Raw genomic sequence first — 115343 nt, 5'->3', positions numbered from 1 at the left:
CAATGGCGAGCTTTCAGCCATTTTCCACAGCGGATAAAGGGCGGAGGACAGGAAGAACATCGGGAAGATGACAAAGTTCATCACCCCGGCAAAATTCTCCAGCTGCTTGATGAAACTGGACAGCACCAGCCCCAGCGCGCCCAGCATCAGACCACCCAGAACCAGCCCCGGCAAAACCGCGACATATCCGGGTAGGGGCAGGACAATGCCGAACACAGCGGCCAATGCGAGAAACGTATAGACTTGCAGGATGGATATCGCCGTTGATCCCAGCAGACGGCAGAACAAAAGCCACCAGCGCGGGAACGAGCTGGTCAGCAGAAGGCGCATCGAGCCCATCTCGCGGTCGTAGACAAGGCTGAGCGAGCTTTGCATCCCATTGAACAACAGAACCATCGCACACAGGCCGGGGACGATATAGGTCTCGTAAGTGATATAGGTCTGGTAGGGTGGAATGATCGACAGACCGAGGGCCGCGCGAAACCCTGCTGCGAAGATCAAAAGCCAAACCATTGGCCGGACCAGAGCTGCCAGAAATCGTTCGCGTTGATGGATGAAACGCAGAAACTCGCGTCCGATGATGGCGCGGGCGACTCCCAGGAATCCGTTCATGTCGGGACCTCGGTTCGGGACAGGAACCAATCGGACAGTGTTTGATCTCCCCGCAGGCGGCCCACCTGCCCACTGGCAAGAATCTGACCGCGATGAAGAACCAGCAGCTGGTCGTCGTCGCGCATTTCATCTGTCAGATGCGTGGCCCACAAGACGCACAGCCCCTGTTCCGCCAGGTCGTGCACATGGTCGGTTATCGCGTGCCGAGCCGCGGCATCAAGCCCAACGGTCGGTTCGTCCAACAGCAACACCGAAGGTTCGTGCAGCAGGGCACGAGCCAGTTCCATCCGGCGGCGATGGCCGCCATTGAGATCGCGCACTCGTTCCCCGGCGCGGTCGCGCATGTTCAGCCGATCCAGCGCCGCATCGATACGGCCAGGGACTTCGGATCGCGACAACCCATGCAGAGCTGCGAAATAGGCCATGTTCTGGCGCACCGTCAAACCCAGATCCAGTGTCGGTTGCTGAAAGACCACGCCAAGCTTTGCCAGCGCCTTGCGTGGGGATTGGCGCAGATCATGGCCCGCGACCGTGATTTCACCGTCCGGCGCCACAAGCAATCGCGTGAGCAGCGACACCAGTGTAGATTTTCCGGCCCCATTCGGACCGAGCAGACCGCAGAACATCCCCGCCGACACGTCAAAAGAGACAGCATCCAAAGCCGCCTTGGCGCCATAATGAAAGCTCAGGTCGCGTACGGCGAGACCAGGATCGGTTTCCGCCGAGGGGCGCGCGTCTGACATTCTTCCTCCGTCCCGAACCATGGTTCTTGACAGCAGCTTGCATCGTCGGGGCGCGTTTCTCAACCTTCCAGTCCGAGGCCGGACCACGACTTAAGTATGTGAAGCTTCACGGATTTGATGGTGTTGCCCGAAGGGGCCGTTGTCAAATTTGGCCAGCCGAGACTGTCAGGGGAAGGCGGGCCTGATCGGCGCGAACAACCCGTTTTGCGGGCACCGCTTTTCAGTTTGCGTTCAGCAAAAACGATCTGAACTCTTTGAATACGGGGGACCTGCTGAAAGAGGGTGTGAATTTGGCCACCATTACGCGAGGAAGCTTCAACGAGGCCGAAAACGGGCGAACCAGATCGCCATTGTCCAGCAAGTTCTGAACCAGAACTTCGTGCGCCATCAACACGCCACCGCCATGACGCGCCTCTTCCAGCGCGACGGAATACAACGAGTGCACGGTTCCCGTCTTCGGTACACGTGCGCCATCTGGTTGGCTGTTCAGCCAATTGTCCCAATCATTTGCCCATGCCCCGTCATGGAGAAGGGTTTCCTGCGAAAGATCTGAAACAGATTTCAATCGATCCGCGACCGAGGGGGCGCAAACCGGGAAAATCACATCTTCGGCTATTTTGATTTCGTTGATTCCGATCAGTTCACCGGAAAAGAACAAAGTCATGTCAAATGGTTCACGCGTAAGGTTTGGCGGCGTTTCAAGGGCCACAACAGACACGGACAAATCCGGGGCAATTTGTCTGAGCGTTCCAAGTCTGGGCGCCAGCCACAATTGCGCGATCGACGGCAGCGCGGCGACCTTGACCTTGCGCGGCAGGGCCTTGGTTCGAAGTTCCTGCACGGCCATTCCCAATTGATCAAACGCCTGGGTGAACCCGGGCAAAAGCTCTTCGGCAAGCGCCGTCATCTCGACCCCGCGGGCATTTCGGACAAAAAGTTGGGTGCCGGCCCAGGCTTCAAGGGCCTTGACGTGCTGAGTTATCGCGCCCGGAGTAACGGATAGCTCGTCTGCCGCTGCGGCAAAACTTCCAAGCCGAGCCGCCGCTTCGAATGCTCGTAAAGCATTGAGATGTGGGCCTTTCGGGCGACGAGGGGAAAGTGACATCCATTTAAGCCTTAGTTTTTCTGCGGCAAATAAATAGCAATACTGATTTGCTTCGGCCAGTGGAACTCTGGAATTTTGGAGAAAACGCAATCGCATCGGAGGAGCCCGGATGTCGCGGCACTTTGAAAACCCAGTTGGGATGACCGACCCCGTCGTCGCAGAAGCTCTTGCAAACGAGAAAAAGCGCCAGCAGGACCAAATTGAGCTGATCGCGTCCGAAAATATCGTCAGCCGCGCGGTGCTGGATGCTCTCGGGCATGAGATGACCAACAAGACGCTTGAAGGGTATCCGGGAAACCGGTTCCACGGGGGCGGTCAGTTTGTCGACGTCGTCGAGCAGGCGGCAATCGACCGCGCCAGGGAACTGTTCGGATGCGACTATGCCAATGTTCAGCCCCATTCCGGCAGCCAGGCGAACCTTGCTGTTTTCTTTCTGCTGCTTAAGCCTGGCGACAGGGTTTTGTCGCTGGATCTGGCTGCCGGCGGTCATCTGAGTCACGGCCTGAAGGCCAACCTGTCGGGTCGCTGGTTCGAACCGCATCATTATGGTGTCGATGCCGAATCCGAGGTCATTGACTGCGATGCGCTGGAAAAACTGGCCGAGGAAATCCGGCCAAAGCTGCTGATCGCGGGTGGGTCTGCCTATCCACGGGAAATCGACTTCGGGCGCATGGGGCAAATCGCCAGGAAGGTTGGTGCGCATTTTCATGTGGACATGGCCCATATTGCCGGGCTGGTCGCCGCGGGCGTGCATCCTTCGCCTTTTCCGCATGCGGACATTGTGACGTGCACCACGACAAAAACACTGCGTGGTCCTCGTGGCGGGCTGATCCTCACCAACAACGAGGACTGGTTCAAGAGGCTGCAATCTGCGGTTTTCCCCGGCGTTCAGGGTTCGATCCACAGCCAGGTTCTGGCGGCCAAAGCGGTTTGCCTTGCCGAAGCGCTTACGGATGAGTTCAAGGACTACGGAGCGCAGGTCAAAGCCAACGCCGCCAAACTTGCAGAAACCTTGCAGTCCCGGGGGTTGCGTATCGTGTCCGGTGGTACTGACACGCATCTGGTGCTCGTGGATCTCAGCCCCAAGGGTATCACAGGCAAACGCGCCGAGGCCGTTCTGGAAAAGGCCAATATCACGACCAACAAAAACGCGATCCCCAATGACAGCACGCGACCGTCAGAATGGGTTGGATTGCGCCTGGGCGTGAGCGCGGCAACGACCCGCGGCATGAAAGAGGCCGCGTTCGACCAGTTGGCAAACGTGATTGCGGATTTGATCGAAGCTGAGGCCACGGGTGATACCGACGCGACAATTCCGCGCTGCAAAGCCTCGGTCGCAACGTTGTGCAAATCGTTCCCCATCTATCCAGCGTAGTCACTGCGTGCCCGGTGGCAGGGTCCATTGACCGCTCTGGACCATTGGTGTGAGCGCGTCACCGCTGCGCCATGGCAACGCATGCCTGATTGGGTGTTTGGGCTGTACCATGTTTGCAAATTTTGGCATATTCGTGCAGTCCAAAACCAAAGGGCCGGCCAATGCTCGCACCTGAACGCCACGCCATCATACTGGAAGAAGTCTCGCGCCAGCCAGCGGTCTCGATCCGTTCGCTGACGGAACGGCTTGGTGTGTCACGGGAAACCGTGCGCAAGGATATTGAACAGTTGGCACTGGAGAACAAGCTTCATCAGGTGCGGGGCGGCGCGACCAGTGTTCGCAGGCGGGAACCTCCGATGGCCGACCGGGCTCAAACCAACCCGCAAGGCAAGGAACGGATTGGAGTCTATGTGGCAAGCGTGATTCCGGACGGGGCCAGCGTGATAATCGACAGCGGGTCAACGACAGTGGCGGCGGCGCAGGCTCTGGCTGCTGTGCGACAAAACCTTACAATATATACCAATGATTTGACGATTGCATCTGTGCTGGCGTCGGCAGCCGCCGAAGTCACGCTGCTGGGCGGACGGCTGGATTTTTCAGAGAATGTCACATTGGGTTTGGACACGCTCGACCACCTGTCGCGATACAATACGGAATATGCGTTGATCGGGGTCGGCGGTGTGAGCTCTCGGGCATTGTTTACGGATTTCTCACTGGAAGGCGCCAACCTGCGTCATATGATGATGCAACGTGCGCAGCGGCCGCTGATCCTGGCTGATAGCAGCAAGTTCGACGTGGTTGGTCCGATTGTGATGAAACCTCTGCCGGTGAAAGCGACTCTGGTTGTGGATGAGGAGTTGCCAAACAGCATAGCTGGCGCGCTGCAAAGCCAACCCGTGGATATTGTGAAAGCATAACGCAAATACAGGAAAGCAATTGCCAAATTTTGCAAAGTACAAATAGGGTGAAGGGAAATCCGAATCCCTGAGTACGGAGCGACCCGATGGCTGACACCAAACTTTCGCACAGCGCAGCATGTTATTGTCGGAGGCATCATCATTGGCTGCACGGTTGCGTATCATCTGACCGGAAAGTGGCAACGTGAAGTGGTGCTTATTGAGCAGGGGCAACCAAGCCGTGGCACCACATGGCATGTGGCTGGTCTGGTTGGTCCGTTGTGCAACCAACCCGCGATGACCAACCTGATCCGCCCCTCGCCGGGGTCGCATTGCCCAGCGGGATTGAGCCCCCTAAACCGTTGCTGCCGCGATACAGATCAAGATTTGGTCAAGTCACTGCATGCGCGCGCAAACAAGCGCGCTGAAAGTCGAAATCTGACGCAAGACAAATATTCAGCTCATATCGTCGGGCCACAATGACACTACAGGCAGTTCTCATCGTATTGACCGCAGCCGTGTTGCACGCGCTCTGGAATGCGGTTGTCAAAGGCGCGCCCGACAAAGCGGTTGTTTTGGGGTTGGTGGCGCTTGGCCACGCCGTGCCTGCGCTGATTGCGTTGCCTTTTATCGGCTTGCCGGTTTGGGCGGCGTTCCCCTTCATCATCGGTTCGACCCTGATCCACTGGGGGTACTATTGGTTTCTCAACACCGCGTACAAACATGGGGATCTGTCGGTGGTGTACCCGATCTCACGCGGGATGACGCCAATCCTGGTCACGGTGGGTGCCATTCTTTTCGCGGGTGAGTTTCTGCCGCCGATCGCGTGGGTCGGCATTGTCTGCATCTCGGCTGGGATTGGGTGCCTGTCCCTGGTCGGGCTGGGCCGAAACACAAGCTGGGTCGCCGTGGCGGCGTCGTTTGGCACGGGCCTGATGATAGCGTCCTATTCGATTGTGGACGGCATTGGTATCCGGCTGTCCGGGAATATACTGGGATACATTGCGGCATTGTTCGTTGCGGAAATTTTTGTCGCCGGATTTATCTTCGCAACCAGATGGCAGCGTTTCGTCGCACTGCCCAGGCGTTATGTGTGGGCGGGTCTGACAGGCGGCGTCATCTCTGGCGTGGCGTATGGGCTGGTGCTGTATGCGAAGACGGTCGCGCCCTTGGGCGTTGTATCCGCGCTTAGGGAAAGTTCGGTTATCTTTGCATCGCTTATTGGTGTGATGTGGTTCGGCGAAGGGCCGAAATCCAACAGGCTTCTTGCAGCGACTATTGTCGCGATCGGGATCGGACTCCTTGCGATGACACGTTGAGCGTTCTTGCGCCGCCGCGGGAAAGTTTTGAGAATTAAGCTCCTTTGACATGCCTTGATGATCTGTTGATCGTCATGGCCAGTTCCGCGCTGATCTTCCGGGGCGAGCGGATTTCATCTATAGGAGATGCTTATGACATCGAAGATATAATCGATTTTTATTGGCGTTTTTATCTGTCAAACTGCTGTCAAACAATCGGTGCACAATAATCGAGTTCTAACGCCGCGCAAGAATGGCGAAAACAACATAATTACCAACAGAGGATCACAATGAAACACAAAGCATCACTTCTCGCAGCTCTGACTATCGGTGCGCTGACGGCGACGGCGGCGGCATCGGAAACGGAACTTACAGTTTATACCGCAGTCGAGGCGGAAGACTTGGCCCGGTATGCCGAGACGTTCAATCAAAGCCACCCTGATATCAAGATCAATTGGGTTCGCGACTCGACCGGGATCATTACGGCGAAATTGCTGGCAGAACGTGATAATCCGCAGGCAGACGTTGTTTGGGGCCTGGCCGCCACGTCGCTGCTGCTGCTGAAATCAGAAGGTATGTTGGAGCCTTATGCGCCGGCCGGTGTGGAAAAGCTGGACAAAAAATTTGTTGATGGCGACAACCCCCCTGCCTGGGTCGGCATGGACGCCTGGGTTGCATCCGTCTGCTACAATACCGTCGAGGCCGAAAAGGCCGGGTTGACCCCGCCGACATCCTGGAAGGATCTCACCGATCCGATGTACAAAGATCAGGTGATCATGCCCAATCCGAACTCATCGGGCACCGGTTTCCTTGACGTGTCCAGCTGGTTGCAGATGTTCGGTGAAGAAGGTGGTTGGGAATACATGGATGCGCTGCACGAGAATATCGCGCGGTACACCCATTCAGGTTCAAAACCCTGCAAACTGGCCGCAGCAGGCGAAATCCCGATTGGCATTTCCTTTGCGTTCCGCGGGGCAAAGTCCAAAGCCGACGGCGCGCCGCTTGAGATCATCGTGCCTTCCGAGGGCGTCGGATGGGACATGGAAGCCACCGCAATTGTTGCTGGCACCGCCAATTTGGAGGCCGCGCAAAAGCTGGTGGATTTCACCGTCACCAAGGAAGCCAACGAGATGTACAACACCGGCTATGCAGTTGTCGCCTATCCGGGCGTTGCAAAACCGGTTGAGCACTTCCCAGAGGGTCTTCTGGATGCAATGATCGAAAATGATTTTGAGTTTGCCGCCAACAATCGCGCGGCAATCCTGAAGGAATGGCAGTCTCGCTATGACGGAAAGTCGGAAGCGAAGTAACCCCATTGGCAGGAGAGGTTTTCGTGCCTCTCCTGCACACCAGTCTCTTGTTCCCCGAAAAACAACTTACTCACCCGGTTTCAACCGGCCAGGACCGGCCGCGCCCGAGGTGCAGATGTGAGGACTTCTCCCGTGCTTCAGAAAACACCACCCGGTGAACTGTATCTCAGCATCCAGAATTTGTGGAAAGCGTTCGGAAGCTTTCTGGCGCTCAAGGACATCTCTTTGGAAATCAACGAGGGCGAGTTTGTCTGTTTCCTCGGCCCGTCCGGGTGCGGCAAGACCACTCTTTTGCGGGCAATCGCCGGATTGGATTTGCAGACCAAGGGTACGGTCATGCAGGATGGCAAGGACGTGTCCAATCTGCCCCCGTCCGAGCGTGATTTCGGGATCGTGTTTCAGTCCTACGCGTTGTTCCCAAATCTGACGATTGAAAAGAACATCGCTTTTGGCCTTGAAAACACCGGCCGCAGCAAATCGGATATCGCTATTCGCGTAAACGAACTCTTGACCCTGGTTGGTCTGCCGGATCAGGGCAAGAAATATCCGGCGCAATTGTCAGGTGGTCAGCAGCAACGAATTGCGCTGGCGCGTGCCATTGCGACCAACCCCGGACTTTTGCTGCTGGACGAACCCCTGTCGGCGCTGGACGCCAAAGTGCGTGTTCATCTGCGGCACGAGATCAAGGAGTTGCAGCGCAAGCTGGGTGTGACCACCGTGATGGTGACTCACGATCAGGAAGAAGCGCTGGCGATGGCAGACCGCATCGTGGTCATGAATCATGGTGTGATCGAACAGGTGGGGCCCCCTACCGAAATCTACCGGAATCCGGCCAATCTGTTCGTTGCCGACTTTATCGGTGAAATGAACCAGATCCGGTCGCAGGTCACCAAAGGCGGACGTTTGAGCGTCGGTGAAAAGACCTTTGCCTGCCTCAGCCACAAGTTCAACGATGGAACTCCGATCATCGCGGCCATTCGACCCGAAGACATCATCCCTCATGAAGCTGGTTATCTCGACACGGGCGGCAATCGGAACTGCATAGAGGTGACGCTGGATGAGATGGAGTTCCTGGGTTCGTTCTGGCGCTGCCGCTTGAACAACGAGAAGTTCGGATCATCGGAACTGATCGCGGATTTCTCGATCAATGCCGTGCGTCGTCTGGAACTGGAAGAGGGGCGCAGCGTGGTGATTGAGCTTCCCGAGAACCGCCTTATGGCGTTTGAAGCGCCGGAGGCCAAGGCATGAGCTCGGTTTCTACCAATCAGGACAGCCTGCCTGTCGGGCCGGACATCAAGCCCAAGCTCAGCCGTGATGATATCCTGATGCGCGGCAGTATGATGGTGATCGCGCTGTATCTGGTCGTGACATTGGCGTTGCCGCTTTACACGATGCTGTCCAAGTCGTTTTCGACCTATCGGGTCGAGCTGTCCCAGTACGAGTTTCAGGTAAGTGACGACGCAGGCGTCTTCGACGGAACGATCCTGTCGGCAGACGAGTTGAACAGGCAATTGGGGGTCTATTCCGACTCTGACCTGGTGACGGGTTCGGACGGGCGCTTGCCGGTAACCGGATTTTTTCCTGATTTTAGCTTTCGCAGCCCGGTGATGTACAAGATCCGCAACACGACGGATACCGGGCGCTTTCTGGTCGGATCGACATTGAATGAAGGCGCCGATTGGGTCGAGCTTGATTCCAACACGTTCCGCCGGGTGCAAATGCGGCCGGTCCAGTCGCGAGGGTTGGACAATTTCATCAACTACTTCTCGACACCGGCACTGTTCAATTCGATCAAGAACTCGCTTTGGATCTCGGTCGTCAGCACCATTGTGACGGTGACACTGGCGTTTTGGTTCGCCTATGCGCTGAACCGAAGCTGCATGCGGTTCAAGGGTGTTTTTCGCCTTATCGCGATGGCACCGATCCTGGTTCCGTCGCTCTTGCCGGGCATCGCGTTGGTCTATCTGTTCGGCAATCAGGGCATGATCAAGGAGTTGCTGTTCGGTGCCAGCATTTACGGCCCCATAGGCATCGTGATCGGATCGGTTTTCTTTACCTTTCCGCACGCGTTTCTGATCATATCGACCGCGCTCGCGATATCTGACGCGCGCCTGTATGAAGCTGCGGCCAGCTTGCGGTCGACGCCATGGCGGACCTTCTGGACCGTAACCATCCCCGGGGCCCGCTATGGCCTGATCTCGGCGGCCTTTGTCGTGTTCAACCTGGTGATCACTGATTTCGGATTGCCAAAGGTCATCGGTGGTCAATTCAACGTGCTTGCTGTGGATATCTACAAACAGGTGATCGGCCAGCAGAACTTTGAAATGGGCGCCGTGGTCTCTGTGGTTCTGGTCATTCCGGCCATTCTGGCTTTTGCCATTGACCGGATGGTTCAGTCCAAGCAGGTTGCGCTGCTTTCGGCGCGTTCCGTGCCATATCAGGCGACGCCAAACCCGCAAGCTGACCGCATATTCCTGATCTATTGCAGCCTGATCGGCCTGTTCATCGTTGGTCTTCTGGCTGTGTGTCAGTTTGCGGCGCTGATCAAGTTCTGGCCCTACGACCTGAGTCTGAGCTTCAAGAACTATCAGTTCAACAGAATGGACGGCGGCGGCTGGGGGTCGTATTTCAACTCGATCAAACTGGCGTTGCTGACGGCAGTCATCGGCACGACGGTTGTGTTCTTCGGGGCCTATCTGGTTGAAAAATCAAACGGGTTCAGAACCGGCCGGTCGATTTTCCAGATGTTCGCGATGCTACCCATGGCGATCCCGGGAATGGTATTGGGGCTGTCCTACATCTTCTTCTTCAACAACCCGTCCAATCCGCTGAACGGGATTTACGGCACGATGGCGATTTTGGTGATTTGCACTGTGACGCATTTCTACACCGTATCGCACCTGACGGCCGTCACCGCGCTCAAGCAAATGGACAGAGAATTTGAGTCAGTGTCTGCCTCGCTCAAACAGCCGACAATGAAGCTGTTTGCACGGGTAACGGTTCCGGTTTGTCTGCCAGCGGTGTTGGACATCTCAATCTATCTGTTCGTCAATGCGATGACGACCGTGTCGGCAGTGGTATTCCTCTATTCTCCCAAAACGACGCTTGCGTCCATCGCGGTGCTGAACATGGATGATGCCGGGGATATCGCGCCTGCGGCGGCGATGGGCATGATGATCTTTTACACCAACGCCGCTGCCCGGATCATTCACCTGATTGCTTCAAAAGGCATCCTGAAGCGCACTCAGGCTTGGCGAAGCCGGTAGCCAAAGGAACCGTGCCCCCGCCGGTCAGGTATCGGCGGGGGGGCTTTTTTCTTCCAGCGCGCGCTGGGCAAAGTCCATGAAGGCCCGGATGATCTTTACGTTGCGCCGTTGCGACAGCGAAATCATGCTTTCACCCATTTGCAACTTCACGTCCTTGAGCTTGATTTGTCGCAACCGATCATCATGCCCATACTCTGCCTGAGAGACAAACCCGATGCCTGCCCCCGAGGCCACAAGCTCGCGCACGGCCTCGCGTCCTTCCGCAACGATTGCAGGATTCAACGTGATACCGCGCCTTTCGGCTTCTTCTTCCAATTTCTGACGTGTTTTTGACCCGTGCTCTCTGAAAACCAGCGGCAGATCGGCCAGTTCTTCCAAAGAAAGCGAAGGTTTGGATGCCAAAAGAACGCCTTGGGCGGCAAAGGCCACGATTTCAGTGGACCCAAGGTTCAACACATCCATGTCCTTGCCGGGGGACAGGCTGCCGACAACACCAATCTCGGCATTGTACGACCGAAGTTCTTCCAAAATTTCTTCGGTGTTTCCGGACCGCACGGTGATGGTGATTTTGGGGTACTTCTTTTGAAACGACCCCAGGAAAGACGTCATGTGATGCGCTGAATCGGCGATGATCCGCAATTCCCCGTCGATTGCGGCCTTGGTTTCCGAAAGGTAGTCCTCGATCTGATCTTCGATCTCAAAATACTGCTTTGTGAACCGGTAAAGCTGTTCGCCTTCGGGGGTGAGGTTCACGCGTTTTCGTTCGCGCTGAAACAACAACAGATCGTGATCCTGTTCCAGCTTTCGAACCTGTTCGGAAATTGCCGGCTGCGTCAGAAAAAGCGCCTCGGCCGCGCGGGAAAACCCGCCATGTTTGGCCACGTAATGAAAGGCTTTGAGCTGGCTGTGCCGCATCACCGGTCCCCAATGATTTGTGCATAGGCTGCACTTATAATTAGATTGATATTTGCAATTTCACATATAGCAACCGTTGCTGCAATGGTGTTTGTGAAAACGCTGTTCTGGAGCCCGGTAATGACGCCATCCCATCCAAAAATCGAGCAACCGCGCCTCGGCGAACCATACCTTTTGACACCCGGTCCTTTGACAACGTCCTATGCTGTAAAAGAGGCCATGCTGAAGGACTGGGGCAGCTGGGACGACGACTTTCGCGCCATGACAAAAGAGCTGCGGTCAAGCCTGCTGGACCTGCTTGGTGAAGGTGCCGACGCCTTCGATTGTGTGCCAATGCAAGGCAGCGGCTCCTTCTCGGTCGAAGCAATGCTGGCGTCTTTTATTCCGCCGGAAGGAAAGGCGCTGGTACTGGCCAATGGCGCCTATGGGCAACGTTCTGCGCAGACGCTACAGTATCTGGGCCGGGACCATATCGTGCTGGACAAGGGCGATTACCTGCCGCCACGGGGCGACGAGGTTGCGCGCATTCTCGCGGATGACCCGGCCATCACGCATGTTGTTGCCATTCACTGCGAAACCAGTTCGGGTATCTTGAACCCCGTCGAGGAAATATCCGAGGCCACATATGCAGCCGGTCGCAAGCTGTTGATCGACTCGATGTCTGCCTTTGGCGCGATCGAGCTCAGGCCCTCGGATATTCGATATGAAGCCATGGTGTCTTCGGCCAACAAGTGCATCGAGGGCGTTCCTGGCTTTGGCTTCATTGTGGCGCGCAAGAACGAGCTGAAAGCCGCAAAGGGTAACAGTCATTCCCTGTCTCTGGATGTGCACGCCCAATGGGCGCACATGAACAAGACCGGTCAGTGGCGCTTTACCCCGCCGACGCACGTGGTCGCCGCCTTCATCGAAGCGCTTCGGGCGCATGCAGCTGAAGGCGGTGTTGCCGGCCGCGGCGCACGTTACACCCGCAACCGGGACGTCATGGTTGCGGGCATGCGTGAACTGGGTTTCGAAACGCTGCTGGACAATCGTTGGCTCAGCCCGATCATCGTCACGTTCTTCTGCCCCGCCGATGAGAAATTCGTATTCGATCAGTTCTACAACCTGATGAAGGACAAAGGGTTCATTATCTACCCGGGCAAGCTGACCGTCGTCGACAGTTTCCGCGTCGGATGCATCGGTCAGATGGACGAAGACGTCATGCGCAATGTCGTGCGCGCAGCAAAGGAATCCCTGGAAGAAATGGGCGTGACAAACGCCGCTCCTCCTCTTCGGGCACTGGAAGAACGCGCCAAGCTGGCCGCTTAAACATCAAGGAAAATACAGATGACCATTCAAACCCCTGTCGAAGCAAATGAGCGCGTCTATCCGACGCCGAAGGTGCCTGCCATTGCCATCTGCCTTGATGGATGCGAGCCCGAATATCTTGATGTCGCGATTGCGAAAGGGCTGATGCCCAATCTCAAGCGGATACGCGAAGAGGGCACGGACCGACTGGCCCATTCCGTTATCCCGTCCTTCACCAACCCCAACAATCTTTCGATTGCCACCGGGCGCCCTCCGATCGTGCATGGCATCTGCGGCAACTACCTCATCGACCCCGACAGCGGTGAGGAAGTGATGATGAATGATGTCCGCTTCCTGCGTGCGCCGACCATTTTTTCCCAATTCTACGACGCAGGTTTCCGCGTGGCGATGGTAACCGCCAAGGACAAGCTGCGCGCGCTGTTGGGGGCCGGGCTGAAATTTGACGAGGGCAGGGCGGTTGCGTTTTCTTCCGAACGGTCGGGTGAAACGACGCTGGCGGAACATGGCATCGACAACGCCAGCGAATGGCTGGGCATGGACGTCCCCGAGGTCTACTCGGCAGAGCTTTCCGAATTTGTCTTTGCCGCTGGCGTCAAGCTGCTGAAAGAGTTCAAGCCCGACGTGATGTATTTGTCGACGACCGACTATATCCAGCACAAGTTTGCACCCGATCAAAAAGGCGCACTCGATTTCTATGCCATGTTCGACCGGTATCTTGGCGAACTGGATGAATTGGGTGCGGCCATCGTGGTGACCGCGGATCACGGCATGAAGCCAAAGCATTTGGCGGATGGATCCCCCTCGGTGGTGTACGTGCAAGACCTGATGGACGAATGGCTGGGCAAGGATGCGGCGCGGGTCATTCTTCCGATTACCGATCCATACGTCGTGCATCATGGCGCGTTGGGATCTTTTGCAACCGCTTATTTGCCTGACGGAGCAGACCAGGACGACATCATCAGCAAGCTCAAGGCGACCAGCGGCATCACTCATGTGCTGACCAAGGCCGAGGCGATCGAGCAATTCGAATTGCCGGGCGACCGCATTGGCGACATCGTGATGGTTTCCGGTGAAAACATCTGCATCGGCACGTCCGAGCATCGCCACGATCTGGCAGCACTCAAAGAACCGTTGCGCAGCCATGGTGGTTTGACCGAGCAGGAAGTTCCCTTCATCGTGAACCGTGTCATCGACCTGCCAAACCAACCCGTGCTGCGCAATTTCGATGCCTTCTTCTACGCAACAACAGCGGCGGCACAGTAAGCTATGAAAGATCAGACCATGTCGAAAATCGAAGTACGCAACGAGGGAATGCGGATCGGCGGCGAAATAGTCTTTACCGATGACACCGTTCCCGTTCTCTACCCGTACACAAACGAGGTTGTGGGTCACGTACCAGCCGGTACAGCCGAACATGCGCGCCGGGCGTTTGAGATCGCGGCGAATTACAAACCCAAGCTGACCCGATACGAGCGCAGCCAGATCCTGCAACGGGCAGGCGAGCTGATCGGCGAAAAGCGCGACTATCTTGCGAAATGGCTGACGCTGGAGTTGGGGATCTGTCACCAGCATGCGATCTACGAAACCAAGCGCGCGCAGGACGTGTATCAATTCGCGGCGGCCGAGGCACTGAAGGATGATGGTGAGATCTTCTCCTGCGACCTGACCCACAATGGCAAGGCCCGCAAGATTTTCACCACCCGAGAACCGGTGAAAGCAATAAGCGCGATCACGCCGTTCAACCACCCGCTGAACATGGTCAGCCACAAGATCGCGCCGTCGATTGCCACCAACAATTGCATGGTTTGCAAACCGACCGAGCTGACGCCGCTGACCGCATTGACACTGGCGGACATTCTCTACGAGGCCGGCTTGCCGCCCGAGATGTTCCAGGTCGTGACAGGTTGGCCCGCCGACATTGGCGACGAAATGATCACCAATGAGCACATCGATATCATCACCTTCACCGGCGGTGTGCCCGTCGGCAAGATGATCGCCGAAAAGGGCGTCTACAAGCGTCAGGCGCTGGAACTTGGCGGCAACGACCCTCTGATCGTTCTGAATGACCTGAGTGAGGCCGATCTGGACAAGGCGGCAGCCATTGCGGTGGCGGGGGCTACCGGAAATTCCGGCCAGCGTTGCACGGCGGTCAAGCGCATTCTCGTGCAGGAAAGTGTGGCCGATACATTCGTGCCGCTGGTTCTTGAAAAGGCCAAGAAGATCAAATTCGGTGATCCGCAAGACCCGGAAACCGAACTGGGATGCGTGATCCATGACAAGGCCGCCGAGATTTTTGAAAACCGCGTTTTTCAGGCGGAAAAAGAGGGTGCTGAAATTCTGTACCACCCCGGTCGTCAGGGGGCGCTGCTGCCGCCAATCGTCGTCGACAAGGTTCCCCATGACAGCGAGCTGGTGATGGAGGAAACATTTGGTCCCATCGTGCCGATCGTTCGTGTGCCGGACAACGACGAAGAGGTGATGGCAATTTCAAACGGAACCGAGTTCGGCCTGTCTTCGGGTGTCTGCACCAATGATCTGAACCGGGCGATTGCCTTCATCAACGGGTTGAACGTCGGCACCTGCAACATCTGGGAACAGCCGGGTTACCGCATTGAAATGTCGCCCTTTGGCGGCATCAAGGACAGTGGAAACGGGGTGAAGGAAGGCGTCATCGAAGCGATGAAGTTTTTCACCAACGTCAAAACCTATTCGCTGCCGTGGCCTAACTGAGTCTGTTGCCCTTACTCCTTTTGCGGAAAGGGCAACACAGTTCCTCCCTGGTACTGGCGGGCCTTGCGGGGTCCGCATCTTTTGATGACGGCAAAGAGGAGCGGCGATGCCACAAATTGTCCACACTGAAGGGGAATCAAACACGTCCGAGGCGCGCAAGGCGTGGCTGCAAAAATCGACGGGGCCGAAATCATCGCCATTGCTCAAACGCGATGCGAACGTTTTCCTGCATCAATCTCTGTCCTCACCCTGCGTCAGCACCATTGCAAAGGCCGAAGGGCTCTGGATCGAAGATATCGAGGGCCGCCGGTACATGGATTTCCACGGCAACTCGGTACACCACATCGGGTATGGCCATCCCCGCTTGGTAGCCGCCATAAAGGCACAGCTTGACGATCTGCCCTTTGCGCCCCGCCGCTTTACCAATGATCCGGCGGTGGAGCTGGCTGAAAAACTGGCAGAGATCGTGCCTGGTGATCTGGGCAAAATGCTCTTTACCACTGGCGGATCCGACGCCAACGAGGTTGCCCTCAGGATCGCGCGTGCCGCCACCGGTCGTTTCAAAACAATCAGCTTCTGGGATGCCTTCCATGGCGCGGGTTTCGGCGCCGCAAGTGTCGGCGGAGAGGCGACCTTTCGCAGTCACATTGCGGGGCCCCTTTTGTCCGGTACCGAACATGTCGCCCCCTTTGCCTGCTATCGATGCCCGTACAATCATGCGGGCCCCGAAACCTGCGGGCTGGCTTGTGCGAAAATGGTGGAATATGTCCTCGAGCGCGAAGGAGATGTGGCGGCGGTCATTGCGGAACCGATGCGCGCCGTGCCCTATGTCCCGCCGCCGGGGTTCTGGAAGACGGTGCGCGAGGCATGCAACCGTCACGGGGCGCTGTTGATCATGGATGAAATCCCGACGGGTCTTGGCAAGACGGGCAGGATGTTCGCCTTTGAACATGACGAGATCATCCCGGACATCGTGACACTTGGGAAGGCGCTTGGCGGCGGCATCCTGCCTATTGCCGCCTGTGTCGCCCGTAAGCAACTAGATGTCTGCGGAGATTTTGCCATCGGGCATTACACGCACGAAAAAAACCCGGTCACCGCCCGTACCGCTTTGACGACAATTCAGATCATCGAAGACGAAGGCCTGGTTCGCCGGTCAGCCGAACTGGGTGAACATGCCATTGGTCGCTTGATGGATGAACTTCAGAACGTTCCGATTGTCGGAGACATCCGGGGAAGGGGCCTGATGTTCGGGATCGAAATCGTCGATGATCGCGCCGACAAAACACCGGGGAACGCGTGCGCCGAACGGATCTATTATGCCTGTCTCGAGGCCGGTCTGAGCTATAAGATCAGCCAGGGGTGCGTTCTGACACTGTCACCGCCGCTGACGATCTCGCGTTTGGAACTGGACCGCGCAATCGATATCGTAATTGCTGCAATCAAGGCCGAGAGTTGACGCCCCTTACCGATCTCGTGTCACAATAGGATCAGGGGCCGCGCCCTTCCGGGGGCCCTTGGCCAAGTTCATAAGTGACGGATGTTCCGTCAAAGCGCGGTCAAGTGCTTGCGGTGAAGCTCACAGGAGTTTACGCCTTGTAGGCCAAAATGGGATGTATCCCTTCCCGATCGCGGTCGGTAACATGAATAATTCAATGCGCCGCGACAAGCTGGGCCAAAAAGAATAACGGGGTAGAGTATGGCAATTGTCAGCTTCCTTATCAGTCTTGCCGGGGCGACGATGCTGCTGCTTTACGCGGTTCGTATGGTGCGAACCGGGATCGAGCGCAGCTATGGGGCGTCTTTCCAGCGGGTAATGACCCAACAACGCAGCTACCTTCAGGCCTCGGTGGTTGGGTTGACGATGGCGGTCGTGTTGCAAAGCTCGGCGGCTGTTGCTCTGTTGACCTCGGGGTTTGCGGCCAGTGGAATGCTCAGTTTTCCTGCCGGCCTTGCGATTGTGCTTGGCGGCGATCTGGGGTCGGCGCTGATCATCCAGATTCTTTCGTTCCGGCTGGACTGGCTTGTTCCGATGCTGTTGGCGGTTGGGGGGTATCTGTTCGTAAAGACCGACGCAAAAAAAACCCGGCAAATGGGGCGCATCCTGATGGGCGTGGCCTTTATCCTGATCTCGCTTCGGTTCCTTCGCGAGGCAATGGATCCCATTCGGGACAGCGCGTTTCTGCCCGCGGTGGCGGATTATCTGGCGCGCGACTATATCACCGCGTTTCTGGTCGGGGGCGCCTTGGCTTTCGTCATGCATTCCTCGGTGGCGGCCATCCTCATGTGTGTCACCCTTGTGCAGATCGGAGCGATCCCGTTCGCCGCCGGGATGTCTTTGGTGTTTGGCGCGAATTTCGGCTCTGCCTTCATTCCGGTCTGGCTCACCCGCGCCATGCCAGTCCAGGCCCGGCGCATTCCATATGCCAACCTGGCATTGCGTGGCAGTTGGGCTTTGGTGAGTTTGTTTGCCGCCAACATGGCTTTGCGGACCGGGTTGTTAGGAGACCCGCAAGGCGGGCAGATGCTGGTCAATGTGCATGTTTTGTTCAACCTGTCACTGCTGCTTCTGGCCTTGCCATTTTGCGGGAAATTGAAGGATCTGTTCGAAAGGTTTTTGCCGGATCAGAAGAAGGAACTGGTTCCACAACCGGCACGACCGGCCAGCGCATTGGACATTGGCAATGTGGCAAATCCCAGCCAGGCCCTGCCAAGCCTCAAACGTGAGCTGCTGCGGATGAGCGACCTAGTCGAAACCATGTTCCGGCCTTGCCTGGAATTGTATCGCAGTGGCGACAAACAACAGATTCGAGCGGTACAGGCCATCGACGAGGACGTGAACAATTGCCTGTCCGGGATCAGGGCATTCGTTTCGGCGATTCCACCGGATGTATATGAAAAAAAAGATGAAAAATCCGCGCGCGACCTGATGGAATTCGCTATCCGGCTGGAGACGGCCGGTGATGTCGTGGCCAAGCGTTTGACCGTGTTGGCGGGTGAAATGCGGGCCAAAGGCTCGAGTTTCTCGCAGGAAGGCTGGTCGGAACTCGTTCAGATGCACGAGGGCATTCTGGCCAACATGAAGCTGGCATCAAACGTGCTTATTTCAGACGATCTGGAAAGCGCGCGCCTGCTGAGCCTTGAGAAGACCGAAATCAAGCGGGTGGAACGTGAAAGCCGAAAACGACATCTGCGCCGATTGCAGCACGGGTCACGGGAAAGCTTCGAAACCAGTGATATTCATCTTGAGACGTTGCGGGCGTTCCGGGAGTTCAACAGCCATATCGCATCTATTGCTTACCCGGTGCTGTACCAGAATGGCCAGCTCCTCGAGACGCGGCTGATCGACGAAATTGCGAAATAGTCGTAAGGTTCTCTGATAAAAATCTGAAAAAGCAAAGGAACGATGCTACACTCGGGATGACGGCAGCGAACAGGAGCCGGACTCGATGCAAGCACAGGAAAAGAAAACAGGAAAATCGAAACGCGAAGCAAAAAAATGGCTTCAGTTTCGAAATTCGGTTTTGCGGCTGTTCGGCGTCGATGGAAGCTTCCGCCCAGAGGGCGGCGCAGAAGGCGGAATCCAAAAGGTTGCGGTCGAAAAGGCAACCACGTTTTACCTGCCTTGAAGCTGAATTGCGCGACGGTTTTTGGGGGCGCTCCCAGACCTGATGCGTGAAAAATTCTATGAACATCAATTCCGTGGAGTTTGGCGGGCCAAATCGTAGCTTGGGAACGGGTTCGAGTGGATCTTTAGCTTGGTGCGTTCAAAGCTTTGCAACAAAGCCGATACCAGCCGGAAAACCCCACCCGGGAACCGATCTCAACAGGAAGGAATGGGCAGGGCGTTGCTGCGTTTGATTTCGCGCAGAACGACATTTGTTTGCGCGCTTTCCACCGCCGGCAGGCGAAACAGGAATTCTTCAAGAAAAACGTTGTAAGCCCCGATATCCTTGCAGATCACCCGCATGTGGTAATCTGCCTGCCCGGTCGTTGCGTAGCATTCCATGACTTCCGGGCGCTTCTCGATCGCTGCAATGAACCGTTCAAGATGTTCCGGATTGTGCCGGGTCAGATGAACATGCACCAGGGCCTGAAACGAAAGCCCGGCATGTTCAGGCGACAATTCGGCACGGTACTGCGAAATCAGGCCGGCCTCTTCAAACACACGGACACGACGCCAGCAAGCAGAGGATGACATGCCCACCCGTTGTGCAAGGTCAGCATTTGAGATGCGACAGTCCTTTTGAAGCAGCGCGAGAAGTTGGCAGTCACGTGAGTCGAGAAGCATCCAAGAAAAATACCCCAAATCGCGACAAAAGAAGAGATGATTTTTCAAGAATGCTAGGAAACGTCGGGAAGACAGAACAGATTCTTCAAAAATTTCCGGTAAAATATCCAAAAAAGGCGAGGTGTTCATGACTGACCAGTCCCTGAAATTCGATACTTACGCCCTGTCGGACCGATACAAAGCCTCAAAGGGTCGTGTTTTCCTGACGGGAACGCAAGCTCTGGTGCGCATCATGTTAGACCAGGCCCGCAGGGACGCAGCAGCAGGAAACAACACGGCCGGGTTCATTTCCGGATATCGGGGGTCTCCTCTTGGTGGGTTGGATCTGGAGCTGTGGCGAGCGAAAGAGGAAACCGAGGCGGCCAGGATCACATTCATGCCGGCCGTAAACGAAGACCTCGGCGCAACAGCGGTTCTTGGTGCCCAGCAGGCCTCGCTTGATCCCGATTGTGAGGTCGAGGGCGTGTTTTCGATGTGGTACGGGAAGGGCCCCGGAGTTGACCGTTCAGGGGACGCGTTGCGCCATGGCAATGCCTATGGCTCGTCGCCGAAGGGCGGGGTACTGGTTGTCGCGGGTGACGATCATGGCTGCGTGTCTTCTTCAATGCCGCATCAGTCCGACGTCGCCTTCATGACCTGGTTCATGCCAACGCTGAATCCGGCCAACGTGGCTGAATACCTGGAATTCGGTGAATACGGGATCGCGCTGAGCCGGTATTCAGGCACCTGGGTCGGGTTCAAGGCGATTTCGGAAACCGTGGAAAGCGGGCAATCCGTGCAGTTGAGACCGGACCGTGCATTTACCATGCCGGAAATAGATCTGCCGTCGGGCGGCTTGCACGTGCGCAGCGCCGATTTGCCAAGCCCGGCCATCGAGACGCGGATCGAACACAAGTTGCGGGCGGTCGAGGCTTTTGTCGAAGCCAACCCGATCGACCGGCGCATCTATGATATCAAGGATGCCCCATTCGGGATTGTCACAACGGGCAAAAGCCATCTGGACCTGATGGAAGCGCTGCGCCTTCTGGGGCTGGACGAAAGCGGATGCCGCCGTTTGGGCATCGACATCTACAAGGTCGGGATGGTTTGGCCTTTGGCGCGGCGCGATGCGCTGTCTTTCGTCCGTGGTAAAAAAGAGGTGCTGGTCGTCGAGGAAAAACGCGGGATCATCGAAAGCCAGTTCAAGGAATATTTCTATGACTGGCCGGGGGACAAACCCGAAAAGATGGTCGGAAAACACCGCGCAGCGGGCGATCCGTTGATTCCCTGGACCGGAGAGTTGAGCCCGTTGAACCTGATCCCAGTCGTTGCAGAGCGACTCGATCGTTTTTTCCCGGAAGAGGGTTTCCTTGAAAAGGCGAAGACGCTGACGGACGAACCGCCATCCGTTCTGAATGTTCCGGGTGCGGTCAGGGCTCCGTATTTTTGCTCGGGTTGTCCCCACAACACATCCACCAAAGTCCCCGATGGAAGCATGGCTGCGTCAGGCATCGGCTGTCACGTGATGGCAAGTTGGATGAACCGCAACACGGTCGGTTATGCGCAGATGGGTGGCGAAGGTGTGCCGCATGTTGTTGCCTCGAAATTCAATGGCAACAAACATATCTTTCAAAACCTTGGCGAGGGCACTTGGTATCATTCCGGGTCGCTTGCCATTCGCCAGGCCGTGGCGGCGGGTACGAACATCACCTACAAGATCCTTTACAATGACGCAGTGGCAATGACGGGGGGGCAGCCTGTTGATGGCCCTATCAGCGTTTCCGGGATCGCCCAGACCTGTCGCGCAGAAGGTGTGGACCGGATCGCGTTGGTTTCAGACGATATTACGAAATTCGATTCCAGCGATTTTCCGGCACGAACGAGCTTTCACCCCCGGGAAGAGATGGATGCCGTGCAGCGTGAGTTGCGTGACATCCAAGGTGTGACGGTTTTAATCTACGAGCAGACCTGCGCCACCGAGAAACGTCGTCGCCGCAAGCGTGGCAAAACAGAAGACCCCAAGCGGTTTGCTTTCATCAACCCCGCGGTGTGCGAAGGCTGCGGCGATTGCTCGGTCGAAAGCAACTGTCTGAGTATCGAACCCCTGGAAACCCCATTGGGCCGCAAGCGAAAGGTCAACCTGAACTCGTGCAACAAGGACTTTTCCTGCCTGAACGGGTTTTGCCCCAGTTTCATTACCGTGGAAGGGGCAATGCGGCGAAAGGAACCCAAGCAGAAACTGGATATCCCGTCGCTTCTTGCCAAGGTTCCCGACCCGCAGCTTCCTGACCTGCACGCGCCGTACGATCTTTTGGTCGGTGGGGTCGGCGGCACCGGTGTCGTAACGGTGGGCGCCGTTCTAACGATGGCGGCGCATTTGGAAGGCAAAGGCGCCAGCGTGCTGGATTTCACCGGGTTCGCCCAGAAATTCGGCACGGTTGTCGGCTATGTTCGCATTGCCCGCACGCCCGAAGAAATCAATCAGGTCCGAATTGAGGCCAATAGCGCCGACGCCGTCATCGGGTGTGACGTGGTCGTGTCTTCGGCGCCCAAAGCCTCGGTTCACTATCGCAAGGGCACAAAGGTCGTACTGAACCGTGCGGAAATGCCAACAGGCGACCTTGTTTTGCACCGCGATGCCCAGCTCAAGGTCGACGAAAGAGAAGCATTGATACGCCGGACCGTCGGCGCAGAAAATGTCTTCGCGTTGGATGCAAACCAGTTGGCTGTGGATTTGCTGGGGGATTCGGTCTTTGCCAATACCTTGCTGTTTGGTGTCGCGTGGCAGCTGGGGAACATTCCAATCAGTGAGGTTGCAATCAAACAGGCGATCAAGCTCAATGGAACCGCGATCGAGGCCAACATAATGGCCTTTGATCTGGGGCGGGTGATCGCTGCAAACCCGCAGATGCTGAATGCGAGGGAAAAGAGCTTTTCGCAAGAAACATCGCAGCAGATAATCGATTACCGGTCCGATGAATTGGCGACCTATCACGATGACGGTTATGCGCAAAAGTACCGGGATCGCCTGGCCCGTCTGTCCGCAGCACTGCCTGACCAGATACGCGAGGAAGCGCTTTCGCTTGCGGCAAAATCCCTGTTTCGCCTCATGGCAATCAAGGACGAATACGAGGTTGCTCGGTTGCTGACATCGCAACAATTCGAGAAACAACTGCGGTCCGAGTTCGAAGGGGATTTTCGGATCAAATACCACCTCGCGCCACCGGTTCTGAGCGGTCGCAAGGATGAACGCGGGCGACCGCGCAAGCGAAGCTTTGGTGGTTGGATGACCCCCGTTCTGAGGCTCCTTTCGCGTGCACGCAGGCTTCGCGGCGGCTGGCTTGATCCATTCCGGTTTTCAAGGGACCGCAAGCTTGAAAACGAAACCCTGGCCTGGTTTCTGGCTGTCTTGGATCGCATTGAAAAAGTCAGCCCTGAGCTGGAGGCGGAAACCTGCCTGAAAATCCTGTCAGCCCCGCTGGATATCCGCGGTTTTGGCCCGGTGCGCGAAGCGGCAACACAAACCGTACGTGCAGATGTAGATGCCATGCTGAACGTGATCGGAGAACAGCGAAGGGATGCGCAGGGCGCCGCTTTTCACAAGGTTTGATTGTTCTTTCCGGAACCTGTCTGGAAACGCGGATTGTACACGGGGCTGAACGGATCTGAACCCCCTTACACTCCGGTGTAATGGACTTCTATCTGAAACGGTCCGGTTTGCGTTCGGGCGTCACCAGCAGCGGCGCGACGCGGCCACCGGACAGACGGATGTGGGTAACCCTTCGTCACGGGCATTGCGTTGGCAGAGGCCGTCTTGCTCTGGGTTGACGAGCAAGGGACTTGTAAGTGCTTATTGCCCGGCCGGCTTTCATTGTTTCCGACCCCTGCGATCAGACCCTTGCTTTTTCAAAGGCGGCCCAGGCGGTTTCGAATGCTTCGAAATCAAACGCGGGCTCGCGAGCTGCGTCCAGAACAATACGTTCTGTCGCTAAAAGTTTTTGGATGGCACCTTCCAATTGATCAACGACATCATTCGGTATGACCAATGCACCATGACGATCGGCGTGAACCAGATCACCGGGGTCAACTGTCAGACCAAAAATCGAAACCTGAGTGTCAATCTCGCGGACGTAGACGAAACCATGGCTCGGGCCGATGGAACCAGCGACAACCGGGAACCCTGAAGGCAAATCCCCGAGATCCCGCATGACACCGTTGGTCAGAGCGCCAGACATTCCGAAACCCTTGTGAACCGTCGTATTGATCTCACCCCAATATGCGCCGATGCAATCGGGATAATCCAGATCCTCGATCACGGCGATTGAAGGGCCGGGTGCCTCGGCCATGTACCTGTAATAGGCCATACGTCGGGCTTTGATGACTTCGGGCGGCTCGGTCGGGGGATTGACCGCAGCGATTTTGGCGGTGCGCGCATAGCCGACGATGGCAGGCCCTTCGGGGGCCGAGCTTAGCATGGTGCCACGTGTGAACCTGTCGAACCCGCGCCTGCCCTGTGCCACCTCGATGGCATTGCAGACAGTTGGCGTATCGACTTTGCGAAGCAAAGACAAAAGGGACGGTGTCATGTGTCCTCCAGCCAGCGGGACAGCGCCGCTGTTGTTTTTTCAGGTTGTTCCAATGTCGGGAGATGGCCCGCGTCGCCGATGATCTCAAGCGCGCTTCGTGGCAACAGGTCATGCATAAGACGGTGGCGTTCAACTGGGCAAAGCCGGTCTTCATGCCCGCACAAAACCAGAGCCCGTCCGGCATAGGCCGTCAGTGTCTCGCTTTGGTCCGGTCGGTTCATAAGTGCCTTGGACTGACGTATGAAAACGTCTGGGCCCAGGTCGGTGGCCATTGCCATGCACAGATCCAGGATCGCCCCCCGGTTCGGTCCGTCAGCCAGATACCCGGGCTTCATCTCGTCACGCATCACGGTCCTCAGCTGACCCTTGCGAACGGCGGACATCTGCGGCGTACGACGCGCTTTTACCTCTGGCTTTTCCGCCAGTGGATTGGTGTCAAGCAAGGCCAGACGCGAAACACGTTCGGGGGCTTGGCGCGTGACCTCCATCGCCACGATACCCCCCATGGACAGCCCGGCCAGCGCGAAAACCGGCGGCGCATTTCCAAGGATATCCTGGGCCATGGCCTCTATGCTGTCGTGATGAGACAACGGAAAGGTCATCACGGGCATTCTGCCCGACAGAGCATTGATCTGGGGGCCAAAAAGCCGGGCATCACACATCATGCCCGGCAACAAAATCAGAGGTTTCATGCCGAAGCCAGCTTTGCCCCTTCGGACAACGCCGCCAGCTTGGCATAGGCGATCTGGGGATCGACGGCGCCGAAACCCGCAAAAGTGCCAAAGCCGCAATCGCTGCCCGCGATCACCCGGTCCGGTCCCACGATTTCCGTGAACCGGTCAATCCGTTGGGCCACAAGTTCGGGATGTTCGACGAAATTGGTCGTGGTATCGACCACGCCGGGCACCAGAACCTTGTCATCGGGAATCTCGGCCTTGCGGTCCCGGAAGACAGTCCATTCATGGGCATGCCGCGGATTGGACGTTTCGAACAGGACATAGCGCGACTTGGTTGCCATCAGGGTGCTGAAGACCTTGTCCATGGCGATGTCGCAGCAATGAGGGCCTTCGTAGTTGCCCCAGCAAATATGTACCCGTACCCGATCCTGCGGGACGTTCTGAAGCGCGTGGTTCAGGGCCTCGACATGCATGTCGGCAATCTTGATGAACGCCTCATCCGACAGGTCGGTGAACAGCATGTGGCGTGACAGGGCAAGATCGGGGCAATCCAGTTGCAGGTCCAACCCGGCGGCGACGATGGTTTCGTATTCGTCCTTCATCGCGTCGGCCAACGCTGCCAGATAAGCCTCACGCGTAGGGTAGAAATCATTCTGCAAAAACAACGAGATCACTCCGGGAGACGCGGCATTCATGAAGCCGCGCTCGGCCCCGTGTCGAGCCATGGCCGCCTTGAGATTGGCGATGTCCTTTTGCAACTCGCCTTGCCCTTTTGATCGCACCTCACCCGTGCACATCGGCCTTGCGTATTGTGGCGTACCGCCGTCATCGGCCAGTCTTTGCAGAAAGCCGGGGAACATCTTCAAGTCTGCCGGCGCGTTACGAGGGCTGTCGCCCGAAAACCCGGTGTAGCGATCTTTGACATAGGTCGCATAGGAGATTTTCGAAGTTTCGCCGTCGCTGACGATATCAACACCGGCTTCGACCTGTTTGCGCACCGTTTCGGCCACGGCGTTGGCCATGCAGGTATCAAAGGCGCCTGTGTCATAAGGTTCGCCGTTTTCGCGGGCAAAAATAAAATCCACGACGTCCTGCGTTCGGGGCAGAGAGCCAACATGTGTTGTTTTTACGGTCATGGGGACCTCCTTAAATTTTTCGTGCCATCAGGATCGTGTGGCTTTGGGCTTCTGGGTCTTCGGCCAGGTATCCGGTCATTTGCAGCCCGTTTTTCTCAAGACACCCGGCGTAACCGGCCGGGGACAGCGACGCGTGGTAGACAAGCTCTGATCCCACTGTGCCGCTGACCTCTCCGGCACGAGGTCCGACGGTCAGCATGAGCATTCCGTTGGGTCGCAAATGGCGCGCCATCCGGGCGATACAGTCTTTCTGCTCGTCCGCCGTAAGGTGGAAAAAGCTGTTCCAGGCAATGATGCCGTCGAACTGCTGATCCAGTTCAAAATTCCGCATATCCGCGTTGCGCCAGTCGCCATCGGGCCAACGGTCGCGGGCTATGGCAAGCATGGCGTCGGAAAAATCGATACCCGTGACGTCAAACCCTTCGGCCATGAACCAACGGGCAATCGGGTCGCCCGAGCCACAGCCCAGGTCCAATACGCGGTCACCCGGCTTCAGGCTGGCCGTGAAGCGCGCCAACCAGCGCGCTTCGAACAGGGCCTTGGAACGGCGCCTGTCATACTCGGTCGCCTGCCGTTCATAAACGGCGTGGGTGTCATTCGGGTCCGCGTTCATCCTGTCCAGGTCGCTCCTGCCGGGTCATCGGTTGCGGTGATCCGGTACAGGCCCGCCTGTCCGGTCATCGAAGGCTGAACACCATAGGTTTCGCCAGGAAGAACCAAGGCCGTGTCGCCTACCGAGATCGTGGTCTCGTACCCGTCGATCGAAACACGCCAGTGACCGCTGGCCGGCATCAGAACCACTGGTTTCTCGGCAGCGATCGGTTGGGTCACTGCGGATCCGCGCCCCAGAAAATCGACCTCGAATCCGGGTTTGTCCTTGATCAACGCGTTTTCGCCAATCACCTTTGCGGGCTTATTGGCCGACAACGCCATCAGATCCCAATACCGCGCAACGTATCTGCCCACCACATCCTCGATTGGAACTTCGGGATAGCTTTTCAGCTGTTCTTCGGTCAGCACAGGCATCGGGCGGACATTGTGGGGCAGTTCCTGGCCCAGTTTGGAGTCGTACAGAACGCCATTGTCGCCCAGCATCAGACCGTGTGCCTGCGCATCTTCGATCACTTGAGGCGCCCAGGTGACGCCGCCACCCGCATCGTCTCCGCCCAGGATCGACATGATCATTCCGTAATCCTGGCCGACATTCTCAAAGCCCCGGAAAATACCCGTTGGAATGTTGAAGATGTCTCCTTCCTCGGCGATGAATTCCCCGGCCGTACCATAGCGGCCCCAGAAAAACCGCCAACGACCCTTGGCAACGAAAAAGACCTCGGCGGTGGTGTGGCTGTGCAGTGAGTTGCGGCATTTCGGCGGCTGCCCTGCCGCTCCGATGTTGAAGCCGATCTTGTCCGTGATGTGGACATGCTGGTCCGGGGATTCCGAGACGCCGCCGCCGATTATCGTGAAGTTCTCTTTCTGATCGCTGCCGGGAGTATGGGCATCGATAAAAGCGGTTTTACAGGGTTGAAGCTCGCCATAGCGGACGATGCGGGAAGGGATGGATGATTTTGTCATGACGTACGATCCGATTCAGCGTTTTTGGAAAGAAAGCTCGTGTGCCCAAGTAGGACAGGCCCTTACTTTCCGGGCGGGCGCAGGTTCAGTCGCCGCGCCCTCAGGCTTTGACGGTACATATGGAAAAGCCGAACGGTCCGGGGCTCGGACAGACCGCCCGACAGGATGCGATATGAGACCGGGCGGCCCACTCAGACCTCGCCGTTCTGCAACAGGATCTGCTTCCAGACCGAGGTTTCATCGAACAGGGTGTATTCACGGCGCAACTGCGGCTGCCCCGAAACAAGTGCGCCGAATTCAGCGTGGCTGATCCCGAGGACATAAACCTGCGCACCAGTCGGCGCGCCAAACACGCCCCAGCCGTCATGCTTGCCCCAAAGGCTCCAGCGAATTGCCGCACGCGGAGGCATATCAGGGTCATCTCGCCCGATCTGATGCTCGATCTTGAATTCCGCATTTGGAAAACTCGCCCGCAGTCCCATCCAGAAGCGGTCGATGGCCTGCCAGCCATGCCCGGTTACACCACCCACATATTCTGACTGAACAGCGCGGTCATATTCTGAACCGATCACGCCCATATCTGCGTTCATGATCCGCGTCAGAATGTCGGCGTAGCGCTGCCCCCATTCATTGTCATTCCCATGGCCTTTGTATGGTCCAGGCTGATCAATTTCGGGTGTCAGAGGTTTGACGCAGTTCTCTTTGCCGCCTTCCCGGGCAATCAGATCAGCGGCGTATTCCTTAGGGTCCCAGCCCATCTGGCGCACAATCGCGCCCTGATCGCGGATCAGCCATTCATCGTTGATCTGATTGTCGATGGCGTGACAATCCGCAAGAATCCGGTAACGCAGCTTGGTGCCGGTGGGCTTGCCATAGACACCCTCGGCCAAATGCGTGGCCGTTGAAATGATCCGATGAGAGCTCAACATGCCCTCTTCCGGTGTGCCGGACCAGATCACGTCTTCGCCTAGCAGCTGCCGGTCCGGAAACTCGGCCAGCGTTGCCATGGTAGCGCCGATCACATTCTGATTGCCCAACACCACCGAACCGGGTGAGCGTACCACAATGTCTTCGCTGTAATACTCATGCAGCGTGGCGATACCCCGATCTTCCCAGATCTCTTTGGTGATACCGATGATATAGTCGGGGAAATCCCGGAACTTGGGATCGAAACCTTTCATGAATTCATCCTTTGAGGTGTCCAGCCTTTGGGCAGACGTGCCGATGTGCGCACGACCAGCGGCCCATCAATGGCGACTTTGCGTGCCGAAGCAGCTGTCGGGTTTTCGATATGATCCAGCAGGGCATCAACGGTCTCAGCAACCATCAAATTTGCCCGCTGGCGAATGGTCGTAAGGTTGTAGGCAAGCCATCCGGCCTGAGGGACGTCATCGTAACCAACGACAGACACGTCTTCGGGCACGCGCAATCCCAACTCGAACCGAATGACGTCCATGACCGCAAGCGCCATGTGATCATTGGCGACAAACACGGCGTCAGGTCGTTTCTGCGGTTCGACATCAAACATCCGGCGGGCAGCTAAACGCGCTTTCTCGGTGTGAAAATCTCCGATGTCGTGCGCATACAATTCCTGGCCCGCATCGTTGAGCGCGGCGCGGAATCCGGCCTCGCGGTCCCGCTGGGTTGAGGCACCCGGCCAACCGGCAATGTAGGCGATACGACTGTGCCCGGCGGTGATCAGAAATTCCGCAACTTTGCGACCACCGGCATAGTTGTCAGAAGTAACAGATGTGATCCCGTCGAGGTCCTGGCTGCGGTTGAACAAAACCACCGGCACACCCGCCTGCTGGCACCGGGTGGCAATGTCTGAAGACATCGCAACGGATGCCAGAACGACGCCATCGACTTGATAATCAAGGATTTCCTCCATCACGTCGTCTATGTTTCCAGCGGTTCTGGAGGCCATGAAAATCAGAACGTGATAGCCCTGTTCCTGCAAGGCATTGGACAGTTTCTCGAGCGCCTCGGGGTAGAAGTAATTGTCCAGATAGGCGACCACCAAACCGATGATCCTGCTTTTGCCGGACACCATCGCGCGTGCCAGCACGTTGGGGCGATAACCGAGTTCAGACGCAGCCTTGCGCACTTTTTCTTCGGTCTTTTTGCTGACCGAGGCACCGGGCGTGAAGACGCGGCTAACGGCAGACTGGCTAACGCCGGCCAATTGGGCAACCTGGAGGGATGTTACTTTCTCAGCCATCAGTCTGCCGTCCAACCTCCGTCAATCAACATTGAGGTGCCGGTAACCAGTGCCGAGGCGTCCGAGGCGATGTAGCGTACCGCGCCCATGATGTCTTCGACTTCGCCCACGCGATCCAGTTTGATCTTCTCCATGATCCACGCGGCACGTTCAGGATTGTCGAATGTGGACTGGGTCAACGGCGTTCGGATGAAAGTCGGACAGACCGTATTGATCCGAATGCCCTGTTTGCCCCATTCGATGGCCATGGATTTGACCATGCCTTCCAACCCATGCTTGGTCGCGCAATAAAGCGCCCGATCAACCCCGCCAACATGCCCCATCTGGCTGGATATATGGATGATCGAACCCGGCTTTCCTGCCTTGATCAAAGCGCGGGCGGCGTAGGCCGACAAGAAGTAGGCCGAACGCAAATTGACGTTGGTGACAACATCAAAGTCATCGGGTGTTGTCTCGATAGCCGGGCTGTGGCGCGCCACGCCCGCCGAATTCACCACGATATCGAAGGCGCAGTGATCGAAAAGCTGTTTCAGGGCGTCCAAATCACCCTGATCCATCACAAGCGCTTCGGCTGACCATCCCTTCTCTTTCAGAGCGGAAACTGTCTCATTCAACCGATCCGCTCCTCTGGCCGCGCAAACTACATGTGCACCCGCCTCGGCCAGCGCTACCGCGCATCCTTGCCCGATACCAGAGGAGGCTCCGGTCACAAGGGCGGTTTTTCCACTCAGAGAAAATGAAGGGGTGCGCGGCAGTTTAGTCATCAGCTCATTCCATCCGGTATTTCAATACGACCCATATTTCGGGCTTTATTGAATTCACGCAGACGGGCAAAGACGTCAACGTCAAGCTGACGGTACGCATCCAGCAAATCAACGAGCACCCAGTTTTCCCGGATCCTGCCGTTTTCCAAACGCCAGAAATCGAGGCTGCGCATGGTGATCTTCTTGCCTGACGGAGCGATGCCCATCCAACCATCGTCTGTGACGGTCTGGATCATGTTGGGCCAGCCCGTCACAGCTGCATATTCCCCGTCACCGAAGAAGTGATAGGTGATGTCGTCCACGAACTGCCCGCGATCCGGCATACCGTTCAGGAACGGGATCTGATGCCAGTTGCGGAACCCCGCAAACCCGCGCCCGGTGCCGATGCCCGAAGGACCGTACCAGTTCATGCGCGGGTGCCAGAACCGTTCCATCTCCATCACTTCGGGGCCGCCTTGAGACGGGTGTTTCTTGAGATGATCAAGCATGTCGATGATATGCTGGCAGGTCTGTTTTCCCTTGGTTTCATCATAAGGGCCGGGGACAAACCCGTCCTGGGTGGCGGGGCCTGGGACGTGCCATTCACGGCCCAGACTTGGCGCCATCGGCCAGGCATTCGCCTGCATCATGACTTCGGGGATGTCCCACAGGGCCTGCATCTCGACGATCTTGCCGTTTTCGATGCGGAAGAATTCATGAAACCGCATCGTGACTTGATGACCCGTCGGCGGGATGTCCAGCCAGGGGCTGGTGAAAACACCGGTGTAATAGCCGCCACACCCGACCCAATCTGCGCCAAACTCGTCCGGGCCGGCCATGACGATATAGTCCCGCCGTTCAAGATCGGGCCAGGCCGCCAGCAAGTCTTTGTAGCCAGTGTCATAGAAATCATCACTGCCGACGCTGTCCCCAAAGGGATGACACAGACGGAACACGGCATCCGGTGACGTGACCTCCGCCAAAGCCCGGCGTACGCCGGCCTCATCGAAATCGTACATCGCAGCCCTGAGCGGTTCGATCAGGGCCTTGTGATGTGTGTGTTTGTCACTCATTCAGCAGCGTCCCGGTAAGGGGCGGGCGCACCGTAGGGCACATTGATTCCGCCATATCGGCGCACGCGAACGTTGCACTGTTCCGCGTGGCCAACGAACCCTTCGAGCATGCACAGGCGCGAGCCATACTCGCCGATCAGCGTCGCGGCCTCATCCGTCAGAACTTTTTGATAGCTGTGCGTCTTCAGGTATTTACCAACCCAAAGACCACCCGTGTAACGCCCGGCCTTCTTGGTGGGCAGCGTGTGGTTTGTGCCAATCACCTTGTCCCCGTTCGAAACATTGGTGCGCGGCCCAAGGAACAACGCCCCATAGCAGGTCATGTTCTCAAGGAACCAGTCGTCGCGGTCAGTCATCACCTGAACATGTTCCGAGGCAATGTCATCGGCAACCTGCAACATCTCGTCATAGGTGTCGCAAACGATCACCTCACCATATTCGTCCCACGACACCTTCGCGGTATCCGCGGTTGGAAGGATGCCCAGCAGCCGGTCGACCTCGGCCAAGGTGTCATTGGCCAGATTGCGTGAGTTGGTCAGCAGAACGCAGGGGCTGTTGTATCCATGCTCGGCCTGCCCCAGCAGATCGGTTGCGCACAGCTCCGCATCTGCGGCGGTCTCGTCGGCAATGACCATCGTTTCGGTCGGCCCTGCAAAAAGATCGATCCCGACACGACCGAACAACTGACGTTTGGCTTCCGCGACAAAGGCGTTTCCGGGGCCAACAAGCATGTGAACCGGATCGATTGTTTCGGTGCCCAATGCCATGGCCCCGATGGCCTGAATGCCGCCCATGACATATATCTCATGCGCGCCACCCAAGTGCATGGCGGCAATTACCGCTGCATTGGGTTTGCCCTGAAACGGGGGCGTGCAGGCGATGATGCGCGGAACACCGGCGACCGAAGCGGTCGCCACCGACATATGCGCCGAGGCGACCATCGGGAATTTGCCGCCCGGAACATAGCAACCCACGGATTGCACCGGGATGTTCTTATGCCCCAGGATGACACCGGGCAGGGTTTCGACCTCGATGTCCAGCATTGAATCCCGCTGCGCCTGCGCAAAGTTGCGCACCTGTTCCTGCGCGAATTTGATATCGGCCAGCTCACGATCGGACAATTGCCCGATCAGGTCATCAATTTCCTGCTGGCTCAGGCGGAACGAGGCAGGTGAGTAGTTGTCGAACTTCTCACTCAACTCTCGCACCGCGGCATCCCCACGGGTTTCGATGTCTTTCAGCGTCGCTTCAACCACGGCGCGGGTCTTGGCATCATCTTCCGCCCGATCCGCATCGGATTTGCCGCGTTTAAGATACTCGATTGCCATCTTTCCAATCCTCAGTTTTCCGGCCGTGGCGGAGTCTTCTCGCCGCGGTCAAATGCTTCCCAGCCTTCGCCGTTGAACAGGTCCACGCCCAGCTGAGCCGCAACGTGGGCAAAGTCGACATTCACCCAGTTGTCGACAATTTTGCCGTCGACCACTTTCCAGAAGTCCATGTACCTGATTTCGACACGCTTGCCTGTGGGGGCAATGCCCAGAAATTCGCCGGAATGCGTGGCTTCCTGGCGGCCGAAGGCGGCGGCCCATTCACCCATGTAAAGGCGCGCTTCGTCAACGCAGACCTTATCCGAAAACGCGGCTTGAAACGGGCGCTGCCAGTTATCCTGAAATTCCTGCAGGCCGGTCTTGGTGCCGCAGCCCTGATTGCCCATCCAGCGAAAACCTTCGGCGAAGAATTCACCGATGTCATCAATGCGGTGATCATTCAGACCATCAACCATCGTTTCGATCACGCGGCGCGTGTCTTCCGTCTTGCTCATGTCCGTTTCGCGGGTCAGAACCGCTTGTTCGGGACGGGAACCTTTCATTTTTCTATCCTTTGAGGTTGCCGAAGGGAGGGATTGGGACGTGCGGCCCCAATGCTCAGAAAGTCCCTCGGCATCCTGTTCAGCGCCGGGTGGCGCGACATGGCGTTATGTCGGGCGTTCTTGCTCATCAGCCTTTCACTGCCCCGGCTGTCAGACCGCTGACAATCTGGCGCTGGAAAATCAGCACAAGGAAGATCAGAGGCGCGGTGATCGACACGGCAGCGGCAACCGCAACGACCTGATCGGTTGTCGTCGTCTCGCGATTGAACATGCCGACGATGGCGGGAACCATGGTCTGGTTCTGCGCATCAAGCAGCAGCGCGGTGACCAGAAAATCGTTGTACGCCAGCAAGAAGCTGAACAGCCCCGTAGTGATCACACCTGGCCACATCACCGGCATGATGACACGGCGGAAGGCCTGAAAGTGGCTACACCCATCCACGCGGGCGGCCTCATCCAGCTCGGCCGGGATGTTCTGGAAGAACGAGCGCAACATCCAGATCGTGAAGGGTTGATTGATCGCAACCAGAACAGCGATCACCGCAAAAGGCTTGCCGTACAAGGTTGGTGCGTTTTCACCCAAGATCGGGCTGAGCCATTCGGCCGAGTTGATGAACACCGGCAGATAGCCTGCTACCAGAACCGAATGGGGCAATGCCCGGAACACCAGTGCGACGATCAGGATCCAGAAGGCCAAAGTTGATCCTGACCGCGCCAGACCGTAGCCCGCCAATGTGCCCACGGTCAGCGACACCGTCACCACGCCCGTCGTTACGATCAGCGAGTTCTTGAAGTTGTTTGAAAAGCCCCGGTCGATCCAGACGGTTTTGTAATGCTCGGTCGTCAGACCAAGCACATCCCGTCCCAGTGGGCCAAACAGCGGGTTCAACACGTTCAGGATTGCAGGCAGGACCACGAAGAACACCAGCAGGAAACCCACCAGCAAGACCAGAACACCGATCAGCCAGCCGAACCATTCCTGACCGGGCTTGGTGTAGGACTTTATCATCGAAGGCAGTGTTTTGGTGGCAGCGAAGATCGTGCCCCAGATAACCGCGATGCCCAGAATGATATCCAGCAGCGACAAGCCCTTTCCGACGCTCAGCGTGGCCGGCCCGAAGATCACGTTCAGCGCGTTGCTGTCGAACGCATCGACGGGTGACTTGAAGCTCATGACCACGATCCAGAAGATCGGAAAGGCCGCGATCAGGCACCAGAGCGCAAGGAAGATGTTCGAGGTCAACCGCAGGCTGAAGGGCTGGCGAAGCGCACGCGAGGACATGTCAGTGACCTCCTTTATGGTCGCGCCACGTACGGCGCAGCGGCAGGATAAGCAGGATGACGACACCGATCATGGTCAGCATCGAGTTGGCGGACGCCCGGCTGATCGACCGGTTGCCGGCCTGATCCGGCGTCAGATAATCGAAGGTCAGCCACTGTAGCGAGATGACGTAGCCCTGGCTCGAAAAACCGACGATCTCTTCGAACACGCGGTAGCTGTCCATCAGGTGGATCATCGACACGAAAATGATCAGCGGCATCAGGTGTGGAATGACGATGTATTTCAGGCGCTGCCAACGGGTCGCACCGTCAATCACGGCACTTTCAAGACTGTCCTGATTGACCGTTTGCAGCCCGGCGTAGAAGACGATTGCGGCAAAGGGTGCCACGTGCCAGACGCGGTAGAGCATCATCAGTATTTCGATGGTCCAGGCTTGGGCGAACAGGGCGATGTCCCGGTTCAGCCACCATTCCATCATTGCGGTCAGGATGCCGTCGCCCCGGAACAGCCAGTTGATCGACAGTACTCCGATCACCGGCGTGATGATGAAGGGCAGCAGGGACACAAAGATCACCGGGCCGCGGATGGACCGCGCCGCGTTGTTGATCAGTATTGCGATCCCAAGCCCGCACCCGACCACAAGCGGCAGAGTGATCAATGTGAAGGTCAGGGTGAACCGAAGCGCCTTCCAGAAGTTGATCGTAGACAGCACATGCCAACTGCCGTCGCTTATGGCGCGCCATGCGCGTTCAGGCTCCAATACGTTGCGATAGCTTTGCAAGCCGACATATTGGGTTTGGGTAATGACCTCGCCATGTTCGTCGAGCTTTGGCTGCGAAACCATCTCGGTCACGCAGGTCTGCGTCAGGAAACCGGGCGTGCAGGTTTCCTTTTCGACCGTCTCATAGATCGGCTGTGTCACGTAAAAACTCTGCTTGAACACGCTGACCAGAGGAAACGCGATAAAGAGAAGCATCATAAAGACAGAGGGGCCGACAAATGCGGCAAATGTCCGGAAATTCATGGCTCTGCCTTTCTCATGACTCTCGAAGGGAAGGGGCGGGAGGGCCGTAGCCCTCCCACGGGAGGATCAGTTGCTGATCAGACCGGCTTCTTTCGCGGCAGTGATGTAATCTGCCTCGATATCCGCAAGCGTCGTCTGAGCATCCTTGGCGCCGGTCAGGTAGTCGGCCAGACCGTTGCCCAGGGCGGTGTGCATGATGCCCATCGGACCAGATGCCGGGTACGCCTTTGCGCCCGCTTCAGCCGAAGCGGCTGCTCCTGCCGCCAAAGCACCCGCTGAATAGGCAGGACTCAGCCAAACAGCGACGTCGTTGTTTGCGCTGACCATTTCGCCGTCCATGCCCTCAAGCGCGACGCGGAATGCGGCGTCGGCCTCTTCGTCGCTCATGTTCGAAGCAAGAACGATGCCATCCCACCAGATGGTGGTTGCCGGGGCCGCCGAACCCATAGGAGCGGCTGCCATGGTGACTTTGCCGACGACCTGGCTTTCGGCCTCATCATTCATCGCGGCGGCACGGCTGGCCCAAAGGTTTGCCATGGCGATCTTGCCCTGCTGGAATTGTTGCTGAACGTATGTCGAGTCGGAAACCAGATATTCCGGATCCATGTAATCGGTCATGGCTTTCAGTGTTTCCAGCGCAGCGACGCCCTGCTCGTTGTTGATCGTTGGAACGTTGCCGTCGCCAAAGAAGGAGCCGCCTTCGCCAAGGTACATGTTGACGAATTCCTGGCCGAGGTTCCAACCGGTCTTGAACGTTCCCCCGATCGGATAATCCATGACACCGGCTTCTTTGATCTTGGCGGCCGCTGCCAGGACGTCATCATAGGTTTTCGGTTCTTCGATGCCCAGTTCAGCCAGAACATCATCGCGATACATCAGGTGCTGTGCATTAACCATCATCGCAATGGCCATGGTCTTGCCATCAACCTTGATCAACTGGTTGGGCAGTAGGTCCTGGCCGTATTTTTCGACCAGATCATCCAGCGGACGGATCGTGCCTGCGTTCAGCAACGGCACCAGGGTCGCGTTTGAAACACCGCCGATCTGATAAAGCGCGGGATCCGCAGCAAATGCTTCGGGCTGCTTTTCGCGGAATTCCTGATCCAGCGATGCGCTGAAATTGCCGCATTCTGCCATCGCATCGGTGACCGCCTTCCAGGCTTCAAAACCGGCGGACAGCGATTTTAGCGGCACTTCGTTTTCAAAGGCGCAATCTGCCCACGCGCCGGTGGCGGCGATGGACATGGCACCGGCCATGAGGATCGTCTTGAGTTTCATAGGTTTCTCCCTGTCAGGATCGGTCCGTCGTCGACGTCCGGACCGGTGTTATGCCCTTGCGGGCCGTTTGTGGGGTCAGCCCCCGATCCGCGCACCGCTTCCAGCTTCGAAGAGGTGACAGATTTCCGTCGGCACCGAGAACGAGACCATTTCGCCAATCTCGGCGCGGAATGCTTTGTCTGCTTTCACCGAAACCAGAGCTCCGCCGACCCGAACCGAGATCATGGTCGCGTCGCCCAGCAGTTCCAGCGTATAGATCGGAGCGGTGATCTGACCTTTGCCATCGGCAAGGCTGGCATCTTCGGCCCTGAAACCCAGTGTCATTGGGCCATCCGGTGCATCCACCGCAATTTCGACATGTTCGGCGCGGAATATTCCGCTCGCCACGTCGCCGTCCATCAAATTCATGGCAGGTGAACCGATGAAACTGGCGACAAAAGTATTCGCGGGACGGTCATAAATTTCGGTCGGGCTTCCGACCTGCTGAACCACGCCCTGTTTCATCACGACAACGCGGTCGGCAAGGGTCATGGCCTCGATCTGGTCGTGTGTGACGTAAATGGTGGTGACGGCCAGCTCATGGCTTAGGTTCTTGATCTGGGCCCGGGTGGAAACCCGCAGCTTGGCGTCAAGATTGGACAACGGCTCGTCCATCAGGAACACGTTGGGTTCGCGCACGATGGCACGTGCCAGTGCCACACGCTGTCTCTGACCACCCGACAACTCGGCTGGCTTGCGATGCAGGAAATCGTCCAGTTCCACCATGGCGCTGGCGCGGCGCACCTTTTCGTCGTGCGTCGCCGGGTCGATACCACGCACTTTCAGCGGAAAGCGGATGTTCTCGTAAACGTTCATGTTGGGATACAGAGCGTAGCTCTGGAACACCATCGCCACGTCGCGGTCCTTGGGTTCCAGATCATTGACCACTTTGCCGTCGACAAGGATTTCGCCTTCCGTCACGTCTTCGAGGCCGGCGATCATGCGCATGGTGGTTGTCTTGCCGCAGCCTGATGGGCCGAGCAGCACCAGAAACTCACGATCTGCAATCGTCAGGTCAAAATTGTGAACCCCAACGAATGAGCCCCATCGCTTGCCGACGTTCCGCAATTGAATTTCCGCCATGGTGCCCCCTGCAAGGAATCGTTTTGCATACGTTTGCAAAACTGTAATTCGCATGTATCAAATCAGGCAAGACTTTTTTGCATACGTATGCAAAAATTGCGGAGAAATCCGACTCAACCTGGCTTCGCGCCGCTCGCAAAACTTTGACTACAATGGTAAATACCGTGAACTTTCAGACAGAAAAAAAACTGGTCTCTGCGTTTCACACCGCATTGGACTCCGCCGCAGTGAAGGAAACTCCGAAGGTGATGAGCCAATTCTGCGCTTCGGATTCGAGGTGGCGCGGCTTTCATCCGTTCAACGAAATCAACGGCGCCGAACAGGTTGCCCGGCAATTCTGGCAGCCGCTGAAGGGCAGCCTTGCTCATTTGCAGAACCGAGTGGATATTCTGTTTGCGGGGCAAAACGCGTTGCAGAAAGAAACCGACGTTTGGGTTGTCGCCATGGGCCATCTGATGGGGCTGTTCGACCGACCGTGGTTGGGTATTCGCCCGACCGGCAAGATGGCGTTCCTGCGATATTGCGCGTTCTACAAGGTGGCCGGTGACAGAATTGTCGAAACGGCGATGTATTTCGACATCCCGCACCTGATGGTTCAGGCTGGCCAGAATCCGTTTCCCCCGCAGACTGCGGCGCATCTGGTGCAGCCCGGACCAAGGTCCCATGATGGTTTGCTGCATGATGAGCAGCCCGCACACGAAGGCGAAAAAACGCTGGCGGTCATCAATGCGATGATCGCGGATCTGGGCCGTTGGGACAGCGGGCTGTCGCTGGAAGAAGAATTGGCGCGCACGTGGCACCAGGACATGATCTGGTGGGGCCCCGAAGGAATTGGCGCGACCTACACGATCGAACGGTATGCCAGGCAACACTCCGGACCGTTTCGCGCTGCCTTCACGGACCGGTCAAAGACCAATCATGTCTGCCGTCTGGCCGAAGGGCATTACGGTGGCTTCTTTGGATGGCCCAACTTTACTGCCACGCCCACAGGGGGTTTTATGGGGATGCCAGCCACCGGAAAACCCGGCGAATTCAGGGTGATCGATATCTATCGCCGCGTCGAAGACAAGCTGGCCGAAAACTGGATCTTCATCGACTTGCTGCATTTCTGGAAAGGACAGGGTGTGGATATTCTGGCGCGCACCACCGGGATTGAAGCATCATGAGGATAGATGCGCATCACCACCTGTGGGACCTTTCGGCCGTGCAATACCCCTGGCTTACAGAGAAAGGTATCGTTCGGTTTTTCGGCGATCCGTCTTCCATCCAGCGGGACTATTTGCTCCCGGAGTTTCGCGCAGACGCCGAAGCCATGGGGTTCGGCGCTTCGGTTCACATTCAGGTCGGCGCCGCTGACCCCTGGGCCGAGGCGCAGTGGGTACACTCCGTTGCCGACCAGTTCCCTGACTGGCCGTTGGTGCAGGTGGCATTCTGCGATCTGACCTCGGATGATCTGGATGCACAGCTCGACCGTCTTCAAACCCTGCCTTCGGTGCGGGGCGTTCGTCAGATTATTGGCCGCGCTCCGGGTGAAGACGCCTCAACTGGCACGAACGCGTTACTTGAAGACCCAAAGTTCTTGGCTGGTCTGAAGCAACTGGGCGCGCGTGGTCTTTCCTTTGATCTTCAGCTGCTGCCAGAGCTGATGGGTCAAGCAGCGAATGTCCTTGCACAGGCGCCGGAGACCCGGATCGCTCTTTGCCACGCAGGTTCGCCATACGACCGGACCCCGCAAGGGTTGCGACGGTGGGCAGATGAATTGACGGCCTTGTCAAACCTGCCACATGTCTTTTGCAAACTCTCCGGCCTGGGAATGTTCGACCAGGATTGGAATGCTGAAAGCGTCTCGCCGATCGTTTCAACCTGCCTGTCCCAATTTGGTGCCGATCGCTGCATGTTCGGATCGAATTTCCCGGTCGACAGCCTTACCTCGACCTACAAGGAAACCGTTTCCCGGCATGCGTCGCTCATCCCGGGGTCGATGCTGGACGACGTCTTTCGCGGCACGTCAGAACGTTTCTATCGCATTGAATAGCGCCGGACACGACAAACCGGACTACCTGCACCGGTTTTCTGAAACGGCTTGGCAACCTCGGCGCGCCGGCTCTGAGGCTGACCGGTGGGCCCACAGGTTCATGTCACCTGTTTCCTTTGATCAACCATTCCTATCGAACACAGAATCGGGCTGTTTCCTTGGCGAGACTGAAATGTCGACTTGTCCGACAGCCCGGACCAATTGGTCAGAATCAGGCTTTGCGCGACGGCACCGCCCAGCGTGGTGCCAGGACCCGTAACAATGAAAAGATCCGGTGCGAACTCATGCGCGGCCTGTGCGATGGCATGGGTGAAATCATAAGTTTCGGTCACTTGATGGCCAAGGGTGTAATCCCAAAGTGCATTCGGGTCGCAAGCTCCGGGCCACCATATCCGGCCACGCCCGTCGATCAGGGGCAGGTCCGGTTGTCGAAACAGGCCAGCGCTCAGTTTCGTGCGGCCCTGCGCCGAGACCGGAGCCTGAAGATGCGAATGGAACCCGGCATGGTTGGCCAATCGCATGGGAAAACGTTCCTGAACCACCGGTACTGCCTTTTCGAACGCGGCCAAACCGGCGTCGTCGCCTGCAAGCACCAACATGCCACCCAGATCAATCGACAGGGTCAACGTTGCATCGGTTCGGTCAATGTCATCCACCAAGGCAAGCAGCTCTGCCTTGCGGGTCTGGTCAGGATGCCAGTCGGAATCCATGAAAGGATAAATCAGTTGTCCACCGATCATGTTTTCCTGCATCAGAGTGCCCATAGTGTTGACCACCTCGAACCCTCCTTCGGCGGACAGCGCACCGCCGCAGGCCAGCGCCGAATACCAGCCCATCGAATTTCCCGTCACCGCAACCACTTCGATTTTGTCAGGATTGATGGCGCGGAAATCACCCAAAGTCGCTGCATAGATCAAAGCAGATGCATTGTCGCCGCGGGTGTGCTTGGCAATGGAATATCGGGCCGCACCGTCCAGTTCGCTGAGCGTTTCTTGCCCCTGCGCGCGCCGCATGTCATCAAAGCGTCGCAACACGGCCTTGTCGCTGAATTGCCGGCCCAGGACACCCAGTTCGGGTTTGTTGTAAGTACCGCGGCCAGGGCAGATGACGACGGCAGTCTGTTTGGCGGAACTCATGTGCCGGCCTCCATCAAGGATCGCGCGGCGGCTTCGATACTGTCCTTCGATGGCATGGTCGCAGCATAGGCCGGGCCCGTGGCGATAAAGCTGTCTTCTGCGGTGATACGGGCCAGCGGCACATCGCATGTTTCATGAAAATGCGCCATCAGAGCTTCGGCCACGCCGCCATGGTGGCGGGTTTCGTCGACGATCAGGATGCGTTTGGCCCCGGTCACGGCCTGTGTCAGTGCCGCTTTGGGCAAAGGGGACAACCAGCGCATATCGATGATCCGTGTCCTGATCCCGTCGGCCTGCAAGGCCGTGCGCGCCTGATGGCTGAGATAGACGCCATTTCCAAAGGTGACGATGGCCAGATCGTCGCCGTCACCGTCCACGCCCACCTCGCCGAAGCCGATCTTTTCAGAAGGGTCGGGATAGGTTTGCATCCAGCCGCCGTCTCCGGCCTCGTGCAGGTCCCGCATCGGGTAGAGGGCGATGGGTTCGAGGAAAACAACCAGCCGCTGTTCTTCACGCGCGAGGCGCACGCATTCACGCAGCATCCGCGCGGCGTCGGCACCGTTCGACGGGCAGGCCAGGATTAGGCCCGGAATGTCGCGCAATACAGCAACCGAGTTGTCATTGTGGAAGTGTCCGCCAAACCCTTTTTGATACCCCAGTCCGGCAATGCGCACGACCATCGGGTTGGTGTATTGACCGTTCGAGAAAAAGGGCAGGGTGGCGGCCTCACCTCGCAGCTGGTCCTCGGCATTGTGAAGATAGGCCAGAAACTGGATTTCCGGCATTGGCGTGAACCCGTTCTGGGCCATGCCGATCGCCAGGCCCAGGATCGACTGTTCGTCCAGCAACGTGTCGATCATCCGGTCAGGGCCAAACCGTGTTTGCAGCTTTTGGGTCACGCCGTAAACGCCACCTTTGCGCCCGACATCTTCGCCCATCATGACGATCTCGCCGTGTTCCAGCATCAGATCGGTCAGTGCCCAGTTGATCAATCGCGACATGATCTGCGGTTCGGAATGGGCCTTGAGATCGCCGCCGAAAATCTCGGCCCGACGCTCGGGTGTTGGGCCATTGGTCGGCGCGCAGGGGCGTGCGGGCGGGATCAGGCTGGCCATCACCTCTGTTGCGTTTTGCAGGCGAGGGCGCGTGATGGCCTGTTCGGCCACGCGGGCGACCCGGGCGCAGGTATCATTGTAGACGCTCAGCGCATGTTCCGGGCTCATCGCGCCGCACTGATCCAACAGGCGCACGGAATGCAGCAGCGGGTCGTTGGCTTCTTCGGCCTCAACCTCGGCTTTTGGCATATAGGTGGTTGGCATATCGGCCCCGGCGTGACCGTACAGGCGAACAGTCCGAACATGTAGGAAAGCAGGTTTCCTGCGGCTGCGCACATAGTCGGCCGCCTGTTGCGCAACGCGATAGGTGTCGAACAGATCCAACCCGTCGCACGAGAAATACTTCAGGCCCGGACGGTTGGCGAAAGTGGCCGCGATCCAGCCTTTCGGCGTTTTGGTCGAGATACCGATCCCGTTGTCTTCGCAGCAGAACAGAAGGGGCAGAGGCACAGATTGAAAGGACGTCCACTGCGCCGTGTTGAAAGCGCCCTGTGCGGTGGAATGGTTGGCCGAGGCATCCCCGAACGAGCAATAGACGATGGCATCCTCGGGCATGTCTGCATGTTCAGGGCGATGACGCCGTGCAGCGGCGACGGCATATGCCGCGCCGACCGCCTTCGGCAGATGGCTGGCGATGGTCGAGGTCTGCGGCGGAATGCACAGCGCTTTCGATCCCAGAACCTTGTGACGCCCGCCACTGATTGGGTCCTCGGAAGACGAGGCAAAGGACAGCAGAATATCCCATGTCGGGCTTTGGCCCGGCACCTGATCCGAGCGGGCAATCTGAAAGGCCGCATCGCGGTAGTGCAGAAACGCCGGATCGGTCGGGCGCAGGGCCGCGGCAACGGCCGCCATGCCCTCATGTCCGGATGACCCGATCGTATAGAACCCCTGACCCGCCTTCTGCATCGCGCGGCTTTGCCGGTCCAGCGCCCGGCTCAGGCATTGCGCCCTGTAAAGTGCGACGGCTTCATGACCGCTCAGCGGTCCGGCCGGTGCGGGCCCTTCGGGAAAGTCCCGCGCCGCAACACGGCGCAGGAAATTGTCATGCACGATTGCGGCGCGATCCATGTCAGATGTCCTTAGGCGAAGGCTTGCAGGCCTGTCTGCGCACGGCCCAGGATCAGGGCATGCACATCATGGGTGCCTTCATAGGTGTTGACGGTTTCAAGGTTCACCATGTGCCGGATCACGTGGAAGTCCTGACTGATCCCGTTGCCACCATGCATGTCGCGGGCATGGCGGGCGATCTCAAGCGCCTTGCCGCAATTGTTCCGTTTGATCAGGCTGACCATCTCGGGCGCGGCGCGGGCTTCGTCCATCAGGCGACCCACGCGCAGCGCGGCTTGCAGGCCCAGCGTGATTTCGGTCTGCATGTTGGCAAGCTTCAGCTGGAACAGTTGTGTCTGCGCCAGCGGACGACCAAACTGTTTGCGGTCCAGCCCATATTGCCGGGCCGCGTGCCAGCACGCCTCGGCGGCGCCCATCGATCCCCAGGCAATGCCGTAACGCGCACGGTTCAGACAGCCGAACGGGCCTTTCAAACCTTCGACATTGGGCAGCAGGGCGTCCTCGCCGACCTCGACATTGTTCATCACGATCTCACCGGTGATCGAGGCGCGCAGAGACAGCTTGCCTTCGATCTTGGGGGCCGACAGTCCAGCCGTTCCCTTGTCCAGGACAAAGCCCTTGATCTTGCCGCCATGCGCTTCGGATTTGGCCCAAACGACGAACACATCGGCGATCGGGGCGTTCGAGATCCACATTTTCGACCCGTTCAGCACATAGCCGCCCTCGGTTTTCTTCGCGACAGTCTTCATCGAGCCGGGGTCCGAACCGGCATCGGGTTCCGTCAGCCCGAAGCAGCCGATAAATTCGCCGGTTGCCAGTTTGGGCAGGTATTTCTGGCGCTGCTCTTCGGTGCCGTATGCGTAGATCGGATACATCACCAGGCTGGACTGCACCGACATCATCGAACGATAGCCGCTGTCCACACGCTCGACCTCGCGCGCGACCAGACCATAGGTCACATAGCTGGACCCAATGCCGCCGTATTCCTCGGGAATGGTTGTTCCCAGCAAACCCATCTCACCCATCTCGCGAAAGATGGCCGGGTCGGTTTCTTCATTGGCAAACGCGGCAGTTACCCGAGACAGCAGTTTGTCCTGCGCGTAGGCATGTGCGGCATCACGAACCATGCGTTCGTCTTCGGCCAGCTGGTCTTCCAGCAGGAACGGATCGTCCCAGGTGAAGGGGCCAAGGTGCGGGGCGGATTGAGGTTTCATGCAAGTTTCCTTTCCACAGCGGTTTTGAGACGCGCAAGGCCCGCTGCAATTGTATCTTCAGCATAAGCGAACGACAGGCGAAGATGGCCCGGCATCCCAAAGGCGCGGCCGGGCACCAGGGCAACGCCGGCATCTTCCAGCAACCACGTGCAGAATTCCGCGTCACTGTCAAATGGCCCGCCTTGTTCTTTCAGCAGGCCAGTGCAGGACGGAAAGGCATAAAACGCCCCGTCCGGGGTGGAACAGCGCAGCCCGGGTACCGCGTTCAACCCGTCGACGACCAGATCGCGGCGCGCGGCAAAGAGGGCGCGACGCACCTCCAGCAACTCGGGGTCGCAAGTGATCGCGGCCAGCGACGCCCATTGCGAGATCGAGCATGCCCCCGATGTGACCTGACCCTGAACAGCGACCATGGCGCTTATCAGATCGGACGGTCCGATCCCCCAGCCGATGCGCCATCCGGTCATCGACCACGCCTTGGCCACACCGTTGACGATCAACATGCGATGGGTCAGCGCCGGGGCGGCCTCGGCCGCGGACGTGAAAGGTGCAAAGCTGAGATGGCGATAAATCTCATCGGCCAGAACCCAGACCTGCGGGTGGCGCTCCAGCACTTCTGCCAGCCCCGCAAGTTCTGCCTTAGCGTAAATCGCGCCCGACGGGTTCGAGGGTGAATTCAGCATCAGCCAGCGCGTGCGCGGTGTGATGGCGGCCTGCAATTGTTCAGGCAGCAGTTTGAAGCCCTGTTCCATCGGGCAGGGCAGAACAACCGGCACCCCACCTGCCATCCGGACAATATCGGAATAGCTGGTCCAATAGGGGGCGGGCATGATGACCTCGTCGCCGGAGTTCAGGCTGGCCAGCATCGCATTTGCGATCACCTGTTTCGCGCCTGTTGATACGATGACCTGGGTCATCTCGGCACCTGCTTGTCGGGCAATTTCCGCGCGTAGTTCAGGCACACCGGTAGTGGGCGGGTACTTGGTTTTGCCCTCCAGTGCCGCTGAATGCGCAGCTTCGACCACACGGGGCGGCGTCGGCAGGTCCGGTTCGCCGGTTGACAGCGCCAGAATATTACGCCCTTGGGCGCGCAGGCGGGCGGCGGCCTCTGAGATCTGGACGATTTCCGACAATTCGATACCGTTCAACCGGTCAGCGCGCTGGAACACCATGAACCTTCCTCTGCAATCAAGTTCGGTTTTAGCCACAAAGTTACTTGAGAAAAATACGCCAATGAGTATCTTTTCAGTGACTAAAACTCATGAGTTCCATGCCCCGGATCAACTCACTGCCATCTCTGGCCCTAATGCGCAGTTTCGAAGCCGCCGCGCGCCATGAAAGCTATACCATGGCGGCCGAAGAGCTTGGCGTGACGCAAAGCGCGATCAGCCGTCAGGTCCGAGAGCTTGAGGCCGCGATTGGCGTTACGTTGTTTCGGCGGGTTGGACGCGCAGTGCGCCTTTCCAAAGCGGGGCGGGCCTTGCGGGACGAGCTGGCAGGTGATCTTGAACGTCTCAGCGGCACGATCAACCGTGCGATTGCAGCCGGAGACGGTGCGTCGCTTTTGACCCTGGCCGTCCTGCCCACCTTTGCGACACGGTGGCTGGTGCCGCGCCTGCCGGATTTCAAAACGCGCCATCCCGGAATCGAACTGGATCTGCACTCTTACACGACGCCTTTCAGCCTTGAAGAACGACGTATGGATCTGGCCATCCATTTCGGGCAGGAGGATTGGCCGGGCGCGCAATTGCGCAGGTTGTTCCCCGAGCATCTGGTGGTCACGGCAGCACCTGCGCTGCTGAGACGTCACAGGCTGGACACCCGTGCGCAAACCTTTGAACTGCCGCTTTTGCATCTGACCTCGCGCCCCGAGCTGTGGTCTACCTATCACTCTCAACTCGGGCTGGATTCGGGGGCGGTTTTTCCGGGGATGCGGTTTGACCAGTTCTCGATGCTGATCGAGGCCGCCGTCGTCGGTTTGGGTGCCGCCGTTCTGCCCTCGTATTTGATTGAAGAAGAGTTGGCGTCCGGCGTTCTGACCGAAATCGGCCAGATCGCCAACACGTCGAACAGCGCCTATTATATCGCAACGCCAACAGGTCAGAAGAACGACGCCGTTCAAGTTTTTGCAAACTGGATCAGCAAGCAGACGCGGGCACGCGCGTAACTGGGAAAAACACAAGATCGAACTCACTGCCCGCAGGCACATCTCAAGCGAAAATCTGTTTGAGCCAGGTTTCAAACATCTGTTTGGCAGCAGAGTTCGCGTTTGATCTCTGACCATCGACAAGGAAATGGCTCTGTTCGATTGGAATGGCGTCCCCGACTATCGCGATGGACCTTCCGGCCTTGATTGCGGTTCTGGCAAAGCGCTCAAGGATTACCGCGTATCCTCCACCTTCCGCCACGATGTCCACGGCGGCAATTGTCGTGTCCACGGTGAAGCAAGACGCCGCAGGAGAATACTCTGTGCCGAAAGCGGAAAAATACCGGTGCCACATGTCCTGAAATCCCAAAATCTGTATCTGGGGTTTGACCAGCAGTTGTTCCGTCGAAGGCCATTTCCGATCTCGTGATCCGGCTGCAACCGGAACGATACGTTCGTCCGAGATCTTGCTGAACGGCCCGTCGTTCCATTCCCCGTTTCCCAACCGCAGCTCGACATCGACGTTTTCCCTGCCCGCGGATTCTGCCCAGATATTTGAAACCAACCTGATCGATACACCCGGGTGTGCGCGTGAAAACTCAGGCAATCTGCCGGCAAGGAACAAGCTGGCCGTGGAAATCGGCACACGCACGACCAGCTCATGCTTGTGGCTGGAGCCAAACAGGCTTGCGGTTGACAGGTCGATATCGCCCAAGGCGCGCCGAACTGAAAACGCATACGCCTGCCCGACCTCTGTCAGGCTGAGGTTGCGCGCGGCACGAAAGAACAAAGGGCAGCCCAGCTGTGCTTCCAATGAGCGGACGTGCAGGCTCAAGGCCGTCTGGGTGATGCCAAGCTCTTCTGCCGCAGCAGTAAAGCTCATATGCCGTGCGGCACAGTCAAAAGACCGCAGCCAGACCAGATTGGGCGTTTTTGACATTTCCAGCACCAAAAAATTTTATGGATACCGGCGATATTTATTCGTTTTACACGCTGCATTCAACGCCCGTAGATTTCATCAGGGAAAAACAGCGCTGGTCCTCTGATTGGCCACCGGAAAGGGAACGCAGGTATGAAAGTTGGATTTATCGGCCTTGGAAATGTCGGCGGGAAACTCAGCGGCAGTTTGCTGCGCAATGGCGTTGATCTGACCGTACATGATCTGAACTCTGACCTGGTGTCAGGTTTCGTCGACCGCGGGGCAAAGGCCGCCGAGAATCCGGCACAACTGATGCGGGATTGTGATGCGGTGATCACCTGCCTGCCTTCTCCGGCGGCTTCGGACGCTGTGATGCAGGACATGCTGCCCGAAGTGACCGAGGGCAAAATCTGGATGGAGATGTCCACCACGGATGAAGCTGAGGTCAAGCGTCTAGGTGCGATGGTGAAGGAACGCGGTGGCGCTGCCGTCGATTGTCCGGTCTCGGGCGGGTGTCATCGGGCGGATACCGGCAACATTTCGATTTTTGCCGGATGTGATCGCGCCACGTTCGAACGTATTCTGCCCTTTCTGACCACGATGGGGCGTCGCATCCTTCATACCGGTGAACTGGGATCTGCTTCGGTACTGAAAGTGCTGACCAACTATCTGGCCACTGCAAACCTGATCACCTGTTCAGAGGCGCTTGTGGTCGCCAAGGCCGCCGGAATGGATTTGAATACGGCGTATGAGGCAATGAAGATCAGTTCGGGAACATCCTTCGTGCATGAAACCGAAAGTCAGGTCATCCTAAACGGATCTCGTGATATCTCGTTCACGATGGACCTGGTGTTGAAGGATATCGGCCTGTTTCAGGAGGTGGCGGATCGCGCCGGGGTGCCGCTGGAGATCAATCCGCTGATGATCGAGATTTTCAAGGACGGGATTGAGAAATATGGCCCTCGTGAGTTTTCCCCCAACATCATCCGCCGGCTCGAAGACAAAACCGGGCTGGATATCCGCGCGCCGGGGTTCCCATCGGAAATGCTGGACGATGAACCCGAAGAGCCAGGTTACGAAGTGATCCCGCAAGGATCTGACCTGAAGGCCGCCGAATAGGGCGGTGCGCGGCGGGCAGGAAACGGATCTATGTCATGGCGGATCATCAATCTTGCGCCGATACGTTCGCCGACATGGGCGGATCCTGCATCACGCCTGAAGCAAATCGGCTGAAACGTCTGGCCGTTTTTCGTGCCCCCAAGAAACCAGATCGGCGGGGCTGGTCGCGCAATGTGCACGATAACCGCCGCCCGTTCCTCGAATAGGTCACATCATGTATCGCCGGCCGTCCCGCAAATATCCTTACGAGCCGCCTCCGGCTTGGTCCTGAAAAAGGTGACTTTATTCAGGAAAGGACAATCACGTGACGATTCAAGACGCGAACCCTCAGGACACCACCAACGCACCGCCCGAGCCCGGCCCCATGAGCCGCGAATGGCATTGGCACCCGGACTTGCCGGTGAAATACGCCCCGTACTGGAACTGGCCGCCGAAAATCGGCGTCCTGGCGAAATGGGTTTGGCCGAACTGGCTTCAGTTCTCGGACCGCTCGATCTTTCTGGCCTTGGCCTTCCTTGTGGCCTTCTGGGTACAGCCCGTCGATGCCGGGCAGGCTTCGTTTGCCCCGGGCTGGATGTCATGGGTGTTCATTCGGAACTGGGTGCTGCTGTTGATCGTCGCCGGTGGTCTGCACATGTGGTTCTACGGGGTCGACGGGCAGGGAAAGCTGCTGAAATACGACCCACGGCCTTACATGAAGCGCAAGAGTGCTTTGTATAAGTTCGGCTATCAGACCTGGGACAACATCTACCATTCGATGGTCTTTGGCGCGACGATCCTGTCGATGCTGGAGTGTTTTCTGCGCTGGATGTACGCCAACAATTATATCGCCACGCTCAGCTTCACGGCGCATCCGGTCTGGTTCGTGCTGCTGTTTCCGATCCTGGCGATCTGGCAGAGCTTTCATTTCTACGTCGTGCATCTGTTTCTGCACCAGCCATTCATCTACAGACATGTTCACGCCGTACATCACCGCAACGTCAACACCGGCCCATGGTCGGGCATGTCGATGCATCCGGTCGAGGCCTTGGGGTATCTCAGTGCCATCCTGATCGTGCTGGTACTGCCCAGCAACCCGGTGCACATGATCTTTCTGGGGTATTGGCTGATGTTGGGCGCCGCCTCGTCTCATTCCGGGTACGAGGCGATCTGGGCGCGCGACCGTCAGGCGTTGTTGATCGGGGCGTTTTTCCACCAGTTGCATCACCGGTATTACGAATGCAATTACGGCAACGCAGAAATGCCCTGGGACAAGTGGTTCGGAACCTATCATGATGGCTCGGACGAGGCCACGAAACGGACTCGCAACCGCAAACGTGACATGCATTCCAAATAGAGCGGCACGCAACGCGGGCCGCGCGCAGCTGGCGCTGCCTCGGCCGATCATTTGTCTTGCCCGATAACGCTTGACTGAACCGATCCCGTTGCCGAAATCCTGGCCCTGTACGAAACCGGGCGCGCGGGGCCGGATGGCAATTCCCTCGGGCCTGATTATACTGTCCAAATGAAAGATACCGCTCCAGACTGGTTTGAAACCTGTGTCAGCCGGCTGACCACGACAAGCACCCAGCGGGTGTGGTCTGTTCTGGTCACGATTTTCGGCGATCTGGCGCAGGATGGATCAGATCAGATCAGTGGATCACTGATCACCGCGCTTACGCGTCTGGCGGGGATCAGGGCCGAGGCCACGCGTGTTGCGTTGCATCGGTTGCGCAAGGAAGGCTGGATTGAAAGCACGCGGGTTGGTCGGAACAGTGCACACAGGTTGACCAGCTTCGGCCGCCGTCAAAGCGTTGCAGCCGCACCGCGTATCTATTCCCGCGACTCGAGCATGCCGGATATCTGGCATGTCCTCATCGCCAGCAACTCGGAAAGTTCCCGAAAGGAATTGTCGGACCTGATGCTGACGGGGGATTACTTCTCGCTGAATGCGTCCACGGCCATGGCGCCCGGGCCGATGCCGGATGATCTTGAAGAGCTTCTGGGTTTCGAGAGCGACACGATGTCCGTCCCGAACTGGCTTCGCGACCTGTGCGGGCCGGAGCCATTGAAAACCGCCTATGATCAATTCTGGGATGCCATTCAGGTTGTTGAGAGGCTTTTGCCCGCAGAGGGGGCGGGCGACCCGATGCGGTCGGCGGTTCTGCGCGTACTGGTGGTGCATGCCTGGCGACGTATCGTTCTGCGCCACCCAAGCCTGCCACCGGTTTTCCTGCCGGACGACTGGAAAGGCGCCGCATGCAGAGAAGCTGTCTCGCACTTGTTGGACAGGCTACCGCGCCCCTCGCTATCGAGCTTGGAAGCCGAGCTGATGGACTGACCCACAGCGGGGCAAAGTTTGGGTGAGCTGCCGGATGTCCTGCCATTGTTAAGAAGGGCTGCGTCGTCTTTTTTGCAGTCAAGAAAACCTCTTTGGTCAGTAGTCACATTTAATGTTACAAGATGTACGGCACATAAGAAGATTGAGTAACATAAGACTTGCATCGAATCAGGGGAAGATTTATTAACCGACCAGACGGTAGATATTGTTCCATGGGAACAGGAGTACTCTAAGATGGACGCTTTCATTTGTGACGCGACGCGCACTCCGATCGGACGCTACGGAGGAGCGCTTTCGACGGTCCGCACAGATGATCTGGCTGCTTTGCCGTTGGCGGCATTGAAGGCGCGCAACCCTCAGGTCGACTGGGCCAGTGTTGACGACGTGATCTATGGCGATGCCAATCAGGCGGGCGAGAGCAACCGAAACGTTGCGCGTATGGCGGCGCTGTTGGCGGGTTTGCCGATTGATGTGCCGGGAACGACGGTGAACCGTCTGTGTGCCAGTGGCATGGATGCCGTGGGAATGGCGGCGCGCGGCATCAAGGCGGGCGACTATGATTTGGCCATTGCGGGTGGCGTGGAGAGCATGTCCCGTGCGCCGTTCGTGATGCCCAAGGCAAGTTCGGCGTTCACCCGCAGCAACGCGGTGTACGATACCACGATCGGATGGCGTTTCGTGAACCCGAAGATGAAGCAGGCATACGGCGTCGATTCCATGCCGCAAACGGCCGACAATGTCGCCGAAGATTATGGTATCAGCCGGGAAGACCAGGATGCCTTTGCCGCGCGCAGCCAGTCCCGCTGGGCCGCCGCGCATGCGGCTGGGGTGTTCAAGGACGAAATCACCCCGGTTTCGGTTCCCCAGCGCAAGGGTGATCCGATTGTCGTTGATACGGACGAGCACCCGCGCCCGGGAACTACGGCAGAAAAACTCGCGGGTCTGAAAGGTGTGAACGGGCCCGACAAAACCGTGACGGCGGGAAATGCGTCCGGTGTGAATGATGGCGCGGCGGCGATCCTGATGGCGAATGAGGCCGCAGCAGCCAAGAACGGCCTGACCCCGATGGCCCGTGTGGTTGGCATGTCGGTTGCGGGTGTTGCACCACGTGTGATGGGCATCGGCCCGGTGCCGGCCAGCCGCAAGGTGTTGGCCCGCGCAGGACTGAGCGTGGATCAGATGGACGTGATCGAACTGAACGAGGCGTTTGCGTCACAGGGCCTTGCCACCTTGCGCGAGCTGGGTCTTCCCGACGACGCACCCCACGTGAACCCCAACGGTGGCGCAATAGCGCTGGGCCATCCCCTTGGCATGAGCGGTGCGCGTCTTGTGCTGACCGCGGCCTATCAATTGAAACGTACCGGCGGGCGCTATGCCCTGTGCACCATGTGTGTGGGTGTCGGGCAGGGTGCGGCCCTTATACTTGAACGCGTGTAACGGAGGAGACGGGACATGTATGCTCAGATGGTAGAATCCGAAGCGTCGAATGAAGATCCGGACAAGCTTGCTGAATTCCAGGCGCGGATCGACGCGGATATCAAGATCGAGCCAAAGGACTGGATGCCGCACGGGTATCGCAAGACGCTGATCCGTCAGATTGGACAGCACGCTCATTCCGAGATTGTGGGCCAATTGCCGGAAGGCAACTGGATCACGCGCGCGCCGACGCTGGAGCGGAAGGCGATCCTTCTCGCCAAGGTGCAGGACGAGGCCGGGCACGGTCTTTACCTGTATTGTGCCGCCGAAACGTTGGGTGTCAGCCGCGATGAACTGACCGAGATGCTGCTGGATGGCCGCATGAAATATTCGTCGATTTTCAATTACCCGACCTTGAACTGGGCCGATATCGGTGCCGTCGGGTGGCTGGTTGACGGGGCGGCGATCATGAACCAGGTGCCGCTGCAAAGAACGTCCTACGGGCCGTATTCGCGAGCTATGATCCGCATCTGCAAGGAAGAGAGCTTTCACCAGCGTCAGGGTTACGATGCCATTCGCAAGATGGCCGAAGGTACGCCTGAGCAACGCAAGATGGCGCAGGATGCGATGAACCGCTTCTGGTACCCGTCACTGATGATGTTCGGTCCGTCCGACAAGGACTCGGTGCATTCGGCCCAGTCGATGGCGTGGAAGATCAAGATCAACACCAATGACGAGCTGCGCCAGAAATTCGTCGACCAGACCGTGCCGCAGGCTGAATATCTGGGTCTGACAATCCCTGATCCAGATCTGAAGTGGAACGAAGAGCGGGGGCATTACGACTTTACGGAACCCGACTGGTCGGAATTCTTTGACGTGATCAAGGGCAACGGCCCGTGCAACGTGGATCGGCTGGCCGCGCGCAACAAGGCATGGGACGACGGCAAGTGGGTCCGTGACGGGCTGTTGGCCCACGCCCGCAAGAAACAGGCCGGCAATCTGGCTGCTGAATAAGCTTACCCTGAGGAGGATACCCGATGAATACCGAATGGCCCCTGTGGGAAATCTTCATCCGCGGTCAGCATGGGATGAGCCACCGACATGTCGGTTCGCTACATGCCCCTGACGCGAAAATGGCAATCAAGAACGCGCGCGATGTTTACACCCGCCGCAACGAAGGCGTCTCGATCTGGGTGGTCGAAGCCAACAACATCTCGGCTTCGTCGCCCAGCGACAAAGGCCCACTGTATGAACCAAGCCAAAGCAAAGTGTACCGCCACCCGACTTTCTTCGACATTCCCGATGAAGTGGGGGCAATGTGATGACCCGGGACGAGGCATTTCTGCAATTCCTGCTGCGGATGGGGGACAACACCCTGATCCTCGGCCATCGTGTCAGTGAGTGGTGCGGCCATGCGCCGGTTCTGGAAGAAGACATAGCGCTGGCCAACACCGCGCTGGACCTGATTGGTCAGACCCAGATGTGGCTGGGCCTTGCCGGAGAGGCCGATGGTGGCAAAAGCGCCGACGATCTGGCCTTCCTGCGCGACGCCTGGGATTTCCGCAACGTGTTGCTGGTCGAGGTGCCGAACGGCGATTTCGGCCGTACGCTGATGCGTCAATTCCTGTTCGATGCGTGGCACTCGATCATGCTGGGGCGGCTGATGGCTTCCTCGGACGAGCGGGTCGCGGCAATCGCCGCCAAGGCCAGCAAGGAAGTGACCTACCATCTGGAACGTTCGGGCGACACGGTTGTCGGGCTTGGCGACGGAACCGAGGAAAGTCATGCACGGATGCAGGACGCACTGGATTACCTGTGGCCCTATGTGGGCGAGATGTTTGCCAGCGACGAGGTGGACGCCCAGATGGTCGCCGCAGGGATCGCGCCGAACCCGGCGGATTTGCGAGAGGAATACGACGCTCTGGTTGAGCGGGTCCTCAATCAGGCGACGCTGACCATTCCGGAAAGCCGTTTTGCCCATAAAGGCGGCCGCAACGGGCGCATGCATACCGAACATCTGGGCCATCTGCTGACGCAGATGCAATGGCTGCAACGCGCCTATCCCGGAGCAAAGTGGTAAAAGCGGATGCGGGTCTCGACTGACCAGATATGGAGCTGGCTGGATGCCGTGCCCGATCCCGAAATCCCGGTGATTTCCGTCGTGGATTTGGGCATTGTGCGCGATGTGCGCTGGGACGCTGATACGCTGGTCGTAACCGTCACGCCAACGTATTCCGGTTGCCCGGCGACATCCATCATCAGTATGGATATCGAAACCGCCCTGCGCGATCACGGCATCGGGGATCTGCGCATAGAAACCAGCATTTCACCCGCCTGGACCACCGATTGGCTCAGCGAAAAAGGCCGCGCCAAGCTAGAAGATTATGGAATTGCGCCGCCGCAACCCGCGGGCGGCCCGGATCGCTGCCCCCATTGCGGCAGTAAAGCAGTCGAAAAGGTCAGCCAGTTCGGCTCGACCCCGTGCAAGGCCCATTGGCGCTGCGCGGACTGTCTGGAACCCTTTGACTATTTCAAGTGCATCTGAGGAGGAGCACCGGATGGCACGTTTTCACGACTTGAAAGTCACCGACATCCACAAAACCATCCGCGATGCGGTTGTCGTTACGCTTGAACCTGTTAACGGCGCAGCGGAACAGTTCGACTTCGCCGCCGGCCAGTACCTGACGTTCCGGCGCGAATTCGACGGTGAAGACTTGCGCCGCTCCTACTCCATCTGTGCCGGCAAGGATGACGGTGTTCTTCAGGTTGGCATAAAACGCGTCGAGGGTGGCGCGTTCTCAAGCTGGGCAAATGAAGAGCTCAACATAGGTGACGTCGTGCAGGCGATGCCGCCCATGGGCAATTTTCACGTGCCCATCGATGCGGATGCGGAAAAACAATACCTTGGCTTCGCCGGCGGATCGGGGATCACGCCTGTTTTGTCGATCCTCAAAACCACGTTGGCACGCGAACCCAAATCCCGATTTACGCTGATCTATGCCAACAAGGGCATCAACACGATCATGTTCCGCGAGGAACTGGAGGATCTGAAAAACCTCTATATGGGCCGGCTGAACGTCATCCACATTCTGGAAACCGACGCGCAGGAGATTGATCTGTTCACCGGTCTGGTGACGCAGGAAAAATGCCGAGAGCTGTTCAAGCACTGGATCGATGTCAAGAATGCAGACACCGCATTCATCTGCGGACCAGAGCCGATGATGCTGGGTATTGCCGCCGCTCTGCGGGAACACGGTCTTGAGGACAGCCAGATCAAGTTCGAACTCTTCGCCAGCGCCCAGCCGGGTCGGGCCAGACGCAGGGCAGACGCGGCCGACGCAGGCACGCAGGCAAACCAGACCAGTGCTTCGATCACACTGGACGGCGCGACGCAGACCGTCACCTTGCCGAAGGATCAGTCCATTCTGGATGCCGCCCTGGAAAATGCCATGGACGCACCTTACGCCTGCAAGGCCGGGGTCTGTTCAACCTGCCGCTGCCGTGTTCTTGAGGGCGAAGTCGAGATGCTCGCCAACCACGCGCTGGAAGATTACGAGGTCGAAAAAGGTTACGTGCTGAGTTGTCAGGCTTACCCGGTGACCGACCGCGTGGTCGTGGACTACGACCAGTAAAGGGAGAGGATCAATGACCGACGCCATGACACTTGACAGCTATCTGGCCGCAGGCGGAGTGCTGACCAATCCGACCAACGTACCCCCGCGTTACCGCGCCGAGCTGATGAAACTGATGGCTACGTTTGTGGACAGCGAACTCGCAGGTGCCGCAGGCTTTGCTGATGTCATCAACCAGGGCCCCGGCATAAAGGAACGCATCGCGGCGGCGAAGATCGTGCTGGAAAAGACGGACCATGCGGACCGGGTTCTGAAAATCATGGGTGAGTTCGGCGCCGACACGGATCGTTATGCCACGCATCACCCGTGGACTGCCCGGTTGGATCGAAAAGCGGATATCGGCGCAACCCGCAGCGAACATGACATGCGGCTTGCGGTGTTCAATTATCCGATTTCCGGTTGGACTGATGCCGTCGTCATGAACCTGCTGATGAGCCGTGCCGTGGCTGAGCAACTGGCCGAGTTCTCGACCGTCTCTTACCAGCCACTGGCCGAGGCTTTCCGGCAGATCGCACCGATCGAGGCACATCACGGCGAACTGGCGTTGGAAGGCGCCGTGAAGCTGGTTGAAAACGGAGAGTCGCAAGACATGCAAGACGCAGTGGACTATTGGTGGCCACGCGTAGCGGTGTCTTTCGGGAAGGATGACCCGAAACGATTTGAGCATCTGAGATCACTTGGCCTGCGCCACAGCACCAACGCTGCCCTACGGGAACGGTGGACGCGGGCCGCGGAGGCAGCCCTGAAAAGGTTGGGTTTGAAATCACCTTCCTGAAAGAACTTCTCAAGGCGCGAGACCAATCAGTTTCCGAGGCGATCCGACAAGCACGTTGGTGATTGCGACGTGTTCCTGAAGGTTTGTTTGGTTGCAACACGCTTGGTCGGAGAGGCGGCAGTGCCCGGTTTCCTTGGCACCGCCGTAGAGTATGAAGAGGTTGCCGTTTTTTTCGGTCGCCGAGTTGATCCGCCCCGTCTCCTGAAAGGTTGAACCCGGCCAGTTTCTCAACCTAAGCCGGGTTTGCAACAGGGCTAGAGACACTCGGCCAAGGTTCTCGCCATGTTGAGAATGACTTGCGGGTAGAGATCGGCTCCGGGTTCCAGATCAGAGCCCAGCGGATCGATTACGCCCGTTTTGGCCTCGGTCCCGTCCAGCACGGTTTTGACGATGCCGGGGTTGAACTGCGGCTCGGCGAGAACGCATTTGATACCTTCTTCGCGGATACGGCTTTGAATCTCGGCGATACGAGCCGGGCTCGGGTCCGCGGCGTCGGCGATGGAAATCGCACCTGCGGCCGGAAAGTCAAATGCATCCTCGAAATACTGGTAGGCGTCGTGGAATACGACGAAGCTTCCTCCGCGAACCGGTCCAAGCGTCTCGGCCACTTGTTCAGACAGCGCGGCCATTTCAGCGCGCGCGGCTGTGGCATTGGAAAAATATGCACCAGCATTGTCCGGGTCGGCAGACGACAGCTGCGCGGCGATCAGGTTCAGCCAGGTTTCTGCATTCGTCGGTGAAAGCCACGCATGTGGGTCGTGCGCGCCATGCGCGTGATCATGATGCTCATCGTGCTTTTCGTGATCTGCATGTTCTTCGTGACCGTGATCATCATCCTTGGCGTGGTCGTCGTGATCATGCTCGTGGTCATCATCCTTTGCATGGTCGTCGTGACCATGTTCATGATCATCGTGATCGTGCCCGTCGTCTTCGATGTGCTCATCATCATGATCATGTTCGTCTTCGCTGCCATGATCGTGTGCCTCGAAAACAGCGCTTTCGCGGAACTCCAGAAGAACCGTACCATCCGCGTTAAGAAGGGACGTGACCGTCGCACTGTCGGCAAGGGTTTCGATGGCACTTTCCATCCAAGGTGTCAGGTCTTCTCCTACCCAGAACACCAGATCGGCATCCTGCAATGCGGCCGCCTCGGACGGGCGCAGGTTGTATTCATGAGGCGAGGCACCGGGTGCGACGATCAGGGCCGGTGTTCCGACGCCGTCCATAACCCGGGAAACGAGCGAGTGGATCGGTGCGATATCAACCGCGACGTTCGGAACGTCCGCGATGGCCGTTCCTCCCATCAATGCAACCGTGATCGAAACTGGAAGAAGCTTTCTGGACATCAGACCCTCTGTGTGATTTTATAACGTTACGAGTGGCAATACATGATATGAAATAACATGACAAGCGATACGAATCCTGTCTCTGTCGATGAGGCGGCCCCGGTCGGGTTTCAGGAACATGACCATCAGAGTTGCGTCAAAACTGCGTTGGTATCCGCCGAGGCGCGCTGCAAGGGCGAGGGGCTGCGCCTGACGCCGGTTCGCCGCAAGGTCTTGGAAATGCTGCTGCAAGAGCATCGGGCCCTTGGTGCCTATGCAATTCTTGACCGCCTGCGAGAGGAAGGGTTCGGGTCTCAACCTCCGGTCGCCTATCGGGCGCTTGATTTCCTTGTTCAAAACGGGTTCGTTCACAAGATCGAGCGGCTGAATGCATTTGTTGCCTGCTCTCATCCCGGCGCGTCGCATTCGCCGGCATTCATGATTTGCAGAAAATGCGATGCTGTTGCCGAGGCGCAGTCCACGCCGGCCAAAGGTGTTCTGGGTGCCGCTGCGCGCGCAGCGGGTTTCGAGATCGAGCGAACGGTTGTAGAAGCCGAGGGACTTTGCCCCGACTGCACCGAAAAGGCCTGAAAATGACGCTCGTCTCAGTCGAGAATCTCAGTGTTCGCTATGGTTCAAACACTGTTCTCAGCCATGTGGACATGGCTGTCGAACCCGGCGAGATCGTCACCATCGTCGGGCCGAACGGGTCGGGCAAAACCAGCCTGTTGCGCGCCATCATCGGTGCGACCAGGCCAAGTACCGGGCATGTATCGCTGAAACCCGGATTGAAGATCGGGTACGTGCCGCAGAAACTGCACGTGGATCCCACGTTGCCAATCTCGGTCGAGAGATTCATGCGACTGACCGACCGTGTCTCCGGCCGTCAGTGCGTCGAGGCATTGGAAAAAGCGGGCGTCCCGGATCTGTTGAAACGTCAGATGTCGCAACTGTCCGGCGGGCAGTTTCAGCGTGTGTTGCTGGCGCGGGCGTTGATCAACCAGCCTGACCTCCTGCTGCTGGATGAGGCAACCCAGGGGCTGGACCAGCGCGGATCGGCGAGTTTCTATCAGCAGATTGAGGCCGTGCGCCGCGAAACCGGATGTGCAATCCTGATGATCAGTCACGAATTGCACGTGGTCATGAGCGCCTCAGACCGGGTGATTTGTCTGAACGGCCATGTGTGCTGTGAAGGATCGCCGGCGGTGGTCGCTTCGGCACCCGAATACCGGGCCTTGTTCGGAACGGGAACAGGCGGTGCGCTTGCCCTGTACCGGCACGAGCATGATCACCACCACGACCATGATGCAGATCCTCAGGAAGCGGCGGAATGATGCTTGACGATTTCATGATGCGTGCAACGCTTGCAGGTATTGGCGTTGCGTTTGCGGCGGCACCTCTTGGATGTTTCGTAGTGTGGCGCCGCATGGCGTATTTCGGTGATGCAACCGCACATGCCGCGATTCTGGGCGTGGCCCTGTCACTGACCTTTCAGATGTCGATCTTCACCGGTGCGCTGGCTGTTGCGTTGATTATGGCGCTGACGGTCACTTTGTTGGCGGGTCGTGGCTATGCGATGGACACGCTGCTGGGGGTTATGGCGCATTCCGCCTTGGCTTTCGGTCTGGTCGCCGTTTCGTTTTTGTCCGGCGTCCGCATTGATTTGATGGCATATCTGTTCGGCGATATTCTTGCGGTATCCCGTTCGGATCTGCTTGTGATCTGGGGCGGCGCGGCGCTTGTCGTGGCGCTGATCGCTTGGCGATGGGCTCAGCTTTTGACGGCCACATTGAATGAGGAACTGGCCTATGCCAGTGGGTTCGACCCGAGGCGGGAACAGTTGATTCTGACTCTGTCTCTGGCGGTAACCGTGGCTGTTGCGATCAAGGTCGTGGGGGTATTGCTGATTGCGGCGATGCTGATCATTCCCGCGGGAGCGGCACGAAATCTGGCCCGATCGCCCGAATCAATGGCGTTGATAGCGGCAGCAATAGGCGCGATTTCCTCAGTTGCGGGGTTACGGGCAGCTTATGTGTTCGATACTCCGGCGGGGCCATCGATTGTCTGCGTCGCCGCAGTCTTGTTTGCCTGTCTCAGCGTGGTGGGGTGGCGAAGGCAGGGCAGGGCGTGATGGATCTGAGCTCGATTGCGCTGACGAGGTAAACTCATTCGTTGTTCGGCACTTCAGGTGCGCACAGCACAAAAAAGGGCCCGCACACGGATTGCGGGCCCTTTCCGTTCCTTAACGATACAGCTTACTGCGGAATTTCGCCTTCCAGCCCTTCGACATAGAAGTTCATGCCTGCCAGCGTGCCGTCGTCAGCGGTTTCGCCTTCAGCCAGCCAGTCGCTGCCGTCCTGCTTCTTCAGCGGACCGGTGAACGCGTGATAGCTGCCATCTGCAAGCGCCGCCTTCAGGGCCAGCGCCTCTTCCTTGACATCTGCGGGAACCGCGTCCGAAATCTCACCGATTTCAACCATTCCTGCTCCGATACCGTCCCAGGTGTTGGAAGACGTCCAGGTCCCGTCCATTACCGCTTTTGTCCGCGCGATGTAATAGGGGGCCCAGTTGTCGATGATCGATGACACACGCGGAAGCGGTGCGTACTCGCTCATGTCCGACGCCTGACCGAAGGTGATCACATTGCCGGCTTCTTGCGCTGCTGCCTGCGGCGCTGTCGAATCGGTGTGTTGCAGGATTACGTCCGCGCCCTGTTCGATCAAAACAGTGGCGGCGTCAGCTTCTTTCGCCGGGTCGAACCATGTGTAGGCCCAGACGATCTTGAACTCGACATCCGGGTTCACCTTCTTGGCGTGGATATAGGCCGAGTTGATGCCGCGGATCACCTCGGGGATCGGGTAGGAGCCGATATAGCCGATGATGTTCGACTTGGTCATTTTACCGGCGATGTGGCCCTGAACCGCGCGACCTTCGTAGAAACGGGCCGAGTAGACCGAGACGTTGTCGGCGGTTTTATAGCCGGTTGCGTGCTCGAACTTCACGTCCGGGAATTTCTTGGCCACGTTGATGGTCGGGTCCATGTAGCCAAACGAGGTGGTAAAGATCAGATCCGCGCCTTCCAGCGCCATCTGGGTCATCACACGCTCGGCATCCGGGCCTTCGGGAACGGATTCAACGAATACGGTTTCAACCTTGTCGCCGAACTCTTTTTCAACGGCCTGCCGGCCCTTGTCATGTTCATAGGTCCAGCCGCCATCGCCGACCGGGCCGACATAGACGAAACCGACCTTGGTCTTGTCTTCGGCCATGGCCCCCGAGGCCAGACCCAGCGCCATGGCGGCGCTCGTCAGAAGTGCAGTGAATTTCATGTGTTACTCCCCAAGTTGGTACTGTTGGCCCCTAGTGTGAGGCATGGAAGGTCCGGCCCAGCGAGGCAGGTGCGCTGCTCTTGTCGGCCGAAAGGATCACAAGCACAAGGATCGTGATGATATAGGGCGACATTGCCAGATACTCGACGGGAATGGCAACGCCTGCCGCCTGCAAATTAAGCTGCAACACGGTAATGCCGCCGAACAAATAGGCACCCAGCAGGACACGCCACGGCTTCCAGCTTGCAAAGACAACAAGGGCCAATGCGATCCAGCCGACACCGGCGGTCATGCCCTCGGTCCACTGCGGCACGCGGATCAGGCTGATATAGGCCCCGCCCAGACCAGCGCAGGCGCCGCCAAACATGATGGCCAGAATGCGGATCTTGATCACCTTGTAGCCCAGCGCATGCGCGGCATCGTGGTTTTCACCGACTGCCCGCAGGATCAGGCCAAGACGGGTGTATTTCAGCACCGCCCAGACGGCTGCCGTGATTGCGATGCCCACGTACAGGATCGGGTCATGTTGAAACAGGATCGGACCGACAACCGGAATATCGCTGATCAGCGGAATATGGATGTCGCCCATACTGGGGGGTTTGATCCCCACATAGCTTTGCCCCATCAACGCGCTGAACCCCAGACCAAACAGGGTCAGTGCCAGACCACTGGCCACCTGATTGGCCAGCGCAAACTGCGTGAGCAAGACGAACAGCAGCGATAGAACAGCGCCGCCGATCGCAGCAGCAACAAAGCCCAGCCAGGGCGAGCCGGTCTCGACCGAAATCGCGAAGCCACTGATCGCACCGACAATCATCATGCCTTCGACGCCGAGGTTCAGAACGCCTGCTTTCTCAACGACCAGCTCTCCGATCGCGGCAAGCAGCAAGGGGGTCGCGGCCACCATCAGTGAAGCGACCAGAAGTACGGGATTGATTTCACCAAGGTCCATGGGTCACGCCACCTCGTTACGGGCCGCACGGATGCGGTAGTTGGTCAATAGGTCGAAGGCCAGCAGGAAGAACAGCAGCATGCCCTGGAACACCTGAATGGCAGCGGCAGGCAGGCCCAGCTGAGACTGCGCGATTTCACCACCGATATAGGTCAGCGCCATCAGGCCACCGGCCAGCAGAATGCCCACAGGGTGCAGACGGCCCAAAAAAGCCACGATGATGGCAGTGAAACCGTAGCCCACGTTGAAATCGATGCTGACCACGCCTGAAGGGCCGGAAACCTCGAACATGCCTGCAAGTCCTGCAAGCGCGCCGGACAAACCCAGACAGAACAGGATCAACCGGGCCGGGTTCACACCCGCAAATTTCGCGGCGCGCGGTGCTTCGCCGGTCAGGCGGATGTGAAAGCCCAGCATGTGCCGGTTCAGCAGGACATAGGCAAAGATCACTGCGATCAACGCGGTCACAACACCCCAGTGCATGCCGGAACCTGCGATCAACTCGGCATTGTGCGCACTGTCATAGGATTGCAGATTGCGGGACCCCGGAAAGCCGAACCCTTCGGGGTTCTTCAGCAAACCCAGAGAAACCGAGGCCAGCATCTGCTCGGCCACGTAGACCAGCATCAACGAGACGAGAATTTCGTTGGTGCCGAAACGCACCTTCAGGAAGGCGGGGATCATCGCCCACAACCAGCCGCCGAAGGCGCCGGCAATCACCATGATCGGAAAGATATAGAAGGCGTCCAAAGGGTAAAAGGCCAGCCCGGCACCCGCCCCGAAGATGGCGCCCATGATATACTGTCCCTCGGCCCCGATGTTCCAGATGCCTGCACGAAAGCCCAGCGACAGACCGATGGCGATAAGCACCAGCGGAGCGCCTTTCACCAGCAGCTGCGGGCGGTAATAAAAGGCAAATTCACCAAAAAGAGGTTCCCAGAAGATGGTGCCGATGGCTTCAACCGGATTCTTGCCCAGTATGGCGAACAGTACTCCGCCAAAAAACATCGTCGCCAAAACTGCAATCAACGGCGTCGCATAAGACCAGACCCTGGAAGGCTGAGGACGTTTCTCCAGCACAATCATCAGCTCGTTCCCCTGACTTCTTCATCTTTTCTCAAATACTCTCGCCGAAGGCGGCCCAACAGATCACACATGCGCCACCTCCATTCCGTGGGCACCGCCCATCATCAGCCCGATTTCGTCTACTGTCAGTCCGGTTGTCGGACGTGGTGCACTCAGGCGGCCCTCGTTCAGCGCAGCAAAGCTGTCCGAGATTTCCATCAACTCATCCAGATCCTGAGAGATGCAGACAACCGCCGTTCCCTTTGCCGCCAGGTCGAGAATGGCTTGCCGGATGGCCGCCGCCGCTGCGGCATCCACGCCCCAGGTTGGCTGGTTCACCACCAGCACATCCGGGTTTTGCAGCACTTCGCGTCCGATCACGAATTTCTGTAGGTTCCCCCCGGACAAGGACCGCGCCGCGTTGTCCGGGCCGGGTGTCCGGACGTCAAAAATCTCGATGATCTTCTCCGCAAAGCTCTTGGTCTCGGCCCATTTCAGAAAGCCGTTGCTTTCCAGACCCTCTCGAACCGACCCGGTCAACAGGGCGTTTTCGGTCAGGCTCATGTTCGGGGCGGCGGCATGGCCCAGCCGCTCTTCGGGCGCGGTCAACACGCCAAGTTTGCGTCGCGCGGTCGGACCCAGCTTGCCGATCGCCTGACCGTTGAACTTGATCGCGTCGGCAGATGTCAGGATTTCACCGGACAGAACGCCCAGCAATTCATCCTGCCCGTTGCCCGCAACGCCGCCAATGCCCAGAACCTCGCCCTTGCGGACGGTCAAATGCACGTTGCGCAATGCGGTGCCGAATTCTGACGGAGAAGGCACCGACAGCCCGCTGACATCCAGCGTCACTGCGCCAAATTCACGCTCCGAACGTTCCGGGGTTTGCAGGGCCGTTCCCACCATCAGCTCGGCCATGTCGCGGGCCGAGGTCTCAGAGGGGACACACTCGCCCACATTCTTGCCCAGACGCAGGATCGTGGCGTGATCACACAGGGTCCGTATCTCTTCCAGCTTGTGCGAGATATACAGGATCGACGTGCCTTCGGACCGCAACTTGTTCAGCGTCTCGAACAGGATCTCGACCTCCTGCGGGGTCAACACCGAGGTCGGTTCGTCCATGATCAGCAGTTTCGGGTCTTGCAGGAGGCAACGGATAATTTCAACACGCTGGCGTTCCCCGGCGGACAGATCGCCGACAGTGCGGAACGGATCCAGCGGCAGGCCATAGGTTTCGGACACTTCGCGGATGCGCGAGGCCAGATCACCCATGGCCGGCGGGTTTTCCATCCCCAAGGCGATGTTCTCGGCCACGTTCAGCGCGTCAAACAGCGAAAAATGCTGGAACACCATCGCAATTCCGTCAGCCCGCGCGGCGCGGGGTTCAGGCGGCGCAAAGGGCTGACCGCGTAACAGCATGGTGCCACTGTCAGGTTTCACCAGCCCATAGATCATCTTGACCAACGTGGATTTCCCGGCCCCGTTTTCCCCCAACAAGGCGTGAACTTCGCCCTCACCGATATCAAAGGACACCTGGTCATTGGCCACGACACCGGGATAAGCTTTGGTCAACCCTTGCAGGCTCAGCAATGGAGTGGTCACGCGCTCAGGTCCTTCTTCAACTCATTCTGCCGGGCCGGGCGCAGCAGTTGCGCTGCGACGCCCACGGCGATCATCTGCGGGTGTTTGCCCAGCGACGGGTCACCAATCGGGCAGGTAATCCGGCTTATCCGGTCGGGCGGATGCCCAAGAGCCGCCAGCCGCGATCTGAACCGCGCCCATTTGGTAGCCGAGCCGATCAGTCCCGCAAAGCGGAAATCGTGCAAAAGCAGCCTGTTGCACAGTTCTAAATCCAGATTGTGTGAATAAGTCAGCACAAGGTGCTCGGCATTGGGCGGTGCATGTCGCACAAGTTCGGCCGGTTTCGTCGCTGGCAGATCGGTCACGCCTGCAGGAATCACGTCTGGAAAGCGCTCGGGGCCGGTATCGACCCAAGTGATCGCAAGATCGGGCAGGGGGGACAGAACATCCACCAGCGCCCGTCCGACGTGACCTGCGCCCCAGATCCACAGGTTTCGTGCCGGTTTATGCACCGGTTCGATCATCCAGCCGTCGGTCAGGCGTGTTTCAGGTGCAATACCCTGACTGCGTGCTGCCGCCAGCACTCGCTTGACCGAAAGAGGCACGGCGCCACCGGATGCTGATCGTGCAATGATCGTATCATCCAGCGTTTCAACCTTCTTGAGATCATAGACTTCGCTGAACAACGAGACCGCTCCGCCGCAACATTGGCCCATGTCCGGTCCCAGCGTGTGATGCGTCAGGCGCGTGGCGACTGTTTGCGATCGTGCGGCCTCTGCGGCCTGGTATTCCAGCGTACCACCACCGATGGTTCCGCTTTGCCCGTCCTTCCAGACCAGCATCGCAGCACCCACCTCGCGCGGGGACGACCCTTTGATCCCGGCGATGACCACCCGAACCACTTTCCCGTGGGTTTTGACCGCCTCCCTCAAAGCCTCAAGGTCAAATCCCATCAGGTGCCTCCTTTCATCCTCTGGACCCCGCGCCAAACCTCTTCGGCCGTGGCCGGAGCGTTCAGGGCCGGGTATCTGTCTCCGCAGGCGGCAACCGCGTTCGACAGCGCCAGCCAGGCCGAGATCCCCAGCATGAAAGGCGGCTCGCCCACAGCTTTCGAACGATAGATGGTGTCCTCGCGGTTTTCGCCATCCCAAAGCCTGACGTTGAAGATGTCCGGCCGGTCCGAGCAGGCCGGAATCTTGTAGGTCGAGGGCGCGTGCGTGCGCAGGTTGCCCGTGTCATCCCAGACCAGCTCTTCGGTCGTCAGCCACCCTGCACCCTGTACATAGCCGCCCTCAACCTGACCTATGTCCAAAGCCGGATTCAGCGACGCGCCCGCGTCATGCAGGATATCCGTTCGCAGAATTCGGTTTTCACCGGTCAGAGTGTCCACCGCCACCTCGGTAACGGAAGCGCCGTAGGCAAAGTAAAAGAAAGGGCGACCGCGCCCGGCGATCCTGTCCCATTCGATCTTGGGCGTCTTGTAGAACCCGGTCGTCGACAGGCTGACGCGCCCCTGATAGGCCAGTGCGGTGGCTTCGGCGAAGGTGTAGCGTTCTTCTGAGACCGAGACATGCCCATCCGAGAACGTGACCGTTGATGGATCGGCCTGATGACGTTCCGCAAGATAGGCGGCCATCCGGTCGCGGATCGTGTCGCATGCGGCCTTCACCGCCATACCGTTCAGGTCACTTCCCGAAGATGCCGCCGTCGCAGACGTGTTCGGTACTTTCGCCGTGTCGGTTGCGGTGATTTTCACCATCTCCAACGGTATGCCAAAGCGCGACGCTGCGACCTGTGCGACCTTCTGGAACAGGCCCTGGCCCATCTCGGTGCCACCGTGATTCAGGTGGACTGATCCGTCCTGATAGACATGCACCAGCGCACCCGCCTGATTGAGGTGGGTCAGCGTGAACGAGATACCAAACTTGACCGGAGAAAAGGCGATGCCCTTTTTGATTACACTGTTCTCGGCATTCCATTTCGCGACAGCGGCCTTGCGCGCGGCATAGTCGCTGGATTTCAGCAACGCCTCGGTCATGCCGTGCAGTTCGAAATCGCTGACCTCCATCCCATAGGGTGTGGTGTTGCCGCCGGCAGGCAGAGGACGCACCGGTGCGTCACCCATTTCAACGGCGCCGCGGCTGGTCAGGTCTTCGTGCGGATCGGGATGCCCCAGTGGTTTTTCTGTCGGTGTGCTCTCGGCCACGGCGTGCGCGGGTGCATAGTAATTCCGGCGGCGCAGCTCGACGGGATCCAAACCCAGCGTATGCGCGGCATGGTCCATGACCCGTTCGATGCCGACCATGCCTTGCGGGCCGCCGAACCCGCGATAGGCGGTGGCAGATTGGGTGTTGGTCTTCAAGCGGTGGCTTTCGATCCGGGCGTTCGGCAAAAGGTAGGCGTTGTCCGAGTGCAGCATCGCCCGGTCGGCCACGGGCAGCGACAGGTCCTGCGCCCAGCCGCAGATCGCATAGTGGTGGAATGAGACGCCCTGTATATGGCCATGCTCATCGAACCCGGCCTTGTACGAAATGCGGAAAGCGTGGCGCTTGCCGGTGATGATCATGTCATCGTCACGGTCATAGCGCATCTTGCAGGCCTTGCCGGTTGCGCGGGCGGCCACGGCGCAGGCCACTGCCAAAGCGTTGCCCTGACTTTCCTTGCCGCCAAACCCTCCGCCCATGCGGCGGGTCTCGACCCGGACGGCGTGCATCGGAACACCCAGTGCGTCGGCCACCTTGTGCTGAATCTCGGTCGGGTGCTGGGTCGAGGAATGCACCAGCATATCCGCACCTTCATTCGGAACGGCCAGCGCGGCCTGACCTTCCAGATAGAAATGCTCCTGCCCGCCCAATTCGAACGAACCTTCGATCACATGCGGCGCACTGGCAATGGCCGCATCCGTATCACCCTTGGCATAGATGCGTGGACCGTCTTCAAACCGGCTGTCGGCGGCCAAGGCGTCCGCGATCGTCAGGATCGGCGTTTCCTCGGCATAGTCGACCTTGCCCAATCGCGCCGCTTTGCGGGCGGCCAGATGGCTGGTGGCGACAACCAGGAACACGGGCTGGCCTATATAGTGCACCGTGCCGTCCGACAGCAGCGGCTCATCGTGGATCGAGGGCGAGACATCGTTGGCGAAAGGCAGGTCCTCTGCCGTCATAACCATCACGACACCCTCGGCGTTTTTGACAGCCGACAGATCCATTGCGGTGATCTTGCCCTTGGCGATCGGGCTCAGGCCAAAGGCCAGGTGCAGCGTGCCCTTGGGTGTCGGGATGTCATCCACGTACCGCGCCGCGCCCGAAACGTGCAAAGGGGCGGCGTCGTGGGGCAGGGCTTGCGTCACACTCATGCTGACACCTCCAGCACATTGGTGATCTCGCCCTGATCTTCCAGGAAATACCGTTGCAGCATCGCCTTGGCGGTTTCCAGTCGATACAGGGCCGAGGCGCGCATATCCGTGAGTGGCGAAAAGTCGTCGGCAAAGGATGGCAGCGCGGCGTCAACGGTCTTGCGCGTCCACGGTTTGCCGACCAAAGCGGCCTCGACATGGGTTGCCCGTTTCGGAATAGCAGCCATGCCACCATAGGCGATGCGCGCCTGTGTGACGCTGCCCTCCGAAACGGTTATGTTGAAACAGCCGCAGACGGCCGAAATATCCTGATCGAACCGTTTGCTGAGCTTGTAAGCCTTCAGGCGATCTGGCTGGCGGGGGAAGCTGACGGCTTCCACAAACTCGCCCGGAACCCGATCCTGTTTGCCGTAGTCGATGAAGAACTCTTCCAGCGGGATCGACCGCCGCTCGTCGCCCTTGCGCAGATGCAGCGTCGCCCCCAGCGCGATCAGCGCGGGCGGGTTGTCCCCGATGGGCGAACCGTTTGCGATATTGCCGCCCACGGTGGCCGCATGGCGCACTTGCACGCTGGCATAGCGGCGGATCATCTCGGCATAGGACGGATGCAGATCGGCCATCGCCGCGCCGATGCGATTCATGTCGACCATTGAGCCAAAGCGGACTTCTTCACCGCTGAGCGTGATCTTCTTCAAATCATCACAGCGGTTAAGGAAGATCACCGGGTCCAGTTCGCGCAGTTGCTTGGTGACCCAAAGGCCCACATCGGTCGCACCAGCGATCAGAGTCGCATTCGGGTTCTCGGCATACACGGCGGCCAATTCGTCGGATGAGGTTGGCAGCATGCGCGAAGCGGCAATCGTTGCAGGTGGTTTATCTTTGACCCAAACCGGAACGGGCTGTTCCTCGGCCGCTTTCGCTGCGCGAATGATCGGCGCATAGCCGGTGCAGCGGCACAGGTTGCCTGCTAGCAAAGTGTCATGGTCCGTTGCACCGTTCGTGTGCCCGGCCACCATCGACATGACGAAACCGGGTGTGCAGAAGCCGCATTGCGAACCGTGCAGATCAACCATTGCCTGCTGAACCGGGTGCGCTTCGCCATTCGGGCCGCTGGCGCCTTCAACCGTGCGCACCGCTTTGCCGTGCAGCTGCGGCAGAAACAGAATGCACGAGTTCAGTGCCTTGGCGCCTTCGTCATCCGTCACCATCACGGTGCAAGCCCCGCAATCGCCTTCGTTGCAGCCTTCCTTGGTGCCGGTCAGGCCGCGATCTTCGCGCAGCCAATCCAGCAGGGTGGCTGTCGGATCGATATCAGCCAACTCCACTGTCTCTCCGTTCAGAAGAAACGTGATGTTCATTCGAGAAACCCGTCGCCTTACCCGGTTGCGCCCTTGTGGCCCTCCTTCGATGCGACGTAGAAAGAGTGGCGGGCGAATTGCTTGCCATGAGATGTTAGAAACAGCGCGGCTTGTCTGGCAAGAAAAACCGCCTCTGTTATACACCATTAGACGTATACGGCCTGAGACCGCCTTTTCTGATTAATGGGCAGCCACTTGTAAATAAAGCGGTTTTTGATTGCGACGCCCAGTCAATCCCGAAGCACCTTCTGAAAAAGCCGAATAATCAATGGCGATTTTTTTGCGGCAAACGCAACGCGGTTCAGTCTTTTGCCGCGCAGCCGGCTGGGGTAGCTTGGGCGTCATGAGCAGTTCTCCACGATTCATCCACCTCCGCGTTCACACTGAATATTCCCTTCTGGAAGGCGCCGTGCGGCTGAAAAAGCTGCCGGGCCTGTGCGAGAAGATGGAAATGCCGGCGGTCGCCGTGACGGATACCAATTCGATGTTTTCGGCGCTGGAATTCGCGGTCACCGCAAGCGGCGCCGGGGTACAGCCGATCATGGGGTGCCAGGTCGATCTGACCTATGTCCAGGCCCAGCCGGGCGAGAAGCCGAAGATGCCCGCGCCTCTGGTGCTGCTGGCGCAGTCCGAGACCGGGTACGAAAACCTGATGAAACTCAGCACGTGTCTCTACGTGGACAAGGGCGGGCAACTGCCTCAGGTCACTTTGGAAGAACTGGCCGACCGATCTGAAGGGTTGATCTGCCTGTCCGGTGGACCTGACGGCCCGGTGGGAATGCTGCTGCAACAGGGTCAGCGCCCGGCGGCCGAAGCGTTGGTCGATCGGCTGGCGGCAATGTTCCCCAACCGGTTTTATATCGAGCTTCAGCGCCATCCGGGTGAAGATGGCCAACCCGAGGCCGAGCGCCTGACAGAACGCGGCCATGTCGAGATGGCCTATGCCAAGAACCTGCCGCTGGTCGCCACGAATGACGTCTATTTCCCGACGCCGGACATGTACGAAGCGCATGACGCGCTGATCTGCATATCGGAAGGGGCCTATGTCGACCAGCAGGAAGGCCGCCGTCGTCTGACGGCGCAGCACTACTTCAAGTCACAACAAGAGATGGCGACCCTGTTCGCCGACTTGCCCGAGGCCATCGAAAACACCGTCGAGATCGCCAGACGCTGCGCGTTCATGGCCTATCGACGCGACCCGATCCTGCCGAAATTCGCGGATGACGAGGTGGCCGAGCTGCGGCGCATCGCCAATGAGGGCTTGCAGAAACGTCTGGCCGTGATCCCGCATGCGGTGACGCCCGAGGAATACCAGGAACGTCTGGATTTCGAACTGGGCATCATCGAAAGCATGGGTTTCCCCGGCTACTTTCTGATCGTCGCGGATTTCATCCAATGGGCCAAGGATCACGACATTCCGGTCGGGCCGGGGCGGGGCTCGGGCGCGGGCTCGCTGGTGGCCTATGCGCTGACGATCACCGACCTTGACCCGCTGCGCTACAGCCTGCTGTTCGAACGCTTCCTGAACCCCGAACGGGTCTCGATGCCCGACTTCGACATCGACTTCTGCATGGATCGCCGCGAAGAGGTGATCCGTTACGTGCAGCAGAAATACGGCCGCGACAAAGTGGGTCAGATCATCACCTTCGGCGCGCTCTTGTCCAAGGCCGCAGTGCGCGACATCGGGCGGGTGCTTCAAATGCCATATGGGCAGGTGGACCGCCTGTCCAAGATGATCCCGGTTGAGGGGGTGAAACCTGTTTCCATCGAAAAGGCGCTGAAAGACGAACCCCGCCTGCGCGAGGCCGCGCGCGAGGAAGAGGTGGTCGACCGCCTGCTGACCTATGGCCAGCAGGTCGAGGGGCTGTTGCGGAATGCTTCGACCCACGCGGCAGGCGTGGTGATCGGCGACCGTCCTCTGGATGCGCTGGTGCCGATCTATCAGGACCCGCGTTCGGACATGCCCGCGACCCAGTTCAACATGAAATGGGTGGAACAGGCCGGGCTGGTAAAGTTCGACTTTCTGGGTCTGAAGACCCTGACCGTTATCCAGAACGCGATGGACCTGATTTTCAAATCCGGGCGCCCATTGCACATCGCCGCCGATGGCACCGAACTTTATGAGCCCGCCGAGGGGGCTGAAAACCAGATCAACGCCATCCCGCTGGATGATGAGGCGACGTACAAGCTTTATTCCGCGGCCAAAACCGTGGCGGTGTTCCAAGTGGAAAGCTCGGGCATGATGGACGCGCTCAAGCGCATGAAGCCCACCTGCATCGAGGATATCGTGGCGCTTGTGGCGCTCTACCGCCCCGGCCCGATGGAAAACATCCCCACCTATTGCGAGGTCAAGAACGGCCAGCGCGAGATCACCTCGGTCCACCCGCTGATCGATCATATCCTGGAAGAAACGCAGGGCATCATCGTCTATCAGGAGCAGGTGATGCAGATCGCGCAGGTCATGGCGGGATACAGCCTTGGCGGCGCCGACCTGCTGCGCCGCGCGATGGGCAAGAAGATCAAAGAGGCGATGGACGCCGAACGCCCGAAATTCGAGGCCGGCGCGGCCAAGAACGGCGTGGACGCCAAGAAGGCTTCCGAGGTGTTCGACCTCTTGGAGAAATTCGCCAACTACGGCTTCAACAAGTCCCACGCGGCGGCCTATGCGGTGGTCAGCTATCAGACCGGCTGGCTCAAGGCGAACCACCCGGTCGAGTTCATGGCCGGGGTCATGAACTGCGATATCCACCTGACCGACAAGCTGGCGGTGTATTTCGAAGAGGTCCGCAAGGGGCTGGGCCTGCCCTACGTGCCGCCCTGCGTGAACCGCTCGCTGGCGACCTTCGACGTGGTGGATGGCCAACTGGTCTATGCGCTCGGCGCGCTGAAAAACGTGGGCGTCGAGGCGATGAATCTGGTGGTGCAGGGCAGGGGAGACAAACCGTTCGTCAACCTCTTTGACTTCGCCCGCCGGGCCGACCTGAAGAAGGTCGGCAAACGTCCGCTGGAAATGCTGGCGCGTGCCGGCGCTTTTGATGAGCTCGACAAGAACCGTCGCCGCGTGTTCGAAAGCCTTGACCGTCTGGTGCAGTATTCGGCGGCGATCCATGAACAGAAAAACTCCAATCAGGTGTCTCTGTTCGGCGAGGCAGGCGACGACCTGCCCGAACCGCGCCTGTCGCCGACGCCGGACTGGCTGCCGGCCGAACGCCTCAGCGAAGAATTCAAGGCCATCGGCTTCTATCTCTCGGGGCATCCGCTGGACGATTACATGCCCGCGCTGAAGCGCAAACAGGTGATGACGCTGGACGAGGTGACGGAAAAGGCCCGGTCTGGTCCGTTCATCGCCAAGATGGCCGGGGTTGTCGCCGGGCGGCAGGAGCGGAAATCGGCCAAGGGCAACCGCTTTGCTTTCGTTCAAATGTCTGATCCCACCGGCGCCTATGAGGTCACGCTGTTTTCGGACACGTTGGAGAAGTGCCGCGAGTTTCTGGAAACCGGCGCGCAGGTGGTTCTGACCGCCGAGGCGACGATGGAAGCCGATCAGCTCAAGCTGCTGGGCCGCTCGGTTGGCCCTGCGGATTCCCTTGTGGCCGAAGCCGGAGCAACCGGGTTGCGCATCTTTGTTGACGAAGCGCAGGTCGTACCAACGGTCGCCAAGGTGCTCGAGGACGCCGCCGGGGCGGCGCGCGGGGCCTCGAAGGGGCCGATCCAGCTCTGCCTGATGGCGCCGGGGCTGCCGGGCGATGTCGAGATGGATCTGGGCCAGGACTTTCCGATCAACCCGCAGATCAAGGGCGCGATCAAGTCGCTGGACGGGGTGCTGTCGGTCGAGGAACTGTAGCAGGAAGCCGGGGCTTCGCTTTCAGTCGCCGGGATGGCGGCTTGCGGACACCTCTGGCTGGCCGAAAAATCTTGCAATGCGTGTCTGTCGGGCAATACGCTTTAGCCACGATAGACACGACCATTATTCAGTCGTTTGTTTTCCGATGTATTTGAGAGGGTATTCCTGATGTCACGTTTGCTGAATCTTGTCTGGCTGGCGGGTTTTGCCATGTCAACCAGCGCCGCGACCGCGCAGGAGGCCGCCGACACGATCTATACTGGCGGACCGATCCTCACGATCAACGATGCGCAGCCGACCGCCGAGGCCGTCGCGGTCAAGAACGGGCGTATCCTCGCCGTCGGCGCGCTTGCGGATATCATGGCGCACCGGGGCGACGCGACGGAATTGTTCGATCTTGACGGCCGGGCGATGCTGCCGGGCTTTGTCGACAGTCACGGGCACGTGGTTTTCGGTGGCCTGCAAGCCTTGTCGGCGAACCTTCTTTCGCCGCCGGACGGCGGGGTCACGGACATTGCCAGCCTGCAACAGGCGCTGCGCGACTGGATCGATGCAAACAGGGATGCGGTCGAGAAGGCCGGAGTGATCATCGGCTTCGGCTATGACAACGCCCAGCTAGCCGAGAAGCGCCACCCGACCCGCGAAGACCTTGACGCGATCTCGCAGGAGCTTCCCATCGTGATTGTCCACCAGTCCGGCCATCTCGGCGTGGCGAACTCGAAGACGCTTGAGATTGTCGGCTACGATGCATCGACGCAGGACCCGGCCGGTGGCAAGATTCGGCGGGAAGCCGATGGCGCGCCGAACGGGGTTCTCGAGGAATACGCGTTTTTCGGGACGCTCGTCCCCGTCCTGAAGCAACTCGGTCCGGACGCCTTCGCGGAATTCGCGGTTGCCGGGTCCAAACTCTGGGCGCGTTTTGGCTACACCACGGGGCAGGACGGCCGGTCCTCGGGGTTTGCCGTCGAGTCGCTGAAGGCCATGGCGGCCGACGGCAGGATACCGATTGACGTCGTGGCCTATCCCGATGTGTTGGAAGCCAGGGATTATATTGGCGACAATGTGTCGAAAGAATATGAAAACGGTATTCGCGTGGGCGGTTGCAAGTTGACGATCGACGGCTCGCCGCAAGGCTTTACCGCGCTCCGCGACCGTCCCTACTATGACCCGGTTGGCGACTATCCCGCAGGCTACAAGGGGTACTCGGCGGTGACCATCGAGCAGGTGCAGGATGCCGTGAACTGGTGTTACGAGAATGGCATCCAGATCATCACCCATTCCAATGGCGAAGGCGCGTCGGACATGCTCATTGCTGCGCTTCAGGCTGCGCAGGACAAGTATGGCGATCCGGGCAACCGACCCGCACTGATACACGGCCAGTTCCTGCGCGAGGACCAGGTCGACGCCTACAAGCGGCTGGGCGTGTTCATGTCCCTTTTCCCGATGCACACCTTCTATTGGGGCGACTGGCACCGCGACCACACCGTGGGCCCGGTCAATGCCGAGAACATTTCGCCCACTGGTTGGCTGCTCGAGCGGGGCATGATGTTCGGCTCGCATCACGACGCGCCGGTCGCCTTGCCTGACAGCATGCGCATACTGGATGCCACCGTGACCCGGCGCACGCGATCGGGTGACATTCTTGGCCCCCGTCACCGGGTCGACGTCGCGACCGCGCTCAAGGCGCTGACGATCTGGCCCGCCTGGCAGCATTTCGAGGAGAACGACAAGGGGTCGATCGAGGCGGGCAAGCTTGCCGATTTCGTGCTCCTCTCCGAAGATCCCACCGCCATCGACCCCGAGACGCTGGACGCCGTCAGGATCATGGCGACGATCAAGGAAGACACGGTGATCTACGAGGCGCGCGACGAGGTGAAGAAGGGCGAAATCCGCTCTTCGCCCTTCATGAGCGACCCGGTGTCAGCGCACAACTTTCTTCACGCGATGTATCAGGCAACCGGTGTGGAGAGGCCGTGGCTTCAGCAGCTGATGTTCCGGTTGGAATGAATTCGGGAATCGAGCTGGACCGGGTGTAGTCGGTCGAGGATCCGTAGCGAGAAGCGGGGGCTTTGCCTTCAATCGCCGGGATGGCAGCTATGAGCCCATTGTGCGCATGCGTATTTTGTGCAGCATCAGCGCGAAGGGCGGACATCGGCTGTTCACGGCGCTCGGATCATAGGTCCCGAATGCGGAAAACGGCCTTGATCCGCCGAGACTTGACAACGTCCATTTTCTTACGTTTTTCAATATGGGCGAGCGGCTTCAAAGCGTCTCTCCAAGCCACTCGCCCCCTCCTTTCAGCGATCCATTTTTCTCATTCCGAACCAAGATGCTCTTCTAGGAACACAGCGACGCGGCGAACAGCTTCAGCGGATTCCGGTGTCTCGGAATGACCGTGGAAGCAGTGTTGCATGGCGTCGTGAACATCCAGAATTGCCTCGTGGCCCGCGCTACGCAGGACTCCGTACATGCGTATGCCGTCGCTCATCTGAATTTCCTTAGACCCAGTCTGTACCATCGTCGGAGGGAAATCTCGCCCCTCGAAATTGTCGTACACAGTTGAGTAGCGCGGATCTTGTGCTTTCTCTTCAGTAATTCCCAGCATCGGCCAGACTGAGTCGATCAAGTGATCTACGTTAGTGCGTGGATCGTCGTACCGCAGCGTCCATGTCGAATCGCTGTTGAATGAGAAATCAGTCTGCGGGCTTTGCATTACGGCCGCACCAGGCAGCGCTCCTCCGCGATGCGACATGGCATTTGTCGCCATCGCCACCAATCCGCCGCCCGCGGAACAACCGTAAATTCCGACGTTCTCTGGTTTATAGCCACCGCCCTCTCCGGTCAGTGCATCAAAAACGGCGATCACCTGATCCCGCTGGTCCAAAATGTCCCAGTCGGGGGCTGGCATCAATTTGTAATCGACGGAGGCAATGTCGATGCCCATATGATTGGCAAGTGGTGCTGTCCGGTCAAACGTTGTTTCCGGAGTGTTTCCGTAAAAGGCACCACCATGTGCATGAATGAGTATTTTTCCCGGATGGCGGTTTTCGCTCGGACTGATAATAACCGTTCTAACACCACCTATCTCACGTTCCTCGGTCGACAAGTTGTAAGTCTTTAAAAGTTGTTTGCCGGCGGCCTCCATTGGATCGATCAATTCATCGTGCAACGACTGCCATGCACCGTAGTCCGTTGGGTCTGGATAGCCTTCCCAACTGCTGGTGAGCCAATTGGGCGTCCAGTTAACCATCACCTCACGCATCTCCGGACTAACAAAATCGGGAATATGCGTTGGAAATGTCTTGTTTCGATTTGGATCATTGGGGTCAGCGTTGAAGGTCGCAATGGAAAGAAGACGCCGTACATCTTCGTGACATGGCGCGTTCTGACTTTTCACTTCCAACTTATCGCACGCCTCTTTCAGCGCGGACAATTCTTCGTTCAAGCGCTCGACGGCAGTGGTGCCTCCCTCAGATTTCAGAATCTCGCCGACGCGAGCATAAGCGTCAGACATCAAATTCCAGTGCGATCCGTGGTCTGCTGCTTCAGAAGCGGCAACCGTAGCAAGTCCCGCCAATGCAGCTGAAGCCAGAAACGGAGATGTCCAAGTTTTCATTTGATATCCCTTTCTTTGGATCATTTCGAGTTTTCATAAGACGTGACCAATACCTTCATGCCGGGGCGCAATAGGAATTCAGGATTGGGGAATTCGGCGATGCTGTAGCCAATCCCTGTCTCCGGATCGAATTCAAACGGCGTTGAGATAAGGCGTCCGTGATGTGGAAATTCACTTCCTCCCGGCAGTTCCAGCACCAGAGTCAGGCTGCCCATTACACTGTCGTGGCTTTCGCCCGCGAGGATGCGTTCCTGATGCTTCTCGTACGTTCCCTCCACGCGAACGTGGATCGGATCCAGTTGATACAGGGTTCCGATTTCGGGCGAGTCGGCGACGACGTTTGCATTATCGCGAAACCGCGGCGCACTCATCTGGCCGTCGAACGGTGCGTGGATGAGCTGGAGATCTGAGATAGCCTTGGCCTTTTCCGCATTGAGCCTCTTTGTCTCAACGGTCGCTTCGGCGATTTTGACACGCGCTTCAGCTTGCGCAATCTCAACTTCAGACACAGAATTGGTGCCCAACCGCTTCTTTCTGGACAGGTCAGCCTGGGCCAACTCCAGTTCAGCCACGGCCTGCTGGTGAGCCAACTCACCGATTTTGGCATCCCATTGCTTGAAGACCTGGTCGAAAGTCACCAGTAGATCACCTTCTTTGACGAATTGACCTTCAATAAAGTGGACAGTGTCGATCTGGTTTTCGGCGGCTGCCGACACATCCCAGCTTTTGGCTGGCACAACCACTCCTTCTCCTTCCGCACTGAAAACCCCCGGACCACTGCTCTGTGCGTTCACTACGGCCGCGCAAAGCAAGGTTGTGATCAGTGTGGCTTGCAAAAGCTTTCTTGCCACGGGTCTCTTTCTCCTATGTCCGTTTTTTGGTTCCTCTAATGGTTTTTACAAACGGGCGGGATGGACGAGGTGAACCATCCCGCCCATCGCTCAGTTCAGCGTGTTCTTGTAGATCACGCCGTCCTTCATGATGATTTTTAGATTTGTGTCCGGATCCTTCATGATCTCGATGTTTTCCAGAGGATTGCCATCGACCAGCAATAGGTCTGCATAGGCGCCTTCTTGAATGACGCCCAACGGGCCTTCTGGGTATGGATTCATCTGGCCGGTCAGAGCATTCAGTTCTCCGGCTGTCGAGGTAAACGACTTTAGTGTCCGGAAGTTGCCAATAGCTTCTGAGAAAAACTCGAACTCATCTAGCGCGCGATCATCATATTCGCGACCAGTATTCCACTGGGGAATATGATCTGATGCAAGAACCACTTTCAGATCAGGGTTGTTTTTCATCACTTCCAGCAAGTTTGACGATGCGTCCCGAATAACGCTCCACTTTGCAAAGCTTTCTGGTGGATAAGCCTTTTCAGCCTGTTCTACTGAGATTGAAAACACTGGCGAAAACGCAGTGGACAGAAACATGCCATTTTCAATCATCGTTTTGGCCTGCTCATCGGTCAGATAGGGTGCGTGCTCAATCGACATCACGCCATTGTCGATAGCCTGTTGAAGCGCAGCAGCGGTGTGTGCATGAGACGCGACATAGGTATCCCAGCGCTCTGCCACCTCAACGACTGCTTGGACCTCTTCATCAAGAGGACCTGAATGAAGTGGATCAAACAAACTTGTTACACCGCCTCCGGTGAACAGTTTGAGCTGTACCGCTCCGCGACGGAATGCTTCACGCGCCGCGCGCAGGGTTTCCGCCCGCCCGTCAGCGATAATCGTAACATAATCTTCGTAGAAATGTTGCCGCCCGCCGGCGATATTCGGGTGGGAGTCATTCAATTCACGGAAATCGCCATGACCGGATGTTGTGGTGATCCAGTTTTCTGTGGGATAGATGCGAGGCCCCACCATGACGCCCTCGTCGATGATTAGACGCATGAAATTTGACGGACCACCCAGATCCCGTACTGTGGTAAATCCGTTCATCAGCATCCCTTCGGCACGATCTGCGGCCAACGCACCATGAGCGTAAGGATGCAGCCCGTCGCGCGATTGCGTTTGCACGGGCCCGAAGGTCGAGATATGAACGTGCATATCCAACATACCTGGCATCAGTGTGCGCCCGCCACCGTCAATAACCGTAGCATCCGGCGCGTCGATGGTCTCTGCCGAGACCTGCTTGATAAGGTTGGCCTCGACCAGAACGCTGGCATTCTCGATCCGCGCCTCGTTCATGCCGTCAAAGACATGAACATTGGTGAACAGGGTCCGTGGCGGCGCGTCGTCCTGCGCAAGAGCGGCAGAGCAGGTCAGCGACAAGGCCAGTACTGCTCTCAGGGAAGTCATTGTTTTGATCTTCATCACAACTCTTTCTCTTAACAATGGAAGGCAGGGCCGAAGCCCCGCCTCCCGAGGGATTATTGCAGAGTGTTCTTGTAGATCACGCCATCCTTCATGATGAGGTTGATGGTCTTGATGCCACGCGGACGCGGTTCTGCGTTAAACCATGAAGGGTTTCCGCCCAGAACAGTGATGTCCTCAAGCGGATTTCCATCGACAAGCAGAATGTCGGCGTATGCGCCTTCCTCGATGACACCAAGAGGTGCGGGGTAAGGGTTACTGCCACCGGTCAAGGCGGCAAGCTTGCCGCCAGTGGACGTCATTGCTTTCAGTGTTTCATAGTTGCCAAATGTATCTGCGAATATCCATTTCTCATGGTCCCGGTGGTGTCTTGCGGCCATGCCATTGGTACTCACGATGTCGATTGAGAACACAATGTTCGGCTTCACCTTTTTGATGACTTCAGCGAAGTTTTTTGTTCCCTCTTTCATCATAAGTGTTCTGGCGTACTCAAATGTTGAAGGATTGCCATAGACCGGATGGGTCAGGATGTCTTCGCTCATGACGGCTGCAATGTAAGGAGAAATGAAGGCACCTTTTTCCTTCATCAACATGGCCGTGTCTTCCTGTAGGAACTGTCCATGTTCAATCGACATGACACCCAAATCGAGCGCACGGCGAATGGCTTCATCAAGATAAAGGTGCGCTGCAACATAGGTTCCACGCGTTGCAGCTTCTTCTACTGCGGCGATAATTTCAGCGTCGGTGTATTGAGAGGCCTCAAAGGGACCTTTGTTGCTGGCAACACCACCGGCCATCATGATTTTCATATGGGTGGCGCCCGCATTAAAGTTCCTGCGAACGGCTGCTCGAACTTCATCAGGGCTGTTTGCAATGTGGTATATGCCATTGCGCCAGGTGCTACTCTGTTGGGGACTTGTCTGGCTTTCAAACAAGAGATCACCGTGACCAGCGCTTTGGCTGATCATCCCGGCAGCGCTGTAGATGCGAGGTCCTTCCATTAGGCCGTTGTCGATGACACGTCGCAATCCGTCGGCCATGCCCCCCATATCACGCACTGTCGTGAAGCCATCGTAGAACCACTCCAATGCGGCAGACGAGGCATGTCCCGCCATATAGTCCCACCTGGCCATTTCCATGCCCGGACGCCCGCCGTCCATAGAAAGGTTAAAATGCGTATGGCTATCAATCATGCCCGGCATCAAGGTGCGTCCCCCGCCGTCAATGACATTGGGCGACAGTTCGACTGTCTGCGTCCCTTCTTCGCCCTCGATGATGAAAGTGTAGCCACTGCTGCCGCTATGAATTTCTGAATACAATGGCCCACTCGGACCAGCTTGCACTTCCCATGTACCGGTCTCTGGAATGTCTTCGGCGACCTTGTGGATCTTGTTGCCGACAACAAGAACATCCAGGTCCAGAAGACCATCGGTGTTCCCATCAAAAACTTTCACGTTTTTGAACAAGGTGACTGATGGCGCTTCCTGCTGAGCAAATGCAGTCGAGGTGGACAGCGTCAGCGTTACAAATGTCAAGGCAGCGAAAACTCTTTTGCAATATCTTGCCATGTCAAATCCCTAGCTGCGTGATCGATGTCGACTAGTTCATTTCATTTTATGAATATGACACCTTCATTTGGAAAATGCTTGACCGTATCCTAAGGTTAGAGATTTTTCGGTTAGAATTTGGTCAGGTTATTGAACTTTTTTCTGGAAAGCACGCCGTGGCGCAGGCACGAGTCCCAGTAGAGGGAGCAAATATGTTCGGGAATCGCAAAACACCAAAAGACTCTGATCTGCCATTGGTGCGGGCAACAGTACTGGCGCCGGTCGTCGCGGCGTTACGCGCGCGGGGGCAGGATGCTGATGATGTCTTCGCACATCTGAGTTTTGACGCGGCAACTATGATCGCACCTGAGCAATTTCTGTCACATGAAACCGTATATGCAGCCTTCAATGCCGCATCTGAAGCCGAAGGAGCAGATTTTTGCACTCGGGTTGGCCAGTCTGTTGATCTCAAGCGCTTCCTTCCAAAAGGGCAGGAGCTTGCAAAGGCCTATACGCTGGGTGACTTGTTCACACGTTTCACCCAGATTGTTTCGAAGGAGTCAAATGCAGTCACTCAGTCCTTAGTCGTAGAAGACGAATATGCCTACTTTGCGGCCCGACGGCATTTTCGCTCGTCAGTGTCACCTGCCCAAGCCGATGGCTTCATGATCGGGATCTGGATTTCTTTGCTGCACCGAGTGATCGATTTCCGTTGGGATCCGCGTGAGATCGTACTGCAACTGGCCAACCCTAACGTTTTGCCCAAACAGTTTTACGGGGTCACTGGCATTCCCTGCGACGATCGAGGGTTTTCGATACGCTTCCCATCCATCTGGCTGAACCATCGCCTCTCAGAGGACATGATGGAGAACAACCCCGAGTATCACCCATCAGTCATGGAACTTGCGGCCCCGCTCGATTTTTTGGCCGGGTTCGAAGACATCGTCCGGTCTCGACTGGCTGATCCGGCGTTTACAGCGGTAGAGGCCGCGCGCACGGTCGGTTTGCATCCAAATACCCTGAATGCGCGTCTGTCGGAACGTGGCGAGACAACATCCAAGGTCATTGCACGCATGAAACGAGAGAAAGCGATTGAACTGTTGGGTGTGAAATCCTGCTCGGTCACTGACACCGCTCAGCAACTCGGGTTTTCCGACCCGACTGCATTCTCACGGGCGTTCCGGAGGTGGACTGGTCAGTCCCCACAGGCTTTCAAGCGCTCTTACACGGAACCAGAAGAATGACCTTAACGATAGTCATTGCGCTCCTGTCAGCGTTCTTCCTGCTCGCGAGCTCAATCAAACTTGCGGGTTGGCAAAGGAAGATCTTCGAAACACAGCTCGCAATGTTCGAAAGCTATGGCCTCAATCGGCAGGCCATGTTCTTGGTGGGTCTCATTGAATTGTTCGGAGCCGTCACAATCTGGTTCCAACAGTCCTGGCTGGGTCCGCTCGGAGCAGCAGCACTTTTGGCAACATCCGTCGGAGCCATCTTCTGTCACCTGATATTTGACTCCTGGAAAGACGGAATCCCCGCAATGATAACCGCGGCTGTTTCTGCATCTGTGCTTTGGCACGGTTGGAGCAGCATAAGTTCGGTCTTCACGTGAACCGCAGGGTCTATTTGGTTGTCCCAAGCAGACTGTTCGGAAGGTTTTAATGCAGAAAGCTGCCGTTCATGGATGTCCATGGAAATAGCAATTAAGCGCCGGAAGCGCCAATTGACGCCATTGGGCCGGGCGGCGGGTTTGTCCGCACTACTGACAACTGACCCATACCCGGCGCCGTTACCCAACGCGGTTTCTGTCCGAGTGTGACGGTTCGGCCCTGAGACGTTTCGTACAAAACGGACTACCACGCCCCAAGCGCCTGTACAAAACGGAAGAAACGGCCTCCCGGCCACTCAATAATGCGGCGGGCGTTCGTCACCAAAGACAACGCCGCCTGATCCTTCCTGCGCCCGTTCTGCTTCGCGCTGCAACAGCATTTCAACCCGTTGGGTCAGCCGGTCGATTTCCGACTGTTGTCTGGTGACGACCGTGTTCAGCTCGTCCACGGTATGGGTCAGATGGGCGATCTCTTCTTCCAGATGCTGCATGGGGAACTCCTGTCTTGCGCTGGTCATAGCGACACAGTCGGCCCAAGGCCAGAGAAAGCGCGCCTTGCCCCGATGCGGACCATGGGATAGACCGCGCGCGGAACAAGGACACTCCCAAGGACGCCCCACATGGCCAAGCCCAAGAAACAGCCCCGCCCCAAGGCCGTCACGCCGAAAGGGTTCCGTGACTATTTCGGCGAGGAAGTCACGCAGCGCACCGAGATGCTGCGGACGATTGCGGGCGTGTATCATCGTTACGGGTTCGACGCACTTGAAAGCAGTGCGGTCGAGACCGTCGAGGCGCTGGGCAAGTTCCTGCCCGACGTGGACCGCCCGAACGAGGGCGTCTTTGCGTGGCAGGAGTTTGACGAGGGCGGCAACGGCGATTGGATGGCGCTGCGCTATGATCTGACAGCACCTTTGGCCCGGGTCTATGCCCAGCACCGCAACGATTTGCCCACGCCCTATCGCCGCTATGCGATGGGTCCGGTCTGGCGCAACGAAAAGCCGGGGCCAGGGCGGTATCGCCAATTCTATCAGTGTGATGCGGATACGGTGGGGACGGCCAGCATGGCTGCGGACGCCGAAATCTGCGCCATGCTGTCGGATACGCTGGAAACCGTGGGCATTCCACGCGGCGATTATCTGGTCCGGGTCAACAACCGCAAGGTTTTGAACGGCGTGCTCGAAGCGATGGGTTTGGGTGAAGACGCGGCAGCGCGGGACGACGTTCTGCGCACCATCGACAAATTCGACAAAGTTGGCGGGCAGGGCGTGCGCGAGTTGCTGACCAAGGGCCGGCTGGATGCCTCGGGCGCGTTCATCGACGGTGTGGGCCTGTCCGACGATCAGGCCGAGCCGGTGATCGCCTTCCTGACCTCCAAAGCCGATGATGCCGCTGGAACGCTGGCCAACCTGCGAGCGGCCGTGGGTGACAGCAAAATCGGCGCCGAAGGCATTTCGGAATTGGAACAGATCGGCGAGTTGCTGGCCGCGGGCGGCTATGGCGCTGATCGCATCCAGATCGATCCCTCGGTCGTGCGCGGTCTGGGTTATTATACCGGGCCGGTCTATGAGGCCGAACTGACCTTTGAGATCTTTGACGAGAAAGGCCGCAAGCGGCAGTTCGGGTCCGTATCGGGCGGCGGGCGCTATGACGATCTGGTGAAGCGTTTCACCGGACAGGAAGTGCCCGCGACCGGCGTTTCCATCGGTGTTGACCGCCTGCTGGCGGCCCTGCGCGAAAAGGGTCGGATCAGCGCCCAGGCCAAAGGCCCTGTGGTCGTCACCGTCATGGATCGCGACAGGATGGCCGATTATCAGGCGATGGTGGCCGAGCTGCGCAACGCGGGCATCCGGGCCGAGGTCTATCTGGGCAATCCCAAGAATTTCGGCAATCAGTTGAAATACGCGGACAAGCGCAACTCTCCGGTTGCGGTGATCGAAGGCGGGGACGAAAAGGCAAAAGGCATCGTGCAGATCAAGGACCTGATCCTTGGAACCAAAATCGCCGAAAGCGCCACGCTGGAGGAATGGAAAGAACGCCCCAGCCAGTTCGAAGTATCGCGCGCTGATCTGGTCGCGAAAGTGCGTGAAATTCTGGACAGTCAGGACTGACCCATGCCCAACCGTTCCCAAATACAGGCCCGTGCCGCGATGATGCGTGTTCGGTTCGAGGCTGCGGGCGCGCAGGTGGTGGATACGCCTCTGTTGCAACCCGCTGAAATGTTGCTGGACCTTTATGGCGAGGATATCCGCGCCCGTGCCTACGTCACCTCGGACGCGCTGCGGGGCGAGCAGATGCTGCGCCCGGACTTCACCCTGCCTGTTGTTCAGATGCACATGCGAGACGGGGCCGAGCCTGCACGCTATACCTATTCCGGTGAGGTGTTCCGCCGTCAGGAACACGACCCGGACCGCTCGAACGAGTATATTCAGGTGGGGTATGAGGTGTTTGACCGCGAAGATCCCGCTGGTGCCGATGCCGAAGTGTTTTCGCTGATGGCGCTGCAACTGCGCGGGCTGCCCTTGCGTGCGGCAACCGGGGATATCGGTATCCTCACCGCCGCGGTCGAAGGGTTGCGTACGACCGAGCGCCGCAAGGCCGCTCTTATGCGGCACCTGTGGAGACCGCGCCGATTCCGTATCTTGCTGGATCGGTTTGCAGGTCGCAAGGCGCCCTCGGAAGGGCGAACCGCGCTGCTGGACGCTGCCGATCCGATGGCCTTTGATGCCCCTATGATCGGCAAGCGCCGCAAGGCCGAAATCGCAGCGCGCATTGAAGCCCTGCGCGAAGACCGTGATACGCCGCCGATTTCCGACAATGAGCTGGCCGGGCTGGAAACGTTGCTGAATGTGCGCGAGACCATGCCATTTGCGCTGGAACAGCTGCGCGACGTGGCGGTGGATCTGCCGCAGGTCACGCCCGCCCTGGACCGGCTGGAGGCGCGTGTGGCTGCACTGCAAGCACGTGGAGTCGATGTCGAGCGGTTGGATTTCGAGGCCGCCTATGGTCGGACATCAATGGAATATTACGATGGTTTCGTTTTTGGGTTTTACGCGGAAGGTCGGCCTGATTTGCCTCCGATCGCCACGGGCGGGCGCTATGACGCGCTGACACGGCAATTGGGCCGTGGAGACGAAATCCCGGCTGTCGGCGGCGTGTTGCGCCCCGACCTGATGCTGGAGATCGAGGAGGGTGCTGTATGAGCCTGAAACTGGGTGTGCCCTCGAAGGGCCGGTTGATGGAAAAGACCTTCTCGTGGTTCGAAAAACGCGGCATCACCTTGTCACGCAGCGGGTCGGACCGGGAATATGCGGGCAAGGTCGAAGGGATCGACGGGGTCTCTCTGATCCTGCTGTCGGCGGGAGAAATCCCGCGTGAACTGGCGGCGGGGCGGATTCATCTGGGTGTCACCGGGATCGATCTGGTGCACGAGAAACTGCCGCGCTGGGAACAGCAGGTTGAAGAGGTTTCGCAGCTTGGATTCGGCAAGGCTGATCTGATCATCGCAATCCCGGCATGTTGGGTCGATGTCGATACGCTTGATGATCTGGACGCGGCAGCAGCCGCGTTTCGAAAAACCCATGGCCACCGGCTGCGGATTGCCACCAAGTACCACCGTCTGGTTCGGGAATTCCTGACAGAAGCGGGCGTGGCCGATTACACGCTGGTCGACAGTCAGGGCGCGACTGAAGGCACGGTGATGAATGAAACCGCTGAAGCAATTGCCGACATCACCTCGACCGGAGAGACCCTGCGCGCGAACCACCTGAAGATCCTCTCGGACGGTCTGATCCTGCAATCGCAGGCCACGCTGTGGCGTAGTCGGGTGGCCAGTTATTTGCCTGATGACAAGCGGGTGCTTGCGGAAGTAATGGACCGGGTGAGCAAAACTTAATCAGGGGCAGCGGGCACTGATTTGCTGATGTCAAAACGTTTTGACCTGCACGTCCCTTTCCATTTTTTGAACACGACATTCTTTCTCAGGTCGAATGTCATGGTGCCGGTGTTGCCGCCTCCGCAGTTCGCGCTGTCGAAGTTGAAACTGATGGATTGCTTTTTGCTGTTCCCCGAAACGCTGGCGCCGTTGATATTGTGCAGCGTTGAGGATGTGATGCCTGCAATGTTGCCGCCGGTAATTGTAACCGACACCGGGAACGGATTTTTGGACGGCACGGTCAGGCTATAGGTTCCATCCTTTGGGGCGGCGAGAACGCTTGTTCCACCTGCTACAAATACAGCCGCCAATACGATTGTTCGAAATTGTCCAATCATCATAGATTGCCCTCGTTAACTTAATAAAATCAAGTAAACATTCTATGCGATTTTGTTGGCATCCTCAAAGCATCACATTGCGGATGGTCTGGTGCCGGCCTTTATAGAACCCCGATTTCCGCCAGGGCGCGGTTCAGATCATCGGGTAGGGCATCGTCCTGCTCGCGGTTTTTCGGCAAATCGGCAGGGGTATCTTCAGGCTTGAGATAACGCCATCCCTGAAACGGGCGTTTCAGGGCGTTCTGTGTGCGGTGCAGCTTGGGGTCCAGCACAATGGCACAGCGGCGGATACCATCGTCTCCGATCACTTCATCCAGCCGCAGGATCCGTTGGCGACACTGGATTACGCCCTTGATGACCCAATAGATCGATCCGCCGTTCAGAATTTCGGCTTCGCGCTTGGGCCACATGCGGGTGACGTGGCGTGGCAGACCATCTGCGAACCGCTGGCGATAGCTGTCCTGCCAGGCCATCAGCGTGTCGACGCTTTCCGACCCGACCGAAAGTTTTATGAGGTTTACGTAATTATCCACAGCTTTCCCACAGAGTCGTCCCTAGGTTCATCTTTATATTGTAGCTTGGTTCCAGATGTCATCAAGGTGTTGTGGTGCGCATGTGATTTGAGGTAGTCTGGATACCTCTTTCAGCACAGGGAATCACCAATGAGCCGCTTTGCCGCCCCCATCGCCGAGCAGATCTGGGATATGAAGTACCGCTTTAAACAGGCGGATGGCACCCCCATCGATCAAACGGTTGAAGACAGTTGGCGGCGCATCGCCCGTGATCTGGCGCGGGTGGAAAACGACCCGGGGCACTGGGAAGAGAAATTCTATGAGGCGCTGGAAGATTTCAAATACCTGCCTGCCGGGCGGATCACAGCAGGTGCCGGCACCGCGCGTCAGGTGACCCTGTTCAACTGTTTTGTCATGGGTACGGTGCCCGACAGCATGGGCGGCATTTTCGACATGCTGAAAGAGGCCGCGCTGACCATGCAGCAGGGCGGGGGGATCGGCTATGATTTCTCGACCATCCGCCCGCGTGGCGCTGACGTGAAAGGCGTCGCGGCGGATGCGTCGGGGCCGTTGAGCTTTATGGACGTCTGGGACGCCATGTGCCGCACGATCATGTCGGCGGGCTCGCGCCGGGGCGCTATGATGGCGACCATGCGCTGTGACCACCCGGACATAGAACAGTTCATCACCGCCAAATCCGACCCGGCCCGCCTGCGCATGTTCAACATGTCGGTTCTGGTGACCGATCCGTTCATGGAAGCGGTCAAGGCCGATGCCTCATGGGATCTGATCTTTGACGGCAAGGTCTATCACACGGTTCAGGCGCGTGATCTGTGGAACAAGATCATGCAGGCCACCTATGACTATGCCGAACCGGGCGTGATCTTCATCGACCGGATCAACCAGGCCAACAACCTGAGCTATGTTGAAACCATCGCGGCCACGAACCCGTGCGGCGAACAGCCATTGCCGCCCTATGGCGCCTGCCTGTTGGGTTCGATCAATCTGGCGCGTTTGGTGGTTGAACCGTTTGAGGCAAAAGCCCGTTTGAATGAAAAGGCCCTGCAAGAACTTGTCGCCACGGCTGTCCGGATGATGGACAATGTCGTTGATGTGTCAAAATTCCCACTGGCCGAACAAGAGGCTGAAGCGCAGGACAAACGCCGCATCGGGCTGGGCGTGACCGGACTGGCGGATGCGCTGTTGATGCTGGGCCTGCGTTATGGGTCCGACGAGGCGGCGCGTCAGACCGAGCGCTGGTTGCACGCGATCGCCCGCGCCGCGTATCTGGCGTCGGTCGACTTGGCCAAGGAAAAAGGGGCGTTCCCCCTGTTCGATGCCGAGAAATACCTGGCCAGCGGCACGATGCAGCAGATGGATGACGATGTCCGCGAAGCTATCCGTGCACACGGTATCCGCAACGCGCTGCTGACCTCGATCGCGCCCACTGGGACGATCTCTCTGTACGCGGGGAACGTGTCGTCGGGGATCGAGCCTGTTTTTGCCTATGCCTACACCCGCAAGGTTTTGCAGAAGGATGGCTCGCGGACCGAGGAAGAGGTGGTGGACTATGCCGTTCAGATGTGGCGCGACAAGTTCGGCGATGTCGAGCTGCCCGACTTTTTCGTGAACGCCCAGACCTTGACCCCGGCCGAGCACGTCAAGATGCAGGCCGCGGCACAGAAATGGATCGACAGCTCGATCTCGAAGACGATCAACTGCCCCGAGGACATCTCGTTCGACGCCTTCAAGGACGTGTATATGCAGGCCTGGGATCAGGGCTGCAAGGGCTGCACCACCTATCGCCCGAACGACGTGACCGGCTCGGTTCTGACCGTCTCGGAAAGCGACGACAAGGTGCCGGGTGAAAGCGCGGATGCCCCGCACGAGGTGGATGGCGGCGATGTCATCTACATGTCCGAACCGCTGGATCGGCCGCAATCGCTTGAGGGTTCGACCTACAAGCTGAAATGGCCCGACAGCGAGCACGCGATCTATTTGACCATCAACGACATCGTCATCGGTGGCCGCCGCCGTCCGTTCGAGGTTTTCATCAACTCGAAGAACATGGAGCATTACGCCTGGACGCTGGCCCTGACCAGGATGATCTCGGCCGTGTTCCGGCGCGGTGGTGACGTGTCTTTCGTGGTCGAGGAACTGAAGGCCGTCTTCGACCCGCGCGGTGGGGCTTGGGTGCAGGGCAAGTATATCCCCTCGATCCTGGCGGCAATCGGCGGCGTGATCGAGCAGCACATGATCGCGATCGGGTTCCTCGAAGGCGAAGGGATGGGGCTGAAATCCGACCCGCAGGCGCAGGTGGTCAACATGGACGCCCCCCGCGGCAGGGCCTGCCCGTCCTGCGGCCAGTATGACATGGTGATGATTGAGGGCTGCATGACCTGCCGCAGCTGCGGGCATTCGAAATGTGGTTGACGCTGGGGGTGGGTGCTTTGATGTGTGGGTGAGCATAAATAGCCCATAGTGCTGATTTTTGCGCCCATTTGAACGGTCTTAAATGCCCACAGATTCTTAAAGTACTGAAATAAAATAAAAAAGATTCCTTTAGAGTTTTGAGATTGTTCTGCTTTGGGCGACCATCGATAGCAATCGCGCTATTGACCAGGACCAGAAAATCTCAAGACTGTGGCCATGGAACCAAATCGTCTCATACGCGTCACACGCAAAAGCTGACCAGAATGTTGTACTTGCCCGGCAAAACCGCTCGGGCAGTTCCATGGCTATCGGATACCGAATTTATGAAAAACAAATCGCCTATCGAGGATTCCCCTCAATACTCCGAATTGAACGCTCGATTTTCCCGTTTTCTGCTGGACTTCCGAAAGGAAAAACTCGCGCAGCAACTTGCCGGAGACGACGAAAACCGTGGCGAGATCACTCGCGGAGACTTTCAGTCATTCAAAGCGCGGATGACTGAGGGTTTAGAACTAACCGATTACGATCTAGATCGTATTCACCGCCGAGTATTGTCTATACTTCTCCGCGCCTAGGCGGGCTCGGTGCTGCAAGACGAATGAGGCCGGAAGGCTTGAAACTGGCGCGTAGACCGATCCGCTTTGACATTGAGTCAGTCCTGAATCTCACTTGAACGTCTACGGTTACTTCACTGCGCACTCTCCAGTGAAACAACAAACACGTTGTTCTAAGCTACTCCCGCTCTTCTCTTCAATGCGCATCATCGGCGGGTCGCAGCCCAAACCGGACATTCGTAACAAGACTTTGCAATTTCCGAGATCAGGACAAAGTGGTCGATGACGAGAAGCCTAGAGTTTTCAAATTCCAGTATCGAAAATCGAAAGGCGCACGGCATCCTCTTACCTTCGAACAATAAAGGTTTGGCAAAAAACAACGTACACTGCTCAAATTGAATTCAAAAAACGCTCTATTTCCACTAGGGCTTTGGGCCAGGCAGGATCATACTCTGGCATTGTGTTGTTTGCCGTCTCAAGGCCAATGAAGCGCGCCTTCTCGATGCCGGAGGCGAATATCCTACCTTGTTCAACACTGTGCATCCTGTCTCGATTAGCATGCATGATTAAAGCTGGACAAGTGATCCGCGGAAGCAGATCGGTTACGTCGACTTCGGCGACCAGCGGTCCAATCTTAAGCCAATCCTGATGGTCCATTGCCACTTTCATAAACTCTGCATAAGTGCGCTGGTCATGCGGACTTGCGGTTGGAGCAAATGACTGGGCCATCAAGTCTCTTGCAGAAGGATATTCATCGTTCCAGCCTTCGAGACTCATATCCATCATTGCTTGCCCAAGCGCGGCAATTCCGGGCTGTGAACGCACCGCGAGTCCTTGTGCGAATCCGCCGAGTAGAACCAACCCCGAAACACGGTCAGGATTATGTGCGGCAAAAGCCGCGGCAATGGTTGCCCCAAAAGAAATTCCAAACAATGGCACTTTTTCGATCCCGGCTGCGTCCAATACGGCCTCAACATCTTCGACGATCCGATTCAAAGACACATCCCGTACGCCCCTCTGGGACAAGCCATTGTTTCTACCATCAAACCGATAAAGGCAGTGATCTTCAGAAAGCAGCGGCAACCATCCGGCGATGGTGTTCATCGTCCAATCGTATTCCAGATGCCTAAGCCAGTTTGGCGTGACCAGTAGCTTTCTGCCGCTTCCAGTCGAAGTCCAGGCAAGCGTTGTACCGTCTTTTGATTTTGCAAAGCGGACGTCTTGGGAGTTAGCCAGAAGCTTGTTCTTTGCGCGCCTTTTGTCACCATCCAAATCAATAGAGTAGGCTTCCACCGGATTTGGAATTCCTTTTAGGCGTATTGAGCTTTCTGGTCGTAAGGCAACCGCCAGCGAAGTTCCCGCAACTTCAGCAGCTGTCTTGCTGACGAGACAACTTCCAATATGCGCACTGGACTGAAGGCGAGACGCAACATTCACGGCCTCTCCGAACAAGTCTGTGCCATTTGGCATTACGTCGCCAACGTGGAGACCTCCTCGAAGTGTCACTTCTTCTTCCCTGATCTGACTGAAAATCTGGCTGGCAGCATCAATTGCGTCTGCGGCTGCAACAAACTCAACCAAAGCACCATCTCCCATCAGCTTGAATATTCGTCCTTTGTTTTCATGGACCAACGGTCTGATCACATCGTCCAAAATGCGTTGTAGAGTGTTCAGCGTGGTCTCAGCATCCTCTGACATGCGCTTGGTATAATCGACGACATCGAGGCTTAGGATCGCAGCAATTTTCCGCTTCATCAGTCGATGTGATCCTTTTAGCTAAACCAATTCCTCTGAACCAAAATTAACAGAAGAATAGATTTTTTTGACCAAAACTTGTGCCTGGGCATTTTGCTAAGCCTGCAAGTTCCCAAACTTGCGTTGAAACACACAGCCGAGCAAAATGTCTTATTGGCTGGCGAAACCTAGAATTAAGGTGAATGATTAACGCATTTCGCGTTGCTAACTAAGGTTCACTTCGAAATATCAATTCTAAAGGTGTCAGTCCGTAGTTCTTCTCATCTGTGACCGATGGCAGCCCGAAGCGGAACTTCGATTCTGAGCTTTGCAAAATCTAACAAGCGGACGGCAGCTACCATTAGTGTGAATGGCTTGAAGGTATCGAGCGCTTCGCCACGGCGACAATTTAAGAAAAAAATGACTGCGAGAAACAAGGTGGCTGAAACTGCTCTCTGACAGAAAACAGGCGTCCCCGCACACTTTCGCGCAATTCGAGCTTAGCCCAAGGTGTTGCCGGTGATGAAGGTGTACGAGCTTTCTACCAGATCGATGACGACATCCAACTCTTCTGGTGTGGTCGGTGTGTAAATCATGACAAAGCCGCTCCACCCAGGACGTTGCTTGGCCCAAGGGTGAGCTACGGCCCAGCCAGCTTCAATTGCCCGTCGCGCCATTGCCGGATGCAGCGACGCGTGCAAGCTGCCATCAGGATGCATATGCGCAAACTCAAACCCACCCACGATAGAGTTCGGTTGAGACAGCAGCATGTCGGGATCAAGCTGAAAACCAATCGCGCCAGGAAGCGATATGCGTGTCGGGCCAAGTGTGACCCCTGGGAGTTGCGCAACACGCTCCAGCAATAGCTTGGCCAAGTCGGTATCAATTTCGACACCAATCTGAGTATGCGGTACGCCGCTTGTCGTTTCAGGACGGGGTGAGGTGCGCTCCGGCAAGGAACGCTCTTGTGCGGAAGCCATCGGGCACATCAATGCCACCACCGTCGCAGCAAACGCCAATGTTCTCAGGATTTCATTCATCGTGTTGACCATCCGCCAAAATCAAGGAATGAGCGTTCAGCGCAGTATCGGCGCCCTTGCACACATCATTCAGCCTTTAACGCTTCGATATTGATCAAGAGCTCTATCTCGTCGCTCACTGCTGGCGCAAATGCCCCAAGTCCGAATTCAGACCGCACGATGGTCGCCGTGGCTGCAAGGCCCAGGGTCGGCGTGCCCTCTTTTGGGCCAAACGGGTATGGAGCTGACTTGTTAAGCATTGTTTCTAAAACAACAGGTTTGGTGATGCCATTCATGGTCAGGTCGCCAGAAATACTCGCGGTATTGTCCCCGGTGACTTCAATGCTGGTCGAGGCGAATGTGACCACGTCACTGTCACTCGCGCTAAAAAAGTCATCGGACATGAAGTGTTGCAGACGGGCGTCCCAGCCCGTGATCATGGATTTTACAGGCATAGACACTAAGACAGATGATGATGACGGATCATCTTCGTTGAACTCTATCTCACCGCTAAAACCTGAGAACATTCCAAATGTTTCTGAAAAACCGATGTGGTCGTAGCTGAACAATACCTGGCTATGTCCAGGATCCAGCTCGTAGGTGCCACTCTCGGACAATGCGTTTGTCGCGCCCATCGATAAGAGTACCGCCAGCGGGGTTGCTGCCACTTTGAACATTGATACGCTCCCGTTTTGACAAGACGTATTTGTGGGATTTAGGTTTTGACCGACCAAGCTTTTAGAACAAAATGTTCTACTGTGCAACAAAATGTTCTATAGGAGAGGTGATTGAAAGAAGATCCTAGGCTGATCGCCACACGACAGGCGGCGCTTGATGCGGCGCAAAAGATACTGATGGATGAAGGCGTGCTGCACGTAACTCATGGCGCAGTTTCAAAGGCAACGGGCATTTCGCGCAGTACACTTTACAGGCACTGGCCAGATGCGCGTAGTCTGCGTGATGCAGCATTCCGGCGCATCGCAACACCACCGAACATACCGCCCAAAACCGATGGCCCGCTGCGATCTGACCTGCGTTGGTTACTCGGCGTACTGATGGGAGCCTTGAATGACACACCATGGGGTCAAATTGCACCTCAGGTAGTCGCTGCTGCGTCCACCGATGCAGAAGCGCGGTTGGTGATCACTGAATTCATGAAAGACAGGTTCGCAAGTGTTGAAGTAGTATTTGCAGCCGCAATAGACCGAGGTGAGATTGCCGCGGATGTTCCGGTTGAACAGCTTATAGAACTAGCTGTCGCGGCACCTTATTTCCGCAAGCTCATACGTCACGAGGCGCTGAACGAAGAATGGTTGGACAAACATGTCGATCTGCTTTGCAGTATCGCGAAAACCAATTCGGGACAGTGACCATCGCCTGACTTTGAAATCAAAGCGACCTGCAACTGGCGCGAGATTTCGACAGAACAGCAAGTTATGATCAATAGCCTGTCCAGCCAGTTCCTCATAGCTGCTGCTCCAAAAGGTCTCGGCAAACGTTCGCTATGATCGTTCGTTGAGGTTTGCAAAGTCTGCTTTCTGCGCATTGCCGGCATTGATGCACGGTGCAGAAATTTGCACTTTGGGCTCGAAGCGGATCCTCGCTGCAAATTGAATGAATGTCTGCATTGCGGAGATAGTGTTGAAAAAGTCAGAATTTCCTGGCTCTCAGTTTTCCGCAAAAATTCAGAACATGAGAAATGTTGTGTCGGTTTGCGCTCAACAGGTCATGAGCGCCACATACAGCGCCGCATTGATGATTTGGCCGACCCCCTGGCCGAAATCTCGTGACGTCGTTCCATGGCCTGCTTTTCCACTGACTTTCGCCAAAAACTGACTTTTTCAACACTATCCGGACTTTGCGGCCATCCGCATTATAAACGCACGGGACCGAAGTCATCCCTAGAGTCAGGACCCATTGATTTCTCGTTAGCAGCGTGATTCACGGATGAAAAACGAGCGGTGAAAGCGGTGAACATGGCTGGTCTTTTCTGGCTGACGGATGCGCAGATGGCGCGTCTTGAGCCTTTCTTCCCGAAGTCCCACGGCAAGCCTCGCGTTGATGACCGGCGTGTGTTGAGTGGGATTATCTTCATCATCCGCAATGGCTTACGATGGCGTGACGCACCCGCAGCTTATGGCCCGCACAAGACGCTCTACAACCGGTGGAAGCGTTGGAGTGACAAGGGCATCTTTGCCAGGATGATGCTGGGTTTGGCCGCCGATCACGGCGAGGAGAAGACCGTTATGATCGACGCCACCTATCTCAAGGCGCATCGCATGGCTTCCAGTTTGGGGGTCAAAAAGGGGGGCGTGGACGCCTGATCGGGCGAACTAAAGGCGGCATGAACACCAAGCTGCATGCCATCTGCGATAGCCAAGGGCGACCGCTTGATCTGTTCGTGACCGCCGGACAGGTGAGCGATTACATCGGGGCACGAGCTTTGCTCAGCAGCCTCCCAAAGGTCGATTGGCTACTCGGTGATCGCGGCTATGATGCCGATTGGTTCAGAGAAGCGTTGCAAGACAAGGGGATACGCGCATGTGTCCCAGGCCGAAAACAACGCAAGAAGTCCGTCAAGTACGACAAGCGCCGCTACAAACGCCGCAACCGCATCGAGATCATGTTCGGCAGGCTCAAGGATTGGCGACGTGTCGCAACACATTATGACAGGTGCCCCAAGGTATTCCTGTCCGCCATCGCTCTCGCTGCTATTGTCATCTACTGGCTTTGAAACTCAATGAGTCCAGACCCTAGCTGCCCTTCGCGATCTCACCTTTTTATTTTGTCCTTTTCCCAAAACAATCGGCGTCCATAGCTCGTAGCTTTTATAGATCTTCAACTGGCCAAAGGGATGAGCAAAACGTCAAGAACCGCAGCGGTTGACGCTCCTATTCCGGCGTCCACGAGAAATGAACGAATCTGCGACCCAGAGAAGTGCTCCCCACGAGCAGCTTTGCCCGCGATAATTGCTGAACTGACCAAAGATGATGTTGCAAGCCCTTCGCTTATCTCGTCGAAAAGTCCATCCCCTTGAAGTTCAGCAAGTCTGTCATAAACGTCGCGCGTAAGCTCTTCGTTAGAAAACCCAGAGCTCTCTATACCGGGCATTCTCGCAGCCACTTCTTCGGTCACTCTGATGTCGATCTCAGGGTATCGTGCCAAATGTTCCAGAACGAGTGCTTCAGATGCCACAGCTTTTAGCTGGACCTCACCAATTGTGCTTCCATCGACTAGGAACTCGACATCACCACCAGGATGGTTGGTGAATTCTTTCACCTTCGCTTCAACGTGATCCCAGTCACCGTTTTCAGCCTCAACGAACAAGAGCTCGTGGTAGATGCCTTTTACGTTTGATGCTACGCCACGAAGTTGGTCCTCAGACAGCGAGCCCAAGTATTGTGAAAGCTCTCCAGCAGACGCCGTTTCCAAAGAACGCGTTGAGCGGCGTAGAGCCTGTAACACCAATCCTTCCTCTATCGCCCACTCACGTGTTGCATCTTCAATCAGGCGTTGGAACGTGACCGCGATGACGACCGAAGCAATCCTTGAATTCCGGTTTTGCTTTTTGGTTGAGCCATTTTTTGAGATCGACGGAGTAATCGCCGATGATGACGGCGAAGTTTCCATAACGGCAGTAGGGCTAGGGTTTCTTCGAAAGATCGGCATTGTTTTTCCGTTCTACTAGAGTTTTCCGGGGTCGCCAGATGGTCCCCAACAAGAGCACAGAGTGGTAGCAAACCTTCATGGGCATACACTCGCAACTCGTCTTTTGATGGCTCGATTGCGCCATCGGCCACAAAAGTTGCGATAGGAGCAGCGAGACGGTAACTGGAAAACAAAGTTCGCACTTCGAACTCCAGCATGTTCGCTGGTTTTCGGGGTCTTCCGAACACTTTTCGCGAAACAAAAAATACTGCGATCAGACCAAGCACAGCACCAACGACAGGTAAAATGATAGCGCCTGCTACGGCACCCAAACCGAAAAGCGAGCCAATCCAATACATTTGTGCAGATGATGCTGCCGCGCCGCTTAAAGCTCCAATCGCGGTGCCCGTTGAAGCTGAACCGAATGCTGAGATAAACATTAGCATTCCGCCAATGGTAGCAGCGCCTGTAACCTTACCAGTCGCAATTTGAGCGACCCGTCGCGCACGACGGGCTCGACTTCCCGAGACTTGTGTGATCGCAGCGATAATGCCGTTTAGATCACGTTCGACGTGTTTTAATTGCCTCTTTGGGTTCATGCCCTGTCTCTTTTCAAGGGTCAGTTGACAGAACTTGATCGGAGCACGCCAACAAGCCGTCGGAACTCGTTATCATCTGAAGCCCCCTTCCAGAAATTCGCAAAGCGGCAAACTACTTGAAGATTTCCTGGTTCGTAGTGCCTGCTGCTGTCGATCCGATCCAAGGAGGCAAACATCGCTGAATCGCCATTCACTTCATCCAACTCAAGCGGCAGCCCGGTCAGCTCGCAGCAATATTCTTGCGCTCCCATTAGCTCCGCGATGTAATCCTGAAGAGCCGCTGCTGACGAGAACACAAGGTCTTTTCTTTTCACAATGCGCTCTTCCGTCTGGCCGTTCGCTGCATTCGTTGTGTTGACCGCGGTACGAGCCATCCTCTCGGCTGCATCAGCGGCATCGAAGAGTTCCGAGGCTCGCTGGTATGCAATCTTATCAGCCTGTGACCCATATTTGATCGGTGCATATCCATTCTTGGCGGCTTCACTTCGTTTCTTCCAAAAAGGCCTTTCGTGCCAATGGCTTAGGTCATCCGCCGCGATCAAAGCCAATGTGTAATCGCGGTTCGCAGGACTAAGTGACTGAAGCGTTGCTTCTGTAGACAAGAAGTCTTTGGCCTTGGGGTGTAGTTCGTTCCATCTCAATGGAGTACCCTTTTTTGTCTTGTTCGACCAAGACTTGCAGGGCTTATGACAAACAACAACTTCACGACCTCGCTCAATAGGCTCAATCTTGGTCTCGAAGTATGGGGCTTCGCTACTGGATGTTGTCCACCAGAGCTCGTCCCCATCCTTGTGAACCCAAATATCACCCACAGTTTCCGCGATAGTAGTCATCAAGTTGAACCATCTAGATGCAGTCGCCTTGGTTGGGTTCTTTCCTGCCGCAGTGGTGTCCTTCGCCATTCTGCTGGAAACATAACCCTCGCGATCATTGGCCTCCCAATACTTCTGGGCGTCGACTGCGTTCATAGTCGCTATCGTTCCGCGTTCCTGACAGATCGGCCACTCATAGTTTTGGCGCCCAAAGTTGGCGATATAGACTTTCATAAATTGGCCCTACTGCCCTCAATGTTGATTACTTTTTCACTTCCGCCAATGCCGACTAGTTTATATAGAAACTGCCCGACTGAATTGGAAAAGTCGTTTTCAGGACTGTACAATTCGGTTGAACGAATAACAGCTAAAACGGGCAGCTGGACCAAAGCAAAGACTATGAGCATAGCTTATCCCCTAACTAGCTGACCGCTAATTGAAACTTAAGAAAAGTCAGCAATATGGAGCTCTTTGCAATCGCGACTTGGCAGCAGGTGTCTCGTACTGTCGATAGCGACCGCCACTATACCGCTTGCAATCCAGTGCATGCCCCGCAGCAATCACGGCAGCACCAATGTCTTGTCCGTCCGCGTAGCAAACACCGACCCACCGATCATGGGTGCGTTCGCCATTAAGACTGCACTCGATGTTTTTGCCGCGAAGATAGTTCACCATCCAGCGTTTAGCATCCTGACCAGAACGAGTGCCAAGCTCCGGCGCATCCACGCCGTTCAAGCGCACGGGAGTGCCATCGACAACAATTGTGTCCGCATCACGTACTTGGAGACTTCCCGCAGTGGCAGTTGTGGCGAACAGCGCCGCAGCAATTGTTAGCTTCTTGAACAAGGCAAAGTCCTCGGTGTTTCGAGTTAATCGATAATTTGGGTCGCTATGCGGGTATCTACTAGTTCTTCCTCGATAAGCGCATAGATTTCCTCGGGTGGGGTGTTCAGTGAGAACAGCATCAGTGACGGGTCCACACTCAGGTCAATCAGATGCTGCATCGTCTCTCCTTGCCCCTTCTGGATGCTCTCTACCGCGAAGACGACAGGAATTAAGCGAGGCTGGTCGTAGTAGTGCTGATGCATACCTACAATGCCGCGAAGAGAGACGATGCGTTCCTCACCGCCTGCAAGAACGTAAGGACATGAGGATACGCACATCGAGCCAGCCAGAACGGCTGTAGAAAGCTCAGCACCTCTCACCTGCTTGCCAATGGACAGTGCCTCAGAAACCACTCCTCCCGGGCTGTGGAGAGCCACAAGGTCGGGCTTCTCCTGCATGTCGGACAGGTACGAAGCGAAGCGGGCGGAGTCGTCTACCTCTATCTGGCCGCTAAGAAGAAGTATTCTCCCCAGTCCTTCGACTTCCTGAACTGAGAAGTCCAATCGGTTTGGAAAAGCCTCTGGCACGGGTACGTCCAGAGGTCCATCCTGCGGCAAAAGCGACGGATCGCTACGATCAGTGCGATACTCTCGACGTTGATCGCCGGGGGATATCGGACCAGTCGGGAGTTGAACTCGCTCCTTGAACGGGCTTGGCATTACACCAAGAACGTCCGACGTTATCAGAACGCCTGCAATAGCGAGCTGTAGGATGAGAACGTAGCGTAGCCCTGAACGAGGATCGAGACGGCTTAACAGGCTCATCACGTTTCATCTTTTTGTGGAGTGGCGCGGTTGAGGATAGCTGCGTCTGCCACGCCCATTGTCGCTTCGACGTCCTTCATGGCATTCATTGCGGCTCTGAGGTCTGCAAGTGTCAGAGTATCCTCGATGCTCATGCCGTCTTTACCGCTGCGGATTGCGGCTTGTGTGATAGCCAGCACAAACACTAACACGGCGGGCAACAAATCGATGGCTATGGCTCCTGCCCAAGAAGGTACGAAGTTGTGGGCGTATTTGATCACCGCATCGGCACTTGAAATCGGGTTGTATGCCGTCTCGATGGGTGGTTCCATGTCCAATACCTCGTCAGCAGCGTTCTTGAGTGTCTTGCTGCGTTGGTCCAAGGCATTCAAAACAGAGTTGATTGTTGATGATTGGGCGTCTCTTACGTCGGAGCTGCGTCCATCAAGCTCTGGAAGTACGACTGAGGATGGCAAGTCCTCAGCAGCGCGGGCAACAAGTGGTGCAACGCTGTATTGGTTGAGGCGCGAGATTACACCTGCCAACTTCACGCTTTCCTCAGAAAACTGAACCGAGCGGCGATCTACTGGACCGGGCGCGACGGTAAGCTCACGCATTTTCGCAAGGATTTCGTTGCCTTGTTGGAAGGCTTCCTCGATAGGTTCTTGCTGTGCCGCAATCTGCTCTTCAAGGTTTCTTAGTTCTTCCGCCTTTTGTGTCAGCACCCGAAACACGGCACCTCGACCGGCAGTACCTGAGAGGTCTCCGGACTGCTCGAGTTCAGCGAGTTCTTCAAAACTCTGGCGGGCGCGTTCCACCTCGCGACCCAACGCTTGGCCACTTAGTGCTATGTCGTGGGCTTGCTCGAGAGCAGCTTGGTAGTCACGGACTGTGTTTTCCAAGTGTTGCTCAACCGCCGCTGAACCTGCGAGAGCGGCTGCATTAAGCCAGCTAGACATGGCTATAATGGCGACAGAGCCAACAATCGTGGAGATGGTCAGACCGATGAAACCACTGGCCGTACGCATCGAAGGCAACAGACGGAGCATATAGCTCCAAAAGACAAAGATACCGACAGAGACAGCGATTGAGTACGCGACCGCAGCGAAGAATGAGACCGCGCCATTATCTTCAAGCAGCGAGGACACACCAAGATAGGTGTAAATGCCAGACGCAATAGCTAGGACCCCCAAGGCTGCGGGAGTAAAAGTATCTAACCAGGCAAGATGACCTTCGAGTTCTTTAGCCGTACGAAGTCCCTTTGCTTCTTCAGCCGTTAAGCGATCCTTGTTCTCCGTCATACTGCATCTTGCTCCACACTCATCACGCGATAGTTCGCTACTTAATCATTCATTAAGATTTTTCACCTTGGGTTGCACATCTGAACGGTACGAAACGATTGCTTGCGCGAAACGGTCATTCTTCTGTGAGATTCCGCCAACCTGCGCTGCCAGCCCTAGCGGAAGCGAAAATCACGAACTAACTGAATCTCCGGTTGTTATTCTGGAAGTTTCAGTAAGTGGAGATCAGTCGCCTGGCTTACCCGCGCGTGAATGCGCTCAGCTGGGCAAATCCGTCACTTCTCTCAAAGCGAATGTGAAGCGTCCCTAGCATATCAACCCGAACGTGTGCTTGGGTCGATCATAATCAAGTATGACAATTTTGATTGACCTAACTTTTGGAGACCTGTCTCGTGGAAATCTTGATAGTTCTAGGTTTGGTTTTGGCTGTCGCGGTGTATTTGGCAGTCCGCAGCAACAGGCCTGGCGGCACAACTACCACTCCAAGCCAATCTGATGTACATGAAAAACCTAGATTAACCACGAACCAACGGCAGAGCACATCGCAGCCACAGCGTTTTGACCCGGACCACAAGCTACCAAAACCCGACGTCAGGATACTGGCGGGTTCAGCCTACGTTGTAGATGGCGATACATTGGTCATTAAGAAAACACAGGTCCGTTTGTTTGGTGTCGATGCTCCCGAGATGAACCACCCCTATGGTAAGAAGGCAAAATGGGCGCTCGTTTCGCTCTGCAAGGGTCAAAAAATTAGGGCGGAAGTGACCGAGCAAGATACCCACGGACGGACTGTTGCAAAGTGCTACCTCGAGGATGGCCGTGATTTATCCGCAGAAATGGTCAAACTTGGCCTAGCGATAGATTGGCCAAAATTCTCAGGCGGAAAGTATCGATCAATGGAAATGCCTGATGCCCGAAAGAAGCTGTGGCTGGCAAATGCACGGCAAAATGGACACATGGGTCTGTGGAAGCAATATGAAGCAAAGCAAGCCGCTCGAAAACTGAACAACTGAGGATTTCAGAAACCACCGCCGCACCAAAGTATTGCAAATAGCTTCGACCGACATAGATTTTCCTCGGCCCGATGCAGAACATCATCGGTTTTGCATCGGGCCGTTACGCAACCAAAACGGACGAGAGGAAGTCAGCCGCGCTAATGGAAAATCAGTTGGCACTCCGTGATCCCGTGAAACATCAATCGACCGACCTAGTTTAGAAATGATTGGTCAGAGGTTGCGAAATGTTCAACGACGATGTCCTTGCAAAGTGCCCAGAATGCGGCTCTTCCGATAGTAGAATTTCGAATGAAGATATCACTTGCAGTGCATGTGGTTTTAGCGAGTTGCTTGTGCTTGATGATCAGGCACGTGAAGGAATGCAAAACGACATAGCAAACGTATTGAATATGGCAAAAGCGCGAGACGTTTTGCAGCGATGGAGTTTCGCGGGTTAATCTTTTTCAGCCGCTAGCCGGTGCGGTGTCTGATGAACTCAAACGCATCCAACCCCGTCTCTTGGCATAATACTGCTTTCTCTAGTTTAAAATACCAATTTGCGTTTCGGGCGAACGATCTAGAATTTTTCAACAGCAGAAAATCAAAGAGTGCTAACCCTCGGCCAATAGCCATAGTGAAAAAGATTGGCCAATGTGCGGCGGTGGGCCAGCTTATTCGTTATATTTGGCATGAGGTAGTGCAACCAGCCCTTAAACAAAAAAGCCTAAATTATGTGGTTGGGCCAAAGTGACAACCGGTGTCTGTCCACCAGTGTCACCTTCATTTCAGCAGCCAGCTGTTTCGCGTAGCTATCAAAACCTGCCGCGTTTGTTAGGACAACACACTGATGGCCTTTACTGACATCGTATCGACTGACTGAGTGAAGGACTTCACGAACCGGCTTTGCGTTCATAAGTTTTTCATGGTCGTCTGTGAACTTGCATTGCACTAAGACGACGTCTCCACGCTCGCGGTTTTCGAGATGAGTGTCGAGGCCACCATCTCCCACCCGCGGTGTTGTCGACATTTTCCAGTTGCCGCTTTTTTCGGCCTCGCGACCACTCCAGAGTTCGAATTCCTTCCAATCTAATCTGTCGATATCTCGGATATTGAACTTACTTTGAGTCATCCCTGAGATCATTGCACCTTGATCGGCTTCAATATCCTCCGCCGGCATTAGGATATCTCTGAATAGTTTGCGCTTGCGTACCATAATGTTGTTCAGGATGCAGTCGAATGAGGCATCCTGATGATGAGGATGCACTGCAATCGGGATATGAATAGTGCAGTCTAAGTCTTGACCGATGCGATAGATACGGTCGTTGCACTGTTCTTCAACGGCTGGGTTCCACCAACGCGAAAGATGGATAATGTGAGTTGCGGCAGTCATGGTAATACCGACACCCGCAGATTTTGGCGAAAGGATGCGAATGGCAAACTTGCCATCTCCACGGGTATGCTTGAAATCCTCAACGATATTTCCTCTGCGTTGAGGGGTTGTCTGACCATTTAATATTGGTATGTCGTCCAAGTCATAACGCTCACAAAGGAGGCGTCGCAGCAGGTGCTGCATCTCGTGTGTTTCGAGGAACAAAAGAACCTTTTCTCCTCGATCTCTCACCCCATCAATGATCTCGACTGCCGCTTTGATCCGTGCTGACCTCTCCATCATGGTCGCAAGTGCGTCGGGCTGTTTGTGCAGCTGCTGTAAATTACCGGGGTAGAGCGAAACGGTTCTAAGCTGATGAAGGATTTTAAGTACGCGCCCATGCACATGATTTTGCAGGCCTGCAAATACCATGTCGTAGGCTTGGGCTTGGATTTCAGGCATTTCTGTTGCGTAGAAGCGATACTTCTTCAAGGGAAGTTCCTTTACGGTATCGCTTTTCATCCTGCGTATGCCGATAGGCGCTATAGGTATCCCAACGCCAGGTTCTGAGTAACTATGCGAGAACATCTCTTCGTGAAGTTCCCGATAAAGGGCCTCGTCCGCATTTTTGAAGCGATCCATGAAATCACGCAAGCTGCCGAGCGAGCCGGGCGCGATGGTGTCTATGATAGCCCACAACTCCGAGAGTTCATTCTCAACGGGGGTGCCGGTCAATCCTACGGTGAAATCAGATTTCATGGACTGAGCGGCCCGATGAGCCAGTGTGGTGACGTTCTTGATGTTTTGTATCTCATCAAAAACGACAGCGGCAAAATCGATTTTGGCGAATTCGACTTGGTTTTGAGCAAGTGTTTGATAGGTTGTCAGCACCCAAAAGATCCGGTCTTCCTCATGTTGGGTGTCCAATCCGAGATCTAAATTGTGGCTACCATCACTTGCTTTCGTTCTAAGGCGCTTCAATCCTGATCCATAAGCATCAATCCTAGATCCAAGGCCAAGGAAACTACCCATATGAGTTTCAACTTCTTTAGCCCAGTTTTTAAGGAGTGTCGTCGGCGCAACGACGAGGATTGGCTTCTTTTGATCTGATGGCGCCTTTCGCATGTTTTCCTGCAACCACGCCATGAAGGCGATGGTTTGTAAGGTTTTTCCTAGACCCTGATCATCAGCGTTCAGGACGCCGGGCAGACCTTGCAGGTAGGCGTCAATCTGCCAATCAAGCGAGACGTCTTGGTGCTTCATGAGCGTTGCGGTGATCTTGGGCGAACGGTTTATTTGGATGTGGCGAGGACGCTCTGTAAGTTCGCGTCGATAATTCAGTTCGTCGAAGTTATCCTTGATCAGAAGAACCCGTTGTTCAGTTGCTTTAGTCTCGGTCTCGCTACCCGTATCCTGACCTGGCTTGGGCTTGGGCTTGATCATGCCGACCAACTGATCAACAATGCCTTTTACTTCTTCGGTCGCGGGAATCTCATGCCCTTCGTGGTGAACGGTTTTTTTCCCATTTTTAATAGCTTCTGAAAGCTCGGCTTTCAGGCCTTCAATTTTTTCCTGAGGTAGGGTGATGAACTGATCACCGAGATAGATCCCGAATTCCTCAGGTTCCCAGCTATTTGGAATGCGTTTGACCCAAGGTACTACGGGTGGAACCCAAAGCCCGAGCTCGGTAACTCTGTCCGAATACTCCTTAGTCTCGACGAAAATAGCGGAAATGATTTGTTCAACTTGTTCCTGCTGGATGTCATCAGGAAGATCGAGGGCTTGTTCTGCTTCCAGCTTATTTCGATATACTTCCGCGATGGACTTGGCTGGATTAGCTGCGAACGCCTCGCGGGCTTCGGGAGAGGCTGTTTCGATATCGCGGACGTGTTGTAAAGCGGGAAACAAGAGCTCGTCGATAAGGACATATTCTCCGCTTTCGAGAAGGTAGGTTCGTTTCGCAGCTTCGTAGGAAAAAAAACCTTTGCCGGGATCGCTTTCGAATGTGAGACGCTCTTTGGGCGTCAGAAGTCCTTGTTTTTCACTGGCCGGGCTTTTCCCGGCGGCCGGCACCTTCCCGAAGAGAACGGGTTTAATTTGATAACCGTGTTCATTCTTGAACGAGACATCGAAGGAAATTGCGCGAGCCGTCTTCACTTGGAAACGAGATAGTGTGTCATCCAGACGAATTGTTAGCTCGTTCAGGTTGTTTGGGTTAGCGCCACCAAAGAAACTGGAGGTAGGATCATCTAGCGGATCAGTATCGACGTCGGTTTGATGGACAAGCGCCAACACTTCGGCAACCATCTGCATCTGTCGCGCGACGCTTTTGTCGGAAGCTGCCTTATACTGGTCGAGGATAGCGCAAATCTCGAAAACGGGATCCGGGATGATGTAAGTCTGACCGTTTCGTGATTGAGTAAGGAAGGCTCCGTCGCGTTTGACGCGGATGTTTTCCCCCTCATGCTGCCAGCGGGGCAAGATCACAAGATCGCCCGTTGCTAGGCTTCCCTTTTGCTCAAGGCGAAAGGTAAAGCTGGGGTTGGGTGGAAGTCCAAGCGCTTTCAGTGAATTGTTGCTGAGTTGCGCGAGAGCTTTGTCATAAATGACAATGCCGTCTTTTAATTCCAAAGCCTGCTGCTTCTGATCTTCCATGAGACGTGTAATCTCGGCATGAGCGAGGCTGCCCGAGGCTCCGGTTCGTGCGGACCATTCTCGGAGGTGACGCTCTTCCAATTTGGTGCCAAAAAACAGAAGTCCTTTCGTGGTCTCGAGGAAACGCAAAACGATCCGGTTGTCTTCTCTTTTGTAGTCAGTTTCAAACATGAGAATTGGTCTTACCTATTCCGCCGCATGTAATCTTCAGCCTTCTGCATCCAGTTTTGATATGCGTCATGCGTATATTCGACGCCTTGAGCTTCGGGGCGCGCGTGAATTTCGTTTCTGTTGTAGGACTTCCGATGCAAATGCGGGGCATTGTAGGAGCCACGGTTGAATATTCGAACCCTAAAACTGTGAGTGCCTTCAACTATGGTGAGGTCGCCTACCTTCATAATAAAAAAACACTTCTCTCGTTCGTTAAAGTTTAGGGTTCCGTGTGAAAGGAATGATTTGTCTTCATGTTCACGGGCGAGACTGCGAGCGTATCGCGCACCATTTTCGTTCAAAACCACCCAAGCATCACTGATCCATTCTCGTTGGTCGATGGCAGCCCAAAATTTCCGCCTAGGCTCCCACATGTGGCTGCCCTCAAACTTGCTAATAATGTCAAAGAACATCTTGAGGGACTTGCTGGTCATCCAGCGGTTCATTATCTCTCGAGTCTCTGTGGAAACCCCCGCCCATTTTGCCTGTGAAACCCGTGGATCTCCAAAGTTCCGCACCAGAAAGCGTTCCACATCGTCTCTCAGTTCGGGGTTGTCCTGATCAGCGAAAGGGAGCACCAGAGCATCAATTCCGGCAGCTCTTGTCGCCTCAGCCGTGGTAGTGGAGTTTGGGCACAGCCAATTCATCACCCGCTCGAACGGAACTCTGTTAAGTGCTTGCCTTTCTTGGGCTGTGCTTTTTACCATCTTAGCAAAGACATCTTCGAACAGACCATTAGCATGGGGAGACCATATGCCCCACGACTTTGCGAGCTCGTAGGGGTTGTTGTTCTGCGAAAGCTCTTCGGCGATCAATCCAGGCGCTACTGCTGGTTGAAAAAGTTGTAGGTCTTCCACGAGGTGGGTGCGAACCGGAATATCCTTGGCGGGTTTGTTGGCCAAGATTGAACGGAGTCTGTCGAGGGTTGGACTCACTTCCCGGGATGTTTCGATATAGGCGTCCAGCGCGGCTCGGCAGTAGCTCTTGCGACTGGTGCTCTCCAGTGTGTCAAGGAGTACGGCCGATACATTTGCCCACCTGACATCATCACGTACCTCTGAGGTAAGGAAAGACCGCAAGATGTCCGACGCCATATGCCATGGAAAACGTGACCAATCATTGCGATCCATCCGTTGCTGGAACTCGGCTAGCCTTGCTTCGAGGTCTTGTTCGGTTTTGGAATTCTGACCCATACCATACTTCTGCTGGACCCTTTTCACCGCTCTGTCCAGATGCACGGTCGTGGCGTTGAGCTCAATCTTTGAGGAACTTTTGGGTGCTATAAGAAGTTCAGACAGCTTCATTCCTGAACACCCTGGGTTTCAATTGCCGCCTGTATCGCAGCTTTCAGGCGCTCGACCTCTTCAACGTTTTTGGGGGTCGTCATGATGAAGCGCATGTCGATTCGTCGGTTTCCGTCTTTATCCGCTTGGGTTGTTCCGAAATTGATCGGGCGCGTTTCCCCGTAACCCGATACAGACAAGACTTCTTGACCGACGACATCAACGCCTTGCACGTCATCTAAGAGGTAATTGGCGTTCAGGAAGTCCGTGAGTTCAGGCCGATGCTTTACGAACACTTCGTACGTGGATGTTGCGCGTCTGGTAGAGAGATTGAGGTTGTAGATATCCGCACCATCGCTGTCTGTGTGACCTTCAATCTGCACGGCCTCGATGACGGAGTTGTTCGGGTTGCAGTTGTCAGCGATGGCTGAGTTCGCGCCCAAAGTGTAGCAGGTTAACTCTTCAGTCAGGATCTCTGCAATCTTCCGCATCGTTGCTGTTGTACGGCGATCAGGTGTGGAGCTTCCAGATCGGAACTCGATTGCGTCTTCGCCAAATCGTACGACACCACTCACCTCATCCACGATAACTTTGATACCGGCGGCGATCAGGCGGTCTTCAATCCGTGATAGAAGAATATTTCTGTCTTCTGAGATGCCCTTGAGGGCCGTCTCGACGGGGTCTGTTTCAAGCTGGTTACGCAGTTCCTTTAGCTCTGCTTCCAGCGTTTTGATCCTATCCCGAAGATCCTCGATAACTTCCTTTAGATCAGTATTCTCAGTTTTGAGTGCATCATTTTCTAACTGGAGTGCGTCAATCTCGGTTTGAAGCCTTTTGTTTTCGAGTTCCAGGCGAGCCAATTCTTCACGCAAGCGCCGATTATCTTCACGCAGCGCTTGAAGGCGATCCCCTTGGTCGATGCGTGTTTCCAGTTCAGCTTTCAGTTGAACGATTTCAGCGCGCAGATCCTCGTTCTCAACTCGAAGTGTTTCCACTTGTTGTTGTAGCTCCCGAATATCAGGGGCTTCATCAATCAATAGTGTGGCAAAATATGCCAGAACCAACATGACAATGAAGAGGATAGAGATCATCAGATCGGTCATTGTAATGAAGACCGATTCCTCCTCTTCTTCTCTTCGTAGTTGGCGAGATGTCAGTGCCATGGATTATGCCCCGCGCTGAGTTGGCTCGAATTCGGCTATTCCGTCGAGAACCGTTTGAATGGATTGAATCCCATCCCCGAAGCGGGTTGCGACCTCCTGTGTAAATCTACTGACCTGATCTTGAGACTCTGCAAGACTGCTCTCGAGCAGTTGGAGTGCGGATCCGAGATTTTGGTCGATTGTCTCAGCGTTTTCTACGACTTCTTTCAACCTAGCTATGGACGCTTGCATGGCCGCCATCGTCTGATCCACGGTGCTGCGGGAAGCCTCCATCATTTGCAGGCTACCTTCTAGTGATGTTCGAATGGCATTGTTGGTTCGTTCAATGCGCTCTACGCTTTCCGCAATTGGTCGGGAAACTCCCTCAAGAGATTTTGTGGAGTCTGTCAGGCTGGCGGAGGCTCTCTCCTGGGCATTGGTCGACAGGTTCACTGCATTTGCATGTTTGGCTAGCTCTTGGTTCGAAACCTCGAGTCGCGATGCCATTGTACGGATGGGATCCACAAGTGAAGTGTTCAGATTGCTTTGGAAGTCTGAAAGGCTACTCAGAAAATCACTGGATACGTCTGCCAGCTTCTGAGTAAGATCGGACCCGGCATTAGCAACCTTCTGGTTCACTTCAGCGCCAATCTCAGCAACCGCCGTAGTGGCTTTTTCAGAAACTTGGTCACTTGTGGCGTTGATTGAGCTCGCAAGGCCAGCGGTAGCATCGATGATCGAGTTTGCAGCGTCAGTCATCTTATCGTTGTTTGCCCGCATGCCGGCATCAATTGACTCAAGCAACGTTGCAATGGCGTCTTGCGAAGCTTCTTGCTCCAGTTCGCGAGCCTTGCGTGCGACCGCTTGATCCTCCTCCAGCTGTCGCCGTGCGCCCTCGACGACCGCATTCAAGTTTTCAATGCCCTTCGACATTTCGTTGCCAATACTGTTTCCTGAGTTGGCGAGGCGGTCAGCGACATCGATAAGCGTTCTGTTTATTGTCGAAAGAGTTCGAGACATCTCGTCCAAACTGTCGTTCAGCTTTGCATTTAAAGCATCTCCAATTTGCCCGACCATACCGGTGACTTCTGTTCCGGCGCTGTTGCTTACTGTGTCAAGAACGGGCTTAAGGTCTCTGGCCAGTGTTTGGCTAACCGTATCTCCAATCTGGGCACCGAGGTCATTGCCCAAAACCTTCAGCTGTGAAGTCTGTTCCTGCGTAGCTTTTAACTGATCGACGGCGATTTTTTCCGGAGTTTGAAAGCGAACCCTGTATTCGATGTCATCGCAGAGTTGCGCAACTTTTCTATCCAACGAAGCGGCCTGCATACGGTAGGTAATGGTAAACAAAATAGAGGCCAGCAGACCTGCCAGCGACATTGTGAACTTGCCACGCGCTGCGGCCAGGAACTCGGACATTGAATCTTGGTTGATATTGTCGAGAGTACCAAGCGCAGCGATAATCCCAAGAAATGTTAAAAGTAACCCTACCGAAACAAAGATTCCAGGTAGGTGACGCCAGACGCCGTGCTCAAATCCAAGGTCGTGACTGTTAAAAAAGAAGTTTGGGCGAACAGTGTTGAAAATTGGTTTATCACGATCTTCTTCCTCCGGTATTACCAGTGTTTCACCATATTCATCCCATGCGCGACTTACGTTGTAGTCATACCCACGGAGTTTGTTTGGCTGCGCCTCAGTCGAAATTTTGCTGTGAATTTTGTCAAACTGTTCGGCAAACTCACGTCGCGTAGAAGCCATCCTTATTGCCTTATGGATTCGGTTAACTGCCGCGACTTTCAATCGGTTTTGCAGGAGAAAAATTACCATAAAGAAACAGAAGGCACCCCCAATTCCAACCGTGACTAGGCCAACTGCGGCTTCGTCTTTCACAAGTTCAGCAACCGAGAAAATGATGTTGGTTGCATACATTCCAATTTGTGAAGAAATTGATCCGTTTTCAGAGAGCATTGCTAGCGTTTCCATGAACCATTCAGAACTAAAGGGTGATTTTTCTGTAAGATCGACTACTGATTGAGCGCATGCAACGTGGTTTATTGAATGCGTGGACTTGCTGTCACTATCGCTATTGTTTGAGCAACTTCGCCCTCGTAGCTCGGAACGAGCGAGGCAGGTATTTGCATCTAAATAAATCCGCGCTTAGAAAAAAGTTTGAAAAAATATTAAATAACTTCAGGTATTTAGTCAATTTTTGGTGTAAGGCGAGATTTCCTTCTTGACCCGAGTTACATAAAGGCCTCAGCCTAGTGCCATGACATGCACACACATCCACTGCCACCGAATATCGGCCTAAGGTCGATAACCCACGCGAAATCCGTGGGAGGCAGCATTGGTATGCGGGCGAGGCTTATATCCTTGTAATTGCTCCAGATTAGAGTGCACGAGTCGGTTCGATTCCGACGCCTCCTACCATCCCCTTGGAGGCTACTCATGTCACAGCACTACACAACGAATGAAGAATTTGAACGACCTCCGAAGGCGTTCACCAACAAGGGTTTGGTCTCAGTATTCAGGAGCCACTTAGAACCAGTTTCATTGACAAAAACACTCTTTTTCGACGGGAACAGGTGCCGGAACTGTCCAAAGAGAGAGTGCTGAAACATGCTCAAGATCGTTGTCTATGTGAACGAAAACGAGGTTGCGAGGGCTCATTTGGGTAACGCCAGCGACCTTACTGATGTGTCTGATTATGAGGTCCAGATGAACGAGCGAGGGGCCGAAAAACTCGGCATTGAAGAGCGAGGCATTAGTGGCGAGATCTTGCGGCACAAGCGCAAGCAAACGGTCTGGTCGCTTGTCGAGAAGGCCGCAGCACTCTGGATGAAGAAGACAGGTGCGCGAGAACCTAGCGTTGAGATTGATGAAGTGACGACGGCGTTCCTGAAGTTGAAGAAGGCCAAGTTTCTCGCCGCACAAGCATCGCTGTCTGATCCGATTGGCGCAGAGGAGTTCGACGCGCTCGCTGCTGACGTCGAGATTGATCCACTGACCAGGGCGCTTTTGGCACTGCAAGAGGCAAGGATCGCACTTGGCCGGGCAAATCTATCTGATCCGATTTCCGCAGATGAGATCAGAGCCCGCAAGGTACATGAGGAGAGTGACAACAAATTGCTGTCGCAGATCAGGGTGAGCATTCGCGAGTTGGATGAGCGCATCGCTAAGAAAGAGAATGACGATGGCCAGAACGATTGAACCAGTTTTCTCGAAAACTGATGATCCTAGATTCCTGAAGATGACGTTTGCTGTCCACGATAGCGAAGGCAACATCATGTTCCCAATCTCACCCAAGGATTTCGAAGGTATGGAAGATCTCACTGACGAAGAGGTCGTGCGTGCAGTTAGTAACAAAGCTGACGCATTGGCGCATCTGAAGGATGGGTAATTTGAAACCGGTCGTTGACTGGAATGACATTCATACAAGCGTTCTGAACGCGCTTGGAGAACACCGTGTGGGTTGGGCTGATCAGCTCGCGCTGGTGCTTGAGGATGTAAAGCGTAATGTTGCTCAACGCGCTGATGTCTTTGGGAGTGAGCTGCCAGAGGTCGTGCAGATAAAGCAAAAATTGGGAGGCCTTCGTGTCTGCACACGAAAGTGCAATCGAAATATCCTCGATGAGCTGGATACGCGTGTCGACGAGATTGAGAAGACGTGTGAGCGGTGCGGAAATTCTGCCGGAATCCAAAGCATCCAGGGCTATCTCACGACGCTTTGTTGCTGGTGCTACAACGACTACCTTCAAAGTCGGTTTGAAGGCGCTGAGGCGAGGTGGCCAACAGATCTTGAGCTCAACGTAGCAAATCGCTTTCCAGACCTGGTGAGCGCTGATACGGCGTCATTGTGGCCAAGCATTGGTCCGGGCAGGCTGGTCTTGCTTGGCCGGTTCCTCGCAGAGGCGGAGCATCTGGTTCGAGAGACCTGTGAGACACCGACTCAAGTGCAGATCTCGGATGTGACGACGGGCTCAGACGGTTCAATCCAGATCAACTTCCTTCGGTACGATCAATGCCTGGATCTCCCGCTCAAACGTCTCGTACTGGACAGCAAGCGCACATGTGCAAGATGTGGTCATGTTGGGGATATCGTACGGAAGAAGAACAAGGCAACTGCCCTGTGCGCGCACTGTCAGGAGCAAGGCGATTGGAATCCCTTCGATGAGTGATGAGCTTTCCGATGAAGAGACCTTTGGACGTCGGTTGGAGTCCATCCCTCTGGATGACATGATTTATGAACTGAAAGCACGACTGAAAGAGGGTTCAGATGCATGGCCGGCACTTTTAACGACGGTGCAAGAGTACATCGTGGGCGCTGCTTCAGCTGATGAACAGCAGAATGGACAGACATCTGGAGTAAAGACAATAAGTGACCAAAATGACTGAAAAAGAAAAAACACAGACGGAACTGGTAGCGTCTATCAAGACCTTGGCCTCCCAAAACCAATCGTCGGCCACCTATTCTGCGACTTAAGGATCGTCGCCTTCCAAGAAAGTTATTACCCGATTGAGATCGCGGTTTTGAGGGTGATCGGTTGGCGAGGGTTGCAATCGATAAATTGTCTGAAGATTTTCGCAACATAAGTGCACAAACATTAAACCAGCTACAAGGCTGTCCTAAACCCTCCTTTACAGCCCCATTCCCAGCCCTGATTTCGTCGATTGCTTTCAGATCGAAACGTGGTGTCCGATCTGCGAGGAAGCCCAGTCAACAATCCAATTTGATCGTACGGCGAATCCTCGAGCGCCGTCTGTTCCAAACAACATAGCTGCCCAGTATTCTGAGTTTGATCCAGTTAACACCCATGAGCCTGAATCTCCGTCAACTGGAGCCGATGACATAAGTGTATTCAATTTGCCTCCGACCGGCACTTTTGCTTCAGGGATTAGCTCAATGGCATCTTTAAATAGATATGTTCGATTTTTCCTTTGGAAAGTGTAGCTTATCGCTAGTGATCCGAGTCGGTATTGCAAAGATGTTTTGGCTCCATAGGCTCTAACTCTCATTCCTGTGCTCAATGCAGAAATGACGCCAGACAACGGGGAAGCACTAGTAACTGAATTCGTCTGAATCAGTGCGCAATCAATCATGTTGAGAACAGGGCCGTTGCCTGGATAAGGGTTGGGCTGCGTGTGCTGCAATGGATCCTTCGAAGCTCCACTTGGGAGTTCAAATAAATCCGCTGAAACGACGCAGGTGAGCCCCAACGTGCTATTACGGATTGACACATTATCACCAGCCCCACAAACATGCGCACAAGTTAAACCCAACTTCGAGCCGTCGCCGGTATTCGTAACGTATCCTCCCAATGTTCCGTTACCTCGGTTTTGAACTAATAACTTTTTCCCGACGACTCCACAGAGGCTAGCCATAGGACGTTCTTCCACCTGTACGAAGTGGTTTTTGTGCCTCCGAGCTAAGTTAAGAAGCTGAATTACTTGTTCCTCTTGTGATTCATCCTCGCTGCCAATTAACGGAGGTGCAGGACTACGGAAGACGATAGTCATCACAAGTGGGCTTCTTTTATCGGGCTGCCCAATAAGGTTTAGATAGTCTTCCCACCCTTTTGGTGCTTCCCACAAAGATCGATCTCTGTACCAACCAGGCCAATTTCTTGACACTTTGGCCTCAATACTACTAAGAGATGCATTCAACTGTTGGGAAGCGATTAGATCAGACAAAACCTGGTCACTACTACCGTTTATGATTCCTTCTTCTACGTCCTTAAATACAATCCAAAGTGGATGCACACTTATTAGGAATCCGGAAACGATTTCGATCAACCCAGCTTCTTTCGTAATCTCATGAAGTTCTTTTTGTTCGGTGAAATACTCGTGCAGGCGCACATAGTTGACCATTTTAATTACCCCCCGAGACCTTAGGTTCGAATGCTCCCGCGACTAAACTGAAAATTGGCGCACAGAGAGCTGCAACAAGAGAATCATGAACTCCTAGCAGGATGAA

100 protein-coding genes and 1 tRNA gene (2 of these 101 only partly in view) are annotated in these 115343 nt (G+C 56.5%); 46 read left to right on the top strand and 55 right to left on the bottom strand.

Annotated features, from left to right (window positions below; genetic code table 11):
• The 3 genes from ACR0FB_RS05565 to ACR0FB_RS05555 all read right to left on the bottom strand — a co-directional run.
• Window positions 1-612 carry the 5' portion of an ABC transporter permease gene (locus tag ACR0FB_RS05565; protein WP_171363233.1) on the bottom strand. The gene continues 180 nt to the left of window position 1, outside the view, so only the first 612 of its 792 coding nucleotides appear in the window; it begins with the start codon at window positions 610-612; the stop codon falls past the left edge of the window.
• A complete protein-coding gene (locus ACR0FB_RS05560; RefSeq protein ID WP_171637160.1) occupies window positions 609-1355 on the bottom strand; it encodes an ABC transporter ATP-binding protein in 747 nt (248 codons plus the stop codon). The genes ACR0FB_RS05565 and ACR0FB_RS05560 overlap by 4 nt, the downstream gene beginning before the upstream one ends.
• A 220-nt stretch (window positions 1356-1575) precedes the next feature.
• Complete coding sequence (locus ACR0FB_RS05555) at window positions 1576-2460, bottom strand: LysR family transcriptional regulator (RefSeq protein ID WP_480620421.1); 885 nt, start codon at window positions 2458-2460, stop codon at window positions 1576-1578.
• 109 nt (window positions 2461-2569) lie between these two features.
• On the opposite strand from ACR0FB_RS05555, the gene ACR0FB_RS05550 reads away from it, so the two are divergent.
• The 7 genes from ACR0FB_RS05550 to ACR0FB_RS05520 all read left to right on the top strand — a co-directional run bounded on the left by ACR0FB_RS05550 (window position 2570) and on the right by ACR0FB_RS05520 (window position 10605).
• Entirely contained in the window at window positions 2570-3835 is a 1266-nt protein-coding gene (locus ACR0FB_RS05550; RefSeq protein WP_480488503.1) for a serine hydroxymethyltransferase, read from the top strand.
• 161 nt (window positions 3836-3996) lie between these two features.
• Window positions 3997-4752: a DeoR/GlpR family DNA-binding transcription regulator gene (locus tag ACR0FB_RS05545; protein WP_171637155.1), complete on the top strand. Its 756-nt coding sequence runs from the start codon at window positions 3997-3999 to the stop codon at window positions 4750-4752.
• A 57-nt stretch (window positions 4753-4809) separates the two neighbouring features.
• Window positions 4810-5214 (top strand): FAD-dependent oxidoreductase, encoded by a 405-nt coding sequence (locus tag ACR0FB_RS05540; protein WP_371807751.1) that lies wholly within the window; start codon window positions 4810-4812, stop codon window positions 5212-5214.
• Entirely contained in the window at window positions 5211-6050 is an 840-nt protein-coding gene (locus ACR0FB_RS05535) for an EamA family transporter (protein WP_171637153.1), read from the top strand. The genes ACR0FB_RS05540 and ACR0FB_RS05535 overlap by 4 nt, the downstream gene beginning before the upstream one ends.
• Before the next feature lie 269 nt (window positions 6051-6319).
• A complete protein-coding gene (locus ACR0FB_RS05530; protein WP_171118362.1) occupies window positions 6320-7339 on the top strand; it encodes a putative 2-aminoethylphosphonate ABC transporter substrate-binding protein in 1020 nt (339 codons plus the stop codon).
• A 132-nt stretch (window positions 7340-7471) separates the two neighbouring features.
• A complete protein-coding gene (locus tag ACR0FB_RS05525) occupies window positions 7472-8587 on the top strand; it encodes a putative 2-aminoethylphosphonate ABC transporter ATP-binding protein (RefSeq protein WP_480620419.1) in 1116 nt (371 codons plus the stop codon).
• Window positions 8584-10605 carry a putative 2-aminoethylphosphonate ABC transporter permease subunit gene (locus ACR0FB_RS05520; RefSeq protein WP_480620417.1) on the top strand — a complete coding sequence of 674 codons (2022 nt, stop codon included), beginning with the start codon at window positions 8584-8586 and terminating at the stop codon, window positions 10603-10605. Before ACR0FB_RS05525 ends, ACR0FB_RS05520 begins: the two co-directional genes overlap by 4 nt.
• Before the next feature lie 24 nt (window positions 10606-10629).
• Here the strand turns inward: ACR0FB_RS05520 and ACR0FB_RS05515 are convergent, their stop codons facing one another.
• Window positions 10630-11520 (bottom strand): LysR substrate-binding domain-containing protein, encoded by an 891-nt coding sequence (locus ACR0FB_RS05515; protein WP_171118368.1) that lies wholly within the window; start codon window positions 11518-11520, stop codon window positions 10630-10632.
• Between the two features lie 120 nt (window positions 11521-11640).
• Here ACR0FB_RS05515 and ACR0FB_RS05510 point away from each other — a divergent pair, with 120 nt between their 5' ends.
• The 5 genes from ACR0FB_RS05510 (at window position 11641) to ACR0FB_RS05490 (ending at window position 18922) form a co-directional block, all read left to right on the top strand.
• Window positions 11641-12828 (top strand): 2-aminoethylphosphonate--pyruvate transaminase, encoded by a 1188-nt coding sequence (locus ACR0FB_RS05510; RefSeq protein WP_171637145.1) that lies wholly within the window; start codon window positions 11641-11643, stop codon window positions 12826-12828.
• 18 nt (window positions 12829-12846) lie between these two features.
• Complete coding sequence (gene phnA / locus ACR0FB_RS05505; protein WP_171637143.1) at window positions 12847-14091, top strand: phosphonoacetate hydrolase; 1245 nt, start codon at window positions 12847-12849, stop codon at window positions 14089-14091.
• An 18-nt stretch (window positions 14092-14109) separates the two neighbouring features.
• The gene (phnY, locus tag ACR0FB_RS05500; RefSeq protein ID WP_171637141.1) at window positions 14110-15558 is read left to right on the top strand and encodes a phosphonoacetaldehyde dehydrogenase; all 1449 of its coding nucleotides are present in this window, start codon (window positions 14110-14112) and stop codon (window positions 15556-15558) included.
• A 106-nt stretch (window positions 15559-15664) separates the two neighbouring features.
• Complete coding sequence (gene pbfA / locus ACR0FB_RS05495; protein WP_480620415.1) at window positions 15665-17017, top strand: (R)-1-hydroxy-2-aminoethylphosphonate ammonia-lyase; 1353 nt, start codon at window positions 15665-15667, stop codon at window positions 17015-17017.
• 240 nt (window positions 17018-17257) lie between these two features.
• On the top strand, window positions 17258-18922 hold the full coding sequence (locus ACR0FB_RS05490) for a Na/Pi cotransporter family protein (RefSeq protein ID WP_480488494.1): 1665 nt from the start codon (window positions 17258-17260) through the stop codon (window positions 18920-18922).
• 459 nt (window positions 18923-19381) lie between these two features.
• Here the strand turns inward: ACR0FB_RS05490 and ACR0FB_RS05485 are convergent, their stop codons facing one another.
• Window positions 19382-19849, bottom strand: coding sequence for an Lrp/AsnC family transcriptional regulator (locus ACR0FB_RS05485; protein WP_171637228.1), 468 nt, complete (start codon window positions 19847-19849; stop codon window positions 19382-19384).
• Window positions 19850-19976: 127 nt separating this feature from the next.
• On the opposite strand from ACR0FB_RS05485, the gene ACR0FB_RS05480 reads away from it, so the two are divergent.
• Window positions 19977-23438, top strand: a complete 3462-nt coding sequence (locus tag ACR0FB_RS05480) for an indolepyruvate ferredoxin oxidoreductase family protein (RefSeq protein WP_480620413.1) — start codon at window positions 19977-19979, stop codon at window positions 23436-23438.
• A 280-nt stretch (window positions 23439-23718) separates the two neighbouring features.
• On the opposite strand, the gene ACR0FB_RS05475 is transcribed toward ACR0FB_RS05480, so the two are convergent.
• The 15 genes from ACR0FB_RS05475 to ACR0FB_RS05405 form a co-directional block, all read right to left on the bottom strand.
• Window positions 23719-24414, bottom strand: a complete 696-nt coding sequence (locus ACR0FB_RS05475; protein ID WP_480620411.1) for an RraA family protein — start codon at window positions 24412-24414, stop codon at window positions 23719-23721.
• Entirely contained in the window at window positions 24411-25106 is a 696-nt protein-coding gene (locus ACR0FB_RS05470; protein ID WP_171637129.1) for an alpha/beta fold hydrolase, read from the bottom strand. The genes ACR0FB_RS05475 and ACR0FB_RS05470 overlap by 4 nt, the downstream gene beginning before the upstream one ends.
• Window positions 25103-26227, bottom strand: a complete 1125-nt coding sequence (locus ACR0FB_RS05465; protein WP_171118384.1) for a cobalamin-independent methionine synthase II family protein — start codon at window positions 26225-26227, stop codon at window positions 25103-25105. The genes ACR0FB_RS05470 and ACR0FB_RS05465 overlap by 4 nt, the downstream gene beginning before the upstream one ends.
• Before the next feature lie 10 nt (window positions 26228-26237).
• Window positions 26238-26840: a class I SAM-dependent methyltransferase gene (locus ACR0FB_RS05460; RefSeq protein ID WP_480488489.1), complete on the bottom strand. Its 603-nt coding sequence runs from the start codon at window positions 26838-26840 to the stop codon at window positions 26238-26240.
• Window positions 26837-27802, bottom strand: coding sequence for a cupin domain-containing protein (locus ACR0FB_RS05455; RefSeq protein ID WP_480490841.1), 966 nt, complete (start codon window positions 27800-27802; stop codon window positions 26837-26839). The genes ACR0FB_RS05460 and ACR0FB_RS05455 overlap by 4 nt, the downstream gene beginning before the upstream one ends.
• 191 nt (window positions 27803-27993) lie before the next feature.
• On the bottom strand, window positions 27994-28983 hold the full coding sequence (locus ACR0FB_RS05450) for a nuclear transport factor 2 family protein (protein WP_480620409.1): 990 nt from the start codon (window positions 28981-28983) through the stop codon (window positions 27994-27996).
• Window positions 28980-30023 carry a LacI family DNA-binding transcriptional regulator gene (locus tag ACR0FB_RS05445; RefSeq protein ID WP_480490837.1) on the bottom strand — a complete coding sequence of 348 codons (1044 nt, stop codon included), beginning with the start codon at window positions 30021-30023 and terminating at the stop codon, window positions 28980-28982. Before ACR0FB_RS05445 ends, ACR0FB_RS05450 begins: the two co-directional genes overlap by 4 nt.
• Window positions 30023-30787, bottom strand: a complete 765-nt coding sequence (locus ACR0FB_RS05440) for an SDR family NAD(P)-dependent oxidoreductase (protein ID WP_480620407.1) — start codon at window positions 30785-30787, stop codon at window positions 30023-30025. Before ACR0FB_RS05440 ends, ACR0FB_RS05445 begins: the two co-directional genes overlap by 1 nt.
• A complete protein-coding gene (locus ACR0FB_RS05435) occupies window positions 30787-31839 on the bottom strand; it encodes an ester cyclase (RefSeq protein ID WP_480620405.1) in 1053 nt (350 codons plus the stop codon). Before ACR0FB_RS05435 ends, ACR0FB_RS05440 begins: the two co-directional genes overlap by 1 nt.
• Entirely contained in the window at window positions 31836-33167 is a 1332-nt protein-coding gene (gene hisD / locus ACR0FB_RS05430) for a histidinol dehydrogenase (protein ID WP_171170235.1), read from the bottom strand. The genes ACR0FB_RS05435 and hisD overlap by 4 nt, the downstream gene beginning before the upstream one ends.
• Window positions 33168-33178: 11 nt before the next feature.
• Window positions 33179-33709 (bottom strand): ester cyclase, encoded by a 531-nt coding sequence (locus ACR0FB_RS05425; protein WP_171637117.1) that lies wholly within the window; start codon window positions 33707-33709, stop codon window positions 33179-33181.
• Between the two features lie 127 nt (window positions 33710-33836).
• Window positions 33837-34991, bottom strand: a complete 1155-nt coding sequence (locus tag ACR0FB_RS05420) for a carbohydrate ABC transporter permease (RefSeq protein ID WP_171637115.1) — start codon at window positions 34989-34991, stop codon at window positions 33837-33839.
• A gap of 1 nt (window position 34992) precedes the next feature.
• Complete coding sequence (locus ACR0FB_RS05415) at window positions 34993-36015, bottom strand: carbohydrate ABC transporter permease (RefSeq protein ID WP_152460108.1); 1023 nt, start codon at window positions 36013-36015, stop codon at window positions 34993-34995.
• A 66-nt stretch (window positions 36016-36081) separates the two neighbouring features.
• Window positions 36082-37293, bottom strand: a complete 1212-nt coding sequence (locus ACR0FB_RS05410; RefSeq protein ID WP_171637111.1) for an ABC transporter substrate-binding protein — start codon at window positions 37291-37293, stop codon at window positions 36082-36084.
• Window positions 37294-37368: 75 nt separating this feature from the next.
• Entirely contained in the window at window positions 37369-38415 is a 1047-nt protein-coding gene (locus ACR0FB_RS05405; protein WP_171723890.1) for an ABC transporter ATP-binding protein, read from the bottom strand.
• 152 nt (window positions 38416-38567) lie between these two features.
• On the opposite strand from ACR0FB_RS05405, the gene ACR0FB_RS05400 reads away from it, so the two are divergent.
• Entirely contained in the window at window positions 38568-39581 is a 1014-nt protein-coding gene (locus ACR0FB_RS05400; RefSeq protein ID WP_480620402.1) for a nuclear transport factor 2 family protein, read from the top strand.
• Complete coding sequence (locus tag ACR0FB_RS05395; RefSeq protein WP_480620400.1) at window positions 39578-40450, top strand: amidohydrolase family protein; 873 nt, start codon at window positions 39578-39580, stop codon at window positions 40448-40450. Before ACR0FB_RS05400 ends, ACR0FB_RS05395 begins: the two co-directional genes overlap by 4 nt.
• A 98-nt stretch (window positions 40451-40548) precedes the next feature.
• On the opposite strand, the gene ACR0FB_RS05390 is transcribed toward ACR0FB_RS05395, so the two are convergent.
• The 4 genes from ACR0FB_RS05390 to ACR0FB_RS05375 are packed head-to-tail and all read right to left on the bottom strand — an operon-like array spanning window position 40549 to window position 46158.
• Window positions 40549-41586 carry an ACP S-malonyltransferase gene (locus tag ACR0FB_RS05390; protein ID WP_480620398.1) on the bottom strand — a complete coding sequence of 346 codons (1038 nt, stop codon included), beginning with the start codon at window positions 41584-41586 and terminating at the stop codon, window positions 40549-40551.
• Complete coding sequence (locus ACR0FB_RS05385) at window positions 41583-43772, bottom strand: thiamine pyrophosphate-dependent enzyme (protein ID WP_480620397.1); 2190 nt, start codon at window positions 43770-43772, stop codon at window positions 41583-41585. Before ACR0FB_RS05385 ends, ACR0FB_RS05390 begins: the two co-directional genes overlap by 4 nt.
• An 11-nt stretch (window positions 43773-43783) precedes the next feature.
• The gene (locus tag ACR0FB_RS05380) at window positions 43784-44986 is read right to left on the bottom strand and encodes an acyl-CoA dehydrogenase (protein ID WP_171170247.1); all 1203 of its coding nucleotides are present in this window, start codon (window positions 44984-44986) and stop codon (window positions 43784-43786) included.
• Window positions 44983-46158 (bottom strand): pyridoxal phosphate-dependent aminotransferase, encoded by a 1176-nt coding sequence (locus ACR0FB_RS05375; RefSeq protein WP_480620395.1) that lies wholly within the window; start codon window positions 46156-46158, stop codon window positions 44983-44985. The genes ACR0FB_RS05380 and ACR0FB_RS05375 overlap by 4 nt, the downstream gene beginning before the upstream one ends.
• A gap of 89 nt (window positions 46159-46247) precedes the next feature.
• Here ACR0FB_RS05375 and ACR0FB_RS05370 point away from each other — a divergent pair, with 89 nt between their 5' ends.
• Window positions 46248-47153: a LysR family transcriptional regulator gene (locus ACR0FB_RS05370; RefSeq protein WP_480488469.1), complete on the top strand. Its 906-nt coding sequence runs from the start codon at window positions 46248-46250 to the stop codon at window positions 47151-47153.
• 43 nt (window positions 47154-47196) lie between these two features.
• On the opposite strand, the gene ACR0FB_RS05365 is transcribed toward ACR0FB_RS05370, so the two are convergent.
• Window positions 47197-48072, bottom strand: coding sequence for a LysR family transcriptional regulator (locus ACR0FB_RS05365; protein ID WP_171723884.1), 876 nt, complete (start codon window positions 48070-48072; stop codon window positions 47197-47199).
• Between the two features lie 132 nt (window positions 48073-48204).
• On the opposite strand from ACR0FB_RS05365, the gene ACR0FB_RS05360 reads away from it, so the two are divergent.
• From ACR0FB_RS05360 to ACR0FB_RS05310, 11 genes are all read left to right on the top strand, one after another.
• Window positions 48205-49170, top strand: a complete 966-nt coding sequence (locus tag ACR0FB_RS05360) for an NAD(P)-dependent oxidoreductase (protein ID WP_171637095.1) — start codon at window positions 48205-48207, stop codon at window positions 49168-49170.
• Between the two features lie 35 nt (window positions 49171-49205).
• Window positions 49206-49376, top strand: a complete 171-nt coding sequence (locus ACR0FB_RS05355) for a hypothetical protein (protein WP_480620393.1) — start codon at window positions 49206-49208, stop codon at window positions 49374-49376.
• A 98-nt stretch (window positions 49377-49474) separates the two neighbouring features.
• On the top strand, window positions 49475-50506 hold the full coding sequence (locus ACR0FB_RS05350) for a sterol desaturase family protein (protein WP_480620391.1): 1032 nt from the start codon (window positions 49475-49477) through the stop codon (window positions 50504-50506).
• Between the two features lie 168 nt (window positions 50507-50674).
• Entirely contained in the window at window positions 50675-51490 is an 816-nt protein-coding gene (locus ACR0FB_RS05345) for a PaaX family transcriptional regulator C-terminal domain-containing protein (protein ID WP_480620390.1), read from the top strand.
• Window positions 51491-51724: 234 nt separating this feature from the next.
• The gene (pcaF, locus tag ACR0FB_RS05340) at window positions 51725-52927 is read left to right on the top strand and encodes a 3-oxoadipyl-CoA thiolase (RefSeq protein ID WP_171637091.1); all 1203 of its coding nucleotides are present in this window, start codon (window positions 51725-51727) and stop codon (window positions 52925-52927) included.
• Window positions 52928-52942: 15 nt separating this feature from the next.
• The gene (paaA, locus tag ACR0FB_RS05335) at window positions 52943-53920 is read left to right on the top strand and encodes a 1,2-phenylacetyl-CoA epoxidase subunit PaaA (RefSeq protein WP_171118422.1); all 978 of its coding nucleotides are present in this window, start codon (window positions 52943-52945) and stop codon (window positions 53918-53920) included.
• A 23-nt stretch (window positions 53921-53943) separates the two neighbouring features.
• Window positions 53944-54228: a 1,2-phenylacetyl-CoA epoxidase subunit PaaB gene (gene paaB, locus ACR0FB_RS05330; protein WP_480620387.1), complete on the top strand. Its 285-nt coding sequence runs from the start codon at window positions 53944-53946 to the stop codon at window positions 54226-54228.
• Window positions 54228-54986: a 1,2-phenylacetyl-CoA epoxidase subunit PaaC gene (paaC, locus tag ACR0FB_RS05325; RefSeq protein ID WP_209835369.1), complete on the top strand. Its 759-nt coding sequence runs from the start codon at window positions 54228-54230 to the stop codon at window positions 54984-54986. Before paaB ends, paaC begins: the two co-directional genes overlap by 1 nt.
• A 6-nt stretch (window positions 54987-54992) precedes the next feature.
• Complete coding sequence (paaD, locus tag ACR0FB_RS05320) at window positions 54993-55451, top strand: 1,2-phenylacetyl-CoA epoxidase subunit PaaD (protein WP_171118426.1); 459 nt, start codon at window positions 54993-54995, stop codon at window positions 55449-55451.
• Between the two features lie 13 nt (window positions 55452-55464).
• The gene (locus ACR0FB_RS05315; protein WP_480620385.1) at window positions 55465-56538 is read left to right on the top strand and encodes a 2Fe-2S iron-sulfur cluster-binding protein; all 1074 of its coding nucleotides are present in this window, start codon (window positions 55465-55467) and stop codon (window positions 56536-56538) included.
• A 13-nt stretch (window positions 56539-56551) separates the two neighbouring features.
• Complete coding sequence (locus ACR0FB_RS05310; protein ID WP_480488456.1) at window positions 56552-57313, top strand: Phenylacetic acid catabolic protein; 762 nt, start codon at window positions 56552-56554, stop codon at window positions 57311-57313.
• A 254-nt stretch (window positions 57314-57567) separates the two neighbouring features.
• Here ACR0FB_RS05310 and ACR0FB_RS05305 read toward each other — a convergent pair whose 3' ends face one another.
• The gene (locus tag ACR0FB_RS05305; RefSeq protein WP_480490817.1) at window positions 57568-58659 is read right to left on the bottom strand and encodes a zinc ABC transporter substrate-binding protein; all 1092 of its coding nucleotides are present in this window, start codon (window positions 58657-58659) and stop codon (window positions 57568-57570) included.
• Window positions 58660-58716: 57 nt separating this feature from the next.
• On the opposite strand from ACR0FB_RS05305, the gene ACR0FB_RS05300 reads away from it, so the two are divergent.
• From ACR0FB_RS05300 to ACR0FB_RS05290, 3 genes are read left to right on the top strand one after another with little or no spacing between them, the layout of a single operon-like run.
• On the top strand, window positions 58717-59229 hold the full coding sequence (locus ACR0FB_RS05300) for a Fur family transcriptional regulator (RefSeq protein WP_171119062.1): 513 nt from the start codon (window positions 58717-58719) through the stop codon (window positions 59227-59229).
• A 2-nt stretch (window positions 59230-59231) separates the two neighbouring features.
• On the top strand, window positions 59232-59972 hold the full coding sequence (locus tag ACR0FB_RS05295) for a metal ABC transporter ATP-binding protein (RefSeq protein WP_480620383.1): 741 nt from the start codon (window positions 59232-59234) through the stop codon (window positions 59970-59972).
• Entirely contained in the window at window positions 59972-60769 is a 798-nt protein-coding gene (locus ACR0FB_RS05290; protein ID WP_171637225.1) for a metal ABC transporter permease, read from the top strand. The genes ACR0FB_RS05295 and ACR0FB_RS05290 overlap by 1 nt, the downstream gene beginning before the upstream one ends.
• A gap of 124 nt (window positions 60770-60893) precedes the next feature.
• Here the strand turns inward: ACR0FB_RS05290 and ACR0FB_RS05285 are convergent, their stop codons facing one another.
• From ACR0FB_RS05285 to ACR0FB_RS05250, 8 genes are all read right to left on the bottom strand, one after another.
• Complete coding sequence (locus ACR0FB_RS05285; protein ID WP_171637080.1) at window positions 60894-61967, bottom strand: BMP family ABC transporter substrate-binding protein; 1074 nt, start codon at window positions 61965-61967, stop codon at window positions 60894-60896.
• A gap of 31 nt (window positions 61968-61998) precedes the next feature.
• Window positions 61999-62919 carry an ABC transporter permease gene (locus tag ACR0FB_RS05280; protein WP_171232333.1) on the bottom strand — a complete coding sequence of 307 codons (921 nt, stop codon included), beginning with the start codon at window positions 62917-62919 and terminating at the stop codon, window positions 61999-62001.
• 3 nt (window positions 62920-62922) lie between these two features.
• On the bottom strand, window positions 62923-64005 hold the full coding sequence (locus ACR0FB_RS05275) for an ABC transporter permease (protein ID WP_171637078.1): 1083 nt from the start codon (window positions 64003-64005) through the stop codon (window positions 62923-62925).
• 63 nt (window positions 64006-64068) lie between these two features.
• Complete coding sequence (locus ACR0FB_RS05270) at window positions 64069-65586, bottom strand: ATP-binding cassette domain-containing protein (RefSeq protein ID WP_171723876.1); 1518 nt, start codon at window positions 65584-65586, stop codon at window positions 64069-64071.
• Entirely contained in the window at window positions 65583-66518 is a 936-nt protein-coding gene (xdhC, locus tag ACR0FB_RS05265; protein WP_480620381.1) for a xanthine dehydrogenase accessory protein XdhC, read from the bottom strand. Before xdhC ends, ACR0FB_RS05270 begins: the two co-directional genes overlap by 4 nt.
• Entirely contained in the window at window positions 66518-68920 is a 2403-nt protein-coding gene (xdhB, locus tag ACR0FB_RS05260; protein ID WP_480620379.1) for a xanthine dehydrogenase molybdopterin binding subunit, read from the bottom strand. The genes xdhC and xdhB overlap by 1 nt, the downstream gene beginning before the upstream one ends.
• Window positions 68917-70278 carry a xanthine dehydrogenase small subunit gene (gene xdhA, locus ACR0FB_RS05255; protein ID WP_480620377.1) on the bottom strand — a complete coding sequence of 454 codons (1362 nt, stop codon included), beginning with the start codon at window positions 70276-70278 and terminating at the stop codon, window positions 68917-68919. Before xdhA ends, xdhB begins: the two co-directional genes overlap by 4 nt.
• A 180-nt stretch (window positions 70279-70458) precedes the next feature.
• Window positions 70459-70623 carry a hypothetical protein gene (locus ACR0FB_RS05250; RefSeq protein WP_209835362.1) on the bottom strand — a complete coding sequence of 55 codons (165 nt, stop codon included), beginning with the start codon at window positions 70621-70623 and terminating at the stop codon, window positions 70459-70461.
• Between ACR0FB_RS05250 and dnaE the strand changes: the two genes are divergently transcribed.
• On the top strand, window positions 70622-74122 hold the full coding sequence (gene dnaE / locus ACR0FB_RS05245) for a DNA polymerase III subunit alpha (RefSeq protein WP_480620375.1): 3501 nt from the start codon (window positions 70622-70624) through the stop codon (window positions 74120-74122). The two genes, ACR0FB_RS05250 and dnaE, sit on opposite strands and share 2 nt — an antisense overlap.
• 168 nt (window positions 74123-74290) lie before the next feature.
• Complete coding sequence (locus ACR0FB_RS05240; RefSeq protein WP_209835360.1) at window positions 74291-76129, top strand: amidohydrolase; 1839 nt, start codon at window positions 74291-74293, stop codon at window positions 76127-76129.
• Between the two features lie 307 nt (window positions 76130-76436).
• Here ACR0FB_RS05240 and ACR0FB_RS05235 read toward each other — a convergent pair whose 3' ends face one another.
• The 4 genes from ACR0FB_RS05235 to ACR0FB_RS05220 all read right to left on the bottom strand — a co-directional run bounded on the left by ACR0FB_RS05235 (window position 76437) and on the right by ACR0FB_RS05220 (window position 81621).
• Window positions 76437-77738: an alpha/beta hydrolase gene (locus ACR0FB_RS05235; RefSeq protein ID WP_171723870.1), complete on the bottom strand. Its 1302-nt coding sequence runs from the start codon at window positions 77736-77738 to the stop codon at window positions 76437-76439.
• 20 nt (window positions 77739-77758) lie between these two features.
• Window positions 77759-78589 (bottom strand): efflux RND transporter periplasmic adaptor subunit, encoded by an 831-nt coding sequence (locus ACR0FB_RS05230; protein WP_171723869.1) that lies wholly within the window; start codon window positions 78587-78589, stop codon window positions 77759-77761.
• A 90-nt stretch (window positions 78590-78679) separates the two neighbouring features.
• Entirely contained in the window at window positions 78680-80038 is a 1359-nt protein-coding gene (locus tag ACR0FB_RS05225) for a metal-dependent hydrolase family protein (RefSeq protein ID WP_480620373.1), read from the bottom strand.
• A 71-nt stretch (window positions 80039-80109) separates the two neighbouring features.
• Entirely contained in the window at window positions 80110-81621 is a 1512-nt protein-coding gene (locus ACR0FB_RS05220) for a metal-dependent hydrolase family protein (protein WP_171723868.1), read from the bottom strand.
• 191 nt (window positions 81622-81812) lie between these two features.
• Here ACR0FB_RS05220 and ACR0FB_RS05215 point away from each other — a divergent pair, with 191 nt between their 5' ends.
• The gene (locus ACR0FB_RS05215) at window positions 81813-82844 is read left to right on the top strand and encodes a helix-turn-helix domain-containing protein (protein ID WP_171637056.1); all 1032 of its coding nucleotides are present in this window, start codon (window positions 81813-81815) and stop codon (window positions 82842-82844) included.
• The gene (locus ACR0FB_RS05210) at window positions 82841-83209 is read left to right on the top strand and encodes a DoxX family protein (RefSeq protein WP_171637055.1); all 369 of its coding nucleotides are present in this window, start codon (window positions 82841-82843) and stop codon (window positions 83207-83209) included. Before ACR0FB_RS05215 ends, ACR0FB_RS05210 begins: the two co-directional genes overlap by 4 nt.
• A 293-nt stretch (window positions 83210-83502) precedes the next feature.
• Here the strand turns inward: ACR0FB_RS05210 and ACR0FB_RS05205 are convergent, their stop codons facing one another.
• Entirely contained in the window at window positions 83503-83697 is a 195-nt protein-coding gene (locus ACR0FB_RS05205) for a SlyX family protein (RefSeq protein WP_171723865.1), read from the bottom strand.
• A gap of 129 nt (window positions 83698-83826) precedes the next feature.
• On the opposite strand from ACR0FB_RS05205, the gene hisS reads away from it, so the two are divergent.
• The 3 genes from hisS to hisG are packed head-to-tail and all read left to right on the top strand — an operon-like array spanning window position 83827 to window position 87098.
• Window positions 83827-85314, top strand: coding sequence for a histidine--tRNA ligase (gene hisS / locus ACR0FB_RS05200; protein ID WP_171723864.1), 1488 nt, complete (start codon window positions 83827-83829; stop codon window positions 85312-85314).
• Window positions 85315-85317: 3 nt separating this feature from the next.
• Window positions 85318-86406 carry an ATP phosphoribosyltransferase regulatory subunit gene (locus ACR0FB_RS05195; protein ID WP_210093026.1) on the top strand — a complete coding sequence of 363 codons (1089 nt, stop codon included), beginning with the start codon at window positions 85318-85320 and terminating at the stop codon, window positions 86404-86406.
• Window positions 86403-87098 carry an ATP phosphoribosyltransferase gene (hisG, locus tag ACR0FB_RS05190; protein WP_171172729.1) on the top strand — a complete coding sequence of 232 codons (696 nt, stop codon included), beginning with the start codon at window positions 86403-86405 and terminating at the stop codon, window positions 87096-87098. Before ACR0FB_RS05195 ends, hisG begins: the two co-directional genes overlap by 4 nt.
• On the opposite strand, the gene ACR0FB_RS05185 is transcribed toward hisG, so the two are convergent.
• On the bottom strand, window positions 87095-87478 hold the full coding sequence (locus ACR0FB_RS05185; RefSeq protein WP_171723863.1) for a hypothetical protein: 384 nt from the start codon (window positions 87476-87478) through the stop codon (window positions 87095-87097). The two genes, hisG and ACR0FB_RS05185, sit on opposite strands and share 4 nt — an antisense overlap.
• Before the next feature lie 98 nt (window positions 87479-87576).
• Entirely contained in the window at window positions 87577-88008 is a 432-nt protein-coding gene (locus ACR0FB_RS05180; protein WP_171119093.1) for a DUF1489 family protein, read from the bottom strand.
• Between the two features lie 129 nt (window positions 88009-88137).
• Between ACR0FB_RS05180 and ACR0FB_RS05175 the strand changes: the two genes are divergently transcribed.
• A complete protein-coding gene (locus tag ACR0FB_RS05175; protein WP_210093024.1) occupies window positions 88138-90420 on the top strand; it encodes an adenosylcobalamin-dependent ribonucleoside-diphosphate reductase in 2283 nt (760 codons plus the stop codon).
• A gap of 944 nt (window positions 90421-91364) precedes the next feature.
• Here ACR0FB_RS05175 and ACR0FB_RS05170 read toward each other — a convergent pair.
• The 3 genes from ACR0FB_RS05170 to ACR0FB_RS05160 form a co-directional block, all read right to left on the bottom strand.
• Entirely contained in the window at window positions 91365-92729 is a 1365-nt protein-coding gene (locus ACR0FB_RS05170; protein ID WP_480620370.1) for an alpha/beta fold hydrolase, read from the bottom strand.
• Window positions 92730-93208: 479 nt separating this feature from the next.
• The gene (locus tag ACR0FB_RS05165; RefSeq protein ID WP_480439402.1) at window positions 93209-93748 is read right to left on the bottom strand and encodes a luciferase domain-containing protein; all 540 of its coding nucleotides are present in this window, start codon (window positions 93746-93748) and stop codon (window positions 93209-93211) included.
• A 65-nt stretch (window positions 93749-93813) separates the two neighbouring features.
• A complete protein-coding gene (locus ACR0FB_RS05160; protein WP_480620368.1) occupies window positions 93814-94404 on the bottom strand; it encodes a YceI family protein in 591 nt (196 codons plus the stop codon).
• A gap of 111 nt (window positions 94405-94515) precedes the next feature.
• Here ACR0FB_RS05160 and ACR0FB_RS05155 point away from each other — a divergent pair, with 111 nt between their 5' ends.
• Window positions 94516-95097, top strand: coding sequence for a TetR/AcrR family transcriptional regulator (locus ACR0FB_RS05155; RefSeq protein ID WP_480620366.1), 582 nt, complete (start codon window positions 94516-94518; stop codon window positions 95095-95097).
• A gap of 606 nt (window positions 95098-95703) precedes the next feature.
• Window positions 95704-96461, top strand: a protein-coding gene (locus ACR0FB_RS05150; protein ID WP_480620364.1) for an IS5 family transposase whose coding sequence is annotated in 2 segments (ribosomal slippage) — window positions 95704-96022 and window positions 96022-96461 — 759 coding nt in all. Because the reading frame shifts where the segments join, the coding sequence is not laid out codon by codon here.
• Window positions 96462-96565: 104 nt separating this feature from the next.
• Here ACR0FB_RS05150 and ACR0FB_RS05145 read toward each other — a convergent pair.
• The 5 genes from ACR0FB_RS05145 to ACR0FB_RS05125 form a co-directional block, all read right to left on the bottom strand.
• Entirely contained in the window at window positions 96566-97396 is an 831-nt protein-coding gene (locus tag ACR0FB_RS05145) for a hypothetical protein (protein WP_299637993.1), read from the bottom strand.
• 598 nt (window positions 97397-97994) lie between these two features.
• The gene (locus tag ACR0FB_RS05140; RefSeq protein WP_480620362.1) at window positions 97995-99020 is read right to left on the bottom strand and encodes a hypothetical protein; all 1026 of its coding nucleotides are present in this window, start codon (window positions 99018-99020) and stop codon (window positions 97995-97997) included.
• A gap of 219 nt (window positions 99021-99239) precedes the next feature.
• Window positions 99240-99632 carry a thermonuclease family protein gene (locus ACR0FB_RS05135; RefSeq protein ID WP_480620360.1) on the bottom strand — a complete coding sequence of 131 codons (393 nt, stop codon included), beginning with the start codon at window positions 99630-99632 and terminating at the stop codon, window positions 99240-99242.
• Between the two features lie 23 nt (window positions 99633-99655).
• On the bottom strand, window positions 99656-100435 hold the full coding sequence (locus ACR0FB_RS05130; RefSeq protein ID WP_480620358.1) for a COG3904 family protein: 780 nt from the start codon (window positions 100433-100435) through the stop codon (window positions 99656-99658).
• The gene (locus tag ACR0FB_RS05125; protein ID WP_170385602.1) at window positions 100435-101715 is read right to left on the bottom strand and encodes a hypothetical protein; all 1281 of its coding nucleotides are present in this window, start codon (window positions 101713-101715) and stop codon (window positions 100435-100437) included. Before ACR0FB_RS05125 ends, ACR0FB_RS05130 begins: the two co-directional genes overlap by 1 nt.
• A gap of 392 nt (window positions 101716-102107) precedes the next feature.
• On the opposite strand from ACR0FB_RS05125, the gene ACR0FB_RS05120 reads away from it, so the two are divergent.
• On the top strand, window positions 102108-102728 hold the full coding sequence (locus tag ACR0FB_RS05120; protein WP_480620356.1) for a thermonuclease family protein: 621 nt from the start codon (window positions 102108-102110) through the stop codon (window positions 102726-102728).
• A 706-nt stretch (window positions 102729-103434) separates the two neighbouring features.
• Here ACR0FB_RS05120 and ACR0FB_RS05115 read toward each other — a convergent pair.
• From ACR0FB_RS05115 to zorA, 4 genes are read right to left on the bottom strand one after another with little or no spacing between them, the layout of a single operon-like run.
• Window positions 103435-106905 carry an SNF2-related protein gene (locus ACR0FB_RS05115; protein ID WP_480620354.1) on the bottom strand — a complete coding sequence of 1157 codons (3471 nt, stop codon included), beginning with the start codon at window positions 106903-106905 and terminating at the stop codon, window positions 103435-103437.
• An 11-nt stretch (window positions 106906-106916) separates the two neighbouring features.
• Window positions 106917-108248 (bottom strand): EH signature domain-containing protein, encoded by a 1332-nt coding sequence (locus ACR0FB_RS05110; protein ID WP_480620352.1) that lies wholly within the window; start codon window positions 108246-108248, stop codon window positions 106917-106919.
• A complete protein-coding gene (locus ACR0FB_RS05105) occupies window positions 108245-109390 on the bottom strand; it encodes an OmpA family protein (RefSeq protein WP_480620350.1) in 1146 nt (381 codons plus the stop codon). The genes ACR0FB_RS05110 and ACR0FB_RS05105 overlap by 4 nt, the downstream gene beginning before the upstream one ends.
• Before the next feature lie 3 nt (window positions 109391-109393).
• Window positions 109394-111352 carry an anti-phage ZorAB system protein ZorA gene (gene zorA / locus ACR0FB_RS05100; protein WP_480620348.1) on the bottom strand — a complete coding sequence of 653 codons (1959 nt, stop codon included), beginning with the start codon at window positions 111350-111352 and terminating at the stop codon, window positions 109394-109396.
• A gap of 353 nt (window positions 111353-111705) precedes the next feature.
• Here zorA and ACR0FB_RS05095 point away from each other — a divergent pair.
• From ACR0FB_RS05095 to ACR0FB_RS05075, 5 genes are all read left to right on the top strand, one after another.
• Window positions 111706-111799: transfer RNA gene (locus ACR0FB_RS05095), tRNA-OTHER, on the top strand.
• A 189-nt stretch (window positions 111800-111988) separates the two neighbouring features.
• Window positions 111989-112579 (top strand): hypothetical protein, encoded by a 591-nt coding sequence (locus ACR0FB_RS05090; protein ID WP_480620346.1) that lies wholly within the window; start codon window positions 111989-111991, stop codon window positions 112577-112579.
• A gap of 40 nt (window positions 112580-112619) precedes the next feature.
• On the top strand, window positions 112620-112769 hold the full coding sequence (locus ACR0FB_RS05085) for a hypothetical protein (RefSeq protein ID WP_480620344.1): 150 nt from the start codon (window positions 112620-112622) through the stop codon (window positions 112767-112769).
• 1 nt (window position 112770) lies between these two features.
• The gene (locus ACR0FB_RS05080) at window positions 112771-113547 is read left to right on the top strand and encodes a hypothetical protein (protein ID WP_480620342.1); all 777 of its coding nucleotides are present in this window, start codon (window positions 112771-112773) and stop codon (window positions 113545-113547) included.
• Window positions 113540-113764: a hypothetical protein gene (locus ACR0FB_RS05075; protein WP_480620340.1), complete on the top strand. Its 225-nt coding sequence runs from the start codon at window positions 113540-113542 to the stop codon at window positions 113762-113764. Before ACR0FB_RS05080 ends, ACR0FB_RS05075 begins: the two co-directional genes overlap by 8 nt.
• Window positions 113765-114046: 282 nt before the next feature.
• Here the strand turns inward: ACR0FB_RS05075 and ACR0FB_RS05070 are convergent, their stop codons facing one another.
• Together ACR0FB_RS05070 and ACR0FB_RS05065 are read right to left on the bottom strand one after the other, a co-directional pair.
• Window positions 114047-115237 (bottom strand): hypothetical protein, encoded by a 1191-nt coding sequence (locus ACR0FB_RS05070; RefSeq protein ID WP_480620338.1) that lies wholly within the window; start codon window positions 115235-115237, stop codon window positions 114047-114049.
• Between the two features lies 1 nt (window position 115238).
• Window positions 115239-115343, bottom strand: the 3' end of a protein-coding gene (locus tag ACR0FB_RS05065) for a hypothetical protein (protein WP_480620336.1). Its footprint extends 369 nt past the window's final position; the window shows 105 of its 474 coding nt (coding positions 370-474); the start codon falls outside the window, past its right edge; it ends in the stop codon at window positions 115239-115241.

It is taken from the genome of Ruegeria sp. P10 (assembly GCF_056534925.1).
Note: the sequence above shows the minus strand (reverse complement) of the source record. Positions and strands in the feature narration are given on the sequence as shown.

What these genes read in the sequence shown, in the direction of transcription:
- ACR0FB_RS05560 (WP_171637160.1), bottom strand. Translation starts at nt 1,355, where the DNA reads ATGTCAGACGCGCGCCCCTCGGCGGAAACCGATCCTGGTCTCGCCGTA.
- ACR0FB_RS05555 (WP_480620421.1), bottom strand. Translation starts at nt 2,460, where the DNA reads ATGTCACTTTCCCCTCGTCGCCCGAAAGGCCCACATCTCAATGCTTTA.
- ACR0FB_RS05550 (WP_480488503.1), top strand. Translation starts at nt 2,570, where the DNA reads ATGTCGCGGCACTTTGAAAACCCAGTTGGGATGACCGACCCCGTCGTC.
- ACR0FB_RS05545 (WP_171637155.1), top strand. Translation starts at nt 3,997, where the DNA reads ATGCTCGCACCTGAACGCCACGCCATCATACTGGAAGAAGTCTCGCGC.
- ACR0FB_RS05535 (WP_171637153.1), top strand. Translation starts at nt 5,211, where the DNA reads ATGACACTACAGGCAGTTCTCATCGTATTGACCGCAGCCGTGTTGCAC.
- ACR0FB_RS05530 (WP_171118362.1), top strand. Translation starts at nt 6,320, where the DNA reads ATGAAACACAAAGCATCACTTCTCGCAGCTCTGACTATCGGTGCGCTG.
- ACR0FB_RS05520 (WP_480620417.1), top strand. Translation starts at nt 8,584, where the DNA reads ATGAGCTCGGTTTCTACCAATCAGGACAGCCTGCCTGTCGGGCCGGAC.
- ACR0FB_RS05515 (WP_171118368.1), bottom strand. Translation starts at nt 11,520, where the DNA reads ATGCGGCACAGCCAGCTCAAAGCCTTTCATTACGTGGCCAAACATGGC.
- ACR0FB_RS05510 (WP_171637145.1), top strand. Translation starts at nt 11,641, where the DNA reads ATGACGCCATCCCATCCAAAAATCGAGCAACCGCGCCTCGGCGAACCA.
- phnA (WP_171637143.1), top strand. Translation starts at nt 12,847, where the DNA reads ATGACCATTCAAACCCCTGTCGAAGCAAATGAGCGCGTCTATCCGACG.
- phnY (WP_171637141.1), top strand. Translation starts at nt 14,110, where the DNA reads ATGTCGAAAATCGAAGTACGCAACGAGGGAATGCGGATCGGCGGCGAA.
- pbfA (WP_480620415.1), top strand. Translation starts at nt 15,665, where the DNA reads ATGCCACAAATTGTCCACACTGAAGGGGAATCAAACACGTCCGAGGCG.
- ACR0FB_RS05490 (WP_480488494.1), top strand. Translation starts at nt 17,258, where the DNA reads ATGGCAATTGTCAGCTTCCTTATCAGTCTTGCCGGGGCGACGATGCTG.
- ACR0FB_RS05485 (WP_171637228.1), bottom strand. Translation starts at nt 19,849, where the DNA reads ATGCTTCTCGACTCACGTGACTGCCAACTTCTCGCGCTGCTTCAAAAG.
- ACR0FB_RS05480 (WP_480620413.1), top strand. Translation starts at nt 19,977, where the DNA reads ATGACTGACCAGTCCCTGAAATTCGATACTTACGCCCTGTCGGACCGA.
- ACR0FB_RS05475 (WP_480620411.1), bottom strand. Translation starts at nt 24,414, where the DNA reads ATGACACCGTCCCTTTTGTCTTTGCTTCGCAAAGTCGATACGCCAACT.
- ACR0FB_RS05470 (WP_171637129.1), bottom strand. Translation starts at nt 25,106, where the DNA reads ATGAAACCTCTGATTTTGTTGCCGGGCATGATGTGTGATGCCCGGCTT.
- ACR0FB_RS05465 (WP_171118384.1), bottom strand. Translation starts at nt 26,227, where the DNA reads ATGACCGTAAAAACAACACATGTTGGCTCTCTGCCCCGAACGCAGGAC.
- ACR0FB_RS05460 (WP_480488489.1), bottom strand. Translation starts at nt 26,840, where the DNA reads ATGAACGCGGACCCGAATGACACCCACGCCGTTTATGAACGGCAGGCG.
- ACR0FB_RS05455 (WP_480490841.1), bottom strand. Translation starts at nt 27,802, where the DNA reads ATGACAAAATCATCCATCCCTTCCCGCATCGTCCGCTATGGCGAGCTT.
- ACR0FB_RS05450 (WP_480620409.1), bottom strand. Translation starts at nt 28,983, where the DNA reads ATGAAAGGTTTCGATCCCAAGTTCCGGGATTTCCCCGACTATATCATC.
- ACR0FB_RS05445 (WP_480490837.1), bottom strand. Translation starts at nt 30,023, where the DNA reads ATGGCTGAGAAAGTAACATCCCTCCAGGTTGCCCAATTGGCCGGCGTT.
- ACR0FB_RS05440 (WP_480620407.1), bottom strand. Translation starts at nt 30,787, where the DNA reads ATGACTAAACTGCCGCGCACCCCTTCATTTTCTCTGAGTGGAAAAACC.
- ACR0FB_RS05435 (WP_480620405.1), bottom strand. Translation starts at nt 31,839, where the DNA reads ATGAGTGACAAACACACACATCACAAGGCCCTGATCGAACCGCTCAGG.
- hisD (WP_171170235.1), bottom strand. Translation starts at nt 33,167, where the DNA reads ATGGCAATCGAGTATCTTAAACGCGGCAAATCCGATGCGGATCGGGCG.
- ACR0FB_RS05425 (WP_171637117.1), bottom strand. Translation starts at nt 33,709, where the DNA reads ATGAAAGGTTCCCGTCCCGAACAAGCGGTTCTGACCCGCGAAACGGAC.
- ACR0FB_RS05420 (WP_171637115.1), bottom strand. Translation starts at nt 34,991, where the DNA reads ATGTCCTCGCGTGCGCTTCGCCAGCCCTTCAGCCTGCGGTTGACCTCG.
- ACR0FB_RS05415 (WP_152460108.1), bottom strand. Translation starts at nt 36,015, where the DNA reads ATGAATTTCCGGACATTTGCCGCATTTGTCGGCCCCTCTGTCTTTATG.
- ACR0FB_RS05410 (WP_171637111.1), bottom strand. Translation starts at nt 37,293, where the DNA reads ATGAAACTCAAGACGATCCTCATGGCCGGTGCCATGTCCATCGCCGCC.
- ACR0FB_RS05405 (WP_171723890.1), bottom strand. Translation starts at nt 38,415, where the DNA reads ATGGCGGAAATTCAATTGCGGAACGTCGGCAAGCGATGGGGCTCATTC.
- ACR0FB_RS05400 (WP_480620402.1), top strand. Translation starts at nt 38,568, where the DNA reads ATGGTAAATACCGTGAACTTTCAGACAGAAAAAAAACTGGTCTCTGCG.
- ACR0FB_RS05395 (WP_480620400.1), top strand. Translation starts at nt 39,578, where the DNA reads ATGAGGATAGATGCGCATCACCACCTGTGGGACCTTTCGGCCGTGCAA.
- ACR0FB_RS05390 (WP_480620398.1), bottom strand. Translation starts at nt 41,586, where the DNA reads ATGAGTTCCGCCAAACAGACTGCCGTCGTCATCTGCCCTGGCCGCGGT.
- ACR0FB_RS05385 (WP_480620397.1), bottom strand. Translation starts at nt 43,772, where the DNA reads ATGGATCGCGCCGCAATCGTGCATGACAATTTCCTGCGCCGTGTTGCG.
- ACR0FB_RS05380 (WP_171170247.1), bottom strand. Translation starts at nt 44,986, where the DNA reads ATGAAACCTCAATCCGCCCCGCACCTTGGCCCCTTCACCTGGGACGAT.
- ACR0FB_RS05375 (WP_480620395.1), bottom strand. Translation starts at nt 46,158, where the DNA reads ATGGTGTTCCAGCGCGCTGACCGGTTGAACGGTATCGAATTGTCGGAA.
- ACR0FB_RS05370 (WP_480488469.1), top strand. Translation starts at nt 46,248, where the DNA reads ATGAGTTCCATGCCCCGGATCAACTCACTGCCATCTCTGGCCCTAATG.
- ACR0FB_RS05365 (WP_171723884.1), bottom strand. Translation starts at nt 48,072, where the DNA reads ATGTCAAAAACGCCCAATCTGGTCTGGCTGCGGTCTTTTGACTGTGCC.
- ACR0FB_RS05360 (WP_171637095.1), top strand. Translation starts at nt 48,205, where the DNA reads ATGAAAGTTGGATTTATCGGCCTTGGAAATGTCGGCGGGAAACTCAGC.
- ACR0FB_RS05355 (WP_480620393.1), top strand. Translation starts at nt 49,206, where the DNA reads ATGGCGGATCATCAATCTTGCGCCGATACGTTCGCCGACATGGGCGGA.
- ACR0FB_RS05345 (WP_480620390.1), top strand. Translation starts at nt 50,675, where the DNA reads ATGAAAGATACCGCTCCAGACTGGTTTGAAACCTGTGTCAGCCGGCTG.
- pcaF (WP_171637091.1), top strand. Translation starts at nt 51,725, where the DNA reads ATGGACGCTTTCATTTGTGACGCGACGCGCACTCCGATCGGACGCTAC.
- paaA (WP_171118422.1), top strand. Translation starts at nt 52,943, where the DNA reads ATGTATGCTCAGATGGTAGAATCCGAAGCGTCGAATGAAGATCCGGAC.
- paaB (WP_480620387.1), top strand. Translation starts at nt 53,944, where the DNA reads ATGAATACCGAATGGCCCCTGTGGGAAATCTTCATCCGCGGTCAGCAT.
- paaC (WP_209835369.1), top strand. Translation starts at nt 54,228, where the DNA reads ATGACCCGGGACGAGGCATTTCTGCAATTCCTGCTGCGGATGGGGGAC.
- paaD (WP_171118426.1), top strand. Translation starts at nt 54,993, where the DNA reads ATGCGGGTCTCGACTGACCAGATATGGAGCTGGCTGGATGCCGTGCCC.
- ACR0FB_RS05315 (WP_480620385.1), top strand. Translation starts at nt 55,465, where the DNA reads ATGGCACGTTTTCACGACTTGAAAGTCACCGACATCCACAAAACCATC.
- ACR0FB_RS05310 (WP_480488456.1), top strand. Translation starts at nt 56,552, where the DNA reads ATGACCGACGCCATGACACTTGACAGCTATCTGGCCGCAGGCGGAGTG.
- ACR0FB_RS05305 (WP_480490817.1), bottom strand. Translation starts at nt 58,659, where the DNA reads ATGTCCAGAAAGCTTCTTCCAGTTTCGATCACGGTTGCATTGATGGGA.
- ACR0FB_RS05300 (WP_171119062.1), top strand. Translation starts at nt 58,717, where the DNA reads ATGACAAGCGATACGAATCCTGTCTCTGTCGATGAGGCGGCCCCGGTC.
- ACR0FB_RS05295 (WP_480620383.1), top strand. Translation starts at nt 59,232, where the DNA reads ATGACGCTCGTCTCAGTCGAGAATCTCAGTGTTCGCTATGGTTCAAAC.
- ACR0FB_RS05290 (WP_171637225.1), top strand. Translation starts at nt 59,972, where the DNA reads ATGCTTGACGATTTCATGATGCGTGCAACGCTTGCAGGTATTGGCGTT.
- ACR0FB_RS05285 (WP_171637080.1), bottom strand. Translation starts at nt 61,967, where the DNA reads ATGAAATTCACTGCACTTCTGACGAGCGCCGCCATGGCGCTGGGTCTG.
- ACR0FB_RS05280 (WP_171232333.1), bottom strand. Translation starts at nt 62,919, where the DNA reads ATGGACCTTGGTGAAATCAATCCCGTACTTCTGGTCGCTTCACTGATG.
- ACR0FB_RS05275 (WP_171637078.1), bottom strand. Translation starts at nt 64,005, where the DNA reads ATGATTGTGCTGGAGAAACGTCCTCAGCCTTCCAGGGTCTGGTCTTAT.
- xdhC (WP_480620381.1), bottom strand. Translation starts at nt 66,518, where the DNA reads ATGGGATTTGACCTTGAGGCTTTGAGGGAGGCGGTCAAAACCCACGGG.
- xdhB (WP_480620379.1), bottom strand. Translation starts at nt 68,920, where the DNA reads ATGAGTGTGACGCAAGCCCTGCCCCACGACGCCGCCCCTTTGCACGTT.
- xdhA (WP_480620377.1), bottom strand. Translation starts at nt 70,278, where the DNA reads ATGAACATCACGTTTCTTCTGAACGGAGAGACAGTGGAGTTGGCTGAT.
- dnaE (WP_480620375.1), top strand. Translation starts at nt 70,622, where the DNA reads ATGAGCAGTTCTCCACGATTCATCCACCTCCGCGTTCACACTGAATAT.
- ACR0FB_RS05250 (WP_209835362.1), bottom strand. Translation starts at nt 70,623, where the DNA reads ATGACGCCCAAGCTACCCCAGCCGGCTGCGCGGCAAAAGACTGAACCG.
- ACR0FB_RS05240 (WP_209835360.1), top strand. Translation starts at nt 74,291, where the DNA reads ATGTCACGTTTGCTGAATCTTGTCTGGCTGGCGGGTTTTGCCATGTCA.
- ACR0FB_RS05235 (WP_171723870.1), bottom strand. Translation starts at nt 77,738, where the DNA reads ATGAAAACTTGGACATCTCCGTTTCTGGCTTCAGCTGCATTGGCGGGA.
- ACR0FB_RS05225 (WP_480620373.1), bottom strand. Translation starts at nt 80,038, where the DNA reads ATGACTTCCCTGAGAGCAGTACTGGCCTTGTCGCTGACCTGCTCTGCC.
- ACR0FB_RS05220 (WP_171723868.1), bottom strand. Translation starts at nt 81,621, where the DNA reads ATGGCAAGATATTGCAAAAGAGTTTTCGCTGCCTTGACATTTGTAACG.
- ACR0FB_RS05215 (WP_171637056.1), top strand. Translation starts at nt 81,813, where the DNA reads ATGTTCGGGAATCGCAAAACACCAAAAGACTCTGATCTGCCATTGGTG.
- ACR0FB_RS05210 (WP_171637055.1), top strand. Translation starts at nt 82,841, where the DNA reads ATGACCTTAACGATAGTCATTGCGCTCCTGTCAGCGTTCTTCCTGCTC.
- ACR0FB_RS05205 (WP_171723865.1), bottom strand. Translation starts at nt 83,697, where the DNA reads ATGCAGCATCTGGAAGAAGAGATCGCCCATCTGACCCATACCGTGGAC.
- hisS (WP_171723864.1), top strand. Translation starts at nt 83,827, where the DNA reads ATGGCCAAGCCCAAGAAACAGCCCCGCCCCAAGGCCGTCACGCCGAAA.
- ACR0FB_RS05195 (WP_210093026.1), top strand. Translation starts at nt 85,318, where the DNA reads ATGCCCAACCGTTCCCAAATACAGGCCCGTGCCGCGATGATGCGTGTT.
- hisG (WP_171172729.1), top strand. Translation starts at nt 86,403, where the DNA reads ATGAGCCTGAAACTGGGTGTGCCCTCGAAGGGCCGGTTGATGGAAAAG.
- ACR0FB_RS05185 (WP_171723863.1), bottom strand. Translation starts at nt 87,478, where the DNA reads ATGATGATTGGACAATTTCGAACAATCGTATTGGCGGCTGTATTTGTA.
- ACR0FB_RS05175 (WP_210093024.1), top strand. Translation starts at nt 88,138, where the DNA reads ATGAGCCGCTTTGCCGCCCCCATCGCCGAGCAGATCTGGGATATGAAG.
- ACR0FB_RS05170 (WP_480620370.1), bottom strand. Translation starts at nt 92,729, where the DNA reads ATGAAGCGGAAAATTGCTGCGATCCTAAGCCTCGATGTCGTCGATTAT.
- ACR0FB_RS05165 (WP_480439402.1), bottom strand. Translation starts at nt 93,748, where the DNA reads ATGAATGAAATCCTGAGAACATTGGCGTTTGCTGCGACGGTGGTGGCA.
- ACR0FB_RS05160 (WP_480620368.1), bottom strand. Translation starts at nt 94,404, where the DNA reads ATGTTCAAAGTGGCAGCAACCCCGCTGGCGGTACTCTTATCGATGGGC.
- ACR0FB_RS05145 (WP_299637993.1), bottom strand. Translation starts at nt 97,396, where the DNA reads ATGCCGATCTTTCGAAGAAACCCTAGCCCTACTGCCGTTATGGAAACT.
- ACR0FB_RS05140 (WP_480620362.1), bottom strand. Translation starts at nt 99,020, where the DNA reads ATGAAAGTCTATATCGCCAACTTTGGGCGCCAAAACTATGAGTGGCCG.
- ACR0FB_RS05130 (WP_480620358.1), bottom strand. Translation starts at nt 100,435, where the DNA reads ATGAGCCTGTTAAGCCGTCTCGATCCTCGTTCAGGGCTACGCTACGTT.
- ACR0FB_RS05125 (WP_170385602.1), bottom strand. Translation starts at nt 101,715, where the DNA reads ATGACGGAGAACAAGGATCGCTTAACGGCTGAAGAAGCAAAGGGACTT.
- ACR0FB_RS05115 (WP_480620354.1), bottom strand. Translation starts at nt 106,905, where the DNA reads ATGTTTGAAACTGACTACAAAAGAGAAGACAACCGGATCGTTTTGCGT.
- ACR0FB_RS05110 (WP_480620352.1), bottom strand. Translation starts at nt 108,248, where the DNA reads ATGAAGCTGTCTGAACTTCTTATAGCACCCAAAAGTTCCTCAAAGATT.
- ACR0FB_RS05105 (WP_480620350.1), bottom strand. Translation starts at nt 109,390, where the DNA reads ATGGCACTGACATCTCGCCAACTACGAAGAGAAGAAGAGGAGGAATCG.
- zorA (WP_480620348.1), bottom strand. Translation starts at nt 111,352, where the DNA reads ATGGAAACGCTAGCAATGCTCTCTGAAAACGGATCAATTTCTTCACAA.
- ACR0FB_RS05090 (WP_480620346.1), top strand. Translation starts at nt 111,989, where the DNA reads ATGCTCAAGATCGTTGTCTATGTGAACGAAAACGAGGTTGCGAGGGCT.
- ACR0FB_RS05085 (WP_480620344.1), top strand. Translation starts at nt 112,620, where the DNA reads ATGACGTTTGCTGTCCACGATAGCGAAGGCAACATCATGTTCCCAATC.
- ACR0FB_RS05075 (WP_480620340.1), top strand. Translation starts at nt 113,540, where the DNA reads ATGAGTGATGAGCTTTCCGATGAAGAGACCTTTGGACGTCGGTTGGAG.
- ACR0FB_RS05070 (WP_480620338.1), bottom strand. Translation starts at nt 115,237, where the DNA reads ATGGTCAACTATGTGCGCCTGCACGAGTATTTCACCGAACAAAAAGAA.